This is a genomic window from Roseixanthobacter psychrophilus (genome assembly GCF_043195195.1).
Lineage (GTDB): Bacteria > Pseudomonadota > Alphaproteobacteria > Rhizobiales > Xanthobacteraceae > NCEH01.
Map to the genome: position 1 here is coordinate 115,083 of NZ_JBAFWT010000005.1, position 112,818 is coordinate 227,900.

Genomic DNA, 112,818 nt, shown 5'->3' on the forward strand with positions numbered 1-112,818 from the left:
GAGGCCGAGGTGCAGGGCATAATCGGCGCGACGGGAGAGTTCGGTATAAACCGCGATCAGATCCTGCACCGCCGAGACCTTGGCGGAGAGGATGATGCGGTTGCGCGGGAGGCCGATCTCCTCGGCTAGCGCGGCCGAGACCAGGGCCGAGCGCACCAGTGCCTCGCGGGTCACGGCGCGTGCTTCCGCCGGCTTGTCCAGCTTGGCGTTCTCGTCCATCAGGCTGGTCAGCAATTCGCTGTCCAGCGAGCCCCAATTGGCGCCAATGCGCACCGGCTTGTCATATTTGATGGCGGTTTCGACGATGGCCGCGAACTGCCGGTCCTTCTTGTCGCCGAAGCCCACGTTGCCGGGATTGATGCGATATTTGTCCAGCGCCTCGGCACAGGCGGGATGGTCGGCCAGCAGCTTATGGCCGATATAATGGAAATCGCCGACCAGGGGCGCATCGACGCCCATCTTCAGCAGCCGGTCCTTGATGCGCGGGACGGCGGCGGCGGCTTCGTCGCGATCCACCGTGATGCGCACGATCTCCGAGCCTGCGCGGGCGAGCGCCGCGACCTGGCGCACGGTGCCGTCGATGTCGGCGGTGTCGGTATTGGTCATGGATTGGACCACCACCGGCGCGTTGCCGCCCACAATGACCTTGCCCACGGCCACGCCAACAGTGGCCCGGCGCAGGGCCGGGCCGGCTTCCAGCAATTCGGTGGGCACGACGGGCTGCTGCGTCATGGGAGCGTCCTGTGATGGGCGGCGGCGCCCCCGTCCCGCAGGCGGCGGCGCACTTTCGCTAGCAGGTAGGCCGCGCGCGGCGCAGCGTCAATCGCCTGCGCGCCTGGCGCCTGATCTCTCGCGGCAACGTGCGCAGCAGCCGGCGATCTCCAGCACCCGCTGGCGTGGCTCGAATCCTTCCGCCCGCGCCGCCCAGGCGAGGTCGCGCCCGACCGCGTGGGAGCGCACCTCGCGGGTGTCGCCGCATTGCTCGCAGATCAGGAACACCACCACCTCATCCTTGTCATGGACATGGACGCACGCGAGAAATGCGTTGCGGCTCTCGATACGGTGGGCGAGCCCCTCGCTGACCAGGAAATCCAGCACCCGATAGACCGACATGGGCGGCGGCCGCTCTCCGGCGGTACCGAGCCGCTCCACGAGTTCATAAGCACCCAGCGGCACATGGCTTTCGGCCAGGGTCTCCATGACCCGCCGGCGCAACGGAGTGAGGCGCAGGCCCTTCTGCGCGCATAATTGCTCGATCCGCGCCAGCGCCCCGGAGACGCAGGCGGCATGGTCGTGATGGGCGGCGTGGTCATGCGGCGCGGCGGCAATGGGCATCGACATCTCGAGCGGACCGTGGGGCGCCCGCCGGCCGGTCATGGCAAGCGGCGCGGCGGAACGACCCGGCGGGCCGTTCCTTTAGGAAACAATGTAGCTATCCGTGCCGGATTTTTCCATGACTGGGCCTACCGAATACCTGACGTCGGCCAACGCCGCCACCGCGGCTTCTGGTTTGCGTTGCACCGCGGCGACGGAGGGAGCAAGGTCGCCCCGCGAGGGTGGCGAACACAGGCGTGACGCCAGCGTCACACCACCCCGCTAAACCATCGCCATCGGCCCCGTCCGACGTGTGGGCCGCATTGAGCTTGAGGGATAGAACCATGCTGAAGGGTAAGGTCGCTGTCGTCACCGGTTCCACCAGCGGTATCGGGCTCGCTTATGCGCGCGCGTTCGCGGAACAGGGCGCCAATGTGGTCATCAACGGCCTCGGCGATGCCGCGGCGATCGAGGCCGAGCGGACCAAGATCGAGAGCGATTTTGGCGTGAAGGCGCTCTATTCCGACGCCAACATGCTCAAGGCCGAAGAGATCACCGGCATGGTAAAGCTCGCCGAGACTGAATTCGGCGCCTGCGACGTCCTGGTCAACAACGCCGGCATCCAGCACGTGGCGCCGATCGAGGAATTCCCGATCGAGACCTGGAACATGATCATCGCCATCAACCTGACGGCCGCCTTTATCGCCACCCGCGCCGCCATCCCCGGCATGAAGGCCAAGAAGTGGGGCCGCATCATCAATACCGCGTCGGCCCACGCTTTGGTCGGCTCGCCCTTCAAGTCGGCCTATGTGGCGGCGAAGCACGGCATCGCCGGCCTGACCAAGGTCACGGCGCTTGAAACCGCCACCTTCGGCATCACCTGCAACGCCATCTGCCCCGGCTATGTGTGGACGCCCCTGGTGGAAAAGCAGATCCCGGACACCGCCAAGGCGCGCGGCATGACGGAAGAGCAGGTCAAGCGTGACGTGCTGCTCGCCGCCCAGCCCACCAAGGAGTTCGTGACGGTGGAGGAAGTCGCCGCGCTGGCCGTGTTCCTCGCTTCCGACAACGCCCGCTCCATCACCGGCTCGCTGCAGCAGATCGACGGCGGCTGGGTCGCAGAGTAAAGCTGCGGGAGGTCGCCCGATGGCCCAGCGCGACGGTCCCAAGGACAACGAAGTCGAGGCGCCCGACGCCAAAGCCGCCGGGGAGAAATCCCCGGGCGGCAAGGGTGGCGGCACCAAGGCTGGAAAATCCAAGGGTTCGGCCGGGAAGGCGGGCGCGAAAGTCGCCGCCAAGGGCGCAGGAAGCAAATCCTCCGCGGTAAAATCCATTTCTCTCGCGCTCCAGGGGGGTGGCGCCCACGGCGCCTTCACCTGGGGCGTCGTGGACCGCATCCTCCAGGAAGACGGCCTCGTGATCTCCGGCATCTCGGGCACCAGCGCCGGGGCGATGAATGCCGTGGTGCTGGCCTCGGGCCTTGCCAAGGGCAACCGGGAAGAAGCGCGGGGCGCGCTCACCCAATTCTGGCGCGACGTCTCCCGGGACGGGCGCATGTCGCCCATACAGCGCTCCGCGTTCGATCGGCTGATGGGCAATTGGTCGCTCGCCAAGAACCCTGCCTATCTTGCAATGGAAGTCGCGGCCCGCTTCTTTTCCCCTTATGATTTCAACCCGCTGAACATCAATCCGCTGCGCGAGATCATCGATGCGCATGTGGATTTCGAGGCGATCCGCGCCTCGGACCTGAAGGTGTTCATCTCCGCCACCAATGTGCACACCGGCCGGGCACGCATCTTCGGGCACGCCGAGATGAGCGCCGATGCCGTGATGGCCTCCGCCTGCCTGCCGTTCCTGTTCCAGGCGGTGGAAATCGACGGCGTGCCCTATTGGGACGGCGGCTACATGGGCAATCCGCCGCTGTTCCCGCTCTATGAGAAGGCAGAGGCCGAAGACATCATCCTGGTACAGATCAATCCTGTGGTGCGCGAGCAGACGCCCCGCACGGCGGCCGAGATCCAGAACCGCATCAATGAGATCACCTTCAACGCCTCGCTGCTCTCCCAGTTGCGCGCGATCGACCATGCTACCCAATTGATCGAGCAAGGCCTCTTGACGCGCTGGACGCTCGGCGGCTCCGGCTACCGCCGGGTGCGGCTCCATCGCATCGGCAACGGCCAGCTTGTGGATTTTGATCTGTCCTCCAAGCTCAACGCCGAATGGGCCTTCCTCCAGCATCTGCGGGACGTAGGCCGCCAAGCGGCGGAGGAATTCCTGACCGCGCATTTCGACGACCTCGGCAAGCGCTCGACTCTCGACCTCCGGCTCGAGCTTGCCAACTAGCGCGCGGTCTTGAGAGCAATGGGCGCGCCGTCCGGGGCCATGGGGCGGCGAAACGCGCCTGAAACCCCCTAAATCCGGGAAAATGTTTCACGTGAAACAATGACTCGGCGTAGAAGAACACCGTGGTAGAGCGTGAATGTCGCGCAAGTTCCGCGGCTGTTCTCCGGTATTCCGACGAAGTTCAGATGGTCGCACACCGCGCGGCCGGGATGCGGACCGCGTCCGTCCCCGGTCCCCGCCCAGGACGCCCGAAGACCCCTCAAGACCCTCCGCCATGTCCCGTATCAGATCGCCATGGCCGCCAACACTGCCGCGCCCGCAGCCATCGCGACCACGATCACGCCCCACATGGCCCATGTGGGATGCAGGCGCGCCGCGGCGCGCGGGTCCTCCTCACCGAACACCCGCCTTTGGTGATCGCCGGTATCGGCAGCGGACACGGGAGGATATGGGCGTGTGGTCGTCGGCCTGAACCCGGCGGCCTCGTCGTCCGTGCCGAGGGGTGCTGCAGCCGGCCCAAAGGACGGGTCGGTGGTGAAGGACCGCAGGGCATTTTCCTCCCCTGGGGTTAGCGCACCCACCCCAGGGTCCCTTACGGGATCGCCCGGCGGTGCGTGCAATTCCGAGGGCGTGGGCTTTAACGCAGCGGCACCCATCCCCCCGTCGGACGGCTCGCGGCTTTTGAATCGAGGGTCATCGTGAAACCTGCGCGGGTGCATGGGTATCTCCCTTCGTCAGGAGCAACCCAGGCCGAGCCCCGCCTGTTCCCTCAATGGTGCGCCGTCAATCGAACCACGGCGGCTGGCGATCGAGGGCAATCAGTGCCTCGGCCGCAACACGGGGACGCACCACGGCGTGGGCGGCGCCACGCACCAGAACCTCGGGAACGAGGGCACGGGTGTTGTACGTACCGGCCTGGACCGCCCCATAGGCACCCGCAGTCATCACCGCCAGCAGGTCACCCGCCTTCAGCTCCGGCAGGGTGCGGTTGAGGGCGAGATAATCGCCGGTCTCGCACACCGGGCCGACCACGTCCGCGACCAAGGTCGGCGCACCGGGAAGCGGCTGCGCCACGGTCACGATGTCATGATGGGCGTCGTACAGGGTTGGGCGGATGAGATCGTTCATGCCCGCGTCGACGATCACGAACGTCTTGCCCTCGCCGCGCTTCACATAGAGCACGCGGGTCACCAGGATGCCGGCATTGGCCACGATCATGCGGCCCATCTCGAAAATCAGCGGCAGCTTCAGATCGCCCAGCGCGCGATTGACCGCGGCGGCATAAGCATCCGGTGTCGGCGGCACGGGATCGCTCGCCGCATAGGGCACGCCAAGGCCGCCGCCGAGATCGAGATGGTGCAGCGTATGGCCCGCGGCCATCAGGTCGCGCGCCAGCTCCGCCAGCAGCAGGATGGCATTCTCGAACGGCGCCATGTCGGTGATCTGGCTGCCGATGTGCATGTCCACGCCGGCAATGCGGATTCCGGGCAGGCGCGCCGCCTCCTCATAGACCGAGCGGGCGATGGAGATGGGAATGCCGAACTTGTTCTCGGACTTGCCGGTGGAGATCTTGGCGTGGGTTTTTGCATCCACATCGGGATTGACCCGCAGCGACACCGGGGCGATGACGCCCCGCGCGCTCGCCACCTCCGAGAGCTGCTCCAGCTCCGGCTCACTCTCCACGTTGAAGCATTTGATGCCAGCATCGAGCGCGTCGGCCATTTCCTGGCGCGTCTTGCCGACGCCGGAAAACACGATGCGCTGCGCCGGCACCTCGGCGGCGAGCGCGCGCTTCAATTCCCCACCGGAGACGATGTCCGCCCCGGCGCCGAGCCGGGCGAGCGTGGAAATCACCGCCTGGTTGGAATTCGCCTTCAGCGCATAGCACAGCAGCATGTCGCGGCCGGCAAAGGCCTGCGTGAACACGCGATAGTGCCGCTCCAGCGTCGCGGTGGAATAGCAATAGAAAGGCGTGCCTACGCTATGAGCAAGCGCGGTGAGGTCGACGTCCTCCGCATGGAGGCGCCCGTCGCGATAATCGAAATGATGCATGGCGGCTCCGGGCGCGTCAGAGCAGCCCGTCCAGGATGAAGGGACGTTTGGCGATGTTGGGTGTCTGCGTCACCGGACGGGAGACCGAATCACCGGGCGTGTTGGGGGAGACATAGGCATTGCCCGACGCCGCGCGCGCATCGGCGCTGCCCGGCTGGGCGGTGTTGGTGGACATGATATCGTCGGTCGTCACCAGGCCGCTGGTAGTGTCGGCGGACCCTTGGGGCGCGGTCGACGCGGCCGAGCCGTTGGCGGCGGTGGCCGGGCCCGCAGCGGAACCGGTGGTCGCGGCAGCGGCCTTCTGGCCGGGCGGGGTGGGCGGCTTGGTGCCGGGCGGCTCCAGCGGACCCTTCACGCCGCAGCCGGCGAGCGCCAAGGCAAACAGGAAAGCCAGGGAGACAGGCAAGCGATGCGACACGGCGAGGCCATCCAAGAAAATTCGACGCCACTATAGCGAGGGATACGCCAAAGGCGAGCCCCGCGCTCGGCAGCGCTTCTCTCTACCGCACCGCAGCGCCGCTGTCGCGCAAGTGTGCGGCATTCTCAGCGCCGCAGAACGAACCCCTCCGGCGGGTGGCGGTGCTCCCAATGGCGGGTTTCCAGCTCCGGAACGGCGCTCTCGGCGCGCGGATAGCCGAGGCAGAAATAGCCGATGAAGCGCCAATCGGCGGGCACGTCCATGATCGGGCCCATGCGCTCCGGCGGCAGGATCGAGACCCAGCCGAGGCCGATGCCCTCCGCCCGCGCCGCGAGCCATAACGTCTGCACCGCCATAACCGCCGAATAATCCAGCGTCTCCGGCATGGTGAGCCGGCCGAGCCCGTGGCCCTGGGCGGTCTCGCGATCCGCGAACAGGGCGAAATGCACCGGCGCGTCGTCGAGCCCCGCGAGCTTGAGGCGGGCATAAGCGGCGCCCCGGTCGGCGGACTGGTTCGCCAGCGCCTGGGCATTGCAGGTCTCGAAACAGGCGCGCACCGCCGCGCGGCGGGCCGGATCGTCCACCAGCACGAACCGCCAGGGCTCGCTCAAGCCAACGGAGGGCGAGAGGCAGGCCATTTGCAGCAGCCGCGCCATCGTGCCGTCGGGCAGCGGATCGGTGCGGAAGTGCCGCACGTCCCGCCGCCAGGCGAGCAGATCGTGCAGCCGCGCGCGAAACGCGGCATCGAAACGCGGCGCGGGGTCCGCGCCGCCGTTGATCCCTTCATGCGCGACCATGGGTGCCTCCCTCCCCGCCGCCCTTCGCCCGCCGTTTGCGGCGGTGCGATCCTCTTCGGCCTCAGGCCTTCGCGGCTTCCGCCTGAAGGCGCTTGAGCCAGCGCTTGGCCTGCGCGCGCACCCGGCTCGGCGCGGTGCCGCCGTAGGATACGCGGCTCTGCACGGAGCGGGTCACGGACAATACGCTGAATACATCCTGCGTGATGCGGTCATCCACGCTCTGCATGTCCTCCAGCGAAAGCCGGTGCAGGCCGATGCCGCGATCGGATGCCAGCGCGACGATGCGCCCGGTCACATGATGCGCCTCGCGGAACGGCATTCCGGCCGCCCGCACCAGCCAGTCGGCAAGATCGGTGGCGGTGGAATAGCCCTGCCCGGCGGCGGTCTTCATGCGCGCGGTGTCGGGCTCGATGTCGCGGACCATGCCGGCGGTGGCGGCGATCACCAGGGACAGCGCCGAGAAGGCGTCGAAGGCGCCTTCCTTGTCTTCCTGCATGTCTTTGGCATAAGCCAGCGGCAGGCCCTTCATCACCACCAGCAGCCCGGTCAGGGCGCCGATGATGCGGCCCGCCTTGGCGCGCACCAGTTCGGCGGCATCCGGATTGCGCTTCTGCGGCATGATGGAGGAGCCGGTGGTGAACTTGTCGGAGAGCTTGATCAGCGAGAAGGCGGGCGAGGTCCAGATCACCACTTCTTCGGCGAAGCGCGAGAGATGCACGGCGCAGATGGCGGCAGCCGAGAGCGTCTCCAGCACAAAATCGCGATCCGACACCGCATCGAGGGAATTCGCCGTCGGCCGGTCAAAGCCGAGCGCCTTTGCGGTGGCGTCGCGATCGATAGGGAAGGAGGTGCCGGCGAGCGCCGCCGAACCGAGCGGGGATTCGTTGAGCCGCACCCGCGCATCGCGCATCCGCCCGCGATCCCGGCCGAGCATCTCCACATAGGCCATCAGATGGTGGCCGTAGGTGACCGGCTGGGCGGTCTGCAGATGGGTAAATCCGGGCATGACGGTGGCCGCATGGGCCAGCGCCTTTTCCGAAAGCGCCAATTGCAGGTCCGCCATCTGCGCGTCGAGCGCGTCCACCGTGTCGCGCACATAGAGGCGGAAGTCGGTGGCGACCTGATCGTTGCGCGAGCGGGCGGTGTGCAGGCGGCCGGCGCTCGGCCCGATCATGTCGGCGAGGCGCTGCTCCACATTCATATGGATGTCTTCCAGATCGCGCCGGAAGGTGAATTTGCCCGCTTCGATCTCTGACAGGATCGTGTCTAGACCGGCCTGGATCTTCTCGACATCCTCCCCCGCGACGATGCCCTGCGTCGCCAGCATAGCTGCATGGGCCTTGGATCCGGCGATATCCTGGGCGTAAAGACGCTGGTCGAAGCCGATGGAGGCGTTGATTTCCTCCATGATCGCATCGGGGCCCGTGGAGAATCGCCCGCCCCACATCTTGTTGCTCATGACGGATCTCCTGTGATGACCGAGCCGACCTTGCCGCCCTCGCCCGCCGAACATCGCGCCGCGCCCGCCGGTGGCGGCAAAGGGCGCGTGCTGGCTGTGGTGGCAGGGGCGGCGCTTGCTGGCGCCGTGGTCGGCGCGCTCGCCCTATACGGGATGAATGCCCTTCCCGGCAATGCGCCCGCGCCATCGACTGCGGCGTCAACGCCGAATGCGCCGGCCGCACCCGTGGCCGAGAGCACCAGTTCCGCCCGCGACCCCGCCTGCGCCCCGGCGGTGGAGGCGGCGAAGCGCCTTGCGCCGCTCGCCAAGGGCGAAATCGCCGCCTTCACGCTCGCCACCGAACCGCGCCGTCTGCCGCCGCTCTCCTTTGCCGACGGCACCGGCGCGCCGAAAACGCTGGCGGACTTCAAGGGCAAGCTGCTGCTGGTCAATCTGTGGGCCACGTGGTGCGTGCCCTGCCGTAAGGAAATGCCGGCCCTCGACCGGCTGGAGCAGACCCTCGGCGGCGACACATTCCAGGTGGTGGCGATCAACCTGGACACCCGCGACGCGGAAAAGCCGAAGGCGTTCCTGAAGGAGATCGGCATCTCCAACCTCGCCTTCTACGCCGATTCCGGCACCAAGACCTTCCAGGCCCTGCGCGCGGTGGGGCGTGGCTTCGGCTTGCCCACCACCTTGCTGGTGGATGCCCAGGGCTGCGAGCTCGGCTATCTCGCCGGGCCGGCCGAATGGGCGAGCGAAGATGCCCAGCGCCTCATCAAAGCCGCGGTGAGCGGCGGACAGGGCTGAAATTCAGGCAGACGGGGGGAAACCGGAAGGTCCAAAGCAGCCCGCCCCTCGTACGTGAACATTCAAACCCCCAGCAGCAGCTTCATCGCCCGCATGCCGACAGACGTGGCGGCTGGCCCGTTGCAGAGCGCGAACACTCCGTGAGGCGACGGCCTGCCCGTGCCCTGCCAGGCCGAAAATCCCATCCACGAGGTGAAGCCAGCCACTCCGCCGTTCTTGTTGAGAATGGTGACGCGGCCCTGCGGAGTCTGCACCGAAGCGCGGAACCAACCGTAGCCGGTGTGCGGCGCATTGCCGGTGCCGCAGGCGGGCGCAGAGAAATCGGCACCCTGCTGGTACGCCAAGGCGGGATCGGTAAGGCCACCCGGGGCAAGGCCCATGTTCAGCCTGAGATAGGCCAGCATGTCGGCGCCGGTGCTGACCACGCCGCCAGCCCCCACCGCCGCCGGATGCGTCGGCCGATACGGCGCCTCGCGCGGCAACGCCTGCCATTGGCGGGTGTAGCCGACCGGAAGACGCGCCTTCATACCCGGCCGGAACCATCCGGTATCGACGGCACCGAAGCTGGCGCAATAATCCCCGAGGCGGCGGTCGTAGCGTTCCGCATAGCCGGCCGCGTCGGTCCCGGCGATCCCTATCCCCGCCATGGCGAGCAGGGCCCAGCCGAGGTTGGAATAGGCATAGCAATCCCCCTGCTCCATGGGCGGCGTATAGCGCGAGAGGAAATCGAACAGGGTCTGGAAACCGGCCATGATGCGGGGCGGATAAGCGCCGCCCTGGTTGTCCTGCGGCAGACCGGGCCGGTAGGTGGCGAGATTGACCAGCCTCAGCCCCTCGACCGCCCGCGACAGCCGCGCGCTGCCGCCGAGCCAGGTTCCGAGCGTGCCTTCGAACGGCCCGTGGCGCTTGTAATGCAGGCTAGAGGTGAAGACCTTGGAGATGGAGCCGATCTCGAACGGAGTCTTGCCGTCGAGCACGAGGTCACGGCCGAGGGGATTGGTCAGCCCCTCGCCGCCGGCGAACAGCAGCCGGCCCTCGCCCCGCGGCCCCACCACCCCGAGCACCAGGGCGAGGTGAGCGCCGCGTTGCACCCGCGCGCGGGTGCATTCGGCGTCGATCAGGGCCTGAAGAGGGTCCGTGCCACCATCCGTGGAACCGGCCCCCAGAACCTCAGGGCGGATGGGCTGCGCCCAGACGCCAGATGTCGCCAGGCTCGAAACCAGCCCGCCCATCACAACCGCGCGCCGTGTCAGCATCCATGGCCCCCGCAGATCTCACCCAGGCATAGCCCGGTTTGCGGCGAGATCAGGGAAAATGGCGTGCGAACACGAAAACGGGAACGCCCGCTCGCGGTCAGGGGCAGGACTTCAAGCCGATCATGCCCGGGTCGGGAGAACCGGTCGCCGGTCCCGCCTCAGCGGGTGGGAACCGGCTTCTCTCCGCGATAATCGTAGAAGCCGCGCTGGGTCTTGCGGCCGAGCCAGCCGGCTTCGACATATTTCACCAGCAGCGGGCAAGGGCGATATTTGCTGTCGGCAAGGCCCTCGTGCAGCACCTGCATGATGGCAAGGCAGGTGTCGAGGCCGATGAAATCCGCCAACTGCAACGGGCCCATGGGATGGTTGGCGCCGAGCTTCATGGCCCGGTCAATGGCGTCCACCGAGCCGACGCCCTCATAGAGGGTATAGATCGCCTCGTTGATCATGGGCAGCAGGATGCGGTTGACGATGAAGGCAGGGAAATCCTCCGCCACCGCATAGGTCTTGTGCAGCCGCGAGACGAACTGCTTGGCGCTCTCGAACGTGTCGTCGTCCGTGGCAATGCCGCGCACCAGTTCCACCAATTCCATCAGCGGCACCGGATTCATGAAGTGAATGCCGATGAAGCGTTCCGGCCGGTCGGTGGCGGCGGCGAGGCGGGTGATGGAGATCGACGAGGTATTGGAGGCGAGCATCGCCTCGGGGCGCAGCACCCGGCACAGATCGACGAAGATCTTGCGCTTGACCTCTTCCCGCTCGGTGGCGGATTCGATCACGAGGTCGCAGTCCGCGAGCCCCTCCGCCGTGGGGGCGCCGACGATCCGCTGGAGCGCGGCCTGACGCGCCTCCTCGGTCACGGTACCCTTGGACACCTGCTTGGCCATGTTGCCGTTGATCGTGGCGAGGCCGGAGCGGATACGGTCCGGGTCGGCGTCGCTCAGCGCCACGTCAAAGCCCGCGAGCCCGCAGACATGGGCGATGCCATTGCCCATCTGGCCGGCGCCGATGATCCCGACCTTCTTGATCTCGAGCGGCATGATGCTCTGGTCTTTCCGCTATGAGGAGCCGGAATGGCCCCTGTGGGCGCCGAACCGGATGGCCCGACGCCGCTTGAGGATATCGCCCGGCTTTACGTTGGGCGCCGGGCTGCCGATCAGCCTTTGGTCTTGGCGATTGCCGCCCGGAGTTCAGGCACGATGGAGAACAGATCGCCCACAAGGCCGTAGTCCGCAACCTGGAAAATAGGCGCTTCCTCGTCCTTGTTGATGGCGACGATGATCTTGGAATCCTTCATCCCCGCCAAGTGCTGAATCGCACCCGAGATGCCCACCGCCACATAAAGTTCGGGCGCGACCACCTTGCCGGTCTGGCCGACCTGCCAATCGTTCGGGGCGTAGCCGGCATCCACCGCGGCGCGCGAAGCGCCGACCGCAGCACCGAGCACGTCGGCCAAGGGCTCAATGACCTCGGCGAATTTCTCCTTGGAGCCGACCGCGCGACCGCCGGAGACGATGATCTTCGCCGCGGTCAGTTCAGGCCGGTCCGAGGCGGCGATGCTCTCGTCCACGAACGAGGACACGCCGGGATTTTCCGCCGCGCCGACGGTCTCGACCGGAGCCGAACCGCCTTCAGCCGTGGCGCCGAACGAGGCGGTACGCACGGTGATGACCTTCTTGGCATCCGTGCTCTGGACGGTCTGGATGGCGTTGCCGGCATAGATCGGCCGCTGGAACGTGTCGGGCGAGACCACCTTCACGATGTCGGACACCTGCATCACATCCAGCAGAGCGGCGACGCGCGGCAGCACGTTCTTCGACACCGAAGTGGAGGGGCCGACGATGGCGTCATAGCCCGGCGCGAGCGAGACGATCAGAGCCGCCAGCGGTTCGGCGAGGCGATGGGCATAGGATTCGCCCTCGGCGAGCAGCACCTTCTCGACACCCGAGAGCTTGGCCGCGGCCTGCGCCACCGCGGCGGCATTCTGGCCGGCCACCAGGATGTGCACCGGGCCGCCCAAGGCGGCGGCGGCGGTCAGGGCCTTGGCGGTGGCGCCGTTGAGAACCGAATTGTCGTGTTCGGCGAGCAGCAAAGTCGTCATCAGATCACCCCCGCCTCATCCTTGAGCTTCGCCACCAGCTCGGCCACCGAGCCCACCTTCACCCCGGCCTTGCGGCCGGCCGGCTCGGCGGTGTTCAGCACCTTGAGGCGCGGCGCCACGTCCACGCCGTAGGCGTCGGGCGTCTTCTCGTCGATGGGCTTCTTCTTGGCCTTCATGATGTTGGGCAGCGAGGCATAGCGCGGCTCGTTCAGCCGAAGGTCGGTTGTGACAATGGCCGGCAGCGCCAGCTTCACCGTCTGCAGCCCGCCGTCGATCTCGCGGGTCACCAGGGCCGCGCCCTCTTCCAGCACCACCTTGGAGGCGAAGGTGCCCTGGCCCCAGCCAAGAAGAGCCGCCAGCATCTGGCCGGTCTGGTTGGCGTCGTCGTCGATCGCCTGCTTGCCGAGGATCACGAGCTGCGGGGCTTCCTCACCCACCACACCCTTGAGGATCTTCGCGACGGCCAGCGGCTCGACCACGCCGTCCACCTTCACCAGGATGCCGCGGTCGGCGCCCATGGCAAGCGCTGTGCGCAGGGTCTCGGTCGCCTGCGCCGGGCCGATGGAAACCACCACCACCTCGGTGGCCTTGCCCGCTTCCTTGAGACGCAGGGCTTCTTCCACCGCGATCTCGTCAAACGGATTCATGGACATCTTGACGTTGGCCAGTTCCACACCGGACCCGTCCGCCTTCACGCGGACCTTCACGTTGTAGTCCACCACCCGCTTGACCGGCACCAGGATCTTCATTGTTGAGCGCGCCTCCCGACCCACTTTAAGTGCGGCTGCGGAAATTCTCCCGCGCCGGAGCCATGCACCGCAAACTGCGCAGCGCAGCAAACCTTGGGGCGGGCAACCTAGGAGTGGCCCGAAACCGTGTCAACGCGGAAGCTGGCACGGGTTTGAACCCTGCCACGCAACGTTCTCATTTCTCGCGGAAGGATCGGCTGAGCGCATCGGTGAGCGGCCGCGTCAAATAGCTCATGACGCTGCGTTCACCGGTGTTGAAAACCACTTCCGCCGGCATGCCTGGGCGCAGGCGCGCCTTCATGTCGTCGGGAATGTCCGTGCTCGCAACCGCCACCACCGCCTGGAAATAGGGCTGGTGCGTGGTCTCGTCCATCAGCCGGTCGGGCGAGACCGTGCGCAGCTGGCCGAGAATCAGCGGCGTGGTGCGCGAATGGAAGGCGGGGAAGCGCACCTCCACCCCGGTGACGCCGCCGTGCAGGCGGTCGATGTCGGTGGTGGGCACCTGGGCGTCGACGATCAGGTCGTCGTTCTGTGGCACGATTTCCAACATGGTGTCGCCCGGCCGCACCACCGCACCGACGGTGTAGATCTTCTGGTTGATGTTCTGCACGATGCCGGAGCGCGGGGCGCGAATGTCGATGCGGGAGAGAACGTTCCTGGAGACGTTGAGCTTCTCGCGCAGGTCGGCGATCTTCTGCCGCGTCTCGACGATCTGCCCCGCCACCTCCTCCTGCTGCTTCTGATCCAACTGCTGGATCTGCATTTTCATTTCGCTGATGGTGTTGGCGGCCTTCGCGGCATCGGCCATGTTGCGGCCGACCGTGCCTTGCAGACGGGCCTTCTCGCGCTGCAATTGCGCCACCCGGGGCTTGGAGACCAGCCCCTTGTCATTGAGCTGCTGCACGCCCGCGAGTTCGTCGTCGATATAGAACAATTGCTGGTCGGCGGAGGTGCGTTCACGCGCCAAGCCGTCGATCTCGGTCTGGCCCTGGGCGATGCGGCTGTTGAGGATCGCGGTCTGACCTTCCAGCGAGGCCTTGCGGTCGCGGAACTGCGTCATCTGGTCCGACAGGATCGATTTCAGCGCCGGCTCCTCGGCCCGGGCCAGAAGCTCGGCCGGAAAGGTGATGGCGGCGGCATGCTCGCGCTCGGCCACCAGACGGGCCTCGTTGGCCAGCAAGGTGTCGAGCTGGCTGCGCAGGGAATCGTAGCTGGATTGGGGACTGGTGGGATCGAGGCGAAACAGCAGTTCACCGCGCTCCACGCTCTGACCGTCCTTCACATCGATCTCGGCGACGATGCCGCCCTCCAGATGCTGCACCACCTGGCGCTTGCTCTCCACCGACACCACGCCGGACGCAATCACCGCGCTGTCGATATTGGCGAGCGCCGCCCATCCGCCGAACACGCCGAAGGCGAGGAAGATCACGCCATAGCCCATGGTCGCCACGCGGCGGAAATCGCTGGAGGCCACGGGCGCCTTCATGCCGTTGTCGGCATCGGCGATTTCCGGCGGCGGAGGGGGTAGGACAACCTCGCGCACGAACCGCAGGCCTCCCGCCTTCAGCGCCGCGACACGGTCCAGCACAGCCTTGCCGAGCGGATTCTCGCCAATGCGGCGTGCCAGGGCGCCGGAATATGTGCGCGCCGACTGCGCGGCGATCTTGAGCGTCTGGCGTGGGCTCTCGGGAAGGATGGACATGGGCTTTTCCTCAGGCGCCGGTGGCCTGGCCGCCGAGATGGGCCGCCGAGGGTGCGCCCACCGGTTGCACCAAACGCGGACCTAGCACTTTCGCGAGCACTTCGTCGCGCGGGCCGAAGCCGTGCACCGCGCCTTCGTTCAGCAGCAGGATATAATCGCACAGACCGAGGCTGTTGGTCTTGTGGGTAACCAGAATGACCGTGCGCCCGGCTTGCTTCAGCGCCTGCACCGCCGCCATCAGCGCCTGTTCGCCGGCGGCGTCGAGGCTGGCGTTGGGCTCGTCCAGCACCACCATCGCCGGGCCGCCATATATGGCGCGGGCGAGGGCGATGCGCTGGCGCTGGCCGCCGGAGAGCGAGGCGCCGCTCTCGCCGATCTCGGTGTTATAGCCGCGCGGCAGGCGCTGGATCATCTCGTGCACGCCGGCCATCTGCGCCGCTTGCACCACCTTCGCCTCGTCGCGCTGCGCGAAGCGGGCGATGTTGTCGGCGATCGAGCCGGCGAACAATTCCACGTCCTGCGGCAGGTAGCCGAGACAGCGGCCGAGCTGCTCAGGATCCCAATGGCTGAGGTCGGAACCATCGAGGCGGACGGCACCGGCGCTGGTTGGCCACACCCCCACCAGCACGCGGGCAAGGCTCGATTTTCCCGCCGCGCTCGGGCCGATAATGCCGAGCACCGCGCCGGCCGGTACCGCGAATGAAACGCCGCGCAGCACCGGCGTCTCGCGTCCCGGCGCGTGAACGACCAGGTTTTCCACCTGCAGCGCACCGGTGGGGTCCGGCAGGCGCATGCGGGCGGTGGGCGGCGGCGTCATGCGCAGCAATTCCTGCACCCGGCGGAAGGCCGAGCGCGTGGCGACGATGCTCTTCCAATTTCCAATCGCCATCTCGATCGGCTGGATGCAGCGCCCGACGATGATCGAGGCGGCGATCATCATGCCCGGCGAGATTTCCCGGTTGATGGCGAGATAGGCGCCGAGGCCGAGGATCAGGCTCTGCATGAACATGCGGTTGAACTTGGTGGCGGCCATCAGGAACGCCGCACGGTCGGACGCCAGCGCCTGCCAGCCGAGCGCCGCGCCGCGATGGGTGATCCAGCGCTCGCGCAATTGCCGCACCATGCCCATGGCCTGGAGCACCTCGGCATTGCGGAACGTGGTGGTGGCCTCGTTGTTGGCGCTGATATTGGCCTTGGTGGCCCGGTCGAGGATCGGCCGCGTGACCTTGTCGTTGGCAAACGCCAGACCGCCGGAGATCACGCAGCTCAGCACCGCCAGGATGCCGTACCAGGGATGCAGAAGGGTGGCGAAGATGATGTAGATCGGTACCCACGGCACATCGCAGCAGGAGATCAGCCCCGGGCCGGCAAAGAACTCGCGCACCGTGTCGACGTCGCGCAAGGCCTGCACATGGCCCGGCGAGGGTCGGCGCAGCGAAGCGCGCTGCACCGCATCAAACGCCTCTTCCTTGATGCTCTCGTCGAACTTCGCCCCGGCGCGCACCAGCAATTGGGTGCGCAGCGCCTCAAGCGCGGCGGCGACCATATATAGGATGGCGACGATGACCGTCAGCAAAACCAGGGTCTGCAGGTTGCGGCTTGCCAGAACCCGATCGTAGACCTGCATCATGTAAAGCGAGCCGGTCAGCCCGAGAACATTGATGAAGAAGCTGAAAACCACGACCGTCCAAAGGGCTGGCTTGGCCGCGCGCAAAGCATGATCGAGCGCTGTAGGCGCCGTCGGAAGCGCCGAGCGCGAGGCTGCGAGCGACATTGACCATTGACCCCCGGACCACACCGCCCCTCCCCGAGGAGCGAAAGCTTTCCCGACCCGCAGGCCGGTTTTCTGTTGTCGCTAGCCGCGCGCCCATTGGCAAGAGGCGAAAGCGTTGCGCCAGCTTCGTTCTCATGCCTCACCCGGGTGACGCGCCGGTGACGGGATGCAGCATTTATTTCGCTCTTGCACAAAAGCTCGTTAGACTAAAGAAGAATGACACGGCGCGAGGGGCGGGCAGATGTCGAGTGCGGTGTGGGCGGGGCCAAACGAACCGGCGGATGAAACCAGCGAGAAGGATCGCCCCCTGCGGGAGGATATCCGCCTGCTGGGCCGGATCCTCGGCGATACCGTGCGCGAGCAGGAAGGCGAGGACATCTTCGCGCTCGTCGAGCGCATCCGGCAGACCTCCTTGCGGTTCCATCGCGATGCCGAGGAAGGCGCCCGGCAGGAGTTGGAGACGATCCTCCAGAGCCTGGATCCCGACACCGCCGTGCGGATCATCCGCGCTTTCAGTTATTTCTCCCACCTCGCGAATATCGCCGAGGACGCGCACCACATCCGTCGCAATCGTGCCCATGCCATCGCCGGCTCGGCGCCGCGCGTGGGCACGCTGGCCAATGCGTTCGCCCGCGCCGAGGATGGCGGCAAGACCCCCTCCGAGCTGAAGGCCTTCTTCGATACCGCCCTGGTGAGCCCGGTGCTCACCGCCCATCCCACCGAGGTGCGGCGCAAGAGCACGCTCAACCGGGAGATGGAGATCGCCGCCTTGCTCGACCGGCGCCAGCGGATCGAAGCGACGCCGGAGGAGGCCGCGCAGGATCTCGACACGTTGCGCCGCGCCATCCTCACCTTGTGGCAAACCGCCATCCTGCGGCGCATCAAGCTGACGGTGCTGGACGAGGTGGTGAACGGCCTCTCCTATTACGACTACACCTTTCTACAGGAAGTCCCGCGCCTGTTCTGCGCCATCGAGGACCATCTGGAGCAACTGGACCCGCGTGCGGGCCCGGTGGACGTGTCCTCGTTCCTGCGGGTCGGGAGCTGGATCGGCGGCGACCGGGACGGCAATCCCTTCGTCACCGCCGAAGTGCTGTGCACCACTGTCGAGCTGCATCGCGACCGTGCCATGCGCTTCTACCGGGAAGAAGTGGAGGCCCTGGCGGCCGAGCTGTCCCTGGCCAGCCGCCTGGTGCCGGTCGCCCCGGAACTCGCCGAACTGACGACCCCCTCCCCCGACACCTCCGCCCGGCATCGCGACGAACCCTATCGCCGCGCACTCGCGACGGTCGCATCACGCCTCGCCGCCACGGAAGCGACACTGAGGGGCGATCCCGCGCCCGCGTCGTTCGACCCCTATGCGAGCGCGGCCGCATTCACCGCAGACCTCGACATCGTGCATCGCTCCTTGTGCGAGAACGGCGCGCGCGTCCTGGCCCGGGGCCGGCTGCGCAGCCTGCGGCGGGCGGCGGACTGTTTCGGCTTTCACCTCGCCAGCCTCGACCTGCGGCAGAATTCGGACGTGCATGCCCGCACCGTCGGCGAATTGCTGGAAAAGGTTGCGCCCGGCACCAATTATGCCGAGCTGGACGAAGAGGCGCGCATCGCCCTGCTCACCGGCGAACTCACCAATGCCCGCCCGCTCGCCTCGCCCTTCCTGACCTATTCGGAAGAGACCCAGTCGGAACTGGCCATCCTGCACGAGGCGGCGCGCGCCCATCGCATGCTCGGCCCGGCGGTGATCCCCAACTGCATCATCTCCAAGGCGGAGGGCATCTCCGACCTGCTGGAAGTGGCCCTGCTGCTGAAGGAAGTGGGGCTGGTGCAGGCGAGCGGCACCAGCGCGCTCAACATCATCCCGCTGTTCGAGACCATCGGCGACCTGCAGGCCTGCGCCAAGGTCATGGACCGGGCCCTGGCGATCCCGCAATACCGCAGCCTGGTGGACAGCCGGGGTGGTGAGCAGGAGGTCATGCTCGGCTATTCCGACAGCAACAAGGATGGCGGCTTCGTCACCTCGGGCTGGGAATTGTACAAGGCCGAGACCTCGCTCATCGCGGTGTTCCAGCGCCACAAGGTGCGGCTGCGCCTGTTCCACGGGCGCGGCGGCTCGGTGGGGCGTGGCGGCGGACCGAGCTACGATGCCATTCTCGCCCAGCCCGCCGGCGCGGTGGACGGGCAGATCCGCGTGACCGAACAGGGCGAGATCATCGCCTCCAAATATTCCAATCCGGAAGTTGGCCGGCGCAATCTGGAGATCATGGTCTCCGCCACCCTCGACGCCACCCTCCTGCAGCCGGAACAGGCCGATCCCCGGCCGGAATTCTCTGCCTTCATGGAGGACTTGTCCGACCGCGCCTTCACCGCCTATCGCGGCCTCGTCTACGAGACCCCAGGGTTCGAGGATTATTTCTGGTCGTCCACGGTGATCAACGAGATCGCCACCCTGAACATCGGCTCGCGCCCCGCCTCGCGCAACAAAAGCCGATCCATCGAGGCGCTGCGCGCCATCCCCTGGGTGTTCTCCTGGGCGCAATGCCGCCTGATGCTGCCGGCCTGGTACGGCTTCGGCACGGCTGTAAAGGGCTTCCTTGCCGCCCATCCCGAGGACGGGCTCGCCCAATTGCGCGCCATGTATAAGGAATGGCCGTTCTTCCGCACGCTTTTGTCCAACATGGACATGGTGCTCTCGAAAAGCTCGCTGGCGGTGGCCTCGCGCTATGCCGAACTGGTGCCGGACGAACTGCTGCGCGCCCGCATCTTCGAACGCATCCGGGCGGAATACGAGACCTCGATCGAGCTGCTGCTCACCATCATGGGCCAGACCCGCCTGCTGGAGGGCAACCCGCTGCTCGACCGCTCGATCCGAAACCGCTTCCCCTATCTCGACCCCCTGAACCACGTCCAAGTGCACATGCTGAAGCTGCACCGCCGCGCCGAAGCAGGCGAGGATGTGGGGGACAAGGTGCTGCACGGCATCCAGCTCACCATCAACGGCATCTCGGCGGGATTGCGCAATTCCGGTTGAGATCGGCGCTTTCCCTTACGTCGGGCGCGGGGCGGCGATGAACCGCACAGCCGGAGACCGCCTTGCCTCGCAAGCCCCGATCCCGTAAGACGCATCCATCAGGCCCCGGACAAACCGGGGCTTTGCTTTGTTCGCGCGCGCCGCTTCCGGCCGCGCTCCGGCGGAGGACCGCTCACCTTGGCCAACGTGGTCGTTGTCGGCTCGCAATGGGGCGACGAAGGAAAAGGCAAGATCGTCGACTGGCTCTCCGAGCAGGCCGATGTGGTGGTTCGCTTTCAGGGAGGCCATAACGCCGGCCATACCCTGGTGGTCAACGGCGTCACCTATAAGCTCTCGCTGCTGCCTTCCGGCGTTGTGCGGCCGGGGAAGCTTTCGGTGATCGGCAACGGCGTCGTGCTCGATCCCCAAGCGCTGGTGGATGAACTCGCCCGCCTCGCGGCGCAGGGCGTCGTCGTCGGACCCGAGCGTCTGCGCATCGCCGAGACCACCCCGCTCATCCTGCCGCTGCACCGCGAGCTGGACGCCCTGCGCGAAGGCGCCAATCCCGGCACCCGCATCGGCACCACCAAGCGCGGCATCGGCCCCGCCTATGAGGACAAGGTCGGCCGCCGCGCCATTCGCCTTGTGGACCTCTCCGATCTCGCCAGCCTGCCGGCCAAGGTGGAGCGCCTGCTCAGCCACCACAATCCGCTGCGGCGCGGCCTCGGCCTTGCCGAAGTGGATTCTGCAACCCTGATCGCCGAGCTGGAAGCCATCGCCCCCAGGGTCCTGCCGTTCATGGACCGGGTTTGGGAGTTGCTCGACCATGCCCGCCGCGATGGCAAAAAGATCCTGTTCGAGGGGGCGCAGGGGGCGCTGCTGGACATCGACCACGGGACCTACCCCTATGTGACCTCGTCCAACACCGTCGCCTCCTCGGCGGCCAGCGGCTCGGGCGTGGGACCGGGGGCGCTGGACTATGTTCTCGGCATCACCAAGGCCTACACCACTCGCGTCGGCGAAGGTCCCTTCCCGTCCGAACTCACGGACGAGGTGGGCAAGGCGCTCGGCACCAAGGGTCGCGAATTCGGCGTCGTCACCGGCCGCCCGCGCCGCTGCGGCTGGTTCGACGCGGTGCTGGTGCGCCAGACCGTGCGCACCTGCGGCATCCACGGCATCGCGCTGACCAAGCTCGACGTGCTGGACGGATTCGAAGAACTGAAGGTGTGCGTCGGCTATCGGCTCGACGGCAAGGAGATCGACTATCTCCCGGCCGAAAGCGGCCAGCAGGCGCGCGCCGAGCCGATCTACGAGACCATTCCCGGCTGGAAGGAATCCACCGCCGGCGCACGCTCCTGGGCCGATCTTCCGGCCGAGGCGGTGAAATATGTGCGCTGGGTGGAGGAACTGATCGGCTGTCCGGTGGCTGTGCTTTCCACAAGCCCGGAACGGGATGACACAATTTTGGTGCAAAATCCGTTTCAAGCTTAACCAAAGCTTTGCCGTTCTCCTCCAAACTTAAGCGCTGATGGCTGATTATTACCCGCTCCTGGTTCGCGCGATCGCCGGTCTCCCCTCCAACACGGGTGAGACACGAAAGATCGTGTTTGACCGCGCGCGGGCGGCGCTGCTGAAGCAATTGCGCGGCGTCGAGCCGCCGTTGCCGGAAGGCGAAATCACCCGCGAGCGCCAGTCGCTGGAAGAAGCCATCCGCCGTATCGAGGCGGAACAGAAGGCCGCCGAACCGCCCGCCGACGCACCGGCGCCCGAGCCGGCGCCTGCGGAACCCCCACCGGCCGCTCCGGCACGCCCTGCCGCCGTGCGCCGCGCCGAGCCCCCGGCGGCGAGCATTCCTCCTGCGGCCGCGCCACCTTCCAGTACCACGTCCGCGATCGAGGACGGCACCGAGCCGCACCGGCGTCGCCTTGGTGAGGCCGGGCGTCCGGTCATTCCCGTGCCAGTGCCGGAGGAAGCGCCGGCTCCGGCCGACAGCGCCGCCACCGACCAGCGCCCGACACTTGGCAAGGCCAAGGTCGCCGGCCGCACGGTGCGCCCGCGCATGCCGGACGCCGAAGACGGCAAGGCCAGCGGCCGCGGGCGGCGCACGATCGTTTATTTCGGCCTTGCGATCCTCGCTGTCGGCGCTATCGCGCTGGCCGCAGTCAATCGCGACGTTCTGGAACAGCTCATATTCTCACGCGCGGCGGCACCCGCCGCACCGGCCGGGGGCGCGTCGCCAGAAGGCCCCAGGTCCGCGGGCGAACCCGCAAAGAGCACCGATCGTGTGGCCCAAGCCTCCGGCGAGGCCGCACGGCGCCCGCCGCCCATGCCACAGCGCCCTTCCACCGGAACCCAGCGCGCGGTCCTTTTCGAGGAGAGCGCCTCGGGCCCGCAGGGGCTACAGAGCTATGAGGGCACGGTCACCTGGAAGACCGAGACCTTCAACGCCGGGCCGGGCCTGCCACCCGATACCGGGATCCGGGCCGAGCTGCAGATTCCCGAACGGCGCATGGCCCTCTCCTTCGTGCTCCGCCGCAACACCGACCAGACTTTGCCCGCCTCTCACACCATCGAAATCGGCTTCACCTTGCCGCCGGATTTTCCCTATGGCGGCATCACCAATGTGCCCGGTATCCGCATGAAGCAGACCGAGGCCGCTCAGGGTGCGCCGCTGGTGGGTCTCTCGGTGCGGGTCAATCCCACCTACTTCCTGGTGGGTCTCTCCGCCGTGCCTGCCGACCGTCAGCGCAACATCCAATTGCTGCAGACCAGGCCCTGGATCGACATTCCCGTGGTCTATACCAACAACAAGCGGGCGATCATCGCGTTTGAAAAGGGTGCGCCCGGGGAACAGGCGTTCCAGGATGCCTTCACCGCGTGGGGCGAGTGGCAGCCGCAGCCGACCACCCCGCCACCCCTGGACGCAGGCACCGCACCCATGGCCCCCGCACCTGGCGGCGGCTGATCACCAGCGCTTGTCGGCCCGCGCGCCCGAAGTCCGATCAGGCGTGCGGCCGACGTAGCCCCTTCAATCGATAGAGTTCTTCCAGCGCCTCGCGCGGCGTGAGGCTGTCGGGATCCAACCCGTCGAGCGCCGTCAGCGCCGGATCACGGGCAGCCGGTCCTGGCTCCGCCGGACGGCGCACCGCCGCCGCGAACAAAGGCAGTTCATCCAGCAGCCTTTGGGCGGGCGAGACCCGTTCCGCCGCTTCCAGTTCCGCCAGAACGGATTTCGCACGCGCGATCACCGCAGGCGGAAGTCCGGCGAGCTTCGCCACCTGGATGCCGTAGGAGCGATCCGCCGCCCCGGCAATCACCTCGTGCAGGAACACCACGTCGCCCTGCCATTCCGCCACCTTCACCGTGGCGTTCATCAGCCGGTCGCAGCGTTGGGTCAGCGCGGTCAGCTCGTGGAAATGCGTGGCGAACAGGGCACGGCTGCGATTGACCTCGTGCAGATGCTCCAGGCTGGCCCAGGCGATCGACATGCCGTCGAACGTCGAGGTGCCCCGGCCGATCTCATCGAGGATCACCAGCGAGCGGGCCGTGGCCTGATTGAGGATCGCAGCGGTCTCTACCATCTCCACCATGAAGGTCGAACGCCCGCGCGCCAGATCGTCGGCTGCCCCGACGCGCGAAAACAGGCGATCCACAACGCCAAGCCGGGCCGCCCGCGCGGGCACGAAGGAACCGGCCTGCGCCAGCACGGCGATGAGCGCGTTCTGGCGGAGAAACGTGGATTTACCGGCCATGTTGGGGCCGGTCACCAGCCAGACGCGGCCGGCTTGCTTGCCGGGCGGGGCGGAAAGATCACAATCATTGGCGACGAATGGTCCGCCCCCCCTGGCGAGCGCCTGCTCCACCACCGGGTGGCGGCCGCCCTGCACGTCGAAATCCACGTCCGCTGTCATCTCGGGGCGGACATAGCGCTCGTCCACGGCAAGGCGGGCGAGGCCGCAAAGCACGTCCAGTTCCGCCAGTGCTTCGGCGGCCGCCCGGATCTCACCCGCCTGGGTCACCACAGCTGCGGAAAGCCGGTCGAAGATGTGCTGTTCCAGCGCCAACGCGCGCTCGCCGGCGCTGGCGATGCGGCTTTCCAAGTCTCCCAGCTCCACGCTGGTGAAGCGCACGGCGCCGGCCAGACTCTGGCGATGCACGAAGGTCGTGGAAAACGGCTGTTCGCGCAGCTTCTCGCCGTGCTGGGCCGTGACCTCGACGAAATAACCCAGCACCGCATTGTGCCGGATCTTCAGCGAGCGGATGCCGGTCTCGTCCACGTAGCGCCGCTCCAGCGCAGCCACAACGCGTCGGCTCTCGTCCCGCAGCGCGCGCGTGGCATCGAGATCGGAATCATAGCCGGCGCGGATGAAGCCCCCGTCGCGGCGGGTGAGCGGCGCCTCCGGTTCCAGCGCCTCGGCCAACTCGCGGGCGAGGGTACGGTCCATGCCGGCCAGCGCGAGAATGCAACGGGAAAGATCGCGCGGCGGCTCCTCGGCAAAGGCGGCGGCCAGCGCGAAACCCTCCTCCAGCCCCCGGCCGATGGCAGAAAGATCGCGCGGGCTGCCGCGCCCGAGTGAGAGGCGCGACAGCGCCCGCGCCAGATCCGGCGCGCCGGCAAGGCCACGCCGCAGAACCGCAAGGATATCGGCATGGCCGGTGAGGAATTCCACCGCATCATGACGATCGCGAATGGCGGCAAGATCGGTGAGCGGCTCGGAGACGCGCCGCGCCAGGAGCCGCGCGCCCGCCGCCGTCACGGTGCGATCCACCGCCGCCAGCAAGGAGCCGCGCCGCTCGCCGGAAAGGGTGCGCACCAGCTCCAGATTGGCGCGGGTTCCCGCATCGATCAGCATCAAGGCGCCATCGGCCTCGCGCACCGGCGGGGCAAGGGCGGGCCGGGCGCCAAGCTGGGTGCGCTCCACATAGGCGACAATGGCGGCGGCGGCGATCAGCTCGGCCCGGGAGAACGCGCCGAAAGCCTCCAGCGTCGCCACCCCGAAGAAACCGGAGAGCCGCGCTTCCGCGCCCGCCCCTTCGAAGCCCTGACGCGGCAAGGGCGTGACCGCCGGCAGGCTGTCCCAGATCTCGCGCAGCTCGCCATCTTCGTAGAGCGCATCAGAAATGAGCACTTCCGCCGGTTCGATGCGGGCGAGGTCGGCGGCAAGAGCCGTGCGGCTGGTGGAGACCACGCGGAAGCCTCCCGTGGATACGTCCGCATAGGCCAGGGCATAAGCATGCGCCTCCCCCTCCCCCCCTGCACGGGTGCGGGCGACGGCCAACAGCACATTGTCGCGCTTGGCATCGAGCAGCGCGTCCTCGGTGAGGGTGCCGGGGGTGACGAGGCGGGTGACGTCGCGGCGCACCACGCTCTTGCCGCCCCGCTTGCGCGCCTCGGCGGGATCCTCCAATTGCTCGCAGACCGCGACCCGGAACCCCAGCGCGATCAGCTTGTGGAGATATTCCTCGGCGCGCGAGACCGGCACGCCGCACATGGGGATGTCCTCGCCCAGATGCTTGCCGCGCTTGGTGAGCACGATACCCAGCGCCTGGGACGCCTGTTCGGCGTCCTCGAAGAACAATTCGTAGAAATCGCCCATGCGATAGAACAGCAGGCAGTCGGGATTGGCTGCCTTGATCTCCACGAACTGGGCCATGACCGGAGTGACATGACCCTCCACCGCGCGGGACGCCTCGGCCTTGCCGGCGCGCGGCGCATCCGCCGGCAACGCGGGCTCGGCCCCGTGTTCACCGCAATCCGTGGGAGAAAGGCCTTCGCTGATCATGGCCGCACGCTAGAGCACGCCGGCGGGCAAGGGAATCGCGCGGTCGGGCTTTCCCCCGCCATTGCGGCCGAACCCGGCGCCAGCCGCACCGGCGTCAAAGCAAGGGGCAGCTCAGTTCCCGCCTTCCAGCAGGCGCCGGGCGATGACCTGGGCCTGGATCTCGGCCGCACCCTCGAAAATGTTGAGAATGCGCGCGTCGCACAGCAGGCGGGAGACCGGATATTCCAGAGCGAAGCCGTTTCCGCCGTGGATCTGCAAGGCATTGTCCGCCGCCGCCCAGGCGACGCGGGCGCCCAGCAGCTTGGACATTCCGGCCTCCAGATCGGTGCGGCGTCCCTCGTCCTTGGCGCGGGCGGCGAAATAGGTGATCTGGCGGGCAATGGCGATCTCCACCGCCATCATCACGATCTTGTCGGCGACGCGCGGGAAGGCGATCAGCGGCTTGCCGAACTGAACCCGTTCCTCGGCATAGCGCAGGCCCACCTCCATCGCCGCCTGGGCGACGCCGACGGCACGGGCCGCGGTCTGGATGCGGGCCGCCTCGAAGGTATTCATGAGCTGCTTGAAGCCCTGCCCTTCCTCGCCGCCGAGGAGCTGGCCGGCCGGCACCTCGAAGCCGTCGAAGCCGATCTCATATTCCTTCATGCCGCGATAGCCGAGCACCTCGATCTCGCCGCCGGTCATGCCCTTGGCGGGGAACGGCTCTTCGTCCGTGCCGCGCGGCTTTTCCGCCAGCAGCATGGACAGGCCGCGATAGCCGGGCTCGGCCGGATTGGTGCGCACCAGCAAGGTCATCAGGTCGGCACGAACCGGGTGGGTGATCCAGGTCTTGTTGCCGTTGACCTTATAGACGTCTCCCTCCTTCACCGCGCGGGTCCGCAGCGAGGCGAGGTCCGAGCCGGTGTTGGGCTCGGTGAAGACGGCTGTGGGCAGGATCTCCCCCGAAGCCAGTTTGGGCAGATAATGGTCCTTCTGCGCCTCGGTCCCGCCGCCGAGGATCAGCTCGGCCGCGATCTCCGAGCGGGTGCCGAGCGAACCGACGCCGATATAGCCGCGCGAGAGTTCCTCGGTGACGACGCACATGGCCTCCTTGGAGAGGCCGAGGCCGCCGTATTCCTCCGGGATGGTGAGGCCGAACACGCCGAGATCGGCTAGACCCTGAATGATCTCCATGGGGATATAGGCGTTCTTGAGGTGCCATTCGTGGGCATGCGGGGCGACCTCCGCCTCGACGAAGCGGCGGATTTCCGTGCGCATGGCCGCCATGGTCTCGTCGAGGCCGGCATCGCCAATCGTGGCGCTGTGGCTCTCGCGGATGATGGTGGCGAGCGCGGCCCGACTCTCGGCCGTGTTGCCGCCGCGCGCCAACGCGACGATGGCCGGCTCTGCCCGCAGGGCGGTGATGGTCTCGGGGCCGAGGAACAGATCCTCCAGGCGCACGATCTCGCCCTGGCTCATGGGGATGCCGCCGAGGATCTGCGCCACATATTCGCCAAGCCCGATCTGCACCAGCAGCCGCTCGGTCTCGCCGAACGTGCCGGCGGCGGTCAGGCTATCGGCATAATGCACCAGCTCGCGCACACCGAAGACGTAAGTGGCGAGCCAGGCCAGCCCGTGGGAGGCACGCTGCTCGGCTTCGAGCAACTTTGCCGAGAGCTTTCCGCCTTCGCTGACCCGCGCGCGCACCTGGGAGGTTGCTTCCGCCAGCACGTTCTGCAGCACGCCGGTCGCGGTCCGGCCGAGGGCAACGGCATCGATGGGCGCGGCATCGAGCGTTTGGAGCGCGGCGCTGGTGGACATGGCGTGAAGATCCTCGGGTTGTGCGATGCGGAATTTTCTTGCCAGATTATCTCGCGACCGCCGCGACGCAACGGGAGATTTACCATCGACGGCCCGCGCGCCTTTACGCCGGCCCGGCCAAGCCCGCGCGCCCCTCAAGGCTGCCCGCTGCGTCCTTCCGCGACGCGCGCCGCAAGCTCGGTCAGATTGTCGTGGACATACGCGCAACTGGCCGCCGCAGCGTAAAGTCGCATCAGGCTCGCGCCTTCGCCCGCCAATGCACCCGAGCTGCTCAGGCGCTCCATCTCCGATTCCAGAGTGGCCACCGCAGCATCGACTGGCGCCAGATCCGGCATCGGCCCACCGCGCAGCGCAGCAGCAACGCCACGCACCCCCAATGCGAGGGATTGGGCCGCCGCCCAGAGCGCGGGGCGTACCTGCTCGGCCACCGCCGACGGCAGGGCTTTGTCGGCACCGCGCAGCAGGATAATGACCGAATGCCACAGCCGCCGCCCGCCCCGTACGATCGGACCGGGATCAACGCCGGTGCTGAACGGCCCCACCCGCTCCCGGCGCGCTTCGCCGGCCCGCACATCCGCCGCCCGAAGGGTGACCCGCACCTTCTGGTTCAGCACATCCATGCGCGCGGGATCGAGCCCGCCATCGAGCAACGCATGGGTCCCGGCCTCCAGCAATTCGGCACAAGCTTCCAGAGCATCGGCCACGTGAGGAAACAGAAAACCCACCGCCTTATCGGGAAGGATGAGAAGCGCACAGGCAAGACCGACGACCCCACCGAGCGCGATTTCAAACACGCGCTCCAGGCCCGAAATCCAGGGATCAGCATGGGTCGGATCGGCAAGCATCACGATCACCACCGTAACCGGCGCCAGTTTGAAACTCATGCTGCGCGCCGAGAGCAGGGCGGTCAGGAAGGTGCCAACCAACAGCAGCGCGAAGGTCAGCTTCCAGGATGGTCCGGCAAGGATCGCGAGCACCACCCCGATCCCGCCGCCGGCGAGCGTTCCAAGACAGCGGTCCAGCGCCACCGCAAGGCTCGCCCCGAGGGAAGATTGCACCACCAGTATGGCGGTGAGCACGGCCCAATAGCCTTTGGAGAGATCAAAGCCCCAGGCGAGCAGATAGGCCAGGGCGGCTGCCACCGTGGCCCGTGCGGCAAGGCGAAGGTGGGTGGGATCGATGCGCGGCAAAACGAGTTTACCTCTGGATGGATGGCCCTGCGTCGGGGTTCTCCTTTATCATGTGCACGCCGCAGGGGAACGCGCCGTGCGCACCCGCCCCTTGCCGTGATAGGCACGCTGCCAAAGGAGTTCGGCCTCGGTGATGGTGAAGCGCGCCTATCGGATTATCATGGATGCGGTGTGGGCCTTCGTCGCCGACGACGGGTGGGCGATCGCGAGCCATATCGCTTTGTCGATCCTGATGTCCCTGTTTCCGTTCCTGATCTTCGTCACCGCATTGGCGGGCTTCCTCGACCTGCGACCGCTGGCCAACGAGACCATCCAGCTCATCCTCGACACTTGGCCCCAGCAGGTCGCGGCCCCCATCGCCCAGGAGATCCGCAGCGTGGTCAGCCACGTGCGCACCGACGTCATTACCTTCGGCGTGGTGCTGGCGCTGTATTTCTCCTCCAATGGCATCGAAAGCCTGCGAATCGGCCTCAACCGCGCCTATCAGGTGAAGGAGGCGCGCGCCTGGTACCGCCTGCGGTTCGAATCCATCCTGTTCGTGATCATCGGCGCGGCGGGCATGCTGGCGCTGTCGTTCCTGGTGGTGCTCGGGCCGCTGATCTGGCGCACGGTGCTCCACAACGTTCCTGCGCTCCAGCCGCTGAGCGGCATCGTCACCGCCGCCCGGTTCGGCGCCACCACCATCATCCTGATCATCGGCCTTGTCGTGGCGCACCTGTGGCTACCGGCCGGCCGGCGCTCCCTGCGGGAGGTGGCGCCGGGCATTCTCATGACGCTGACGCTCTGGCTCGTCGCGGCGACCGCCTTCGGCATGTATCTCGCCGAATTTCCGGCCAATTACGTCACCACTTATGCCGGCCTCGCTTCGGTGATGATCGCGCTCGTCTTCCTCTATCTCACCGCGACGATCTTCGTGTTCGGCGGCGAATTCAACGCCGCCATCGCCCGGGCCCGCGAGGCGCGCCAGCGCGCCCATCTCGATGCCGGGGAGCGCGACCGTTTGGTGATGGAGCCCGATCTGTGAGTGCGGGGAGCCTGGGGCCTGCAGGCCCGGTACCGCGGGCCGACGGCCGTCAATCGCCGACCGCGCTGGCGTTGCAACGCGGCGTGCTGCGCCATTTCGCGGCGCTCGGCCTGATCGGCATTCCCGAGTTCTGCCTCGCCTCTGGCCGGCGCGCCGATATCGCCGCGCTGGATCCCCGGGGGGAAGTGAGCATCGTCGAGATCAAATCGAGCGTCGCCGACTTCCGTGCCGATGCCAAATGGCCGGACTATCGCCTCCATTGCGACCGGCTCTATTTCGCCGTGACGGTGGATTTTCCGCTGGAGATCCTGCCCGAGCAGGTGGGAATCCTGGTGGGCGATGCGTTCGGTGCAGCAATGATCCGCCAGGCGCCGGCCCATCCGCTTCCCGCAGCCACCCGCAAGGCGCTGCTGATCCGGCTCGCCCGCGCTGGCGCGGGCCGGCTCGCCGGGCTCTATGATCCCGAGCTGCGCGGCATGAGCGACCTTTAAACCCGCAGGACCAGACCGAGCCTAACCGGGGCTTATTTGCCGGCGCCGTCGATCAGCTCAAACAGGGTCTGTGCCGGAACCGGCGCATCCCAGCGCCGGATCACCTTTCCGTCGATACCCACCAGGATCACCTGAAAACCACCTTGCGGCACCTCCAGCCGCTGGAGTTGGGCCTCGCTCGGCGCTTCCACCTCCACCACGATGAGATCGCGCGCGAGCACGCCCGCGACCGCCTCGTTGAGGGTCTTCATCTGGGCGGCAAAGGCGGGACCCTGCGTACTGGGGGTGACCAGGAAAACCGCGGGCGCACGGCCGCGATAGGTCTCCAGGGTCTGGGCCGAAACGGCGCCGGCCCCCTGCAGCGTCACCACCAGGGCGAGCACAAGGGCCAGGCGAACGAGTGATGTTCCTGCCATGCCGCCAGAGGTCCGCCGAGCCGATAAAGGGAGCCTACCGATCCGCGAACGGGACCGGGCGGGATCGCTGAGCAACGCCCAGGGCGGTAACGTCGCGCCAGCCCGAAGGTTCCACGTCGTGTTACGAACTTGTCCGCGCTGGCGCAATCTCAGGCGGTATCAGTCAGCGCGGCGCGCGTTTCGCCAGGATGCGCTGTAGGGTGCGGCGGTGCATGGAGAGCCGGCGCGCTGTCTCTGAAACATTGCGGCCGCACAATTCGTAGACACGCTGGATATGCTCCCACCGCACCCGGTCCGCCGACATGGGATTTTCCGGCGGCGAGGGTTTGTGGTCGGCATTGGCCATCAGGGCGGCGACGATGTCGTCGGCGTCTGCCGGCTTGGCGAGATAGTCCACCGCACCGAGCTTCACCGCCGTGACCGCCGTGGCGATATTGCCGTAGCCGGTGAGAACGATGGCACGGGCGCCCGGGCTTTTCTTCTTCAACGCGGAAATCACGTCGAGCCCGGTACCGTCGCCGAGCCGCATGTCGACCACGGCATAGGCCGGCGCGCCGCTTTCCACCAGGGACAGGCCTTCCGCAACGGTCTCGGCGGTCGCGACCTCGAAGCCGCGCGCCTCCAGCGCTCGCGCCAGGCGCTGGAGAAAGGAGCGATCGTCATCGACGATCAGGACGGAGCGCGGGCCTTCGATTTCAGGCAAGGTGGTTTCAAGCGTCATTCTCGTCTACCTCTTGGGCGCGCCTTCTGCCGGGGGCGCCTGTTCCGGACCGGAGCGGCCTTGCGGCCGCGCTCAGCCCAGCTTGGTTTCAGCATAGGGGGCGGGACGGGCTTTTGTCCCACCGTCTTCCGGATCCATCTCGATGGTGTTGCGCAGCCAGGAGATCCTCACCTCGGCGCCGCGCCCCGGCATGGCCCGGTTCTCCACCACCAGCGAAGCGCCCGTGCGCTCCAGCAACGTCTTGGCGATGAAGAAGCCGAGGCCGAGGCCGCTTTCCTCCTCGCTGTCCTGGCGGTTGCGCGCACGGCTGGTCACATAAGGCTGGCCGATGCGGTCGCTCACCTCGGGCGAGAAGCCGGGTCCGTCGTCCCGGACCACGATATCCATCCGCGTCGTGGTCCAGCGCGCCTCGATCTCCACCCGCGCGGTCGCAAAATCCACCGCATTCTCCACCAAATTTCCCAACCCATAGATGAGGCCGGGATTGCGCGCCAGTACCGGCTCCTCGCTTCGGTCCTCCGGCAGCGACACGGAAATGAAAATGCCGAAGTCGCGGTGCGGGCCCACCACCTCCTCCAGCAGCAGCGACAATGGCATGCGGTCGAACGGCGCGTCGCCCGAGCCGAGCGAGGTCAGTGTCTGGAGAATGTCCCGGCACCGCTGCACCTGATCGCGCAGCAAGGCGATGTCCTCGGCCATGGGATGGTCGCTCGGCGTGCCACGCGCCATCTCCTTCACCACCAGGGCGATGGTCGCGAGCGGCGTGCCGAGTTCGTGCGCGGCGGCGGCGGCAAGTCCATCCAATTGAGAGAGATGCTGCTCGCGCGCCAGCACCAGCTCGGTGGCCGCGAGCGCGTCGGCCAGCTCGCGCGCCTCCTCGGTGACGCGCCAGGAATGCAGGCCGATGAAACCGATGGAGACCGCGATGGAGACCCAGGTCCCGGCAAGATACAGGTCCGGCAGCGCCAGAACCTCCGGTCCCGACCAAGGCAGCGGTTGGTGCCACAGGCCGACCGCCCCGGCGCAGCCCATGGCCAACACGCCCAGGGCCACCGTGGTGCTCCAAGACAGGGCGGTGGCGGAAATGGTCACCGGCGCGAGATAGAGCAGGGCAAAAGGATTGTTCAGCCCGCCGGTCAGATACAGCAAGGCGGTGAGCTGCAGCACGTCATAGGCCAGCAGCGGCCCGGCTGCACGATCCTCCAGCCGCCGGGCGATCGGGAACCGAACGCGCAGCAGAAGGTTCACCAATGCGGAAAGCGCCACCACCAAGAGGCAGGGAATGAGCGGGACCGGGAATCCAAGCAGGCCATGCACCACAAGCAAGGCCAGCAATTGTCCAGCCACCGCCAGCCACCGCAGGCGAATCAACGTGTCGAGCCGCAGTCCAAAGGATCTTCCATAAGGAAAGGTCGCTGATCCGTATTGCATATGCTCTCTCTGGCGGCGTCAGGACATCGTTAGGCTGACGCAAGCATAATGGTGGATGACATGGCGCAACTGCTTATTAGACCTTTTGTCGAGATTGACCGTTCGGGAAGGCGGTCACACTCTCGTCGCATAAAAAGAATGTGAGGGACGACCATGGCCATCGGTGAATTCGGCGGCGCCGCGCGCCAGCCGTCGGCACACGGAAGCACGCTGTCCGCGCCTCTGTACTGGATGTACGAGATGACGCATGCCGCGCTCAATCCATCCAGGGCGCTCGCCGACGCCAGTCGCATGTTCTTTGCCAATCCCATGAATCCGGCTTCCCACACCACGGCCGGCAAGTCCATGGCGGCCGGCTTCGAGCTGTTCGAGCGCACCACCCGCCGCTACGGCAAGCCGGAATGGGGCATCACCCATACCATGGTCAGCGGCATGAAGGTGCCGGTTCACATCAATCCCGTATGGAGCCGCCCCTTCTGCCGGCTGCTGCACTTCTCGCGCGCCTTCGAATACCCCCCGCGCCGGCCCCAGCCCAAGCTGGTGATCGTGGCGCCCATGTCGGGGCATTATGCAACGCTGTTGCGGGGCACCGTCGAAACCTTCCTGCCGACCCACGACGTCTACATCACCGACTGGGCCGACGCCAAAATGGTGCCGCTCTCCGAAGGCCGCTTCGGCCTCGACGATTATGTGGATTATCTGATCTCCATCTTCCGCAGCTTCGGCGGCGATTGCCATGTGCTGGCGGTGTGCCAGCCGGCGGTGCCGGTGCTGATGGCGGTCGCCCGCATGGAGGCGGAACAGGACCTTCATGCGCCGCGCTCGATGATCCTTATGGGCGGCCCGATCGATACCCGCGAGGCGCCGACCGCCGTGAACCGGCTGGCCATGGACAAGGGGATCGAGTTCTTCCGCCGTCATGTGATCACGACCGTGCCCTGGGCCCATCCCGGCGCCATGCGGCAGGTCTATCCCGGCTTCCTGCAGCTCACCGGCTTCATGAGCATGAACCTCGACCGGCACGTGCAGGCTCATTACGACCTGTTCCAGAACCTGGTGAAGGGCGACGGCGAGCCCGCCGACAAGCACCGCGAATTCTATGACGAATATCTCGCGGTGATGGACCTCTCGGCCGACTTCTATCTTGAAACGGTTGAAAAGGGCTTCATCACCCATGCCCTGCCCAAGGGCGAGATGACCCACCACGGCCATCTGGTGCGGCCCGAGGCGGTGCGCAACGTCGCCCTGATGACGGTGGAAGGCGAGAAGGACGATATCTCAGGCGTCGGCCAGACCTTCGCCGCCCATCGCTTGTGCGCCAATATCCCCGAGGACAAGCGCGCCCATTATCTCCAGCCCGGCGTCGGCCATTACGGCGTGTTCAACGGCTCGCGCTTCCGCTCGGAGATCGCGCCGCGCATTTCCGACTTCATCATGAACCAGGAGCGCCCGCGCGCTGATGCCGGGCATCCCGCTGGGACCCGCGCGAGTGCGGACAATGTGACGCAGCTCTTTCCGATCTGACGCAGGGAGAGGCGAAACAGTTTGACCGCATCCGCTTTTTCCCCTGCTGAAGCAGGGGTTGGGGTAGCATTTCGACAAAGAATCTTTTCACATTCGGCGATAAGTTTGCTTCAGGCCGCTTCCGGCCGATCATTCGTCGGATTTCCATGCTTTTTCGCAGGCAGGATATATCCCCGGCGGCGCGGCGCGGCGCCGAGTGGATCGAGTTGCAGCTCGACGGCGAAACCGTGCGCGTGTGCGTGCGTCGGCATCCGACGGCGCGCAGACTGACGTTGCGGGTCCGCACAGCCTCGCGGGACGTCACTCTCACCGCGCCCCCGCATGTGCCTCTCGCAACGGCCAATGCGTTTGTGCAGCGGCATCTGGATTGGGTCCGCGCGCGCTTGGTCCGGCTGCCCCAGCGGGTGCCATTCGTGCCGGGCGAGATCATTCCCGTGCGCGGGATTCCCCATCGCATCGTCCATCGCGACACCTTGCGCGGCACCTGCTCGGTGGAGATCGACCCGGACGACGGCAGCCATCTGCTGTGCGTGGCCGGCGACCTGCCACACCTTGCGCGCCGGGTCTCCGACTATCTGAAACGTCTCGCGCGCCTTGAACTCACCGCCGCCGTGCGCCGGCACGCGGCTGCGCTGCAGGTGGACGTGGGCGCCATCACGCTGCGCGATACCGCCAGCCGGTGGGGCTCCTGCGCCGCCTCGGGCGACCTGTCGTTTTCCTGGCGTCTGATCTTTGCGCCGCCCCATGTGCTGGATTATCTCGCCGCCCACGAAGTCGCGCATCGGCTGGAGATGAACCACGGCCCGCGCTATTGGCGCGCCGTGGAGCGGATCTTTCCCGAACGCAGGCTTGCCGAGGCGTGGCTGCGCGCCCACGGCTCGGGCCTGCATTGCTACGGTGCCGAATAGGACCTCAGCGCTTGCGGCCAGCGAGCGAGAACGTGCCGGCGCCGGACACGAAATAGAACATGGTACCGCCCACGAGGGCGGCATTCTTCAGGAAATGGATCTGCTGCCCCATGGCGGCGCCGGCGTCGGCCACATCCCAGAACCGATGGGCGAGCAGAGCCGTCACCATGACGAAGCCGCCGGTCAGGACCGCCGTCAAGCGCGGCACCACGCCCAGCACCAGCAGGATGGGAAGGCCGATCTCCGTCGCCGCGACGGCGATCGCCATCACCTCGGGGTTCGGCACGCCGAGCGACGCCAGATATTGCCCGGTGCCGCCAAGGCTCATCGCCTTGCGGATGCCGGACGGTAGGAACAGGGCCGCCAGCAGAAACCGCCCCACCAGCAGCGCGAGATCATCGATCCGATTCATAGGTACCCCCCTTTCGCCATAGGCCACTTGCCCACAGTCAGGCTTCACATGACTTTGTGAGCCCTGACTGAGGGTCATGGCAAGTGGCGGGACATCCGCCGCGCGCGCCCGCCCTTGCTCAGTTCCGCTGACCCTGCCGGCGGATGGTGAACAGCAGATGCGCCGCCAGGGGCAGGAAAACCGAAAGTCCCGCGAAGCGAAACAGATGGTGCGCACTCATGAAGGCGGGGTCGTACCCCATGGCGAAGCCGAGCACGGTCATGGTCTCAAGCGCGCCGGGCGAGAAGGCGGTGATCAGCTTGCCCGGGTCGTCATGGGTCAGATGGGCTGCCAGCAAAGCGAAGGCGACGGAGATGGCCAGCGCCACCGCGAACGCGCCCATTGATGCGAGCAGGCAGCTTCGCAAGGTCGCCCTGTCGGTTCCGTGGAAGCGGATGCCGACGCTGGCGCCGAGCACAACATAGCTCGGCACCAGCAGCACCGACGGCACGAACGCATGGGAGAAACCGAAACCGTGCAGCAGCGCGCTTCCCGCCATGGCGCCTACCAGCATGCCGCCGGGCACCCGCAGACGATTGAACAGCATGCCCGAGGCGAGGCTGACCCCCAGCAGCACCGCCACGTCGACCGGCGCCGAAGTCGGTACCTCGGGAGGCGTTCCCGTGGGGTGGCCGACGCTGCCCATCAGATGGGGCAGGGCCGCCACCAGCAGGAACAGCCGCATGGCCTGGGAGAACGCCACCTTGCGCATGTCGGCGGGCGTCGTTGCCGCCATCGCGATCACGGTGCTGAGCGCACCCGGTGCGGAGGCATAAAATGCGGACTGGGCATCCCAGCGCGCCACCCGCACTAGGAACGCCATGCTGCCAGCCATCACAGCGACCACGCTGACCGCGAGCAGCGCCATGGACAGCGGCCATGTGGCGGCATGGGCAAGCATGTCCGGCGAAAGGGCTGTGCCCATGGAAGCGCCGAGCACGAGAAAGCAGACGAACCGCACAGGATCCGGCACCGCGGTCGGGACACCCGCGAGGGCGATCACGGTGGTGGCAATCAGCGCGCCGGACATCCAGGCGGCGGGAAGGCCGAGCAGGAAGCAAACCAACCCGCCGAGGGCGCCGACGCCGAGAGTTACGCCGGTCGCGAACAGGAGCGCCCGGCGGGCGGAGGGAGGTTCGGCCATAGGGTTACGTTTAAATCCTTCAGCGGTCGGTGGGCCGGGCCTCCAGCCAGCGCACCAGACGCTCTGCGGCGGTACGCAACTGCGCTTCGCCGCGGGCATAGCACAGGCGCATGAAGCCTTCACCGCCCGCACCGAAAGCAGTGCCCGGGGCGAGACCCACATTCGCCTCGTCCACCAGCCGCAGGCCGAGCCGGCGCACGTCGTGCTCCCCCGCGATGCCGAAGAACAGGTAGAAGGCCCCGTCCGGCTTCACCAGATCCACCTTGCCGGTGGCCAGCAACGCATCGGCCACCAGGTCGCGGCCGTGGCGGGCACGGGCGATCTGCTCCGCGACGAAAGCCTCACCCTGCTGGAGCGCGGCCACGGCGCCGCGCTGCATGAAGGCGGCGACGCCGGACGTGGAATATTGGATCAGGTTTTCGATCACCTGCCCGAGCGCGGCTGGCGCCTCGATCCAGCCGATGCGCCAGCCGGTCATGGCCCAGTTCTTGGAGAAGGTCTGCACGAACAGGATGTGGTCGTCGGCGTCCATCACGTCGTGGAAGGAGGGAGAGCGCGCGCCTTCGCCATAATGGAAGCGGCCATAGATCTCGTCGGCGACGATCCACAGCCCATGCCGGCGTGCGAGCGCCAGCACCGCCTTCAGATCTTCCAGCGAGGCGACGAAGCCGGTGGGATTGGCGGGAGAATTGATGAAGATGGCCCGGGTCCGGGGCGTTACAGCCGCCGCGAGGGCCTCGTGGTCCAATGCGAATCCCTGCGGTCCGTAGGCGAACGGGACATAGACCGGGTGGGCGCCGGCCTTTTGGGCGGCGGCTGCCGCATTGGGCCAGGTGGGCGAGGGGATGAGCACCTCGTCGCCCGCCCCAAGCGTCATCGCGAAGGCAATCTGGATCGCCTGCATGCCCGAGCCGGTGACGAAGAAACGCTCGGGATCCGCCGGCACGCCGTAGAGGCCGGCGATATAATTCGCCAGGGCGGCTCGCAGTTCGGGCAGGCCACGCTGCCAGGTGTAGAAGGTCTCCCCGGCATGCAGCGCCTGCGCCGCCGCCTCGCAAATGAAGGCTGGGGTCTGGATATCCCCTTCCCCGGCCCAAAGCGGAATGATGCCCTCGCGATTTCGCCCGTAATTCATCACCTCCACGATGCCGCTCTCCGGCAGGGCGCGCACATGGGCGCGGACAGCCGCGAGCAAAGGGTCGGTCGCGGGATTTGTGGCCATAGGGGCAGGTGCGGTCATGACGGAGAGCCTGAAAAGCCTTTGGGCGCAGGGGCGCGGAATGTCCGAGGTCGGACAGCCGCGGACCATACCGACGTTCGCGCGCGAATGCCCATCAAATGCCGTGACGTCTGGATCATCGCTGCTGATGCATGGATTGCATTCGTGCAAAGGACGCTTGCAGGGTGACCCCCTATCTTTGCGGGTGGGGGCGACCTAAGTCGATCCGCATGACGGGGTCTGTGACCCTGCACCATCCAAGGGTAAAGCCATGAGCTACAAGATCGACCAGGCTGCGTTGGACACGCTGTTCCTGAAAGCCCGCTCGCAGAACGGCTGGACTGAGCAGGGCGTGAGCGAAGCGGACCTGCGCGCGCTCTACGACCTCGCCATATATGGCCCGACCTCGGCCAACACCCAGCCGGCACGCATCCTTTTCCTCGCGTCCGAAGAGGCCAAGGCGCGCCTGAAGCCGGCCTTGTCCGAGGGCAATCTGAAAGCGCTTGCCGCTCCGGTGATCGCGATCATCGCCTACGACCTGGAATTCTATGAGAAGATCCCGCAGCTCTTTCCCCATGCGCCAGGCTTCAAGGATCTGTTCGTGAACAATCCCGGCATGGTCGAGCCCCATGCGTTCCGAAATTCTTCTCTGCAGGGCGCCTATTTCATCCTCGCCGCCCGCGCCGCCGGGCTGGATGTCGGCCCCATGTCGGGCTTCGATGCCGCCAAGCTGGACGCGGAGTTCTTCCCGGACGGCAAGGTGAAGACCAATTTCATCGCGGCACTGGGCCACGGCGACCCCTCCAAGGTCATGCCGCGCCTCCCCCGCCTGCCGTTCGAAGAGGGCGCGAAGATCCTCTGACGCGGGGCTTCGACCGTCACGCTCCTGATAAGGCTGCACACGGGATCGTCCAGGCTCCCGCCCACATGGAGATGGCCCGGCAATTCGGCGCGCCGGGCCTCTCAAGCGCTGGTTCTGAAGGGGTGAGCCAGGGGGCTCCCCCCTGACGCAAAGTCCCGCGCCAGCCGCGTCCCGGTTCAATCCTGGCCGGGATCCGGCCGCAGGCCCGCCGCCTCGATGCCGGCGACGGCGCAGGCCTCGTCATTGTCCGAGGTATCGCCGGAAATGCCCACGGCGCCACAGATGGCCCCCGCCTCATCCCGGATCAGCACGCCGCCCGGCACCGGAATCAGATCGCCGACCACCTCGCCGGCCGCCGCGATGAAAAACGGCTGCTCCTTGGCCCGGCGGAACAGCGAGCGCGAGCCCATACCCAGCGCCAGTCCGCCGCGTGCCTTGCCGATGGCGATCTCGCCCCGCTTGAGGCTGGTGCCGTCCTGGGCCGCGAAGGCCTTGATGGCCCCGCGCCCGTCCAGAACCACGATCGCCAGCGGGCTGAGGCTCTGCGCGACCGCCTGGCGCAGCGCGGTGGAAAGGATGGTCTGGGCCTGGTCGAGGGTCAAAACCGACATGCGCGTCTCCCGTGCCGCCCCGTGCGACGGCAGGAGGAGTATTACACGCCCGCAGTGAGGGAAAGCCGCAGGCGCGAGCGCGGCGATGTGGTTTTTTGTCGAAGCGGAGGCCGCCACGTGGCAGCATCGCGCCGGGGCGCAGAGATGGCGGGCACATGAATTCCAGAACCGACAGCAATCCCAAGCGGCAGATCAACGAGCCCGGCCACCGCCGAAAATTCCTCGTGGTGATCGACGAGACGCCGGAATGCGACCGTGCACTCTATTACGCCAGCCGCCGCGCGGCGCGCACAGGGGGTGGGGTGGTGATGCTCGGCATTCTCGAACTGGAAGGCGCACGCCAGCAATGGCTCGGGATCGCCGACCTGATGCGCGCGGAGGCCACGGAAGCCATGCAGGCGCATCTCGATGACTATGCCGCCCGCGCGCGGCAGCTCGCAGGCATCGAAGCGGAAACGGTGATTCGCGAAGGGGGCAAAAGCGCCGCCTTGCTGGACCTCATCGGCGAGGACCGCGACATTGCCATTCTGGTGCTTGCCGCCGGTGCCGGATCGGACGGCCCGGGACCGCTGGTCGCCGCCGCCGCTGGCCCGCACGCAGCGCGCTTTCCCATTCCCGTGACGATCGTCCCCGGCGCGCTTTCAGACGAGGAGCTGGATGCGCTGGCCTGAGCGGATTGATGGAAAGCTACTGATAAATAACGATCATTAACCGGAAAATAAAAATAAAAGCGCCGACTAACTATTTATCACGCCCCTCGCCTTCGGCATAAAGGGCAGCCAGCCCCTGGCGATAGGTGGGATAGGTCAGAGTCACGCCAAGCTCGTGTTTCAGCCGCTCGTTATCGACCTTCTTGTTGGCTCCCCAGAAGGAAAGCGCCATGGGAGACATCTCCCGGGCCGCCTCCTCGAAGGGAATCGGCACGGGCGGTGCAACACCCAGCAAGGTTGCAGCGGCGATGATCGGATCGCCGGGCGAGGTCGGCAAATCATCGGTGACATTCACCATACCGTTGAACCGGCGCTTCACCGCATTGCGGATGCTGGCGCAAATGTCGTCCACATGGATGCGGTTGAACACTTGATCCGGCTTGTCGATGCGCCGTGCTTCGCCCTTCGCCACCTGCACCAAGGCATTGCGGCCCGGCCCATAGATGCCGGCAAGCCGCAAGATCGCCACCGAAACGTCCCGCGCGCCACCAAAGCGCATCCAGGCCGCCTCCGCTTCAAGCCGCCGCTCAAGGCGCACGGAACCGGGGCGCGGCGTGGTGCGCTCGTCGACCCAGGCGCCCTTGTGGTCGCCGTAAACGCCGAGGGTGGTAAGATAGACGATGCTGCGCAGATGGACGTTGGCCATCAGCGCCGCCTTACCCACCGCCAGCAGCGGATCGCCCGCCTCACCCGGCGGCGCGGACAGCAGCAGCACGTTGGCGGTGCGCAAGGCCTGCTCCAGATTGGCCGACAGATGGCTTCCATCGAACGGCAGGCCGGTGACCTGCAGCCCGGGCTGGGACAATTGAGCAAGCGCCTGCGCACCTTCCCGGGTGCGGCTGGTGCCGATCACGCGCGAAAACAGCTTAGGCTCGCGCACCAGAAGGCGGCGCCCGCAATATCCAAGTCCGACCGCAAGAAGCGTGCTCATCTTATGGGTGATGACGCAGGACCCGCCTCCCGGCAAGGGCGAAAGCTCCCGTCCGCGCCGATCATCTGACGAGGGAACCAAGGTTCAGGCGGCGCCGGCGCGCCATTCGGCCTCCACGTCGGGATCGGGATCGCCGGCGCGCGCGGCAGCCAACCGGGCGAAATCCGCGCGCGGCATCAGGCGCGACAGCGCCCAGACCGCCGCGCCCCGCACCACCGGCGCCTCGTCGGCAAGCAGTGGCTCGACCAGCGGCAGAACTCCGGCGTTGCCGGAATTACCCATGGCGATCAGCACGTTGCGCACCATGCGCACGCGTCCCGTACGCTTGATGGGGCTTTTGGCGAACCGGGCGCGAAACGCCGCATCATCGAGCGTCACCAGATCGACGAGCGCCGGGGCGCGATTCTCGGCCCGCGCGGCGAGCTTCATTTCCTGGCCAGCCTGCGCGAACTTGTTCCAGGGACAGGCGGCGAGGCAATCGTCGCAGCCATAAATGCGGTTGCCCATGAGCGGGCGCAGGTCGCGCGGGATCGGCCCGGCATGTTCGATGGTGAGATAGGAGATGCAGCGCCGCGCATCGATTTTGTAGGGCGCGGGAAACGCCGCCGTCGGGCAGGCATCCAGGCAGGCGCGGCAGTGCCCGCAATGGTCGGCGGCGGGCGCATCCACGGGCAGATCGAGCGTGGTGGCGATGGCGCCGAGGAACAGCCAGGAGCCGCGCGCCCGCGACACCAGATTGGTGTGCTTGCCCTGCCAGCCGAGCCCGGCGGCCTGCGCCAGGGGTTTCTCCATCAGCGGCGCGGTATCCACGAACACCTTCACATCGCCGGTTCCCGCCTTGGTCAGCAAGGCGCGGGCGAGCCGCTTGAGCTTGGCCTTGATCAGCTCGTGATAATCCTCGCCGCGGGCATAGACCGAGATCACGCCGGCATTTCTCTCGGCAAGCGCGGCACGGGGATCCTCGTCCGGCCCATAATTCAGGCCCAGCATGACCACGGTGCGCACCTCGCTCCACAAGGTGCGCGCATCGGCGCGGCGGTCGAGGGTTTCCGCCATCCAGGCCATCTCACCATGGTGGCCTTGGGCCACCCAGTCGCGCAGGCGCGGCCCGGCGGCAGAGGCGACCTCAGGATCGGCAATGCCGAAGGCATCGAACCCCTCGGCCAAGGCAAGGCCGCGCAGATGATCCTTGATCCCGGCCACATCGGGCGACACCGACGCCCTCTCCGGGGTGCGGAGGAGGGTCGGGAGGGAGAAGGTGCCGGTCATGGGGGGCTGCATGGGACTAAGGGAAGGGGCGTTCCCCCTCCCCGGCCCTCCCCCGCACACGGGAGAGGGGAATTTCCGCACACTGCCGGCCCGTTCAGAAATCCAGGTCCGCGTAGGTGCTGGAGGCCGGCATACCCGGGATGGAATCGTTCAGCAGGCCACGAAAGGTCGGGCGCGACTTCAGCCGCGCGTACCAGGCCTTTGCATCCTCGTCCTCGTCCCACGGCACATCGCCCAGATAATCAGCCACCGAGAGATGCGCGGCGGCGGCAAGATCGGCATGGCTCATGCGGTCGCCGGCCAGCCAATTGCGGCCCTTCGCCAGCCATCCGATATATTTGAGATGGTACCGCAGATTGCTGCGCGCCGCACGCAGGGCCTGCGCGTCGGGCGAGCCACCGCCCTGATCCGACTTCATGTAGCGCTTGTAGATGCGCTCGCGCAGCAGATGCTCTGTGCTCTCGAGGAACAATTTCTCGTTGAACCAGGCCACCAGACGCCGCACCTCGACGCGCCCGGCCGGGTCCTCCGGCAGCAGGCGCCGGTCGGCAAGCGCAAGGCCGCGGGTCTCGTCGAGATATTCCGCGATGATGCTGGCGCCAGGCACCGAGGGGGCCTGCTGCTCCACCATAACGGGTGTTTCCCCGGCAGGGTTGAGCGCCAGGAACTCGGGCTTGCGCTCCCACACGCGCACTTCCACCAGCTCCGGCTCGATGCCGTACTCGGCAAGCAGGAGGCGCACGAAACGCGAATGGGGACAGAAAGGATGATGGTGCAGATGCATGTCTTGGGGGGTTTCGCCGCTGCGGCTGACCTTCGTCTAGATCGGTTCTCGCAGTGCCGCAAGACCGAATGGGCGCGTGCGCTGTGGCAATGCGGCCACATGGTGAACCAAACCAGACCCCTCCCCCAAGGTCGCCCGGCTTGAGCTTCGGCGCTTTTGGATTGCACCGATTAAGCGAAAATTTCAGGATGCCGCCGCTTCATGGCCCCTGGCCATTTCCCAATCTCGCCCGGACAAGACGCCATGACCCTCGGCACAATGCTCGAAGCCCTATTCCTCGGCCTGCTGGAGGGCTTTACCGAATTCCTCCCGGTTTCCTCCACCGCGCATCTGCTGCTGGCGGGCCATTTCCTCGGCTTCGAGAGCACCGGAAAGACCTTCGAGGTGCTGATCCAGCTCGGCGCGGTGCTCGCCATCCTCACCGTCTATTTCCAGCGGTTCCTCAAGGTGGCCCTCGCGCTGCCCACCAGCCCTGGTGCCCGGCGCTTCGTGCTCGGCGTGCTGGTCGCCTTCCTGCCGGCGGCCGTGATTGGCGCCGCGGCGCACGGATTCATCAAGGCGGTACTGTTCGAAAGCCCGATGCTGATCTGCTTCACGCTGATTTTCGGCGGCATCGTGCTGCTGTTCGTGGACCGCATCGTCCCCACGCCGCGCTACAACAATGCCATGGGCTTACCTCTGCCGCTGGCGCTGAAAATCGGCTTCTTCCAGTGCCTCGCCATGATCCCCGGCATGTCGCGCTCGGGCTCCACCATCGTCGGCGCCATGCTGATGGGCGTGGACAAAAGGGCGGCGGCGGAATTCTCCTTCTTCCTCGCCTTGCCCACCATGTTCGGGGCGTTCGCCTATGATCTCTACAAGAGCCGCAACATCCTCTCGCTGGATGACGGGCTATTGATCGTCATCGGCTTCGTCGCCGCCTTCTGCGCGGCCGTCCTGGTGGTGCGCTCGCTGCTCGATTTCGTCTCGCGCCATGGTTACGCGGTGTTTGGCTGGTGGCGTATCATCGTCGGGGTGGCCGGCCTGATCGGCCTCGCCATCGTCCACTGAGTCTTTAGAAGTCGGAGGCGATGCCGCCGACTTCCCAATCGCCATAGCGTACCGGCTCGGCGCCGCCGCGCCCGTTGACTTCCCTCGGCAGGGATTTGGCGACCGCATCGATGGCCGCGCGCCGCTCCGCCGCCTCGGCAAGCGCGCGCTCCGCCTCCGGAGACAGGGGCTTTGCGGGAACCGTGGCCGGCGGGGTGGTTTCGCGTTCGGTCATGATGCTCTTCCTTTTCGCAGCGGAGCGGCGCGCCGCGTCCACGTTGCCGTCCTTGCCCCTCGTCCTGAGGCGTGGTAGCGACCCGCCACCTCGCAGGGGACGAGGACCAGCCTCAAGGGAGAGACGAGCATGGCGACTCAAAATGGCGGCCAGACGGACAATGTGGCGCCTTCGCTCAATGTCCTCGCACAATATATCAAGGATCTCTCGTTCGAGAATCCCAATGCGCCCCATTCGTTGGCCACCCCCACCGGCCAGCCGGACGTGAGCGTCCAGATCAATGTGAACGCCCGCCCCCTCGCCAACAACGAGTTCGAGGTGGAGCTGAAGGTGGACGGCAAGGCTTCGGTCCAGGGCAACACCATGTTCGCCTTCGACCTGGTCTATGGCGGCATCTTCCGCATCCAGGGCATTCCCGAGCAGAGCCTCCAGCCGGTGGTGCTCATCGAATGCCCGCGCCTGCTGTTCCCGTTCGCCCGCCAGATTGTCGCGGACGCGGTGCGCAACGGCGGCTTCCCGCCCCTGATGATCGACCCCGTGGACTTCGCCAACCTCTACCAGCAGCGCATGATGGCCGAAGCCCAGCGCCTGCAGCCGGTCGGCCAGGCCTGAGGGATTCCCTTTCTCCCGGCGCGGGGAAAGGTCCGGCATTTAGCGCCGAGTAAGCGGGTTAGAGCGGGCAGTGTGTCCACCCCTCACCCCAGCCCTCTCCCCTGCGGGGAGAGGGGGATTTTCGGCGGGCCGAAGCCTTACAAACTACAAACTACGAACTCCAGATCGAGAGCGATCCCCCTCTCCCCGAGGGGGAGAGGTCGGCCGTGCAACGGCCGGGTGAGGGGGTTCGCACTGTCGCAGACCGAGGTCTTCAGGCGCGCGCGGCTTCCTCGGCCCGCACTTCGTCCACGAGATATTGCGCCCACAGCGACTTGTCGCCCATCTGGGCGATGAAGGCGCGGTGAAACGCCCGCTCTTCGTCCGTGAGGCGCGGCAACAGGGGAACGGGCCGGGCGCGCGCGGCGAGGACGGTTTCGGCCATCAGGCGCGGCGCGGCACCGCCGGTCTCTTCCACCAGCCCGACCAGCATGGCCTGACGGCCGCCCAAGAGCTCGCTGTAGACTTCCGCCAGCAGTTCGGCGTCGAGCAAGGCGCCGTGCTTCACCCGGCGGGAGCTGTCTATGCCGTAGCGGTTCATCAGCACATCGAGGCTGTTCTGTGCCCCCGGGTGCTTGCGGCGCGCGAGGGCCAGCGTATCCACCACCCGGTCACGGGCGATGGTGGGGCGGCCGGAGCGGGTCAGCTCGGCATTCAGAAAGCCGATGTCGAACGCGGCATTGTGGATCACCAGCGTGTCGTCGGCGATGAAGTCCAGGAATGCGTCGGCGACCTCGGCGAATTTCGGCTTGTCGGAAAGAAACGCAGCTGACAGGCCGTGGACGTTGAACGCCTCCACCGGCATGTCCCGTTCCGGGTCGATATAAACGTGGAAGATCGTGCCGGTGAGGATGCGGTTGACCATCTCCACGCAGCCGATTTCCACCAGCCGGTCGTCCTTATTGGCATCAAGGCCCGTGGTTTCGGTGTCGAGGACGATTTCCCGCATGGTCTTTTCCGTTCAATCCCGCACCGCCGGCCGCCGGCCCGGCCCGCTCAGCGCCCGCACGATGCCGCGCACCTGGTGGCGCGCGCTGTCAAACCCGCGCCCCGTATCAATCAGGAAATGGGCGCGCGCCCGCTTTAGCGAATCAGGCATCTGCTTGCCCAGGATGGCGGCAAAACGCTCCGGCGTCATGCCGGAGCGTTCCAGCACCCGCCGCTTTTGTACCGCCGCCGGGGCGCTCACCACCGCCACCGCGTCCACCCGCTTTTCCCCACCCGTTTCGAACAGGAGGGGAATATCCAGCACCACCAGCCGTGCCCCGGCGGCGCGGGCTCGCTCCAGGAAGGCGTTTTCCTGCGCCCGCACCAGGGGATGAACGATCGCTTCCAGCCGTTTCATCGCGTCCGTATCGTCGAGCACGCGGGCGGAGAGGGACGGTCGATCGATCACACCATCCCGTGTCACACCCGGAAAAGCCGCTTCCACCGGCGCGACGGCTTCCCCGCGATAGAGCGCATGAACCGCCGCGTCGGCGTCATAGACCGGCACGCCCTCGGCACGGAACAGCGCCGCCGTGGCGGATTTGCCCATACCGATGGAGCCTGTGAGGCCGAGGATCCACATGAGGTCAGGCCTCCAATTGGCCCTTGGCGCGCAGGTCGGCGACGATGAGGTCGCGCAACGGCGCATCCACCTGCGGGCGCACGCCGAACCAGCGCTCGAACCCCGGTACGCCCTGGTGCAGCAACATGCCGAGTCCATCCACGATGCGATGCCCGCGCGCCCGCGCCGCCTTCAGCAAGGGCGTCTCCAGCGGCACATAGACCGCGTCGGTCACCACCGCCTCGGTTTTCAGGGGCGAAAAATCGAGCTCCAGCGGCGGATGACCCTTCATGCCGAGCGAAGTGGTGTTCACCAGCAGAGCCGCATCCGCCAGGGGCGCGGCGATCTCATTAAGGGAAATCGGCACCACGCGCGGCCCGAACTGATCCGCCAGCGCCTGCGCGCGGTTCAATGTGCGATTGGCGAGCCAGAGCTTTTCCACACCACGGGAGAGCAGGCCATAAACGATGGCCCGCGCGGCGCCACCCGCGCCGAGCACCAGCACCGGGCCGCCGCTCGTGTCCCAGCCCGGCGCGCCGGCATCGAGATTGGCCATGAATCCATAGACATCGGTATTGCCGCCGTGGAGGCGCCCGTCCTCGAACCAGAGCGTGTTGACCGCCCCGAGCGCGCGGGCGGTTTCGTCCGCCTCGGCGACGGTACGAAAAGCGATTTCCTTATTGGGGGCGGTCACATTGCCGCCGGCATAGCCGTGTGCGGCGAAATTCGCATAGAAAGCGCTCGCGTCTTCAGGCGGCACATCCTCCCGGCCATAACTGCCGGCCAGGCCCTGCTTCTCCATCCAATAGCCATGCAGCATGGGCGAGCGGGAATAGGCCACGGGATGGCCGCTGATGCACAATTTCACGCTCACAGCAAAACGCCCTCGTCGCGCAGGAATCCCAGCAGCGGCAGGAGCGGCAGGCCGAGAATGGTGAAATGGTCGCCCTCGATGGCCTCGAACAGATTCACGCCCAGCCCTTCGAGCTGATACCCGCCGACGCTCCCAAGCACCGCCGGCCCGGCCGCATCAAGATAGGCGTCGAGCGCGGTATCGGAGAGGGCACGCATGGTGAGGCGAGCGGTCTGAACGGTTTCAAACACCACCTCCTCGTCTTGCACCACAACGAGCGCGGAATGCAGCGCATGGGTGCGGCCGGCGAGGCAGGACAATTGGGCACGAGCGCTCGCGCGATCCCTTGGCTTGTGAAAGACCTCCCCACCGAGCGCCAAGGTCTGGTCGGCACCGATCACCAGACGATCGGCATCGACCCGCCGTGCGCCGGCGAACGCCTTGGCCCGGGCGAGCATGCGGGCGATGTCGTCGGCCCCGACCGTTCCCGCCGGAGCTGCGGCCTCGATGGCCCGTTCATCCACATCGCCGTCCACCGGCTCCACCGGCAGGCCGGCGGCCTCCAGCAGGGCGCGCCGCGTGGCACTGCGCGAGGCCAGCGCGAGGGAATGGGTTCCACGCCAGAGACTCATGAGGCGACGCTCAGGTTTCCACGATCGCACGACGGCGGCGCTCGGAAAGATGGCCGATGATGGCCGCCGCCGTCTCCTCGATGGAGCGACGGGACACGTCGATCAGCGGCCAGCCATGTCGCGCGCACAGACGGCGGGAAAGAGCCAGTTCCTCGGACACCGCCTCGCGATCCACATAAGCGGTGTTCGGGCTCGCGGCGTTCAGCCCCAGAAGGCGGTTCTGGCGGATTTCGACGATCCGCTCCGCGCTCGCAACCAGGCCAACGATCAGCGGCTTCTTCAACCGTTCCAGCCCCGGCGGCAGCGGCACATTGGGCACAAGCGGAATGTTCGCGGTCTTGATACCGCGATTGGCGAGATAGATGGAGGTCGGCGTCTTGGACGTGCGCGACACGCCGAGCAGCACCACGTCCGCCTGCTCCAGATCGTCGGTCATGTGGCCGTCGTCGTGCATGACGGTAAAATTGAGCGCGTCGATGCGCTTGAAATAGGTGGCGTCCAGCGCGTGCTGCCCGCCGACGCGCGGCTGCGGCTCGCCGCCGAGATAGGATTGGAACATCTGCACCACCGGCGCCAGAACCGAGAGAAACGGCACACCGAGTTCCCGGCAGCGCTCCTTCAGCCGCTCGCGGACTTCCTTGTCCACCAAGGTGTAGAGCACGATGCCGGGATTGTTCTCGATATCGATCAGCACCCGTTCGAGCTGCTTCATAGAGCGCACGAGGGGATAGACGTGTTCGATTGGCAGCACATTGGCATATTGAGCGCACGCGGCGCGGCCCACATTGATCAGCGTCTCCCCGGTCGCATCGGAGACGAGATGCAGGTGAAAATAGCTCTCGTTGGGAACGCGCGGTGCCGTCACGTCATATCCTGCCACTTATCCACCGGCCTGTGGACGGTCGGTGCAGAAACGCACGCCCGAAGGGGGCATGCAAGGCCGGCGAAAGAGTCATGGGTATAACCGTCCACAATTGAACCCGTGGGGACTGACTCAAAGGCACCCTCTGTGGGCTTGTGGGGAAATCTCCCGGACGAGGGCGATTTACCTTTTGTTAACGATTGTTGGCCGGCTCATGGCGAGGGGTGTGCGGACGTGTCAGCCTGTGGACCGGTTGTCGACGGCGCTGCGAATAGTTAATCAACCGTTAAGACGTAAAAGACTCTCTCTTAAATAAGATTCCTTTTTAGATAGTAGGAGCGGGATGACCGACAGCGCGGCGCACCTTTCCCCCTTTCTCGCCGTGCTCGATGGCGTGCCCCAGGCAATCCCTCCGCTCTGGATGATGCGGCAGGCGGGACGCTATCTGCCGGAATATCGTGCTGTTCGGGCCACGGCGGGTGATTTCCTAACCCTGTGCTACACGCCGAAGCTTGCCGCCGAGGTGACACTCCAGCCGATCCGCCGGTTCGCCTTCGATGCTGCGATCATTTTTTCCGACATTCTGGTCATCCCCCACGCACTCGGCGTGGATGTGCGGTTCGAGGCCGGCGAGGGGCCGCGCCTTGAGCCTGTGACCGGCGCGGAACGGATCGCAGGCTTGCGCGGTTCGCTCGATCCCGATCGCGTCCAACCGGTCTACGAGGCGCTCGGGCTGGTCAAGGCGGCCCTGGCCCCTGAAACCGCGCTGATCGGCTTCTGCGGCGCGCCCTGGACCGTGGCGACCTATATGGTGGCCGGGCAGGGCACCGACGATCAGGGTCCCGCGCGTTTGCTGGCTTTGCGCGAGCCTGAGCTGTTCCAGTCGCTCATCGACGTGCTGGTGGAAATGTCCATCGCCCATCTCAACGGACAGATTTCCGCCGGCGCGGACGCAGTGCAGGTGTTCGACACCTGGTCGGGCGTGCTCGATCCCGCTTCGTTCGACCGCTGGTGCGCACAGCCCTTGGCGCGGATCGTCGCTGGCGTGCGGGCGGTGCATCCCGGCGCGCGCATCATCTCGTTTCCCAAGGGGGCGAGCATGGAGGCGCTGGAGAAGCTCGCCGCGCTCGGCCTCAACGCCGTCGGCCTCGACTGGACCGCCGATCGCACGGTGGCTCGGGCCAAGCTTGGGGATAAAGTGGCCCTTCAAGGCAATTTGGACCCGCTGCGGCTGATTGCGGGGGGACCGCAGTTGGATGAGGAAATATTTAATATTCGCAAGGATTTCATGGGCACGTGCCATATCTTCAATCTGGGTCACGGGATCAAGCCTGAGACCCCCTTGGCGCATGTGGAAAACCTTGTGGAAAAGGTGCGGATAAGTCTGTGATCATCCGGTGCACAGGCATGGCGCAAGGCGGAGGCTGAGATGCTTTATCTCTGGATCAAGGCCCTGCACGTGATGGCGGTCATTTCCTGGATGGCCTCGCTGTTCTATCTGCCGCGCCTGTTCGTCTATCATTGCGACGCGCCCAAGGGTTCGGCCCAATCGGAAACGTTCAAGGTCATGGAACGTCGCCTGCTGAAGGCGATTTCCAATCCGGCGATGATCGTGACCTGGTTGGCGGGCGCTTTCCTGATCTATGAGGGCGGCTGGATTTCAGCGCCCTGGCTGCACGCAAAGCTGGTTCTGGTGCTCGCCTTGTCCGCTTTCCATGGGGAATGTGTGAAATGGACGAGGGCCTTCGCTGAGGACCGCAACACCCGAAGCGCCAGATTCTACCGTATCGCCAACGAGGTGCCGACGGTTCTGATGATCTTCATCGTCATTCTCGTGATCCTTAAGCCCTTTTGATGAGCCTTGCCGCCTCAACGGGGCTTGCGTAAGAGGCACCGAGTCCGGTATTGTTCCTGTGCTTTCCTAAACGCAGGCAACGCGCGCTCCGTTTTTACGGCCACGTCATGGGGTCGATACGGAACGTCAGGTGAGATCCCGGTATCCCGGTGTTTCCTGAAGATCTGCGATTCCCCGCCCCTTCCATCTGCCCGGCTTTGGTTCACGAAGCCGTCGGCCCAATTCAAGATTTCGAGGCTTTCCCATATGCGGGAAGTGAAACTCCAGGATCTCAAGTCCAAAACTCCCGTTGAACTGCTCGCCTTCGCTGAAGAAAACGAGGTCGAAAACGCGAGCACCCTGCGCAAGCAGGAGCTGATGTTCGCGATTTTGAAACAGCTCGCCGCCAGCGAAACCGAGATCATCGGTGAGGGTGTCGTCGAAGTGCTACAGGATGGCTTTGGCTTCCTGCGCTCTCCGGACGCCAATTATCTGCCCGGCCCGGACGACATCTATGTCTCCCCCTCGCAGATCCGCCGCTTCGGCCTGCGCACCGGTGACACGGTCAATGGCCAGATCCGCAGCCCCAAAGAGGGCGAGCGGTACTTTGCACTTCTTAAGGTCAACACGATCAATTTCGAAGACCCCGAGAAGACCCGGCACAAGATCAATTTCGACAATCTCACGCCGTTGTATCCCGACGAGCGCCTGAAGCTCGAATTCGAGGATTCGTCCAAGAAGGATTATTCGGCGCGCATCATCGACATCGTCTCGCCCATCGGCAAAGGCCAGCGCGGACTGATCGTCGCCCCGCCGCGCACCGGCAAGACGGTGCTGCTGCAGAACATCGCCAAATCCATCACCGCCAACCATCCCGAGTGCTTCCTGATCGTGCTGCTCATCGACGAGCGGCCGGAGGAAGTCACCGACATGCAGCGCTCCGTGAAGGGCGAGGTCATTTCCTCCACCTTCGACGAACCGGCCTCGCGGCACGTCCAGGTGGCGGAAATGGTGATCGAGAAGGCGAAGCGTCTGGTGGAACATGGCCGCGATGTGGTCATTCTGCTGGATTCCATCACGCGCCTCGGCCGCGCCTACAACACGGTGGTGCCCTCCTCCGGCAAGGTGCTGACCGGCGGCGTGGATGCCAACGCGCTCCAGCGGCCCAAGCGCTTCTTCGGTGCGGCACGTAACATCGAGGAAGGCGGCTCGCTCACGATCATCGCGACCGCGCTCATCGACACCGGCTCGCGCATGGACGAAGTGATCTTTGAAGAGTTCAAGGGCACGGGTAATTCGGAAGTCATTCTCGATCGTAAGGTGTCCGACAAGCGGGTGTTCCCGGCCATCGACATCACACGGTCCGGTACCCGTAAGGAAGAACTTCTGGTTCCTGCCGATGTTCTCAAGAAGATGTATGTTCTGCGGCGCATCCTCAATCCCATGGGAACAGTGGATGCCATCGAATTCCTCATGGACAAGTTGCGGCAGACCAAGACGAATCAGGATTTCTTCGATTCTATGAACACCTGACGCAGGGTGTAGCAACATGGTTCCAATCAGCCGCGCTATGCGCGGCTGATTTTTGTATCTGGACGCAAAGGGACCATTGATTTTGCGCATTCCATGGAAAAGATGGATCGCACGGGGGCAGTCAAGGTTCAGAAAAGCGAAAGTCCGATGCTTGGTCCGCAGAGCCAGCACGATGAAACACCGCGTCGGGGGCCGGTGCGTCGTGTGCTTCTTGATTCCTCCTTCGTGGTGGCCGATCCGGCCCCCCTCGGCATTCACCGGGTGGTGGCGCAATATGCCTTTCATGGCGCCGCCTTTGCCGCGTGGTCCGGCATCGATTTCGTGGTGGTGGAATGCACGGCGGATGGCGCCTTTGCCCGGCGCGAGGGACCGTTGGTCGGGCCTGCGCCTGCGCCCCCGGCTGCGCCCCCCGTCGGGAGCCTGTCTGCGCGCGTCGCCCTGAAAGTGCTCCGCTACGCCAGCAGAGTCATTTCCGCCGGCGGGCTTCTGGCGGCCAGCCTGCTACCGGTCAAGCCGCTCCGGCGTGGCAGTGCGGCACTGGCACGGATGATGGACGCGTTGGCTTCTGCCGCAAGGTCAGACATCGCCGTGCCCGAGCGGCAGGGTGACACCTTGGTTCCGGGAGCCGGCGATATCCTGTTTTGCCCCGGCTTCTGGCACGAGATGGACTTCACACTCTATGAACGGGCGCAGGCCAATGGTGCCGAGGTGGTGTTCCTGGTGCACGACATCCTGCCGATGCTCATGCCCACTTTCTATCAATATCCCTGGCGGCGAGACTTCCATCGCGCCGTGCTGCGGGCGCTGGACATGGGCGGGTATTTCTACGCCGTCTCGGGCCGGAGCCTGGAGGACCTGAGGGCGTTCGCCGCCCAATGCGACATGAAGGTGCGGGGCGCGGTCGCCTATAATGGATTCTCTCCCGCGGACGAGCGCCCGGTAGCGGATCCGGCGGCGCTGGATGAGGAGGCCCGCAAGGTGCTCGCCAGCCGGCCGTGGCTTATGGTGGGCACCGTGGAGCCGAAAAAGGGCCATCGCGATGCCATTGCGACCTTCGAGATGCTTTGGCAGCAGGGCTACACGCGGCCACTGGTGATCATCGGGCGGCTGGGGTGGCTGAGCGAGGACATGCCGGAGATCATCTGCGGCTCACCGTGGTTTGGCCGGCGCCTATTTTGGTACCAGAACCTCGGCGATGCGGGGCTTGCCGCTCATTACGAGCAGGCCCATGCGCTGCTGTTCGGCTCGCTTGCCGAAGGCTTCGGTCTGCCGCCGCTGGAGGCGGCCGCGCGCGGGCTTCCGGTCCTGGCGCGCGACATCCCCGTGGTGCGTGAGGTGCTCGGTCCGAACGTCAGATATTTTTCCGGTCCCAGGGATTTGCGCGCGGCGGTGCTCGCCCTTGAGGACGAGAGTGTCCATGCTGCGACGCGGTGTAATCTTGCTGCGGCGCGATGGTATTCCTGGCGTGATGTGGTGCAGTGCGTTATGGCCGATCTGCTGCAGCCGGCTCCGGCGCGGTCGCAGGGTGGAGCACTGATGGCACGGCTGTCTCGCCATCCGCTTTCTGGTCCGCCGACTGCCGAGGCGCCGGTTGCGGCGGAAATGAAGCTGGTCGAGCCGGTGGAGCCGATTCTGTCGCGAATGCAAGCATAGCGCGATTTTTTATTAGAAACTCGCCTGAAAGTTGATCCAATCAGAGGCGAATGGGCGGCAAAACGCCCCTCGCGATGATACAAACCATGTCGCCGAGAAAATGCTGCTCCTTGGCCTCCTGACGCGATTCTAGAGGCATAAGCATTTTTGCACCGGGGAATGCCCGCCCTTTCACCCGCGCGCAGCCGCCAGAGCGCCGGGGAGCGCGTCCGCGTCCGTAATGGGCAGCGTGCAGCGCCCCTCGACGCAAATGAAGGCCGCACCCTCGGGTGGGGCGCTTTCCATGCGGGCGCGCGCGAGGCTTCCAGCTGGTACATCGTCGGCTTCGGCGGCGCGGATGACCACCCGGGCGAGGAAGGGCAAGTGCAAGGCGGCTTGCGCCAGAGCTTCGCGACCGGTGCCGATGGCGACGATTTCCGCTAGGCGCAGGCGCGTGTCGATGGCGTTGAGGAGGGCGCCATGGGCGAGGGCATTTCCCGCGGCCGCCGCTGAAAGGCCCCGCAGAATGCGATCGGCGCGCCCGCGCAGATCGTCGTCGCCGACTAAAGCGGAGAGGCGAACGAGAGCATCGGCTGCCACCGCGTTATAATTGGGTTGCGCCTCGTCCATGGTGGTGAGGGGGCGCACCACCAGTGCGTCGGCATCATCGGCAGTGAGGAAATAGGCGCCGCTGGCGCTATCCAGATGGTGCCGTTCCAAGACCGTGAGGAAGGCCACGGCACGGCTCAACGGGTCGCCGGCGCCGGTGGCCTCATGCAAGGCGATGCCCGCGCGGGCCATGGCGGCAAGGTCGCTGGCAAGGCCGGGATGCAGCGTGCGGCCCGCGCGGTAGGAATGACCCAGCCGATCGCCATGAGTCATGAGGGCCACCACGCCATCGAAGGCACGCTGGGCGAGGGCGATCCATGCGGGCTCGTCCAGCAGCGCGCCGGCGCGGGCGAGAGCGGCGATCATCAGGCCGTTCCAGTCGGCCAAAACCTTGTCGTCGAGGCCTGGCCGCACGCGCTTTGCCCGGGCGGCCAGCAGCTTTTCCCGCAGCAGTGCGAGGCGCGCTTCGTCTTCCACCGCAACCTCGCCCGCCTTTGTGCGGTTGAGAATGGTGGCGCCTTCCCAGTTTCCGCCCGGCTTCAAATCGTAAAAACCAGCGAAATAAGTGGCGTCGTCAGGGCCTAAAACCTCTTCCACCTGGGCGAGGGTCCACACATAGAATTTGCCTTCATGGCCCTCGCTGTCGGCATCAAGGCTGGCGCAGAAGGCGCCGCCGTCGGTCAGCATCTCCCGTTCCAGCCATCCCACGGTCTCGCGCGCGCGGGCGAGGAATAGCGGGTCGCCGGTGTCTTGATAGGCGAGGGCGAGCAGCTCCAGCAGCAGGGCGTTGTCGTAGAGCATCTTCTCGAAATGCGGCACGAGCCATTGCTCGTCCACGCTATAGCGGGAGAAGCCACCGCCGAGATGATCATAGATGCCGCCCTCGCACATGCGGTTGAGGGTGAAGGCGCAGATGGCCTTCAGCGTGTCATCGCCCGTGCGCTCGCCGGCACGCCAGAGCAGCTCCATGAGCCCGGTCTGGGGAAATTTCGGCGCGCCGCGCAGGCCGCCATTGGCCTTGTCGAACAGGCCGGCGATCTGCTGCGCCGCGCGGTCCAGCTCGGGAAGGCCGATAATGGCCTCGCCCTGCGGGCGCGCGGCTGCGGTGAGCCGCTCCAGGATCGCGTCGCGATTGTGCGCGATCTTCTCCGGCGCCTCACGATAGACCTGCGAAACCTGTTGCAGCACGTCGGTGAAGCCGGGGCGGCCATAGCTCGCGGAGCGGGGAAAATAGGTGCCGCCCCAGAAGGGATTGCCGTCTCCATCCAGGAACATGGTTAGCGGCCAGCCGCCCTGTTCGCCCAATTGGTGGAGCGCACCCATGTAGATCTGGTCCACATCCGGGCGCTCCTCGCGATCGACCTTGATGTTGACGAACAGGTCGTTCATGACCCCAGCCACCAGGGGATCCTCGAAGCTTTCATGGGCCATGACGTGGCACCAATGGCAGGCGGCATAGCCCACGGAGAGCAGAACCGGCTTTCCCGTGCGCCGCGCCTCTGCGAAGGCGTCCTGGCCCCACGGCCACCAATGGACGGGATTGTCCTGATGCTGAAGCAGATAGGGACTGGTCTCGGATCCGAGGCGGTTTTCGGTCATCGTCCCAACTCCAGTTTCAAGGCCGGTGCGTAATGCGGTCATCCGACACCATCTTCGCTTTGTCCAGCGGGCGCTTGCCGTCGGGCGTTGCCGTCGTGCGCATCTCGGGTTCGGCAGCGCGGACGGCGGCGGTTTCGCTTACGGGCGCCGTGCCCCCACCGCGCCTCGCCCGCTATGCCGTGCTGCGTGCGCCGGGCGGCGAGCCGCTGGACCGGGGGCTCGTGCTGTTCTTCGAAGGGCCCCGCAGCGCGACCGGGGAGGATCTGGTGGAACTCCATCTCCATGGGGGCAGGGCGGTGGTGGCTCGTGTGCTCTCAACCCTCTCGGCGCTGTCCGGGTTCCGGCCCGCTTTGCCCGGCGAGTTCACCCGCCGTGCCCATGCCAACGGCAAGATGGACCTTGCCGAGGTGGAAGGCCTTGCCGATCTGATCGCGGCGGAAAGCGAGGCGCAGCGCCGCCAAGCGCTCGCCCAGGCCTCCGGCGCCTTGTCGCGCCGCGTGGCCGGCTGGCGTGAGCGATTGATCCGCGCCCTGGCGCTTGTGGAAGCCACCATCGATTTCGCCGACGAGGACGATGTGCCGGAGGATCTCACCGGCCCGGCGCTGCTCGAAACCGGTCTCCTGCGGGAGGAACTGGCGGCGGCCCTGGCCGATGGCGTGCGGGGCGAACGGGTGCGCGACGGGCTTTCCATCGCCATCGCGGGGCCGCCCAATGCGGGAAAATCGACTTTGCTGAACCGTCTGGCGGGGCGCGAGGCAGCCATCGTCTCCCATCGTCCCGGCACCACGCGGGATGTGCTGGAGGTGCATCTCGAACTCGCCGGCCAAGCGGTGACGCTGATCGATACGGCAGGCTTGCGCGAGACCGATGATGAGGTGGAAGCCGAAGGCATCCGCCGCGCCCGCGCCCGTGCGGGGTCGGCCGATCTCGTTTTGTGGCTGAGCGAGGAAGGGGCCCTGCCGCCGCCCGAACTTAACGGCGCGCTCGTGGTGCGCACCAAGGCGGACCGACCGGGCGGCGCTCCGGGCGCGGGCGCAGCGCTCGCGATTTCCGCCGCGACGGGGCAGGGGATCGAGGGGCTCATCGCCTTGATTGAGGCGCGGGCAGCGGAACTGGGCGGCGGCGAGCCGGCGCTCATCACGCGCGAACGCCATCGGCTCGCGCTCCGCGATGCGGTGGCCCATCTCGATTTTGCATTGAAGCGTGCGGGGCGGGGCGGGGAGGATCTGCTGGCGGAAGACCTCCGCCTTGCCGCCCGGGCGCTCGACGCGCTGGTGGGCCGCGTGGATATCGAAGATGTGCTCGACGCCCTGTTCCGCACCTTCTGCATCGGCAAATGAGGCGACCCAAAAATGTTTCACGTGAAACATTTTGGTGAGGAGCGATGTGCTTGACGTCTGTGCTCCCTCTCCCCGCCGGGGAGAGGGTTGGGGTGAGGGGTGGCCGGCATTGCGTTCGGCAAGGCGCAACCCCCTCACCCGTCCGCTCGCGGTCGACCTCTCCCCCTCGGGGAGAGGTGTGGGAGCCAGCAAAGCTACGGGCTATAACCCCAAAATGTTTCATGTGAAACATTTTGGGGTTTGGCTCTGGGAACCCAATAGCCGAGGGTCGGCGCGCTTGCGCCCTGCCTAATCCTCCCGGCAAACGGGTGAGGGAACGGTTCTCCTTGTTACCCCAACGGCCCCCGCACTCTTCAGGGAATGTTTCACGTGAAACATTTGGGTGAGGCGTGAGGCGCGAAGCGGGGTGCACATTGTGCTCCCTCTCCCCAGCGGGGAGAGGGTTGGAGTGAGGGGGAGGGCCGTGTTGTGATGAGCGAACCCCCTCACCCGCCCGCTGGCGCGGTCCACCTCTCCCCCTGGGGGAGAGGTGGGGACCCTGGGACCAAGCGACCGTCCCAACATCGCCCGCTTCGTTGATCGAGGCGGAGGCCGGGTTAGCGACACTCGCTCGTAAAAGACTCCAAAAATGTTTCACGTGAAACATTCTGGCGAGGTGCGATGTGAGTGACGTCTGTGCTCCCTCTCCCCGCCGGGGAGAGGGTTGGGGTGAGGGGGTTCAGCGTTGTGGCGCACCGTGAACCCCCTCACCCGCCCGCTGGCGCGGTCCACCTCTCCCCCTCGGCGAGAGGTGGGGTGGGTTAGCGACCCCCCCCGGGGGTCATGAGCCGAAAATGTTTCACGTGAAACATTTTGGCGAGGAGCGATGTGAGCCACCTCTGCGCTCCCTCTCCCCGCCGGGGAGAGGGTTGGGGTGAGGGGAGGCCGTTATTGTGTTCGGCAGGCGAAACCCCCTCACCCGCCCGCTATCGCGGTCGACCTCTTCTCACCGGGGAGAGGTCGGGGCTGGCGAAGCCCCCGGTCCATCAGCCCCAAAAAAATGTTTCACGTGAAACATCGCAACGACCCGGCCGCCTTGACCGCGCCGTCAAACTGCCGTTCCTGGACCCCCGAACCTGAAACCCTGCGCGCTGGCGCCGCTGAAAGGCTGCGGCGCGGCCGTGAGATGTGAATGACCCAATTGGAAACCCTGTTCGATGTGATGGTGGTCGGCGGCGGCCATGCGGGCTGCGAGGCGGCGGCGGCCGCTGCGCGCCTCGGCGCGCGCACCGCGCTCGTCACCCATAGCGCCGCCACCATCGGCGCCATGTCGTGCAATCCGGCCATTGGCGGGCTCGGCAAGGGCCATCTGGTGCGCGAGATCGATGCGCTGGACGGGCTCATGGGCCGGGTGGCGGATCAGGGCGGCATCCAGTTTCGCGTGCTCAATCGCCGCAAGGGTCCGGCCGTGCGCGGCCCGCGCGCCCAGGCAGATCGCAAGCTCTATGCCCGCGCCATGCAGGCGGCGCTTGCCGCGCAGGCGAACCTCACCATTGTTGAGGGCGAGGCAGATGATCTGATCCTCGCCGATGGCCGTGTCGCCGGCCTGCTGCTGGGGGATGGCCGCGCCTTTTCCTGCGGCGCCGTGGTGCTCACCACCGGGACGTTTCTCAATGGCCTGATCCATATGGGCGAGGTGCAGATTCCCGCAGGCCGCATGGGGGAGAAGCCGGCGCTCGGCCTGTCCGGCACGCTCAAGCGCCTCGGCCTTGCGCTCGGACGGCTGAAGACCGGCACGCCGCCGCGTCTCGATGGCCGCACCATCGATTGGGCACGCCTGGAGATGCAGGAGGGCGATGAGGTGCCGGAAGCTTTTTCCAGCCTCACCACCCACTTGCCCAATCCGCAGGTGAAATGCGGCATCACCCGCACCACCAATGAGACCCATGATGTGATCCGCGCGAACCTCTCGCGCTCGGCCATGTATTCCGGCCGCATTGAAAGCACCGGGCCGCGCTATTGCCCGTCCATCGAGGACAAGGTGGTCCGGTTCGGCGATCGTGACGGGCACCAGATCTTCCTCGAGCCCGAGGGCCTGGACGATCCGACTGTTTATCCCAATGGCATGTCCACCTCGCTTCCCGAGGAGGTGCAGCACGCTTTCCTGGTCACCATTCCCGGCCTGGAACAGGTGAAGGTGCTGCGGCCGGGCTATGCCATCGAATATGACCATGTGGATCCGCGCGAGCTGACGCCAACGCTGGAAGCAAAGCGTGCGCCCGGCCTGTTTCTCGCCGGGCAGATCAATGGCACCACGGGCTATGAGGAAGCCGCCGCCCAGGGCCTGCTCGCCGGGCTGAACGCCGCGCGCCGTGCCGGCGGCGGGGCAGGGGAGGCGGGGCAGGGCGTCGTCATCGACCGGGCCGAGGGGTATCTCGGCGTGATGGTGGACGATCTCGTGACGCGCGGCGTCACCGAGCCCTATCGCATGTTCACCTCGCGGGCCGAATATCGCCTCACCTTGCGCGCCGACAATGCCGACCAGCGGCTGACCGCGCGGGGCGTGGCGCTTGGCCTCGTGGGCGGGGAGCGGGCGGCGCATTTCTCCGCCAGGATGGTGGCGCTGGACGGGGCCCGCGATCGCGCACGGGAACTGAACGTGACCCCCAATGCGGCAGCTACCTTCGGTCTGAACGTCAATAAGGACGGTCAGCGCCGCAGCGCGTTCGACCTGCTCGCCTATCCCGATATCGGCATGGAGGAGGTGGCGCGGATCTGGCCGGAATTCGCGACGCTGGAACCCGCCATCGCCGCACAATTGGAGATCGACGCGAAATATGCGGTCTATCTCGACCGACAGGCCGCCGACATCGCCACCTTGCGGCGGGATGAAGACCTGATTCTCCCGCAGACGCTGGATTATGCGGATCTGCCGGGTCTGTCCAACGAGCTGAAGCAGAAACTCGCCCGTGTGCGCCCGCGCACCATCGGCCAGGCCGGGCGCATGGAAGGCATGACCCCGGCCGCGCTCGCGCTGCTGGTCACCTATGCGCGGCGACAGGGCGCGCGTGCGCGGGGTGATTCGCACCAGATGGTGGCGGGCTAAGGGAAGCGCCGGCCGGCCGTTCGGCCCGCCCCCAAACTGAAATGCTCCCTCCCGCGTGCGGGGGAGGGGTGGGAGAGGCGGGGAAAGGGCAGAGTGCCTGTCCGTCCCTGTGAATTCTGGGGACCGTAACCCGTAACTTCAGCCCAATGTCCGCCCGCTCGTTTCGCGGAAAAAACGTTCTGCGGAATTTGCAAAGTTCTATGCGATAACGGGCAATGACGGCGCCGAACAATGAGAACAATGTGAGCGTTCCCGGTAAACTGGAGGTCCAGCGGAATGTTTCACGTGAAACATTTTCGCGGCTGGAAACCATCGCATCTTTGCTAACCAAATGGCAGAAAACGATAAATCTGGTTTCCCCGGCAACGATCCCGGACCTGTGGACCCGCCATATCGCCGATTCGCTCCAACTCGTTAACCATGTCGGCGAAAATGTTCGCGCCTGGGTTGATCTTGGGTCCGGCGGCGGATTCCCCGGCCTCGTCGTTGCGGCCGTCCTGGCCGAGCGGGAAGGCGGGTACGTCGATCTGGTGGAGAGCGACAGCCGCAAGGCGGCCTTCCTGCGGGAGGCGGCGCGGGTCGCCGATCTGCCCGTTACCGTGCATCCCCAGCGCATCGAGCAGGTTGCGGTGGCCCTTGCGCCGGGAAAACAAATTGTATCCGCGCGCGCATTGGCCCCGCTGCCGAAGCTGCTGGAGCTGACCGCGCCGTTTTTCGCGGCAGGCGCCATCGGGATATTTCCCAAGGGCAAGGACTGGCAGCGCGAATTGACCGAAGCGCGCAAAGACTGGACACTCGACCTCGAACTGCGCGACAGCCTCAGCGACCCCCATGGGAAGATCCTGGTTGTCGCGCGCGCCCTTAAAGCGGTCCCGTCCCCGGCCGTCCCCGGCGGACACATACGCGGAAGCGCACATGACTGACCCATCCGTCACCGCCCCCATCGTCGGCGGCGTCACGCCGCGCATCCTGGCGCTGGCGAACCAGAAGGGCGGGGTGGGCAAGACCACCACGGCCATCAATCTCGGCACCGCCCTTGCCGCCATCGGCGAGTGCGTGCTGGTGGTCGATCTCGATCCGCAGGGCAATGCCTCCACCGGCCTCGGCATCGATCGCGGGCGGCGCAAGCTGTCCACCTATGATGTGCTGAGCGGGGAGGCGACGATGGCGCAGGCGATCGTCGATTCCGGCGTTCCCTCGCTTTATGTCGCGCCCTCCACCCTCGATCTGTCCGGGCTGGAACTGGAGATTGCCAGCGAGCGCGACCGCGCCTTCCGCCTGCGCAATGCCTTGAGGGACATGGTGAATGATCCGGCGGCGCCGAAATTCACTTATGTGCTGATCGATTGCCCGCCCTCGCTCTCGCTCATCACGGTGAACGCCATGGCGGCGGCCCATGCGATCCTGGTGCCGCTGCAATGCGAGTTCTTCGCCTTGGAGGGTCTCTCCCAATTGCTGAAGACCGTGGAACAGGCGCGCACCGCGCTGAACCCGGATCTCGTCATCCACGGCATCGTGCTGACCATGTATGACGCGCGCAACAATCTGTCCGACCAAGTGGTGGCCGATGTGCGCCAGTTCATGGGCGATAAGGTCTATGAGACCGTGATCCCGCGCAATGTGCGGGTCTCGGAAGCGCCGTCCTATGGCAAGCCGGTGCTGCTGTACGATCTGAAATGCGCCGGGTCCCAGGCCTATCTGCGGCTGGCCTCGGAAGTCATCCAGCGCGAGCGGGCCGCCCGCGCCGTCGCGGCCTGAGGCGGCATAGTCATTCCGGGTGATGCGGTCCGAGAGTATGGGGAAGAAGAACATGGCGGAAGAAGGCCGCTCGCGGCTCGGCCGGGGGCTCGCGGCTTTGATCGGCGACATGGGGCAGGACGACCAGCGTCCCGCCCCGAGCCAGAAGAACCTCGGCACGCGCAAGGTGCCGATCGAGTTCGTTCGGGCCAATCCGCGCAATCCGCGCCGCACCTTCCTGGAGGAGGGGCTGGACGATCTGGCGAATTCCATCCGCGAGAAGGGCATCATCCAGCCCATCGTGGTGCGGCCGGTGGCGGACCATCCCGGCAGCTTCGAGATCGTCGCCGGCGAGCGGCGCTGGCGCGCGGCCCAGCGCGCCGGCCTGCACGAGGTGCCGGTGGTGGTGGTGGAACTCACCGACCGCGAGGCTTTGGAAGTCGCCATCATCGAGAATGTGCAGCGCGCCGACCTGAACCCGATCGAAGAAGGGCAGGGCTATGAGGCGCTGATGGCGCAGTTCGATTATACCCAGCTCGATCTTTCCAAGGTCATCGGCAAGAGCCGCTCGCACATCACCAACACCCTGCGGCTGCTGAAGCTTCCCGAAAGCGTGAAGAGCTATCTCACCGACGGGCGCCTTTCCGCCGGCCACGCCCGCGCCCTGCTCGGCTATGACGATCCCGCAACCATCGCCCGCGAGGTGGTGGAGAAGGGCCTCAGCGTCCGCGACGTGGAGGCGATGAGCAAGGTGAAGGCTGCGCTCGCCGCCAAGCCGACCCCGCCGGAAAAGGATGCCGACACCCGTGCCCTGGAAAAGCGGCTCACCGACGCCCTGGGGCTGGCCGTGAGCCTACAGGTGAAGGGCGAAGCGGGCGAGTTGCGCATCCGCTACGGCGACCTCGACCAGCTCGACCTGATCTGCCGGCGCCTCGGCCTCGGCTGAACGGTCTTTTCCCTCTCCCGACCGAGCCCGCTTCCGTCCCGGCGCATGCTGCGCCGCGTCATTCCTGTGTCACGGCCCGATGCGAGGTAACCGGCGGTTCAGGTCGGTTGACGAGGGGGTTCGATGACGGCGCACACAGCGGCCAAGCCCGCGCACGCCCATGCGGCACATACCCACGCCCATAGCGAAAAGCCAGTAAGGCTCGACCGGAAGAACGGGGCGCCGGAAGTCTTCATCTTCTTCGCCCTGCTGGTCGGCGGCCTGTCCTATACGGTGTGGTCCATCTGGACCGACGTCCAGGCGGCGTCTCCCGGCGTGCTTACTTTCGCGCCCTTCATGCTGTTGCTGCTGGCGCTGCTGATCGCCCTCGGCTTTGAATTCGTGAACGGCTTCCACGACACCGCCAATGCGGTGGCGACCGTGATCTATACCAATTCTCTCCCGGCTCATTTCGCCGTGGTCTGGTCCGGCGGCTGGAATTTCGTCGGTGTGCTGGTGTCGAGCGGCGCGGTGGCATTCGGCATCGTCTCGCTGCTGCCGGTGGAGCTGATCCTGCACGTGGGCAGCGGTGCCGGCATGGCGATGGTGTTCGCGCTGCTGATCGCCGCCATCATCTGGAACCTTGGAACCTGGTATCTCGGCCTGCCGGCCTCCTCGTCCCACACGCTGATCGGCTCGATCATCGGCGTCGGCATCGCCAACCAGCTCATCCAGGGCAAGAGCGGCGTCGCCGGCGTGGATTGGAGCCAGGCGGCGAATGTCGGTTATGCCCTGCTGTTCTCGCCCATTGTCGGCTTCTTCGCCGCCGGCCTGCTGCTGCTCACCATGAAGGTGCTGGTCAAGAATCCGGCGCTCTATGCCGAGCCCAAGCCCCATCATCCCCCGCCGTGGTGGATCCGCGGCCTGCTGGTGCTCACCTGCACCGGCGTGTCCTTCGCCCACGGCTCGAACGACGGGCAGAAGGGCATGGGCCTGATCATGCTGATCCTGATCGGCATCGTTCCCACCGCCTACGCCTTGAACCGGGCCATCGATTCTACCGACGTGGCACAGTTCCGTGCCCTCGCCACGGTCACGGAAGCCTCGCTGCTGAAGGCCGCGAACAATGCGCCGGTGCCGGCTGATCCCCGCGAGGCGCTGACGGAATATGTGCGCGATCGCAAGCTGATGCCCGATACGGTTCCCGCCCTCGCGGCCGTCGCGGGCGAGATCTCCACACTCGTGGGCAACCATGAGACGCTCGCGCAGGTGCCGGCCGCTGCGGTGCCCAACATGCGCAACGACATGTATTTGGCGTCCGAGACCATCCGCCTGATGATGCGTGAAAAGGCGCCGACCTTCGACGCCGAGACGGCGGACAACCTCGCCGCCTTCAAGCGCGCCCTCGACAACGCCACGAAATTCATCCCGCTGTGGGTGAAGGTGGCGGTGGCTATCGCCCTTGGCCTCGGCACAATGGTGGGCTGGAAGCGCATCGTCGTGACCGTGGGCGAGAAGATCGGCAAGACCCATCTGACCTACGCCCAGGGTGGCTCGGCCGAATTGGTCGCCATGGGCACCATTCTCGCCGCCGACATGTACGGCCTGCCGGTGTCCACCACCCATGTCCTGTCCTCGGGCGTGGCGGGGACCATGGCGGCCAACAAGTCCGGCCTTCAGCTCTCCACCGTGCGCAACCTCGCCATGGCCTGGGTGCTGACGCTGCCGGTGGCGATCATCCTCTCCGGCGGGCTCTATATCCTGCTGCGCCAAGTGATGTGAACGGGCGCCGCGCCCTCTGAAAATGGCGCTGGCGTTGAAACAAGAAGGGCGGCCCGGAGATATCCGGGCCGCCCTTTTTTCATGTCTGGTGCCTGCGCTGCCCTGCTGAGCGGCCCGTTGTGTCACGCTGTGGGAAGGCGCGCCGGAACCTTGGGGGCCGCCGTTTCGCGGGCCCACAGATTGATGCCGATCAGCGCCCCCATGACGCTGATGGCCAGGATGTAATGCGCGTGTGCCATGGGGTCGATCTGCAGCGCCAACGTCACCAGAAGCGGAGTGAGGCCGCCGAAAATGGCGTAGGCCACATTGTAGGAGAAGGAGACGCCGGAGAATGCCACTTCCGGCGGGAAGATGCGCACCATGACGAACGGGGTCGCCGAGATCACGCCGACGAAGAACCCCGCCACCCCATAGAGCGGCAGCAGCATCTGCGGCTGGATGCCCACCAAGGCATAGAGCGCATACACAGAGGCGCCAAGCCCGGCGCAGCCGAACGTGAGGACGCGCCCGGCGCCGAGCCGGTCGCACAGCAGTCCAGTCAGCACGCAGCCTGCTGAAAGGGTCAGCGTCGCCAGGCTGTTGGCGGTCAGCGCCGTGGCGGCGCTGATGCCATAACGGGTCTGCAGCAGCGTCGGCGTCATCAGGATGACCACCACGATGGCGGCGGAGAGCATCCAGGTCAGCGCCATCGACAACAGCACCTGCGCGCCGTAGCGGCGCATGACCAGCTTCACCGGCAGCTCGGCGGCGAGCGCCTTGCGCGCCTTCATCTCCTTGAAGATGGGGGTCTCTTCCAGCCAGGAACGCAGATAGACCGCGCAAAAGCCGAAGATGCCGCCCAGCAGGAAGGGAATGCGCCAGGCCCAGTCGTGGATGTCGGCCGGGCTGAAGCTGCGGTTGATGGCGGTGGCCACCAGCGAACCCAGCAGGATGCCCGAGGTGAGGCCGCACGTGAGGATGCCGCAGGCGAGCCCGACCCGGCGGGCAGGCACATGCTCGGACACGAATACCCAGGCCCCCGGCACTTCCCCGCCGATGGCCGCGCCCTGCAGCACCCGCATGGTCAGCAGCAGGATCGGCGCGGCGATGCCGATGGAGGCGTAGCTGGGCAGGCAGGCGATGCCGAGGGTCGAGAGGGCCATCAGGAAGATGGAGAGGGTGAACATGCGCTTGCGGCCGAGCGTGTCGCCGAAATGGGCGAGCACGATGCCGCCCAAGGGGCGGGCGAGATAGCCGGCGGCGAAGATGCCGAATGCCTGGAGCTGCACCAGCCAGTCGGGAATGCCGGGCGGGAAGAACAGATGGCCGAGCACCGTCACGAAGAAGACGAAGATGATGAAATCATAGAATTCCAGCGCTCCGCCCAAGGCGGAGAGCACCAGCGTGCGATAGTCGGCGGCGGTCAGGCGGCGGTGGCTGGGCGCAGCCGGCAGGGCGGAAACACGGGGCATGGCGAACTCGTTTGGGGCGCCGGAGGCGCCGCGAAAGGTCTGAATTGACGCCCCTTTGCGCTGCGGCTCAGCAATATTCAAGCAGGAATGTGCCCCATTCCGGTCATTTGATGCATGGCGGCTCCGCATTTCCGGCAAGGTTTGAAAAGCTTAGCGCTCGTTTGGGGATCGAGGCTCAGGGCTCCGCGCGCCGGGAGCTTGACGGGGCGCATCGCCACAGCGAGTCTCCCGGGTGTTCGGCGATGGCCCGACGAAGGAGATGCCGATGCCCGCTTCCCCGGCCGGCGGGACGGCCCTTGGCCGGTCCGTGCTGCGCTTTCTCGCCTGCCTTGCCCTGGTGGCGGTGGTGAGCTTTATCGGCGCCACCAGCACTTATCCGCAGATCCCGACCTGGTACGCGACCCTCGCCAAGCCCGGCTGGACGCTGCCCAATGCCGCATTTCCCATCGCCTGGACCTTGCTCTACCTGATGATGGCGGTGTGCCTATGGCGGCTGTGGGACCGGGTTGCGCCGTCTCCCGCGCGGCACCGGGCGATCCTTCTGTTTCTGCTGCAGCTCGCGCTCAATGCGATCTGGTCGCCGGTGTTCTTCGGCCTCAATGCCATCTGGCCGGGATTCCTCATCATTCTGGTGCTTCTCGTGGCCCTGGCGGCGACCTTGCGCGCCTGCTTCAAGGTGGATGCGCTCGCGGGCTGGCTGCTGGTGCCCTATATGATGTGGGGGTGCTATGCGGCGAGCCTTAATGGCGCGATCGCGGTGCTGAACTAGCCGGCGGCAAGCCGGTGTCCCGGTGCGCGGGATGAGGTTTTAACGCGCCGGAAACTGCCATAGAGTGCTGCCATGCTGCATTGGTCGATCTATCTCCTTATTCCCCTGGCGCTGGCCAGCGTCGCCGGCGTGCTCGTGCTGGGGCTGGTGAACCTGGCCGCCGGGGGGTCGCCGCAACGCTCGCAGAAGCTGATGCAATTGCGGGTTCTGTTCCAGTTCCTGGCCATCGTGCTCATCATGATCACCATCTTTGCCATGGGGCGGTGAGGGCGAGCATGGTCAAGCTGAACAAGATCTATACCCGCACGGGCGACGACGGGACCACCGGCCTCGGCACCGGCGAACGGGTATCCAAATATGATGCCCGCGTGGAAGCCTACGGCACCGTGGATGAGGCCAATGCCGCGCTCGGCCTGGTGCGCCTGCACCTTGCCGATGCGCCCGATCTCGACGCCATGTTCGCCCGGATCCAGAACGACCTGTTCGACCTCGGCGCCGACCTGTGCACGCCGGAGCGGCCGGGCGCGCCGCCGCCGGCCTATGAGGCGCTGCGGATCGTGCCCGCCCAGGTGGAGAAGCTGGAGGCGGATATCGACCGGCTGAACGCCGATCTCGCGCCGCTGCGCTCCTTCGTGCTGCCCGGCGGCACGCCGGCGGCGGCATATCTCCATCTTGCCCGCACTATCGCCCGCCGCGGCGAGCGGCAGATGGTGGCGCTCGCCCAGACGGCGGGAGAGAAGGTGGGGCCGGCGGCGATCCAATATATGAACCGCCTCTCCGATCTGCTGTTCGTGGCGAGCCGCTATGTGAACGGGCGCGGCGCGGGCGACGTGCTTTGGGTGCCGGGCGCCAGTCGCTAGGGTCCGGCCCGTGAGCGATCAGCCGGCGGCGGGTCGCAGCGGGCTCGGCGCGCTTTCGGCCTTGGCGGGAACCTTCACCCAGGCTTCGCCATCCAGCACCACGTCCTCACCCACCTTGCAGGTGCAGGCGAGCCGCGCGCGCCGCCGCTCGGGGATCAGCTCCGCCACTTCCACTCGGACCACCACGAGGTCGCCGATCTTCACCGGCGCGCGGAAATTCAGGGTCTGGGAAATATAGACCGCGCCCGGGCCGGGCAGGCGGGTGCCCAATACGGCCGAGATCAGGCTTGCGGTATAGAGCCCGTGGGCGATGCGTGTGCCGAAGGGCGTCTTGGCGGCGAAATGCTCGGAGAGATGGATGGGGTTGCGGTCTCCCGTCACCTCCGCGAACACCACCACGTCGGTGGAGGCGATGGTCTTATGCAGCTCCTCCGACATGCCGACGGTGAGATCCTCGAAATACAGCACGCGCAACTCGGGCAGCATGAATGACTCCTTAGGCTGGGGCTGGCCCCTCTTGCGGGGGCTGCGAACCGCATAAACGGCCGAACGGGCGCGCGTTTCAAGCGCAACGATGGGCGAGGGACGGGTGAACCCATTCGACTGCTTGAGCCGGACCATCGCCTGGGCTAGCGTCCTCCCTTCGGACGGTCGGCGCCGATGTGCCAGGCCAGCAGGTAGCCGCGGGTTTCCGCGATCTCCTCGTTTCGCGCCAGCCTCAAGGAACACTCCATGCCTATGATCGAGAGGGCCAGCCTGCTTGCGGTTGCGACAGCCCTGAAAAGCATCGGCACGGCGTGCGAGGAGGTGAAGTGGGGCGCGCGCGGTGCCTTGCGCTGTACCGCATCAGGCATGGTCTTTCACATGGTCCCAGGCAGCTTGGCAGGCGATGGCTTTGTCGATTTCAGCTATGTCGCGACATTCCGCGCGCCGACGCTTCCGCTCGATGTGGTCTCGCGTCAATGGAACAGCAACAACCGCTTCGCCCAATCCTATGTGCGCGAGGGAACGTTGTATCTGCAGATGGATGTACTGGTCGCGCCTGGAGTGACGCCGGAATATCTCGCCCGGACCGCAGGAGTCTGGCAGCGTCAGCTCGCAAAGCTGCTCTCGGGCATCGCGCCGAAGATTGCTGCGCCTGCGGCGGGAGCGGGGCAAAGCGGCACGGGGGACGCTTAGCGCGGTTTCCAGCGGGACAACGCCCGTAAGCGCAAGACGCTGGGAGTGGTTCCGCTGCGCCGGAGCGCAGCGGAGGTGTCGTCCGTGTGCGGCAGATCAGGGCTTCATGCGGCCCACGGTGAAGATCTGCACCCGCCGGTTGATGGGCGAGGTGGGATTCTTCGGATCGAGCAGCACTTCTTCGCCGAGACCGACCGCGTCCAGGCGGGAGGCATTGACGTTGAACACGGTGGTCAGGGCATTGACCACCGCGTCAGCCCGCGCTTGGCTCAGCTTCAGGTTGACCTCGCGCGGCCCCGTCACGTCGGTGTTGCCGGTGACGATGAACTTGTAGCCGTGCAGGATCGGGTTGTGCATCGCGTCGGCGATGGAGCCAAGGGTGCGATAGGATGAGGGATCGATGATCGCCGAGTTCAGCCGAAACTGAATCTGCACATTGATTTGCGGCAGCTTGTCGAGATGCAGGGCGAGCGACGGGCGGGTCAGGGCTTCACCGGGATATTGCACGATGTGGGCCTGCACCTGGTCACGCAATTGCTGCGCGGTGATCACCGGGGCGGTTCCGGTGAGGCCCTGCAGGCCCTGGAGAATCTGGCTGTCGTTCAGCGCGGTCTGGGCGAATGCCGGGGCCGACGCGAACGTGAGTGCTGCCGCGAATGCGAAGCGGATCAGAGACGAAGTCATGGGAATCGTCCTTTGTGTTGAGCAAGAGCGGAAGTGCGGGACGATCACCGATAACCGGCGTCAGTGATGGCCTGGTTGCAGGCCGCAGAGACCACCTTGGTCGCCTCGAGGAGGCATGACAGAAGGTTGCCGTCTTGCGGGATCATGCCCGGGCACAAGCGCGCGGCATCCGCGTTGCAGACCTTGACGATCGAGTCCTGTGCCGCATCGCGCTTGGCGATCGAGGCTTCAGCGGCTGCATAGTCGGTCTTGCACTGGGGGCTCACCTTGGTGATCACCTTGTCCAAGCAATCGACCAGCGCGCCGTTGCCGAGATTGACGGTCGGACAGTATTTCTGAATGTCCTTGCCGCAGCTGTTTGCAAGCATGCCGGCAGCGTCCGCGTAACTCATCGTCTGCGCACCCGCGCCGCCCACGGAACCTGCCAACAGCACAGCCGCAAGCATCACTCGAAAGCGCGTCATGATTCATCCTCCCAGATACCCCAACGGGAGGGTTCGGCTTACCAGAAGCGACGTGCCGCTAACAGGGTGTAGGAAGGTTAATCGGGGCAGAGACGCCAGTTTTTCATAAGGTTGCAGGGAAAGCGCCGCGCTGCAGTGCAGCGGCTCTCAGCCTCGGCGCTCTGTGAGAGTGGGGGTGCGGGGCGGTTCCGCAATGCACGCCTTCAGCGCCGCAACGCATTGTGCGTCGACCACCGTTCCCGCACCCTGGTCCAGGATGTCCAGCGCCTGCGCCACGGGAAGCGCCTTGCGATAGGGGCGGTCGGCCGTGAGGGCATCGAAAATGTCGGCGACCGTCAGGATGCGGGTTTCGAAAGCGATCTGGCCGCCCTTCAACCCCAGAGGGTACCCCTTGCCATCCAGGCGCTCGTGATGAGCGGCAGCCACGGGTGCCAGGGCCGCAAAGGCGGAGATGCGGCCGAGAATCTCCGCCGTATAGACAGCGTGCCGTTCCATGATCGAGCGTTCCTCGGAATCGAGCAGGCCGGGCTTGTCGAGGATGATGTTGCTGACCCCGAGCTTGCCGATGTCGTGCAGCAGCGCCATGCGGCGCAGCCAGCGCCGGTGCTCGGCATTGCAGCCCAATTCTTCCGCGATCGCATCGGCGAGGCTGGCGACGCGGTCGCTGTGGCCCGCCGTGAAGGGGCTCTTGGCGTCGATGACCGCGGCGAAGCCGTGGGCGATGTCGTCCATCAAGTCTTCGTCCACCATCGTGGCGTGCTGTGCGGGTTCGAGGGCGAACAGCCGGTGGGGGAGGTCAGGCGCCTTCAGCAGGTCCCAGAAGCCCGGCTGAGCGGCGGCCTCCTCCAGCGCACGGGCAAGGGTCGGGTCGAACCAGCTCCCGGAGCGTCGCCGGATTTCCGCGCGCGCGGCCTTGGGGCCGGCACTGATGAGAAATACGTCCGCCACCTGTGCGAGAAGGGCGATGCGGGCATGGAGCGGAATGGCGGTTCCGCTCAGCCCAAGCGGCAGGCCGGTGCCGTCCCAATGCTCGTCCAGGGCCTGGATGGCGTCGGCAACCGCCTCGGAAAAGCGCATCCCGCGCGCAATCTCGGCCCCGCGATGGCAACGGGTCTCGATCAATTCGCGGGCGAATGTCGTGCCGTGCCGGAGCACGCGGAAAAGGTGCTCGGAGCGCTTGGCGAGCGGCAAGCTCACGCCGGCGTTGCGAAGGACGAAGGCGAGCGCCTGCGGCATGCCGTTCACCGTCTTGTAGCCGTGCTTGAAGGTGAGATCATCGGTGACATAGAGGCGGGACAACAGCGAGGCGTTGTTGCTGCACCCGAGATCCTTGAGCAACACCGTGTAGTACAGGTCCTGGGTGGCGGCGCGGGAAAGACCGATCCGCTTGGCGATGGCAAGGGCGATCCAGCATGCGCGGACGCAATGGCCTGGCGGCTGGCCTTCGGTCAGATCCAGCGCGAAGCTCAGAGATCCCAGCAGTTCCGACAAGGGGATGGTGGCACCCTGCGGCCAGGGCGCGGCCGCAAACGCGGACGGGCCGCTCTGATGTGGGCGCGTGTTCATGTGTCGGCGGTTGTCCTTCCCCAACGAGATTGTGGACAACCGGCGACGGCGCAAGGGGTTCCCCACGGTTGTGACCCCCGATTGAGGTTTTGACAGCGAGCTTTCCCGGGAAATATGACTGACTCGTCAGTCATATTGAGGCATGATGCGATTATGACCCTTCGTGCTAACGCCTCGCCGCCAATTAAACGTCCCCGCGCGCCGGCCGCGATCGGCCCCGGACGGCGCGAGGAGCGTCAGGCCGCCATCCTCGCAGCAGGGCTTAGCCTGTTCTCGGAACACGGCTTCGCCGCAACCCGCCTGGAGGATGTGGCGCGTGCCGCCGGGATCGCGAAGGGCACGCTGTATTTGTATTTCCCCGACAAGCAAGCGCTGTTCGAGGCGATCGTGAAGGCGACGGTCGCGCCTGTGCTAAGCGAGGCGGCTGCGGTGCTGCCGTCCTTTCCGGGAACCACCCGCGAGCTGATGGCGGTGATCTCGGAAATATTGATCTCGCGCATCGTCGAGGGTCCGGGTGCCGGTATCTTGCGCCTCATGATCGCGGAGGGCCCGCGCTTTCCCGAGCTTGCCGCGTTCCACCATCGCGAGGTGGTGTCGCGCGGCGTCGCCCTCATCCGGGCCATCGGCGAAAGGGGGCTCGCTCGCGGCGAGATCACCTCCGATGCTGCCGTCCGGTTTCCGCAGATGGTGATCGCCCCGGCCATGACGGCCTTGGTCTGGAACAGCCTGTTTGCACAGATCGATCCGCTCGATGTGCGCGCCTTCATCCACGCCTACAGGGACGTGCTGCTGCGCGGTCTTGGGAGCCCGGAGGCATGATGCCCGTCGGATCCTTGCCTCTGCGCCCGCTCATGATCGTGGCGAGCCTCCTGCTCTCCGCCTGTTCTGCGCCGCCCCAGAATGAATTCACCGGCTATGTCGAGGGCGATCTGCTGTTCATCGGCCCGCAGGAGGCGGGGCGCGTGGTCACCTTGCCCGTGGCCGAGGGGAGCAAGGTCGTGGCCGGTGCGGTGATCGCCACTGTGGAGGACGATGTCCAGAAGGCGGACCTCGCCGCCGCGACCGCAGCGCTGGGCGAGGCCACCGCTCGGCTCGACAAGGCGAAGGCCGCCCAGCAGCGGCCGGAGGAAGTGGCCATCCTTGAAGCCTCCCAACGTCGCGCAACCGCCGCGCTCGACCTTTCCCGCATCGATCTGGAGCGGCAGAAGGCCCTGGTGCCGAAGGGCGCATCCTCACAGGCCAATCTCGATACCGCCCAGCACCAATACGATCAGAATCTGGCCAGCCTGGACGAGATCGGGCGCCAGATCGACAACGCCCGGATCGCAGCACGCGACGAGGATATCGCCGCCGCCGCGCAGGCTGTGGCGCAGGCGCAAGCCAATCGTGATGCCGCGCAGGTCCGGTTGGACCGCCGCGTACTTCGAACCCCCTCCGACGCCACGGTGCAGACCCTCTATTACCGGGTCGGAGAACTCGTGCCGGAGGGGCGGCCCGTCGCCTCAATGCTCCCGCCGGGCCTTGTGAAGGTGCGCTTCTTCGTGCCGCAGGCGGCCTTGGCGAAGGTCGTCCTCGGCGCCCCGGTGGCCGTATCCTGCGATGGCTGCCCCCCGCTGACGGCCGATGTCACCTTCATCGCCGATGCCGCCGAATATACCCCTCCGGTGATCTACAGCCGCGAGGAGCGGGCCAAGCTGGTCTATCTTGTTGAGGCCCGCCCGCGCGATCCTTCCGCCGCGCGGCCGGGCCAACCGGTCACCGTGGCCCTTCTGGGACCCGGCCGGTGAGCCCCCCGGCCCCTTTGGAGGCCGAGGGCAACGGCCGGGAGGTCGTCATCGATGTGGAGGGCCTGCGAAAGTCGTTCGGCAACCGGGTGGTGGTCGACGACCTCTCCATGCGGGTGCGCAAGGGCCAGATCTACGGCTTCCTCGGGCCCAACGGATCGGGCAAGACCACGACCATCCGCATGCTGTGCGGGCTGCTCACCCCGGACGCGGGGCGCGGCACCTGCCTTGGCCTGGATATCCTCACGCAAGCCCGCGAGATCCGCAGTCATGTGGGGTACATGACGCAGAAGTTCTCGCTTTATGCCGATTTGTCCGTGCGTGAGAATCTGGAGTTCGTCGCCCGCCTCTACGGCGTGCCCAAGCCCGAGCAAGCTGCCCAGGAGGCTCTGGCCCGGCTCGGCCTGGAGGGGCGCGGCAAGCAATTGGCGGGGGAATTGTCGGGCGGCTGGAAGCAGCGCCTCGCGCTTGGCGCCTGCATCCTTCCCGCGCCCGAACTGCTGCTCTTGGACGAGCCGACAGCGGGTGTCGACCCCCAGGCCCGGCGAGAATTCTGGTCGGAAATCCATACGCTTGCGGCGGAGGGACTGACGGTCCTGGTGTCGACCCATTACATGGACGAGGCGGAACGTTGCCATGAGATAGCGTACATCGCTTATGGCCATCTGCTGGCGGAAGGGCGGGTGCCGGACGTGATCGCCGCCTCCGGCCTGTCCACCTATACCGTTGAGGCGGTGGGCGGAGCCGACCCCGGGCGCATTACGGCGGCGCTGGCTCGGGAGCTGGAAGCGGCGCCGGGCGTGGACATGGTGGCTCCCTTCGGAACCCGCCTGCACATTTCCGCCCGTGACCTGACGGCGCTCGACGCCGCACTCGCGCCCTATCGCGGGCGGCCGGACCTTGCGTTCCAGAAGGATTCTCCGACCCTGGAGGATGTGTTCATCGACCTTATGAGCCGGTCGAAGGATGCGCTGCGATGATCGCCGTTCCCGGCTTTCTCCGTCGCATCTCGGCGATGGTGCGCAAGGAATTCATCCAGTTGCGGCGCGACCGGGTGACCTTCGCCACCATGATCATGATCCCGCTGCTGCAATTGGTGTTGTTCGGCTATGCCATCAACACCACGCCGCGCCATTTGCCGACGGCCGTTTTTTCTCATGAAAACAATGAGGTGAGCCGGGCGATCATTGCCGCGCTGCGCAATACCGCGTTCTTCGAATTCACCCGCCTGGCGCAAAGCGAGGACGAAGCCGAGCACATGGTGCGGGGCGGCGATGTGCTGTTCCTGGTGGAGATCCCGGCCGGATTCGAGCGGGCGCTCAGGCGCGGTGAAAATCCCCAGCTGCTGGTGGCGGCGGATGCTACCGACCCCGTGGCCGCCGGCAATGCGCTCGGCGCGCTCTCGGGCATCATCGGAACGGCGCTGAAGCAGATCCGTTTCGTCGATGCCGCCGGCGCCATGCCGTTCGATATCGTCCAGCACCGGCGCTACAATCCCGCCGGTACCTCGCAGCTGAACATTGTTCCGGGCTTGCTGGGCACGATCCTCACCATGACCATGCTGATCTTCACCGCCTTGTCGGTGACCCGCGAGGTGGAGCGCGGCACGCTGGAGAGCCTGCTCTCCATGCCGATCCACCCGGTGGAGATCATGCTCGGCAAGATCATCCCCTATGTGCTGGTGGGGGTGCTGCAGGCGGTGCTGATCCTCGGTGCGGGGGTCCTGCTGTTCAATGTGCCGGTAGAGGGCTCGCTTGCACTGCTGTGCGTGGTGACGCTGCTGTTTATCACCGCCAACCTTGCTGTCGGCTACACCTTCTCGACCGTCGCGCAGAACCAGCTGCAGGCGGTGCAGATGTCGTTCATGTTCTTCCTGCCAAACATCCTGCTTTCGGGATTCATGTTCCCGTTCGCCGGGATGCCGCGCTGGGCGCAATGGGTCTCCGAATGCCTGCCGCTCACCCACTATCTGCGCATGGTCCGGGGCATCCTGCTGAAAGGCGCGGACTTCGCCGACCTGCGGCTCGACATCGCCATACTGTTCATCCTGATGCTGGTTGCGATGGGTATCGCGGTAGCCCGTTTTCGCCAGACGCTGGACTGATCGCGGCCTTTTTACGGCGAGGGTGCGGCAATGGGGCCTCCGGGTGAACCCTTAGCTTTGACCTGTATCAAGGAGAAAGAGCGTTCCCGGCCCATTTTGCCCCCAAGGCTTGCAGGGCGGGTTTGCACCGCCCCCGCGCAAGGGGTGCCCAATGTCCATTGTCCAGACACCGACCAAGAAGAGCATGACGACGGGGGAAATCAGTCTCCTGATCGTGTTCTCGTTATTTGCTTTCTTCGCCGTCGTGGTGGCCGCCAAGGCCCACACATCGGCCTATGCCTTCCATGCCTTCGTGTTCGCTGCGGCGAGCGTCGCTGCGGTTTTCGCCATCGGCAACCGGTACATGGATCGCGACGCGACGCTGCCGCCGCAGACCATCGACGGAAAGCCCAATTACAACATGGGTCCGGTGAAGGTCGGCACGCTGCTGGCAGTGTTCTGGGGCGTCGCGGGCTTTCTCATCGGCGTGATCATCGCCCTTCAGCTCGCATTCCCGGTGATCAATTTCGATCTGCCTTGGACCTCGTTCGGCCGGTTGCGGCCGCTGCACACGTCCGCGGTGATCTTCGCCTTTGGCGGCAATGTGCTGATCGCGACCTCCTTCTACGTGGTGCAGCGCACCTCGCAGGCGCGGCTCGCGGGCGACCTTGCCCCCTGGTTTGTGATCTGGGGCTATAACCTGTTCATCGTCATCGCCGGCACGGGCTATCTGCTGGGCATCAGCCAGGGCAAGGAATACGCCGAGCCGGAATGGTACAGCGACCTGTTCCTGACCATCGTCTGGGTCACCTACTTCCTCGTCTTCCTGGTGACGGTGCTGAAGCGCAAGGAGCCGCATATCTATGTGGCGAACTGGTTCTACTTTGCCTTCATCCTGACCATCGCGGTTCTGCATCTCGGCAATAACGCGACCATCCCGGTCTCGGTGTTCTCGCCCAAGTCCTACATTCTGTGGTCGGGCGTGCAGGATGCCATGGTGCAATGGTGGTACGGCCACAACGCGGTCGGCTTCTTCCTGACGGCCGGCTTCCTGGCCCTGATGTATTATTTCATCCCGAAGCGGGCGAACCGGCCGGTCTATTCCTACCGGCTGTCGATCGTGCACTTCTGGGCCCTGATCTTCCTCTACATCTGGGCCGGTCCGCATCACCTGCACTATACCGCGCTGCCGGACTGGGCGCAGACCCTGGGCATGACCTTCTCCATCATGCTGTGGATGCCCTCCTGGGGCGGCATGATTAATGGCCTGATGACCCTTTCAGGTGCGTGGGACAAGCTGCGGACCGACCCGGTGATCCGCATGATGGTGGTCTCGGTCGCCTTCTACGGCATGGCCACCTTCGAAGGCCCGTTGATGTCGGTGAAGGCGGTGAACTCGCTGAGCCACTACACCGAATGGGGCATCGGCCATGTCCATTCCGGCGCGCTCGGCTGGGTTGCCTATATTTCATTCGGCGCGATCTACTGCCTCATTCCCTGGCTTTGGAACAAGCGCGAGATGTATTCGGTGAAGGCCATCAACTGGCACTTCTGGATCTCGACGCTCGGCATCGTCCTCTATATCTCGGCGATGTGGGTGGCTGGCATCCTGCAGGGCCTCATGTGGCGCGCCTATACCGCGCTCGGCTTCCTCGAATATTCGTTCATCGAGACAGTGGAAGCGATGCACCCGCTCTATGTGATCCGGGCGGTGGGCGGAATCCTGTTCCTCATCGGGTCGCTGATTATGGCCTGGAACGTAATCATGACCATTCGCATGCCGGAAACCGTCGCCGAGGCGACCGGCGCCGCGCTCGCTCCCGCCGAATGACGGAGACATAGATGTCAACCAAGTCCTCTTCGATCTGGAGCAAGCACGCGATCTTCGAGAAGCACTCGCTGATCCTGCTCCTTGGGGTGCTGGTGGTGATTTCCATCGGCGGCCTCGTAGAGATCGTCCCGCTGTTTTATCTCAAGAGCACCATCGAGAAGGTGGATGGCATTCGCCCCTACACGCCGCTGGAGCTGGCGGGGCGCAACATTTACCTGCGCGAGGGTTGCTACAACTGCCACAGCCAAATGATCCGCCCGCTGCGCGACGAAGTGGAGCGCTACGGCCATTATTCGCTGGCGGCGGAAAGCATGTACGATCACCCGTTCCAATGGGGGTCGAAGCGGACCGGCCCGGATATCGCCCGCGTGGGCGGCAAGTATTCGGACCTGTGGCAGCTTGAGCACTTGAATAACCCGCGCGCCGTTGTGCCGGCCTCGATCATGCCGGGCTATCCTTGGCTCGCGCAAAACAAGCTCGACGCCAAGCATATCGCCGCGGACATGAAGGTGTTGCGCATCGAGGGTGTCCCCTACACGGACGACATGATTGCCAGCGCGCAGGCGGACCTCAGGACACAGTCCACCACCGATGCCGACGAAATGGATGCGCTGCAAAAGCGCTACCCGAAGGCGCAAGTGCGCGATTTCGACGGCAATCCCGCCGAGCTGACGGAAGCGGACGCCCTGATCGCTTATCTCCAGATGCTCGGCACGCTCGTGGACTTCAAGCTCTACGACGACAAGGCCAATGTGAGGTGAGCCATGCGTGACATTTACATGCAATTGGCGACGTTCGCGCAGACCTGGGGACTTTTATTGTTCTTCTTCGGGTTTGTCGGAGTTATCGCCTATGCCTTTTGGCCTTCGAAGAAGATGCAGAAGAACTTCGACGAGGCCGCCCAAATTCCGCTGAAGGAGGATTGATCCCGTGAGCACCGCACACGAGAGCCATGACGCGCACGTGGACGCCGCGAGCGGGACCGCCACCACCGGCCACGAATGGGACGGTATCCGCGAGCTCAACAATCCGCTGCCGCGCTGGTGGTTGTGGACCTTCTATGCCTGCATCTTCTGGGCCGTCTGCTATTGGATTGCCTTTCCGGCTTGGCCGCTGATCTCCGGCTATACGACGGGCGCGCTCGGCTGGAACTCTCGCACCGCGGTGCAGGAGCAGCTTGCCGATTTGCGGGCTTTGCGTGCCACCACGTCAGAGAAGCTGGCCACGGCTTCCCTCCAGGAGATCGAGAAGACCCCGGAGCTGCTTTCACTGGCCCGAGCCGAAGGCCGGGTCGCCTTCGCCGACAATTGCGCGCCCTGCCACGGGGCGGGGGGCGGCGGCGCCAAGGGCTTCCCGAACCTCAATGATGATGATTGGCTGTGGGGCGGCTCGCTGGAGCAGATCCAGGCCACCCTCATGCACGGCGTTCGCTCCGGCGACGACCTGGGCCACCAGGGCAATATGACGCCCTTCGGCGCGGTCCTCACCAAGACCGAGATTTCCGATGCGGCGGACTATGTGCGCTCGCTGTCGGGGCTGGTGTCGGCGGATACGCCGAACGTCCAGAAGGGTGCTGCCGTGTTCCAGGCCAATTGCGCCGTGTGTCATGGCGAGAATGCCAAGGGCAACCAGGAGCTTGGCTCGAAGAACCTGACCGACGGCATCTGGCTCTACGGCAGCGACAAGGCCACGATCGTCCAGACCATCACCAATGGCCGCGGCGGCGTGATGCCGGCTTGGGGACAACGCCTGTCGCCCACTACCTTGAAGGCCCTGACGGTGTACGTGCACACCCTGGGTGGTGGCCAATAGCGAACGTTCTCTCCGCCCGGTGTGACATTGCCCGGCGGGGGGCATCGCAACGAGGGCATGGCCCTCCTCTCCCACGCCTTTCCCCACGGGGGCGGGCAAAAGATCAGTGATCCAATGACCGCTCCCGCCGTGAAGACCAAAGCCACCAGTCCGGCAGCACCGGCGTCCGAGGCGGATGATGCGCCGCTGTATGCGGCGCGTCGCGCCATCTATCCGCAAAGCGTCCACGGCACATTCCGGCGGATCAAGTGGATCGTGCTCATCCTCACGCTCGGTGTCTATTATTTCCTGCCGTTCGTGCGTTGGGATCGCGGACCGGATGCGCCCAACCAGGCGGTTCTGATCGATTTTCCCGCCCGGCGCTTCTACTTCTTCTTCATCGAGATCTGGCCGCAGGAATTCTATTATGTGGCGGGGCTGCTGATCCTCGCGGCGTTGATCCTGTTTCTGATGAATGCGGTCGCCGGGCGCGTGTGGTGCGGCTATCTGTGCCCGCAGACCGTGTGGACCGACCTGTTCATGGCGGTTGAGCGGCTGATCGAAGGCGATCGGCGCGAGCGCATCGCCGCCGACAACGCCCCCTGGACCATCGACAAGATCGCTCACAAGACACTGAAGCATACGCTGTGGTTGCTGATCGCCTGGTGGACCGGCGGCGCGTGGGTGCTGTATTTCGACGATGCGCCGACATTGGTGCGCGAGCTTGCGACCTTCCAGGCGTCCGCGACCGCTTATATCTCCATCGCCGTTCTCACGGGCACGACTTATGTGCTGGCGGGCCATATGCGCGAGCAGGTGTGCATCTACATGTGCCCCTGGCCGCGCATTCAGGCCGCGCTGACCGACGAATATGCGCTCAACGTGACCTATCTGTTCGACCGCGGCGAGCCGCGCGGATCGTTGAAAAAGGTCGCGCAGCTTCGGGCCGAGGGCAAGCCGGCCGGCGATTGCATCGATTGCAACCAGTGCGTCAACGTCTGTCCCACCGGCGTGGATATCCGCAAGGGCCTGCAGTTGGATTGCATCCAGTGCGGCCTGTGCATCGACGCGTGCGACACTGTGATGGACAAGATCCATCGCCCTCGTGGCCTCATTGCCTATGAGTCCGAGGCGAATCTTGAGGCCCGCGCCCGTGGCGAGGCGCCTGTGCGGCGCATCTTCCGCATGCGCACTCTGCTGTATGCGGTGCTGATCTGCGGCATCGCCGGGCTGATGCTGACCACCCTCGTGAACCGCTCCAGCGAGGGGCTGGCCGCCATCCATGACCGCAATCCGGTGTTTGTGCGGATGTCGGACGGCTCCCTGCGCAATGCCTATACCCTTCGGCTGATCAACAAGAAGCTCTATGAACGCACCTTCACGGTCTCGGCGTCCGGGGTTCCGGGCGCGAGCCTGAACGTTGTCGGCACGGATTCCGGTTCCGAAAGCGACCGGCTTGCCGTCGGACCCGACCAGACTCGCGAAGTGCGGGTGCTGGTGACGACCAAGGACAAGCTGGCGCCGGGCGCCTCGCTGCCGATCACATTCGAGATTCGCGACGCGGCCACCGGCATTGCCGCCCACGCCAGCGATCATTTCATCGCGCCCTGAGGAGGATTTCATGGCAAAGCCAGATCTTGCTGAGAAGCCGCCGCGGGAACTGACCGGACGCGCAGTGCTGCTGATCATTCTCGCCTTCTTCGGCGTGGTCATCAGCGTGAATGTCGTGATGGCGCGGTTCGCGGTCTCAACCTTCGGCGGGGTGGAGACGGAAAGCTCATACAAGGCGGGCCTCGCCTTCCGCAGCGAGGAGGACGCTGCCGCCCAGCAGGCGACGCGCGGCTGGAAGGTGGAGGCGGACGTGGAAAGCCAGGGTGAGGAGCGCCACGTCATGCTGATCGTCCGCGATGCCACGGGCAAGCCGTTGAACGGGCTGGAGGTGACAGCCCGCCTGTTCCATCCCACCGATGCGCGCGGCGACGTGGCGCTGGTCCTCGCCGCGGTCGGCAACGGACGCTATAAGGGGGCGGCCACCGCCCACGCCGGCCAGTGGGACATGATGCTTGATCTTGCGCAAGGCGGTCAGCGCCTGTTCCGCTCCAAAAACAGAGTTCAGCTGCATTAGCGATCCCCGATGCGGGGCGTGGGGCGGCGACGCGTGATTTCCGGGTGCGACGCACATGGCCGAGGCCGTTGATTATTCGATCTTTCTCGCACGGGACGCCGAGGGTCGCGCGGAGGTCAATCTCGCGGTCGATGGCGTCGACTGCGCGGCCTGCATCGGCGATATCGAGAACGGCGTGAAGGCCCTGCCCGGCGTGGTCCATGCCCGGCTCAACTACACCACCCATCGCCTGACAGTGGCGTGGAGCGGCGAGGGCGCGCCTGCCGACGTGGTTCAGCGCCTGGAAGCGCTCGGTTATCGGGCCCATCCGTTCGCGGGGCGGGTGGAGGAGGAAGAGGCGCGCCGGGCCCGCTGGCTGCTGCGCTGCATGGGCGTTGCAGGCTTTGCCGCCATGAACGTGATGCTGCTGTCGGTGTCAGTCTGGTCCGGCAATGTCACCGACATCACGCCCGAGACGCGCGATTTTTTCCATTGGCTTTCCGCGCTGATCGCGTTGCCGGCGGCGGCCTATGCCGGCCAGCCCTTTTTCCAGAGCGCGCTGCGTGCCGTGCGCACCCGCAAGCTCAATATGGACGTGCCGATCTCGCTCGGCGTCATCCTCGCCCTCGGCATGTCGGTGCTCGAAACCGCTTTGCACCAGGAGCACGCCTATTTCGACAGCGCCGTCATGCTGTTGTTCTTCCTCCTCGCGGGTCGCTATCTCGATCATGAGGCGCGTCGGCGCACCCGCGCCGTGGCCGGCAATATCGCTGCCCTGCGCGGCGAGATGGCCCATCGGCTCGGCGCGGACGGCGTGCCGGTCCTGGTGCCGGTTCAGGCGCTGGCGCCGGGCGACGTGATCCTGGTGGCTGCCGGCGAACGGGTCGGCGCGGATGGCGAGGTGGTGTCGGGGACCTCTGCCGTCGACGAGGCCCTGATCACCGGCGAGACGCTGCCGCGCCTGGTGGGTCCCGGGGGCCGACTCTATGCTGGCAGCCTCAACGGGTCCGGCGTGCTGAAGGTCCGCGTGACCGCGGGCGGCGAGGGGACCTTGATCGACGACGTCCAGCGCCTGCTGGATGGGGCGCTGAGTGCACGGGGCACCTATGTGCGCCTGGCCGACCGGGTGGCGCGCCTCTATGCCCCGATGGTGCATCTGACAGCCCTGGCGTCGGCCCTCGGCTGGCTGGTCCTGGGCGCGAGCCTGCACGATGCGGTGATGATCGCCGTGGCGGTGCTGATCATCACTTGTCCCTGCGCCCTGGCGCTGGCGGTTCCGGTGGTGCAGGTGGTGGCGACCGGGCGTCTGTTCCGCGCCGGCCTGCTGGTGAATGCTGGGGACATGCTGGAGCGGCTCGCACCTGTGGATACGGTCGTGTTCGACAAGACCGGCACGCTCACCTTGCCCGAAGCCGCGTTGCGCCTCCCGCAGGGGGCCGATCCGGCGCTGCTTGCCAGCGCCGCGCGGCTGGCACTGTCGAGCCGCCATCCCTTGGCGGCGGTGCTTGCCCGCAGCGCCGGGGGACCCGCCTTCGCCGAGGTGGAGGAGGTGGCGGGAGCCGGAGTGAAGACCCTTCTGCCCGGAGGGGAGGCCCGGCTCGGCAGTCTCGACTTCTGCGACGCCCACGCGCCTGCGGATCTTCCCGCGGACTGCTCGCTGATCGCCTTCCGGCTCGGCTCGTCCAGCCTCGTCATCGGCATTGCCCAGCAATTGCGCGCTGATGCGCGCGCGGTGGTGGATGGCCTGAAGGCGCGGGGCATCGCCGTGCGCATCCTTTCCGGCGATCGAACGGAAGCCGTGGCGTCGGTGGCCGGGCGTCTCGGCATCGCGGATTATGAGGGCGACTTGCGTCCGGGCGGAAAGATCGCCGTCCTGGAGCGCCTCAAGGCGGCCGGCCATCGGGTCTGCATGGTGGGCGACGGGCTCAATGATGCGCCGGCGCTCGCGGCGGCGGATGTCTCCCTGTCCCCGGCGAGCGGGGCGGCGGTGACGCAGGCCCAGGCCGATGCCGTTTTCATCGGCCAGCGCCTCGCCCCGGTTCTCGCAGCGCTGGACGGCGCCCGGATCGCCGGCCGCCGCATGCGCGAAAATCTGGTTCTTGCGATCGGCTATAATTTCATCGCCGTGCCGCTTGCGGTCACGGGCCATGTCACCCCCCTCGTGGCCGCCCTCGCCATGTCCGGCTCGTCGATCCTGGTGACGCTCAATGCGTTGCGGGCGCCGAGGCCTGCGGTCGAGGCGTCCCCGGTGATCGGCGCGGAGGTGCGCGCATGACGGTTCTCCTCTATCTCGTGCCGATCGCGCTCGCGCTCGGGCTGATCGGCCTGTTCGCCTTCCTCTGGAGTCTCAAGAGCGGCCAGTATGAAGACCTGGACGGCGCCGCCTATCGCGTGCTGAGCGACGAGGATCTCCCCGCCGCGTCCAAGCGGGACCCACGTCCATGAAGCCCGCGACGCCCATGCCGGGTCCGCGCGCAGGAATGCTGGTGTGCATTTGCGATCCGCAGATCGACGCGCCCGCCAACGACAATGCCACGCACCGCGCGCCGCCGTTCGCGCTCGCGCTGGGTTTCGCCTTCGCGGTGCTGGCGCAGACGCTCGCAAGCGGCATCCTACCCTTGGCCGGCGCGGCCCTCGCGCGCGATCCTCATTATGCCACGCTCCCGTTCGCAGCCATGCTGGTGGGCGCGGCGCTCGCCTCCTTCCCCGCCTCCTTCCTGGGCGACGCCTTCGGACGTCGCACCGGCTTCGCGCTTGGCGCTTCGCTCGGCGTCGGAGGCGGTGCCTTGCTGGCGGTGGGGCTGCTGAAGATGCAGTTCACCTGGGTGTGCCTGGGCGCATTGTGGCTCGGCATGGCGCAGGGCTTTTCCTTCTTCTACCGCCATGAGGCGGCGGCGAGCGCTGGCCGGCCAGCGGCAGCGGCGGCGGGCGTCCTGTGCGGTGGGCTGCTCGCTGCGCTCGCGGGGCCAACCTTGGCCATGGGCGCGGAATGGCTGTTTTCGCCGTTCTTCCTGGTCGGTACGGCCGTGCTCGCCGCGGTCGCGCACACCCTGTCCCTCGCCGTCGCGGTATTGATGGCGCCCAATGCGGCGCCGCGGCTTCGCGAAAAAGTGACCTTGCCGCTGGCGGCAGTTCTCGTCCCGACGCTATGCGGCGCGCTTGCCTGGTTCGGCATGAGCTTGCTGATGGCGCAGGCGCCGCTGGCCTTGCTCGGCTGCGGCGTCGGTGAGGGCGCGGTCTTCGGCTTCATCGCATTGCACGTGGCCGCCATGTATGCACCCGCAGCCCCACTGGCGGCCTTCGGCGGAAATATCTCCCCCCGGTTGTTGGCCTTGGCTGGGCTGGGGTTGGTGGCCGCCGCGTTGATGCTGCCGGCAATCCAGGTGCTCGCGCCCGGCCTCGAACTCGCCGGCAGCCTCGCCTGGGGCATTGCCCTGGTGATGGTCGGGGCGGGTTGGTCGCTTGCGACGGTGGGATGCACCGGCTGGATCTACCAGCGAGGGATTCCCTCGCGCCTCGCTTTGGCCTTGCACGATGGTTCCTTGTTCCTTTCAGCCATTCTCGGAGCGGTGATGGCCGGCCGCCTGCTCTAAGCGCCCGCTTGTGATCGCCCGGAGGATCTGCCAAGCCTCCTGAGGCGTGGTGCGGAGGCTGGCATGTCTGAGCTATTTTCCCTTGCGGGGCGCACCGCGCTGGTGACGGGAAGCGCCGGCGGCCTTGGTTTCGAGATCGCCAAGGGGATGGCGCAAGCGGGCGCCCATGTGTTGCTCAACGGCCGCAACCGTCCAAGGCTCATGGAGGCGGCGCGGGCTCTTACCGACCATGGAACGGTCAGCGTGCTGCCGTTCGACATCACCGATGCCGCAGCGGTGGCGCAGGCGCTGGAACGTGCACCGCCGGTGGACATCCTGGTCAATAACGCCGGCGCGCGCGACCGCCGTCCCTTTTTCGATCTGGACGATGCCGCCTTCCAGCGGCTGCTGGACGTGGATCTCGTCGCCCCGGCGCGGCTCATGCGGGTGGTCGCTGGCGGTATGACGGCGCGGGGCGAGGGGCGGATCATCAATATCACCTCGATCGCCGGCCCGATCGCGCGTGCGGGGGATGCTGCCTACACCGCCGCCAAGGGCGGCCTGGAGGCGCTGACGCGTGCGCTGGCGGCGGAATTTGGATCGCGCGGCGTGACCGTCAACGCCATCGCGCCGGGCTATTTCGCGACCGACGCGAATGCCGCCATGGCGAATGACCACGCGGTGGGAGAATGGCTGTCGCGCCGCACATCTCTCGGGCGGTGGGGGAAGCCGCAAGAAATCGCCGGCGCGGCGGTATTTCTCGCATCGCCGGGGGCGAGTTACATCACGGGCCATGTCTTGGTTGTGGATGGCGGATATCTCGCGCACTTTTAGATTCGCACGGTACGTGCACTATGGTGCCGGTGATGAAATCACCCAAAGAGGAGGAGACGGGGCCGAGATGGATGACGGGCGACTCGATTCCATAACCGGGGAATTCGTTGAGCCAGTCCGCGAGCAGACCTTTCGGGATCAGCGTTTCCACGAACTTCTTCGGCACAGCCGCGTGCTGTTCGTCCTGTCGGCCATCCTCAACACGCTGTTCCTGTTCAGCGACTGGCGCTTCGAAGGGCAGGCTCACTTCTTCGAGGCGATTTACGCGCGGTTCGCGGTGATCGTGGTTTCCCTGGCCTGCGCCGCCATTGTCAATCGGGCCCGGCATTTTCGCGCGGTGCAGGCGATTATCATCGTCTGGCAATGGTGCACCGCCGTCGGCGTCGCGGTTCTGGTGAGTTCGCGCAGCGATATCGCTTTGTTCGTGGTGCTGTTGCTGCCGGCGATCTATTATCTGGTGGTGCCGATTTCGTTTCGCTGGTCGGTTGCGGGCGGCACCGTATGCAGCGTTCTCTTGCTGGCGGGGTATCTCGGCCTGCCGCCACAGTCGGATACTGCGGTGGGACTGGCGCTCGCGGTCCTCGTGATGAATGTCGCGCTGATCCTGGTTCTGGTCCGCAACAACCGGCAGAGCCGTCTCGAATGGGCGGCGACACGAGACCAGAAGGCTGCCCGCGAAGTCCTTTCTCAGAGCGAGCGGCTTTTGGAGCGGACCTTCATGGCGGTGCCCATTCCGCTGCTGATCACCGAACTCGAGAGCGGCCGCATCCTGCGCTACAACGCAGCCGGCGTGAGTTATTTCGGCGGTGAGCCGCACGAGTTCGGAATCCACTCCGCCTGGCAGATCTATGCCGATGCCTCGTCCCGCAGGATGTTCCTGGATCGCCTGATCCGCGACGGCTCGGTCACGAATTTCGAGACCAGGATTCGCCTCGGCCATGGCGAGGTGCGCAGCGTTCTCGTGGCCGCCACCTTCATCGAGATCGACGGCGAGGCCTGCCTCGTCTCCGGCATCATCGACATCACTGACCGCCTCGCGGCCGAACAGAAGATCCGCCATGCGGCGAGCCATGACGCGCTGACCGGCCTCACCAACCGGGCCGCCTTCCAGGCTCAGCTCGACACCACCATCCGTGAAGCCCGCACCAAGGCCGGGTCCATCTTCCTGCTGCTGGTGGATCTCGACGGACTCAAGGACGTCAACGACACGCTCGGCCATGCCGCGGGCGATGCACTGCTGGTGGAAACCGCGCGTCGCCTGGAGCACCTCGCCGGGGAGAAGGCCCTGGTGGCGCGGCTCGGCGGCGACGAATTCGTGATCCTTCTGCGGGGGGCGATTTCGCTGGAGGAGGCTCAAGCGCTGTCCCAGGCGATCATTGCCAATTTCCGCCACCCCCTGATCTATCAGGACCGCTCCCTTTCCACCAAGGCGAGCATTGGCCTTGCTGCCTGCCCGAGCGCGGATTACGCGCCGGGCGAGTTGATGAAGGACGCGGACCTCGCCCTCTATGCTGCCAAGCAGGAGGGACGCAATCGCGCCGTGCTCTATGCCCCGGCGATGCGGCGCTCGATGAACGAGCGCATTTCCCTCAACCGCTCCTTGGCGGCGGCGGTCGCTAACAATGAAATCACCCCTTACTACCAGCCCAAGGTGTCGCTCATCACCGGCCAGCTCATGGGGTTCGAGGCCTTGATGCGCTGGAAGCGCTCGAGCACGCAGGTGCTCCAGCCGCAGAGCTTCTACACCGCGTTCGAGGATCCCGAGCTCGCCCTGCTCATGGGCGAGGCGATGCTGCGGCAGGTGGCGCGTGACGTGCGCTCCTGGCTCGATCAGGGCCATCCCGTGGGTCGGGTCGCGGTGAATCTCTCACCGGCGCAATTCACCCACCGCGACCTTGCGAGGCAGATCCTCGATCTGTTGGAGCAGGAGCGGGTGGCACCGGGACATTTCGATATCGAGATTACCGAGACCGTATTCCTCGGCCGCAATTCCGATTTCGTCGCGCCGATCCTCGGCCAGCTGCACAGCGCCGGGATGAAGTTGGCGCTTGACGATTTCGGCACCGGCTATGCCGCGCTGACCCATCTCAAGCAATTGCCCATCGACACCATCAAGATCGACCGCAGCTTCGTCCAGGACACGGAGATCGATTCCTTCGATGCCGCCATCGTCTGCACCGTGATCGAGCTCGGCAAGAACCTCGGCATGTGCGTGGTGGCGGAGGGCGTGGAGACCGTGGGCCAGGCCCGCTTCCTGCGCGAGCGGGGCTGCGAGGTGGCGCAGGGTTTCCTCTATGCCCGCCCCATGCCGGCCGCTGCGACGGTCGATTTCCTGGCGCGGGAAAATCGGGACGCCGCCGCAATGCGCATTTGCGACCTGTGGGGGCGGTGAGGCCGCGCTTTCAGCCGAACACGGCGCGCGCGGCAGCCACCAAAGCGGCGGCGTCGGCAGCGATCGCATCCACTGCCTTGCCCGGCTTGTAGAGCGCGGAGCCGAGGCCGAACCCGTCCGCGCCCGCCGCGCGGTAGGCCGCCATGTTGGTGGCGTCGATGCCACCCACGGGCAGCAGCGTGACGCCGGGCATCACGGCACGCCAGGCCTTCAGCACCTGCGGAGGCAGACCCTCGGCGGGAAACAGCTTGAGCGCGTCCGCCCCGGCCTTCAGCGCCGCGAACGCTTCGGTGGGCGTCGCGACGCCGGGTGTGCAGGCAAGGCCCGCCGCCTTGGCCGCGCGGATCACCTCCGGGTCCGAATGCGGCATCACGATCAGCCGCCCGCCCGCCCGTGCCACGTCGGTCACGGCTGCGGGCGTCATCACCGTTCCGGCGCCGATCAGGGCGGAATCACCAAACCGCTCCGCCAGCAGGGCGATGGAGCGCAGGGGGTCGGGCGAATTGAGCGGCACCTCGATGATGGTGATCCCCGCCGCCACAAGCGCCGCGCCAACGTCTTCCGCCTCGTCCGGCTTGAGGCCGCGCAGGATCGCGACCAGGGGGCAGCGGGCCATGGCTTGGGTCAAGGAAAGGGCCATCTTGAACATTCCCGTTGCGATCAAATGAGGCCGGCCGCGCGGGCGATGGCCATCTGCCCGGCGGCCGCGCAGTCTGGCGGGGCGCGGTCGTGGGGCAGGGCGAGCAGGTCGGCTGCGGTCGAATAATGCTGCGTGAGCGCGGCATTGGCGATCAAGGTGAACGTCTCCCGGCCGTCGGTGACGCTGGCCAGCTCCGCACCGATGAGCAGGCCGGAGAGAAAGTCGGCGCTGTCGGCATCGGCAAGCCGGCCGGTGAGACCGAGGGCGCGGACGGTGAACAGGCGCGATAGCAGGTCTCCAGGACCATGCAGCTCGCGCGAGGCGGCCACCCCCGCCCGGAAGCCGGCGGGAGAGGGCGCGGCGTCGCCCATCATGCGGCCGAGAATGGTGTGACCCTTGAGGGCGGCAAAGATCTCGCCGGTCATGAAGGTGGCAAAGCCCGTGACACGTCCGTTTTCCACCAACACCCATTTGGAATGGGTCCCGGGCAAGACGAACAGGCCTTCGGCCCGCCCCGTGAGGGCGAGAGCGCCGAACACTTCGGTCTCTTCACCCCGGATCACGTCGGGAGTTATCGGGTCGTCGACCAGCAGGCCGGGCACGATATGCACCGGGCCGAGGGCGGGGTCCTCGATGGCAAGCGGCATCAGGGCGCGCGCGAGATCCTCGATGCCGGCGGGGCAGGGCACGTAGGGGGCCTCGGCCCAGCCCTGACGGCTGCCGATCATGCCCGACAGCAGAACGGGCAGGGGCCCGTGCGCGGCGGCCCACGGCCCGGCGATGCGCGAGAGGACGGGCGCGAACGCGCGGTCCTTCACCGCCATCAGACCTTCCGCCGTCTCGGCGCGCGCGAGGATCTCACCCGCCGCGCCCAGCAGATAGGCGCGGAGAGAGGAAGTGCCCCAGTCCAGGGTGATCAGGGACGCACGGCTCACGGGCGGGTCTCGCTTCTGGTTGGGGGGCGCAGGCGCGGGGTTCGGGGTTCAGTGGTGCAGGATCTGGCCCAGGAAGGCGCGCGTGCGCTCGCTCTTGGGATGGGCGAAGAATTCTTCGGGCGCGCCTTCTTCGACGATCTCGCCCTTGTCCATGAAGATCACCCGGTCGGCGACCTGGCGGGCGAAGCCCATCTCATGGGTCACGCAGATCATGGTCATGCCGTCCTGGGCGAGCGAGGTCATGGTGTCGAGCACCTCCTTGACCATTTCCGGATCCAGGGCGGAGGTGGGCTCGTCAAACAGCATGATCTTGGGGCTCATGCACAGCGCGCGGGCGATGGCGACGCGCTGCTGCTGGCCGCCGGAGAGCTGGCCGGGATATTTGTTCGCCTGCTCGGGAATGCGCACGCGCTCCAGATATTTCATGGCGATCGCCTCCGCGTCCCTGGGCGCGAGCCCGCGCACCTTGCGCGGGGCAAGCGTGCAATTCTGCAGCACGGTCAGATGGGGAAACAGGTTGAAGGACTGGAACACCATGCCCACCTCGGCGCGGACCTTGTCGAGGTTCTTCGATGAGGTGCCGACTTCCACCCCGTCCACCTCGATGCGCCCGCTCTGGTGATGCTCCAAGGCGTTGATGCAGCGGATGAGGGTGGATTTTCCGGAGCCGGACGGCCCGCAGATGACGATCCGCTCGCCGTGGGTGACGGTGAGATTGACGTTCTTCAGCGCGTGATAGGTGCCGTAGTGCTTCTCCACGGCTTCCATGCGGATCATGACCGGCGCGGCCTGAGGGGAGGGCGCGGGGCTGAGATCCGGGCTCTGGCCGTGGCTTTGGCCTTCAGTGGCGGCGTTCATGTCAGGTCTCCGAAAGGATGCCGGATCTTGGGACGCTGCGGGCGCCCGGCGTCCGCAGCTTTTTTGGCAAAGACGATCAGAAGGTGGGCATCGCCGGAAGCGGGGTCTTGAACCACTTCTGGTTGATCGCGTCGAGTTCGCCGTTGTTCTTCACGAAATACAGGAACGTATTGATCCACTGAAGAAAGTCGGTGGAGCCCCGGCGCACGGTGATGCCGTTGTACTGGCTGCGCAGGACGATCTTGCGCTCGATGCCCATGTCCGGGTTCGCCTCGGCGAGCTGAACGCCGATGAGATTGTTGGCGCCGAGCAGATCCACCTGACCGGAGATGAACGCCTGGGCGGCGGTGGCATCATCGTCGAAGCGCATGATGGTGGCGCCCTTGGGTACGGCCGCCGTCAGCGCGGTGTCCTGGGTGGAGGCGCGCGCCACCGCGATCTTCTTGCCGACCGTCTGGTCGAGGCTCCTGATGTCGAGCTTCTTCGGGCCGATGAGCTGGATCTCGATGGTGGAATAGGGAATTGAGAACTGCACCTGCTTGGCGCGCTCGGGGGTGATGCCGAAGGTCGCCACCAGCACGTCCACCTTATTGGTCAGCAGATAGGGGATGCGGTTCGGCCCGGTGACTGGAACGATCTCGACTTCGACGCCGAGATACTTGCCCATCAGCTTGGCCACGTCGGCGTCATAGCCTTCCGGCTTGCCTTCGGTGTTGAGCAGGCCGAACGGCGGCAGGTCCACCAGCATGCCGACCTGGAGCTTCTTCTTCGACAAAATGTCGTCGATGCTCTGGGCGGAGGCGCCGTGCGGGAGCGCGGTCGCGGCGAGCGCCGCGAGGCCGAGGGCGGCGAAGGCGCGCCGCGTAAGGGTCAGAACGGACGTCAGGGACATTTGCTTTCCTCCGATTGGCCCCTGTGCGGGGCAGGCGCGCCGATGAGGGGCGGCGCGAATTGGATCGATCTAGATGCGTCCGCTCCTCAGCGCGAGACGGTTCCGAACTTCTTTTCCAGATGGCGCGAATAGAGCGAGAGCGGCCAGCACAGGATGAAATAGATCACCGCCACCACGCCGAAGACCAGGAACGGGCGGAAGGTGGCGTTGTTGACGATCTGCCCGGCGCGGGTGAGTTCGACAAAGCCGATGATGGAGGCGAGCGAGGTGCTCTTCACCAGCAGCACCAGGAAGCCGACCGTGGGCGCCACCGCGATCTTCGCCGCCTGGGGCAGGATGATGTCCTTCATGCGGGTGAAATAATGCAGGCCCAGCGCGGTGGACGCCTCCCATTGGCCCTTGGGAATGGCCTGGATGCAGCCGCGCCAAATCTCGCCCAGGAATGCCGCGCCGTTCAGCGTGAGGCCGATGGCCGCCGCCGCCAGGGGATCGATGTTGAGGCCGAGGAACGTCGCGCCGAAGAACACCAGGAACAGCTGCATGAGCAGCGGGGTGCCCTAGAAAATCTGGATGTAACCGGCGGCGGTCGCCCGCAGCCAGGGCCAGGTCGAGGTGCGCGCGAACGCCACCAGGAGCCCGCCGGTCGCCCCGCCGACGAAGGCGATCAGCGAGAGCAGCAGCGTCCAGCGCACGGACGAGATGAGGAAGAGCAGTTCCGCGGAGGTGAATTGACGGATCATGGCATCCTCCTCAGCGGGCCACATCGGTGGGCGCGAAGACCACCTTGTAGATGATGGCGAAGACCCCTGAGAACATCAGCGACATGGCGAGATACATGGCAGTGACCACCAGGTAGATCTCGAATGAGCGGAAGGTCTGGGATTGCAGATTGTTGGCGATGGCGGTTAGTTCCTCCGCCGAAATCGCCGAGACCACGCTGGAGGTGAGCATCAGCAGGATGAACTGGCTGGTAAGCGCCGGGTAGATCGCCTTCAGCGCCGGGAAGATCACGATATAGGAGAACACCTGCATGGGCTTGAGGCCCAGCGCCTTGCCCGCCTCGATCTGGCCCTTGTGGATGGTCTCGATGCCGGCGCGCACGATCTCGGTGGCATAGGCGCCCACATTGACCACCATGGCGAGGAGCGCGGCCTCGTTGGCGTCGAGCCGCAGGCCGATGCGCGGCAGGCCGAAGAAGATGAGGAAGATCTGCACCAGGAACGGGGTGTTGCGGATGATCTCCACATAGGTGTCCACGAGCCAGCGCACCGGGCGCGGGCCGGCGGTCTTGCCGAGCGCGCCCGCGACCGCGACGATCAACCCGAGCACCATGGCCACGGCCGAGAGCTGGATCGTCAGCCACGCGCCATAAAGCAGGTCCTGCCAGGCGTTGAAGACTTCTCCGAACTGGAAGACGTAGTTCATGTCCCTGCGCTTCCCTTGAGGGCTTGAGGGGAGGGGCGGCGCGGCCGGCGGGCGGGGGCCGCCAGCGGCATCTCCGGCTTGGCCGCCGGCGTCCTTGGTGGTGCGTTGAAGCCGGTGCCGCACGACTGGCGGATGATCAGGCGCGGCGGCACGATGATCTGCTCCGGCGGCCGGCTGGGATTTTCGATCCGCCGCAACAAAAGCTTGGCGGCCTCCCGCCCCACCACGCGCGGATCGGTGGTGAAGGTGGTCAGCCCGGGGCGATGGAGGCCGGCCTCGGCGACATCGTCGCAGCCGACCACCGCCACATCGCGGCCGGGCTCGAGCCCGCGTTCGGTCAGCGCCAGCATCACGCCGAACGCGACGATGTCATTGTAGCAAACGAGGGCAGTGGGCGGGTTCTCCTCCGCGAACAGGTCGCGCGCGGCGGCATAGCCGGAGGACCGGTCGAGCACCGGGCAGGGCACGATGGGGCCGATTTTCAGCTTGTGCCGGCGCAAGGCGCGGCGGAAGCCGGCGAGGCGCTCGCTCAAGGGCGCGATGCGCCGCACGCCGCCGATGAAGCCGATATGGCGATGGCCGAGGCCGATCAGATGCTCGGTGACGAGTTCCATGCCGGCGGCATAGTCGGGGCCGACGTAATCCGCCGGAAAGCCCTCCACGCGGCGCTGCGCCAGCACGCAGGGCAGGCCGCCGCAATGGGCCTCCTCCAGCGCATCGGCCCGCGTCTCTTCGGCCGGTACCAGCACGATGCCGTCAACGCCGTGCTCCTGCATGCGCACCAGAACGCGCTTCTGGCGCGCCGCATCCTCCGCCGTATTGGTGATGAAGCCGACGTAGCTTTCCGCGTCCAGCACGTCGTCGATGCCGGCGGTGAATTGGGAGTAATTGGGGGTGATGATCTCGCACAAGACAAGGCCGATGGTGCGCGAGGCGCCCGAGCGCAGGTTCGCGGCGCGGCGGTTATAGACATAGCCGAGGTCGGCCATGGCCTGATCGACGCGCAGGCGCGTCTCTTCCTTTACCAGCGGGCTCTTGCGCAGCACCAGCGAGACCGTGGCGCGGGAGACGCCGGAATGGGCGGCGATGTCGTTGAGCGTGACGCGGTGGGCGAGCGGAAGGGCAGCGCCGCCGGGGGCGGTTTCGCCCGGTGCGCGAGCGGGCGCGGACGCGCCTTTACCTTTCCTCAGATCCACGCGGCGTCTCCCCGCCGACGCTATTTCTGCGCTCGGCCAGGGTTCTCTAGGGGAGGCAAAACCGACGGTCAACGAAAAATTAGATCGATCTAAATCCATCTTTCGTCGCGTTTGCGATGCAGCATAGCGCAAGGGATTGGAGGCGCAGGGCACATGCCGCCGCGCCTCCGCTGCGGCGGGTCAGCTTTGCCGCGATGCGATATAGGCGCGCCACCCGCCGAGCGCGGTAATCTCCTGCGCGCCGGCCACCGCATGGGCCTCGCACAGGAAGCCGGGCACTTGCGTGCCGTCGTCCAGGGTCATCTTGCCGATCCCGAGTGGCGCCGGAATACGGGCGACGAAAGCGCCGAACGCGGCGGCATCCAGCGCCCAGACCTCCACATCCAGGCCGGGGCCGGAGAAGCCCGGCTCGCGCACTACGCCGGGCTTTGCGGGTACCGTGTCCGGCAGGACGAACAGGCGATAATCAGGCGCGGTGCGGCAGCGTTTCAGCAGGGCACCACCGGCGCCGGTGAGTTCGCCGTTGAGCGGCATGCCCGAGAGATGGGCGCCCACCACGGCGATCGGCACGGACTCGCCGGCCGGCGCGCGGGACTCGAGGCCGCTGAGCGGGATCTCTGACGTCTTGCTGGTCACGTTATGGCCTCCAGAACTGCCACCACATCCCCGGTGCGCACCGTGCGGCCGGGCACCATGCGCACGGCGCGCACGCGCCCCGCGGCATGGGCGGTGATAGAGATTTCCATCTTCATGGATTCAATGATGGCGATGGTCTCCCCCGCCGCCACATGCGCATTCTCTTCCACCAGCACCTTCCAGACATTGCCCGGAACATTGGCGCTGATGCCGAAGCAACCTTCGGGAATGGCCTCCTCCGCGCCGCCCGCGATCCCCTCGTCGGCCACGAAACTGTCGAGGCCCTGTTCCTTCCAATGGGCGCGCTCCGCGTCGAACGCCGCCTGCTGGCGCGCCTTGAACGCGTTGATCTCGCCGCTGTTGCGCGCCAGCTCGGCGGCATAATCCGCATAGGAGAATTGCGTCTCCTCGATGCGCAGCGGATAGGCGCCGTGGGGAAAGGCGGCGCGCGCCTCCATCAGCTCGGCGTGACTGACCGGGAAGAAGCGGATCTGGTCGAAGAAGCGCAGCAGCCAGGGCGTGCCGGGCTTGAACACGGGCGTGGTGCGCCACGTATTCCACACCTGGATGGTGCGGCCGAAGAGCTGGTAGCCGCCCGGCCCTTCCATGCCGTAGATGCACATATAGGCGCCGCCGATGCCGACCGCATTTTCCGGGGTCCAGGTGCGGGCCGGATTGTATTTGGTGGTCACCAGGCGATGACGCGGGTCGATGGGGGTCGCCACCGGCGCGCCGAGATAGACGTCGCCGAGGCCGAGCACGAGATAGCGCGCATCGAACACCACGTCGCGCACCGCCTGCTCGTTCTTGAGCCCGTTGATGCGGCGGATGAACTCGATGTTGGAAGGACACCAGGGCGCGTTCGGGCGCACCAGCTCCTGATATTTGCGCATGGCGAGCTGCGCGTCCTCGTCGTTCCACGACAGCGGCAGATGGACGATGCGGCTTGGCACCACCACGTCCTCGGCGGCGGGCAAGTTGCGCTCGATTTCGTCCAGTAGCCCGAGCAGCTTTCCGCGCGAGACCTGCGTGCCGTCATAATGAAGCTGGAGCGAGCGGATGCCGGGGGTGAGGTCGATGAGGCCGGGGATCTTCGCCTCTTCCACCGCCGCCGCCAGCAGATGGGCGCGCAGCCGCAAGGCGATGTCGAGCTTCATGTCGCCGAACTCGACCAGCAGATTATCGTCGCCCTGCCGGCGATAGACCACCCGCACCGGCCCGTCGTCGCGCTGGGCAAGGATGGCGGAGGCCGCCTCCGGCACGGACTTCACGGCCGGTCCCGCGACCGGGTCCTGCGGGCGGGGCAGCGGGTGGAAGCGCACTTTGTCGCCGGGCTTGAGCTGGCCCATCTTCCATTGCTCGTCCCGCGCGATCACCGCCGGGCAGACGAAGCCGCCGAGCGAGGGACCGTCCGGGCCGAGGATGATGGGCATGTCGCCGGTGAAGTCGATGGCGCCCACCGCATAGGCATTGTCGTGCAGATTGGAGGGGTGAAGCCCGGCCTCCCCGCCGTCCGTGCGCGCCCAGCGCGGGGTCGGGCCCATCAGCCGCACGCCGGTGCGGGCGCTGTTGAAATGCACTTCGTAGGTTGCCGAAAACAGGTCCGCTATGTCTTCGTCCTGGAAGAAGTCGGGCGCGCCGTGGGGACCGTAGACCACGCCGATCTCCCACTCCCGCGTCAGCAGCGCGGGCTGCGTCGATACCGTTTCCGGCAGGGGCGGGCGGGTGGCGGGCGGGTTGAGGTGCAGCACGTCGCCGCCCTTCAGATTGCCGGTGGCATGGCCACCGAACAGGCCGAGGGCGAAGGTGGCGCGCGAGCCCAGCACTTCCGGTGCCGCGAATGCCCCGCGCACGGCGAGATAGGCGCGCTGTCCGGGACCGGAAATGGCGCCGACGGCGAGCATCTGCCCCGCCTTCACCGCGAACGCCGCATCGTGGGGCACCGGCACCCCATCGAGGGTCGCCGGCATATGGGCACCGGAAATGGCGACGTCGGCGTCGGTGTGGAAGCGCAGCGTCGGTCCGTTGACGGTCATTTCCAGGGCGACGGCGGTTTCCTTATTGCCCACCAGCGCATTGGCATAGGCAAACGAGCGCGCGTCCATGGGGCCGGAGGGCGGCACGCCCACGTGCCACAGATGCAGCCGTCCCGGCAGTTCCTGCAGGCTCGATTGCGCGCCGGGGCTGAGCACCTCGATGCTCTCCGGCCGGAAGGCGAAATCCTTCAGCGCCGTGGTCGCCACCTTGCCGGAGGCCAGCAGGTCCGACGCCGCAATCGCGCGCAGATAGGCGAGATTGGTCTCGATGCCGCTGATGGAGGTGTCTGCCAGCGCCGCGCGCAAGGCGGCGAGCGCGGCCGGGCGGTCGGCGCCGGAAACGATCACCTTGGCCAGCATGGGATCGTAATAGGGGGTCACCTCCGTGCCGGTTTCGACCCAGGTATCGACCCGCGCATTGGGGCCGAATTTCACCTGCGTCAGCAGGCCGGCGCTGGGCTGGAAATTGGCGTGCGGGATTTCCGCATAGACCCGCACCTCCATGGCCGCGCCCTTGGGCACCAGCGGAGTTGCGGGAATGATGTCTTCGCCGGCGGCCTGGCGGATCATCCATTCCACGAGGTCGATGCCGAATACCGCCTCGGTGACCGGGTGCTCCACCTGAAGACGGGTGTTCACCTCCAGGAAGTAGAAATCCTCCCGTGCCGGATCATAGATGAATTCAACCGTTCCTGCTGAAGCATAAGATACGCTTGTCCCAAGCTTCACCGCCGCGTCGTGCAGGCGCGCGCGGGTTTGCTCGGAAAGCAAAGGGGCCGGCGTCTCCTCCACGACCTTCTGATTGCGGCGCTGGAGCGAGCAGTCGCGCTCGCCGAGCGCGATCACCTGGCCCTTGCCGTCGCCGAAGATCTGCACTTCCACATGGCGCGCGTCGGAAACGAAGCGCTCCAGATAGACGCGGGCATCGCCGAAGGAGGCGCGCGCGGTGCGCTGGACCCGCTCGAAGGTCTCCCTCAGCTCTTGTGGCGTATGGCAAAGCTGCATGCCGATGCCGCCGCCGCCCGCCGTGCTCTTGAGCATCACGGGATAGGTGATGGCGTCCGCCGCCGTCAGCGCCGCGTCCACATCGTCCAGCAGGCCGGTGCCCGGCAGCAGCGGCACGCCGCTCTTTTGGGCGATGTCGCGGGCCGTGTGCTTGAGCCCGAACGCGGTCAGATGCTCCGGCCGGGGGCCGATGAACACGATCCCGGCTTCCGCAAGCCGTTGCGCGAACGCAACATTTTCCGACAGAAAGCCATAGCCCGGATGCACCGCCTGGGCGCCGGTCGCCGTGCAGGCGGCGATCACCGCCTCGACGTCGAGATAGCTCTCGCTGGCGGGGGCGGGACCGACGCGCACGGCTTCGTCGGCATCGAGCACGGGCCGCGTGAAGCGGTCCGCGTCGGAATGGATGGCGACGGAGGCAATTCCCATGCGTCGCAATGTCTTGATGATCCGGCCGGCGATTTCGCCCCGGTTCGCGATGAGAACCTTGGTGAACAAAGCTCAGCCCTCGGTCGCTGCGAAGATCAGGACGCGGATCGGCGTCGGATTGAAGCCGTTGCAGGGATTGTTGATCTGCGGGCAATTGGAGATGACGCAGAGAACATCCATCTCCGCCTTCAGCTCCACATAATCGCCGGGCTTGGAGACGCCATCCACGATTGCCAGCTCGCCCGAGGGCTCCACCGGCACGTTCATGAAGAAATTGATGTTCGGCACGATGTCGCGCTTCGACATGCCGTGTTTCGTGACTTCCACGACGAAGTTCTCGCGGCAGGCGTGCAGATACTTCGTGTGATGCCCGAACCGCACCGTATTCGCCTCGCACGAGCAGGCGCCCGCCGAAGTGTCATGCCGCCCGCAGGTGTCGGCGGTGACGGTGAGCATCAGGTGCCCCTCGTTGGAGATCAGCCGGGTCCCCGTGGAGACATAGGCCGAACCCTGCACGCGCAGCGTATCCTGGGAGGAATAGCGCTCGGCGAAATCGTCGGCGCGGTAGAACAGGGTGTCGACGGCCTGCTGGCCTTCTAGGTCGATGATGCGGATGGATTGCCCGCGCTTGACGAGGCCCGACCAGGGCGCCTGGGCGGCGATGTCGTGCACCTGGAGGGCCTTGGCAGGATCGTGCACGGGGGCGGCGAAGAATGGGGTGCTGTTCATGATCGCTCTCCCTCAGCGCACGAGGTTTTCGAAGCCGCGCACGGCTTCCTGGGTGGCGGTGCGGCACAGATCGTCGGCGGCGGGGGCGGCCGCCTGGAACCGCACCACTTCCACGGGCTTCGGGTCATAGGCCGGGTTCGGGTCGAGCGGGTGGGGGCAGTTGGAGAGCGCGACCAGCACATCCATTTCCGCCCGCAGGTCGACGAAATCGCCCTGCTGCCGCTGGCCCTCCAGCCATACGAAGCCGCCCGCCTCATTGGTGCGCACGGGGGCGAAGAAACTGATGCAGGGCGGGATGTCGCGCCGGTCGAGGCCGAGCTTGCCGGCGGCGAGAATGAAATTGTCCCGCGTGTTGCGCAGCACGGCGTCGCCGTAGCGGGCGCGGTTGGAGGCGGGGGTCGAGCCGCCCATCAAGGCGTCATGGGCGCCGGTGGTGTCCTCGACGATGGAGAACATGACCTTGCCCATGTCGGAGAAGATCACCCGCCCCTTGCCGAGGGCGGCGGTCCATTGGACCTTCACCGTATCGGCATAGTTCAGCCGCTCGGAGGTGTCGGCGGCGTTCCAGGCGATCAGGGAGATGGCGGACGGCCCCTCGGGCAGCGAGAGGCGCAGGGCTTCGCCCGCCAGCACCTTCACGGTCCAATACCAGCCGCCGGGAATGGTTTCCCGATGCAGCGGCCCGGGCGGGAGCATCACGCTCCAGCGCTCGGTGGGCGCGGGCAGGGCTCGGGGCGCATGGTCCTGGCCGGCGGCCTTCAATTCCTCATAGCGGCGCTTGTTCGCCTCGATGAGGGCGCGTGTCTCGTCATTCATCGTCATGCGTCTCTCCTCAGACCGACAGAAGCGCCGGGTCGTCCCGGCCAATGTCCTCGGGGGAGATCGGGTCGTCCCGATCGGAGGGGTTGATGCGCGGCTGGCCGGCGATGCGCCGGGGCCAGACCTCGATGTCGTGGGCGATGGTGGCGCCGAAGCGCTCGCGCTCCTCGCTGCGGTTGCGCTTGCGCTCGAAGGCGATGACGCGGGTGGCGAGCGTGAAGGCTTCCTTCAGATCGTGGGTCACCATCACCACGCTCATCTCGCAGCTGTGCCACAGCTTGAGCATGAGTGCGTGAATGTCGCCGCGAATGCCGGGATCGAGCGCGCCGAACGGCTCGTCCAGCAGCAGGATCTTGGGGCGGCGCATGATCGCCTGGGCGAGCGCGAGGCGCTGCTGCATGCCGCCGGACAAGGCGGCGGGATACTTACCTTCGGCGCCGGCGAGCCCGACCTCGGCGATGAGGGCGCGCGCCTCCTCCTGCGCCCGCCGCCGGGCGGTGCCGAACAGGTGGCCGGTGAAGGGCGCGCCGGGAATTTCGGCGGCGAGCAGCACATTGCCCAGCACGGTCAGATGCGGGAATACGCTGTAGCGCTGGAACACCACGCCCCGGTCGGCACCGGGCTCGCCGGCGAGCGGCTTGCCGTCGATCAGCACGCGCCCGCGCGTCGGCTGTTCCTCGCTCAGCAGGATGCGCAGGAACGTGGTCTTGCCGCAGCCGGAGGGACCGACCAAAGCGACGAAGGAGCGGGGCGCGAAATCGAGGGAGATGTTCTCCAGCACGATCTGGTCGCCATATTCCTTCCAGAGGTGCTCGACTTGGATCGCGGTCATTTCGCCCCTCCGAACCAGGGGAAGGCGGTGTCGCGCAGCTTGGCGAGGGCGAAATCCATGATCACCGAGAGCAGGGTGATCCAGGCCACATAGGGCAGGATCACATCCATGGCGAGATAGCGCCGCACCAGGAAGATGCGATAGCCGAGCCCGGAATCCGCCGCGATGGCCTCGGCGGCGATCAGGAACAGGAAGGCAGGGCCGAGCGAGAGACGCACGCCGTCGATGAGGCGGGGCAGGATCTGCGGCAGCACGATGCGCAGCGCGATCTGCCAGGTGGAGGCGCCGAGCGTCTCCGCCTTGATGATCTGCTCGCGCGGCAATTCCTGCACCCGCATGGCGAGGTCGCGGATGAGGAACGGGGTCACGCCGATGACGATCAGGGCGATCTTGGAGGTTTCGCCGAGGCCGAGCACGATGAACAGGATCGGCAGCAGGGCCAGCGGCGGCACCATGGAGACCATGCCGACGAAGGACGCAAGCAGCGCCCGCACGCCCGGCAGCAGGCCGATCAGCAGGCCCACGACCAGGGCGATGAGCGTCGAGAGCGCGAGCGCGGAAATGAGCCGCTCCAGGCTCGCCAGCGTATCGGCCCACAGGATGTAATCCCCGGTGCGGGCATCGGCGGTGAAGGCGACGCGGACGATGGCGTCGCCGAGGGTGGCAAGGCTCGGCAGGAGCTTGTCCGCCGGGTTTTCCGCCAGGCGCTCGGCCGAGCCGAGGACATAGGCGAGGAGCACGAGCGCGAACGGCAGGATCGCCAGCAGGAGCCCTGCCGTGCGGTCCGGTCTGCGATTGATGAGACGCATGGAGGGGATCTCCGATCTGCCGTTGCTTTGTTTCCCCCCGTCGCGCTTGTCCCCTCCCCCCTTGCGGGGGAGGCAGGGAGGGGGGTGTCTCTGCGTTTATCCCGACGAGGGCGATGCTTGCGCGCGCGTTGCTTGCGGCACCATACCCCCTCCCCAGCCCTCCCCCGCAAGGAGGGAGGGGGTCCCGCAAAGGCCTGCGGGTGCTAGAGCTTGCCGTCGGCGGCGGCGGCCATGAAGGTGTCGGTGAAGCGGAACTTCACGTTCTTCGCATCGCCCAGCACCTTGCCGTCGGCCAACTCGATGCCCACCGCGTCGGCGGACTTGGCGTCGTTGCCCAGCAGCTTCTTCTCGAACAGGAACTTGCGCACCCGGTCCATGGTGGTGCCCACCGCCGGCGACTTCACGAACGCGACGGCGTCGGAGGCCTTGTCGAACAGCTTGGTGGCGGCAAGCTGGCTTTCGAAGCCGGCGAGGTCGGTGCCGGAGGCCTTGCCCATGGCGGTGCGGGCGGCGATGCCGGCTTCGCTCTTGGCGGTGGTGAGCGCCATGGTCTCGTACCAGATGCCGACCAGCGCCTTGCCGAAGTCCGGGTTGTCCTTGAGCGTCTCGGTATTGGCCACCAGAAGATCCATGATCTCGCCGGGGATCTTGGAGCTGTCGAACACGTTGTGGGCGCTCTTGTCGGCGAGGATTTCCGAGACCAGCGGGTTCCAGGTGACGACGGAGGTGACCGCCTTGGTCTTGTAGGCGGCGACCATGTCGGCGTCGGAGGTGTTGGTGACCTTCACGTCGCGCTCGCTCATCTTGGCGGATTCAAGCGCGCGGGCGAGCAGATAGTGGGAGACCGAGAACTCGACCAGATTGACCTTCTGCCCCTTGATGTCGGCGAGCTTGGTCTTGTCCTTGAGGATCACGGCGTCATTGCCGTTGGAGAAATCGCCGACGATCACGGCGGTGGTGTCCACGCCGCCGGCGGCCGGCACGGAGAGGGCATCCATATTGGTGACGGTCAAGGCGTCGAAGGCACCGGCCGTGTATTGATTGATGGATTCGACGTAGTCGTTGAACTGGGTGACGTCGATCTTGATGCCGTATTTGTCGGCCCATTTCTTGACGATGCCGGTCTCGGCGGCATAGCCCCAGGGCATCCAGCCGACATAGATCGACCAGGCGACCTTGAATTCCTTCTTCGGCGCGGCGAGCGCCGGGGACGCGCCGGCGATGAGCGCGGCGGCACAGGCAAGGCCCAAGAATTTCGAGAAGCGAGAGCGCATATTCTATTCCCCTTCGTTAGGTCAAACGATGAGGAATTGGCGAGACTCCAGTGCCGCCAATTCCTTGGCCACCGAGGTCTCCCGGGCTTTTATCCCGCCGTGCACCCGGCCGGATGTCTCCCGGACCGGTGGCAGCTCTCGGACCAGCACATCGCTTGACGCGATGCCGGAACCCTAGCCGCCAACTCTGCCCCTCTCTCAGCAATTCACATGCCAGACGCGGGGCGCCGGGAATCAAGGGTTTTCATCGCACATTGACCGCATGTCTGCGCATTCTACGGGCATTATGATGTAAAATTAGGCGATGTCAGATGGCTTATGTCACCATGCATGCAAGATGGTTCATCCCAGGAGGGTCGTCGTCGCGGTCGAATCCACCCCGAGGAGGCTCGCCACCACGAAACTGGCCGCCACAAGACTTGCCGCCGCCGAGGTGGCGGCATGCGCCGTGTCGAGCGCGGCGGACCATTCGACAAGCGCCGAATGATATTGGCCGGCGACGTTGTTGAGGTTCAGTTCATCGAGCGTCACGTCAAGCAGGATATAGCTGTGCTTGTTGTCGGTGATGTCGATCACCGTCGAGCCGTCGACTTCGCTGATCGAGAAGGCGCCGGCCTGCATCGTGCCGAAATCCAGCGTGTCGGTGAGGGGCGAAAAGTCGGTGATGAGATCCTGCTTGCCCCAGTTCCAGGTGATCTCGACCGTCATCGGGTCGTGGGTCGCAGCGGTGCTCACCACGGCGTCGAGCACGCCGTTTCCGCCGATCACCACGTCGGGCTTCAGGGTCGAGGCGGCGGCGATCTGCGACAGAGACTGGCCCTCCACCCAACTCGCATGGGCGGCGGCGATCACGCTTTCGGCGCTGCCGGTGGCATCGCTGGCGAGGTCGTAGAACATCATGCCGCCGAGCCCGAGACCCTGCGCCCATTCCGACTTCAGTGCGATCGAGGACGGAGTCTCGACCGAGGAGAAGATGCCGAGGGCCTCGTTATAGACATAGGCCGCCTGGGCATCGTCGTCCCAATACAGCTTCCATCCGCTGTCGGCGGTCTGCAGGTCGGCGAGGATCTGGCTGTAGTCGTAATGGCCAAGGCCGCTGCCACCCGTGGGAAGGCCCGTGCTTTGCGCGTGCAGCCCCCCGTCGCCGCCGTCCGCGACACCCGACCAGGCGCTGGTATAGAGTGGGGCGCCCAGCACCATCTTGGCCGGGTCGATGCCGGCGATCAGATACTGCGCCACCGCGTTCTCGATGCCGATGCCGTCGGACGTATTCTCCAGCGGCGCAAGGTGGCCGGTGGTGGTCTCCCACGTGCCGTGGAAGTCGTAGGCCATCATGTTGAACCAGTCGACATAAGGCTCAAGGCCCGCAAGATTGAAGCCGGCGATCTGGTCGGTGCCCACGGGCGAGGCCACGGAGATGGTGTAGTCGCGGCCGGTCTCGCGCTCCAGCCCGTCCAGCGCATGGCGCACGCTGGCCAGCAGCAGGGCATAATTCTCGGCATCCTCCGGCCGTCCGTTGCCGGGATACTCCCAGTCGAAATCCACGCCGTCGAACATGGGGTAGGTCTTGAGGAAGTCCACCAGGGACTGGGCGAAGGTCTCGCGGCTGTCCGCGGTCGCTGCGGCGTCGCTGAAATTGGCCGAGAGCGCCGCGCCACCCACGGTGATGGAGACCTTCAGGTCGGGATGCGCGGCCTTCAATTCTGCGATCTGGTGGTAATTGCCCGCCAGCCCCTGCCCGGCGGTGTCGGCCACGCCATCCACGCTGTCGGCTGCGGAAAACAGCATCTGCGTATCGACATAGGGATCCCACATGGCGATGCGGCCGTCCGCGTCGATATAGGCGGCGGCATAGATGAGATTGGTGAGCTGGTCCGCCGGGACATCGGAGATCGTGTAATTGTGGTCGTAGACGGTCCAGTCGGCGAAATAGCCCGCGAGGATCGGCCCCGTGGACGTGCCGTTTGCAGGGGTCTGAGAGACCGGTGTCTCGACCACCGGCGTTTCGGCAACAGGGGTCTCCACGGCCGGCGTTTCCGCGACGGGTGTCTCGGCGACGGGTGTCTCGGTGGGCGCCACCACGACCACTGGCGTGTTCACCACCGGAGTCTCCGCAGCAGGAGCCTCCGCAACGGGGGTCTCCGCCACCGGCGCCTCGGTGACAGGCGTTGCGACGACCGGCGGGATTTGGGCGACCGGATCGAGGGCAGGTTCGGCCGGGATTTCGGCCGGCGCGCTGTGCGCCGCGGTGAGCGCTGTCGCCCATGTTTCCAGTCCCGAGGGGTCCCGTCCGGTGATGTTGGACAAGGACAGGTCCGCCAGCGCGACGCCCGCGAGCGTATAGGTCTGCAGGCTGGAAGGGATGGTGATGACGGTGGAGCCGTCCACTTCCGACAGGGTGAACTGGGCGGCGCTGAACCAGCCGAAATCCAGCATGTCATGGGCGGGATCGAAGGCGATGGTCTGGTCGCTCGCCCATCCCCAGGTGATGGCGACTTCCTGTCCCAGCCCCGCATTGCCGCCGAATGCGCCGTCGCCGGGGTCGAGGATGCGGCTCCAGGCGACGAGGGCGGATGCGTTCAGCGCGGTGATGTTGGCGAGCGACAGCTCGGCCAATGTGACGCCGCGCAAGGTGTAGGTCTCGGCGCAGGAGGGGATGGCGATAACCACCGACCCGTCGACCTCCGCGACCGTGAAGGTGTCGTCGGAGAACCAGCCGAAATCCAGCGTGTCGTGCGCCGGGTCGAAGTCGAGCACGGTCTGCGTGGCCCAGCTCCAGGTCAAAGCGGTGACGGTGCCGGGATCGCCTGCGGTCAACATTTCCGGTAGGTTTGCAGTGTTCCCGCTCGACATGCGTGCCTCCTGCCGCGCCACCGCTTGAAGCGTTAGAACGAGTCGCCAGCGGTCAGCGTTGAAATCAGAATGGGGGAACAGCGGGTCACTTGTCGAGCAGGTTTTTACAGAAGCTATGCTCAACCAATTGGTTCATTCCTGCAAATTTAACCAACCAGTATTTTCAGTTCGACAGTATTTGTCTCACCGCGATGGCCGCGATAACCCTAGGCAATGAAGGTATTGGGGTGGGACCTCCGGGCGCGGCGGTCGGTTCGGGACGTCAGGGCGAGGCGAACCAGGGCGCGAGGTCTTGTGGGCGGACGATGCCGTGGGCGAGCAGCAATTGCAGCAGCAGCCGCGCCCGCACGGGGTTGAGATCCTGTGCCGGGACGAAGCCGAAAGCTTCGTCATCCACTTCCCGGCGCGGCAATACCGGCCCGGCCGGCAAGCGGCTCGCGCGGACCACGGGACTCCCCGCCGCAACCGCCGCCGCAAGGGCCGCCAGCACGCCCTTTGGCGCATTGCCGCCGCCCATCCCCGCCAGCACCAGGCCCCTTGCACCGAGCGCACGGGCGGCCTCGACCATCCCGGCCCCCATGCCGGCATGGGCATAGAGGATCGCGACCTGCGGCAGCGCCTGTGCGGGCAAAGCCAGCAGCGGGTGGCGGCGGGCGGGCGGGGCATGAAACACCACCTCGCCCCCGGCGATGCGGCCCAGCGCGCCGCGGTGCGGCGAGGCAAAGGCGTCCAGCGCCAGCGTATGGAGCTTGGTCACGTCCGTGGCGCTATGAATCTCGCCGTGCAGCACCGCGACGATGCCGTGGGCGGCGGTGTCCGGCGCCAGCGCGACACGCGCCGCTTGGAGCAGGTTGTCCGGCCCATCGGGATGCGGGTCGCTGGCCGGACGCATGGCGCCGGTCAGCACCACCGGGATCCTCGGTGCCAGCACGCAGTTCAGGAAGAAGGCGGTTTCCTCCAGCGTATCGGTGCCGTGGGTGATGACGATGCCATCCACCCCGCCATCCCCACCGCCATCCGCGTCGAGCGCCGCGATGCGGGCGGCGAGGCGGCGCCACACGGTCTCGTCCATGTCCTGGCTGCCGATGGCGGCGACCGGCTCGGTGGTGATGCGGGCGAGCGCGGCGAGCTGCGGCACCGCCGCCACCAGCGTGTCGGGCGCGAGCGCGCCGGCGGCATAGCCGACCCCGCTCCCGGTTTCAGCGGTGCCCGCGATCGTGCCGCCGGTGGCGAGAATGACGAGATGCGGCACCTTCGGGCTCCTCCTTGCGAAGCGGGCGGCGACCATCGCCCGCCGGGTCGCCGCATTCAAGCGTCGGGGCGCTTGACGCTATGGCCGCGCCGCCGGACAGTGGGGTGGGCGGAAAAGACAGGAATTTCATGTTTGATTCCATGAAGATCGAGCGCCATCTCGACAAAGCGAGCTTCAAGGCGCTGGAACCTGGCCTGCGCGAAGGGCTGCTGGACCTCCAGTCGGAGCTGATCGCCCAGAAGCGGCGCACCGTGCTCATTCTCATCAATGGCGCGGACGGCGCGGGAAAGGGCGGGGTGCTCAACCAGCTTTACGGCTGGCTGGACGCGCGCAAGCTGACGACCCTGACCTATGATGCGCCCACGGACGAGGAGCGCGCCCGCCCGGAGATCTGGAAATATTGGCGCGACATGCCGGCCCATGGCGAAATCGGCATCATCCTCGGCTCCTGGTATCACACGCCTATCAAGGCCGATGCGCTCGGCGGACCTGACGGGGCGAACCTCACCCAGGCGCTGGACGCCATCAATCGCTTCGAGGCGATGCTGCATGCCGAGGGGGTGCTGCTGCTGAAGCTGTGGCTCTATCTCGACCCCAAGGACGCCCAGGCCCGGTTGAAAGCGCTGGACGAGGGGCCGACCGACCGGCCGGTGGTGCGCGAATGGACAGACATCACCAGCAAGAAGGCGCGTCGCCGCCTGGAGGCAAGCGCCGCCGAGGGGTTCCGCCAGACCTCCACCGGCATCGCCCCCTGGACCATCGTCCCGGCCGCGGATCCGCATTATTGCGCCATCGCGGTCGGTAATGCCTTGATGGAACTTCTGTTGCGCGCGACCGCGGCGCCGGCGGTTGCGGCCGGCGCACCTGTGCCCGCCCGTGCGATGCCGATCCCGGCAGCTCTTCCGGCGGTGAGCATTCTGTCCACCCTCGACTTCAGCAAGGCGCTGGACGAGGAGACCTATCGCGCGCAGATCGATGTGGAGCAGCAGCGCATCACCCGCCTCACCATTTCACGGGGCTTCGCCAAGCGCGGTCTCGTCTGTGCGTTCGAGGGCAGCGATGCGGCGGGCAAGAGCACCACCATCATGCGCCTGCGCGAAGCGCTCGACCCCCGGCGCTTTCGCGTCCATCCCATTTCCGCCCCCACCGACGAGGAGCGGGCGCGGCCCTATCTCTGGCGGTTCTGGCGCCGCATCCCGGGGCGCGGCAATACCGCCGTGTTCGATCGCTCCTGGTATGGCCGGGTGCTGGTGGAGCGGGTGGAGAACCTGACCCCGCAGGAGGATTGGGGGCGCGCCTATGGCGAGATCAATGATTTTGAAGGCCAGCTGACCGAGGCGGGCTATGTGCTGGCGAAATTCTGGCTCGCCATCAGTCCGGAAGAGCAGGCCCGCCGTTTCGCCGAGCGGGAGCGCGTCGCCTATAAGCGCTTCAAGCTCACCCCGGAAGATTGGCGCAACCGGGAAAAATGGCCGCTCTACGAGCAGGCGGTGACCGATATGGTGGACCGCACCAGCACCTTCTATGCCCCCTGGACGCTAGTGGAGGCAGAGAACAAGCGTTACGCGCGCGTGACAGTGCTGCGCACCATCGCCGACCGCCTGGAGGAGGCGCTCGGCTGAGGCCGCGCCCCGCGCAGCCAAGGGCAAGGCGGGGCTCGTTAGAGACTGTTTGAAAATCCACCTCTCCCGTTCCTCACCTCTCCCCCACGGGAGAGGTCGACCGCGCAGCGGGCGGGTGAGGGGGGCCCGTGTCGATCGGCGCTTTCCGGAGCGTCGTGGCCGGGCGCGTCCCGGCCATCCACGCGGCGAGGCCAGGGCCAAGACTCACAGGATGCGCCAAGCGGTTCGGCGTGGATCGCGGGCACAAGGCCGGGCAAGACGATAAGGGATCGCGCAGCCCCCCCTTTTTTCGCATTTCCAAACCGGCTCTGAGTGCCGAAGTTCTGCGGAAAATTGAAGTTCCTCCGCAGAATAATGCGAAAAATCACCCTTTCCGCACGGTTCTTCTTCCGGAAAATAGTGTTTCACGTGAAACATTTCACGCAAATCCAAGCATTTGCGGGCGTTTTGGAGGGGGAGGGGACGCCCTATTGCGAGGTTCCCTCATGAATCGCGTGATAGCGCCGATCGAAATAGATCAAGGCTTCGCCCGCACCGCCGACGGCGAGGCCCACCACCTCGCAGAACAAGACGCAATGGGTGCCCACATCCACCGTGCGGGCGATCCTGCAGTCGAATGCCGCGACCGCATCCGCCAACACCGGCGCGCCGGTGGCCGCGTGCGCCCATTGGGCCGCCGCGAAGCGGTCCTCCATGGGCGTCTTGCCGCCGAACAGGTTGGACAATCCCTTGTGCGCCGGGGCGAGGGTGTTCACGCACAGCACGCCGTTCGCCTGGAACGCCGGACTGACGGACGCGCCGCGATTGAGGCACACCAGCAAGGTGGGCGGGGTGTCGGTGACGCTGCACACCGCCGAGGCGGTAAATCCCGCCCGCCCACCGGGTCCGTCGGTGGTCACGACGTTCACCGCCGCGCCGAAGCGGGACATGGCGTCGCGATAGCTCTGCTGGGTCACGGCCGGGGCATTGGCCGCGCCGGCCGCCGCCGGCGGTTCTTGGCTTACGATCATGATGACCTTCCAAGTGGGCGGGGAGGGGCGCCCCGGCTCACGCCAGGACGCACGCCTCGGAGAAGTCGAAGCGCGGCAGCCGGTCGAATACGCCCGAGGGATCGCCATGGCCGAGATTGACCAGGAAGTTGGCCGTCCAGGTCGTTCCCGCGAAAAAGGCCTCGTTCACCAAGGCCTTGTCGAAGCCGCCCATGGGGCCGGCATCGAGCCCAAGCGCGCGGGCGGCGAGGATCAGATAGGCGCCTTGCAAGGTGCCGTTCAGAAAGGCGGTCTCGCGCGCCGCCTCCGGGCTCGACGTGAACCAGGATTTGGCGTCCGCATGGGGAAACAGCTTGGGCAGGTGATCGTAGAAGGCTTCGTCACGGGCCACGATCACCGTCACCGGGGCGGCCATGGTCTTCTCCAGATTGCCCTTGGACAGGGCCGGGCGCAGCTTTTCCTTGCCCTCCGCCGTGCGCACGAAGACGAAGCGGCCGGGTGAGCAATTGGCCGAGGTGGGACCCATCTTCAGCAGGTCATAGAGTTCGACCAGGGTTTGGTCGGAGATCTTGCCGTCGCGCCATTTGTTGTGGGAGCGGGCGGTGCGGAACAAGGTATCGAGCGCGTCTTGGGAAACGGCTCCGGTCTCGGTTTCGGGCATTGTGGTCTCTCCGTGTGGCGAAGGCGGCGGCGTGCCTCTGCGCCGCCGCACCGGCCTCAGAACGCGTGCAAACTCAGAAGGCTTGCAGATTGTCGCGCAAGGTCTGGTGGCTATAGGCGGTGCGGGTCAGGCCGCGCCGCTGCAAAGCCGGCACGAGGCCGTCGGCCACCTCCATGATGTAGCGGCGCGAGACCCGCAGCACCGGCGTGGTGATGAGGAAGCCGTCGCCGCCCACCTCGTCCATCACTTCGCCCATGCGCTCCGCCACCTGGTCCGGCGTGCCGATCAGCTCGACCGATGAGACGAGGCCGCCGCCGCCGTCCACCACCAGTTCGCGCACGGTCTTGCCCGAGCCCCATTGCTGGAACTTGTCGAGCGTGCCGGATTCCCCGTTGGTGACGAGCTTTTCCGGCAGCGGCTTATCCACGTCATAGATCGAGAAATCGATCTCGGTGATGGCCGAGAGGGAGGACAGGGTATCGTTGATGAAATGCGGCGAGGAGACCTGGCGCTGGTACTTTGCCTTCGCCTCCTCCTCGGTTTCCCCGAGCGTCGGGGTGATGCAGAACAGCACCTTGATTTCATTGGGATCGCGGCCGAGCTTCACGGCCCGGGCGCGGATATCGTCCCGGAACTTCTTCATCTCGGCGACGCCGCTCGCCACCGAGATGATGGAATCCGCGTGGAGCGCCGCAAAATCCCGCCCGCGCGGCGAGGCGCCGGCCTGCACATAGACCGGCCGACCCTGGGGCGAGGGAACCGTGTTCAGCGGCCCGCGCACCTGGAAATACTTGCCCTTGTGGTCGATGGTGCGGACCTTGGCGGGATCGGCATAGACGCCATTCGCGCGGTCGAGGACGATCGCGTCCTCGTCCCAGCTGTCGAACAGCTTGCCGACCACTTCCATGTATTCGTCGGCCATCTCGTAGCGGGTTTCGCGCAGCGGCAGCTTGTCCATGCCGAAATTCTGCGCCGAGAGGTCCTCCGCCGAGGTCACGATATTCCAGCCGAAGCGGCCGCGCGTCAGGCTGTCGATGGTGGAGCACAGGCGCGCCAGCAAGAACGGGGGATAGGCCATGGTGGACATGGTGGCCACCACGCCGAGGTGGCTGGTCGCCATGCCCATGGCGGTGGCCAGCGGGGCCGGATCGTGCTTCGGCACCATCATGGCGTTCTTCAGCGCGAAATCGCGCGAGCCGCCGAAGGTCTCGGGGACCATCAGCTTGTCCTCGATCATGATGTAGTCGAAGCAGGCGCGTTCCAGCGTCTGCGCCATCTCCACATAGAAGCGGCCATCCCAGGGATAGCCGCCATTGCCGAACGGCTCGCGCCATTCGTCGGGGGTGAAGTTCATGAACCAGGCCAAGTGAAAGGGTTGCGCGACCATGTGGCGTGCTCCGAGGCTTTGGATGTTGAAGGCGGGCTTGGCTTTTAGGCGGCGCCGACCTTGAGGGAGAAGGGGTGGATCACGGCGCTCACCGGGGGCGAGGCCCCGCTCTGGCCGTGGTCCTGCCGCGCCTTGGCGCGGGCGGCTTCGAAGCGTTCGGATTCGCGGACGACCCGGCATTTGGCTTCGAAATTCGAGGTGATCGTGGCCCCATAGCGTTCCGGCGCCTGGGGGTCCCTGCGGGGGCGGTCCACGGCGATCACGCGGGTGCCGAGGGCGAACGCCTCGGCAAGATCATGGGTGACCATGACGATGGTCATGGCATGCTCCTCCCACAATTCGCGCACCAGAACATGCATCGCCTTGCGGGTGCCGGGGTCGAGCGCGCCGAACGGCTCGTCCAGCAGCAGCACCTTGGGCTTCATGATGAGCGCCTGGGCAATGGCGAGGCGCTGCTGCATGCCGCCGGAAAGCTGCTGGGGATATTTATCCGCCGCCGCGCCAAGTCCGACGCGCTGGAGCAGGGCCATGGCCCGCGCCTTCAATTCGCGGTGCTGTTTGCCGAACAGGCGGCCGAGCAGCGGCGCCTGCGCCCATTGCGGGCCGAGCATCACATTGCCCAGCACGGTCTTGTGGGGAAACACTGAATAGCGCTGGAACACCACGCCCCGGTCGGCGGTGGGTTCGCTGGCGATCGGCTTGCCGTCGATCAGGATCTCCCCGCGCGTCGGGTTCTCCTGGCTCAGCAGCAGGCGCAGCAAGGTGGTCTTGCCGACGCCGCTCGGCCCGATGATGACGAGGAATTCGTGGTCCGGCAGGTCGAGGCTGACGTTCTCCAGCACGATTGTGTCGCCATATTCCTTCCAGACCTTGTCGATCTTGATCGCCGTCACCTCAGCTCTCCTTCAGCGCGGCCCAGGGGAAGGCATAGGTGTTGAGGCGGCGCAGGCCGTAATCCATCAGGAAGGCCAGCAGGGTGATCCAGGCGACGTAGGGCAGGATGACGTCCATGGCGAGATAGCGGCGCACCAGGAAGATGCGATAGCCAAGCCCGCCTTCCGCCGTGATGGCTTCCGCCGCGATGACGAACAGCCAGGTGGCGCCGAGTGAGAGCCGGACCGAATTGATCAGGTTCGGCATCACCTGTGGGAGAACCACATGGGTCATCATCTGCCAGGTGGAGCCGCCCAGAGTCTGGGCCTTGATGATCTGTTCGCGCGGCAGGCTCTCCACCCGCAGCACCACGTCGCGGATCAGG

The 112,818-nt window shown here is 66.3% G+C and carries 101 protein-coding genes, 2 pseudogenes and 1 riboswitch (2 of these 104 running past the window's edge); of the genes and pseudogenes, 44 read left to right on the forward strand and 59 right to left on the reverse strand.

Annotated features, from left to right (window positions below; translation table 11 throughout):
* Both ispG and V5F77_RS07350 read right to left on the reverse strand, forming a co-directional pair.
* On the reverse strand, nt 1-732 hold the 5' portion of the coding sequence (gene ispG, locus V5F77_RS07345) for a flavodoxin-dependent (E)-4-hydroxy-3-methylbut-2-enyl-diphosphate synthase (protein ID WP_429004689.1). It extends 561 nt beyond the left edge of the window; the window shows 732 of its 1,293 coding nt (coding positions 1-732); its start codon is at nt 730-732; its stop codon lies beyond the left edge, outside the window.
* A gap of 87 nt (nt 733-819) precedes the next feature.
* Complete coding sequence (locus V5F77_RS07350; RefSeq protein WP_429004690.1) at nt 820-1,335, reverse strand: Fur family transcriptional regulator; 516 nt, start codon at nt 1,333-1,335, stop codon at nt 820-822.
* Between the two features lie 323 nt (nt 1,336-1,658).
* Between V5F77_RS07350 and V5F77_RS07355 the strand changes: the two genes are divergently transcribed.
* Together V5F77_RS07355 and V5F77_RS07360 are read left to right on the forward strand one after the other, a co-directional pair.
* Nucleotides 1,659-2,441 (forward strand): 3-hydroxybutyrate dehydrogenase, encoded by a 783-nt coding sequence (locus V5F77_RS07355; protein WP_429004691.1) that lies wholly within the window; start codon nt 1,659-1,661, stop codon nt 2,439-2,441.
* A gap of 19 nt (nt 2,442-2,460) precedes the next feature.
* Complete coding sequence (locus V5F77_RS07360) at nt 2,461-3,657, forward strand: patatin-like phospholipase family protein (protein WP_429004692.1); 1,197 nt, start codon at nt 2,461-2,463, stop codon at nt 3,655-3,657.
* A 284-nt stretch (nt 3,658-3,941) separates the two neighbouring features.
* On the opposite strand, the gene V5F77_RS07365 is transcribed toward V5F77_RS07360, so the two are convergent.
* The 5 genes from V5F77_RS07365 to argH form a co-directional block, all read right to left on the reverse strand.
* Nucleotides 3,942-4,238 carry a hypothetical protein gene (locus tag V5F77_RS07365; RefSeq protein WP_429004693.1) on the reverse strand — a complete coding sequence of 99 codons (297 nt, stop codon included), beginning with the start codon at nt 4,236-4,238 and terminating at the stop codon, nt 3,942-3,944.
* A gap of 202 nt (nt 4,239-4,440) precedes the next feature.
* On the reverse strand, nt 4,441-5,709 hold the full coding sequence (lysA, locus tag V5F77_RS07370) for a diaminopimelate decarboxylase (protein WP_429004694.1): 1,269 nt from the start codon (nt 5,707-5,709) through the stop codon (nt 4,441-4,443).
* Nucleotides 5,710-5,725: 16 nt separating this feature from the next.
* Nucleotides 5,726-6,127 carry an LPS translocon maturation chaperone LptM gene (gene lptM / locus V5F77_RS07375; RefSeq protein ID WP_429004695.1) on the reverse strand — a complete coding sequence of 134 codons (402 nt, stop codon included), beginning with the start codon at nt 6,125-6,127 and terminating at the stop codon, nt 5,726-5,728.
* 125 nt (nt 6,128-6,252) lie between these two features.
* Complete coding sequence (bluB, locus tag V5F77_RS07380; protein WP_429004696.1) at nt 6,253-6,924, reverse strand: 5,6-dimethylbenzimidazole synthase; 672 nt, start codon at nt 6,922-6,924, stop codon at nt 6,253-6,255.
* Between the two features lie 61 nt (nt 6,925-6,985).
* A complete protein-coding gene (argH, locus tag V5F77_RS07385) occupies nt 6,986-8,383 on the reverse strand; it encodes an argininosuccinate lyase (RefSeq protein ID WP_429004697.1) in 1,398 nt (465 codons plus the stop codon).
* Nucleotides 8,384-8,398: 15 nt separating this feature from the next.
* On the opposite strand from argH, the gene tlpA reads away from it, so the two are divergent.
* The gene (tlpA, locus tag V5F77_RS07390; RefSeq protein WP_429004698.1) at nt 8,399-9,172 is read left to right on the forward strand and encodes a thiol:disulfide interchange protein TlpA; all 774 of its coding nucleotides are present in this window, start codon (nt 8,399-8,401) and stop codon (nt 9,170-9,172) included.
* A gap of 62 nt (nt 9,173-9,234) precedes the next feature.
* Here the strand turns inward: tlpA and V5F77_RS07395 are convergent, their stop codons facing one another.
* The 6 genes from V5F77_RS07395 to V5F77_RS07420 form a co-directional block, all read right to left on the reverse strand.
* Complete coding sequence (locus tag V5F77_RS07395; RefSeq protein WP_429004699.1) at nt 9,235-10,428, reverse strand: serine hydrolase domain-containing protein; 1,194 nt, start codon at nt 10,426-10,428, stop codon at nt 9,235-9,237.
* 158 nt (nt 10,429-10,586) lie between these two features.
* Entirely contained in the window at nt 10,587-11,468 is an 882-nt protein-coding gene (locus V5F77_RS07400) for a 3-hydroxybutyryl-CoA dehydrogenase (protein ID WP_429004700.1), read from the reverse strand.
* A 116-nt stretch (nt 11,469-11,584) separates the two neighbouring features.
* Nucleotides 11,585-12,529, reverse strand: coding sequence for an electron transfer flavoprotein subunit alpha/FixB family protein (locus V5F77_RS07405; protein WP_429004701.1), 945 nt, complete (start codon nt 12,527-12,529; stop codon nt 11,585-11,587).
* On the reverse strand, nt 12,529-13,278 hold the full coding sequence (locus V5F77_RS07410; RefSeq protein ID WP_429004702.1) for an electron transfer flavoprotein subunit beta/FixA family protein: 750 nt from the start codon (nt 13,276-13,278) through the stop codon (nt 12,529-12,531). Before V5F77_RS07410 ends, V5F77_RS07405 begins: the two co-directional genes overlap by 1 nt.
* A 175-nt stretch (nt 13,279-13,453) precedes the next feature.
* Nucleotides 13,454-14,980: an HlyD family type I secretion periplasmic adaptor subunit gene (locus V5F77_RS07415; protein ID WP_429004703.1), complete on the reverse strand. Its 1,527-nt coding sequence runs from the start codon at nt 14,978-14,980 to the stop codon at nt 13,454-13,456.
* Between the two features lie 10 nt (nt 14,981-14,990).
* Entirely contained in the window at nt 14,991-16,754 is a 1,764-nt protein-coding gene (locus V5F77_RS07420; protein ID WP_429004704.1) for a type I secretion system permease/ATPase, read from the reverse strand.
* Between the two features lie 241 nt (nt 16,755-16,995).
* On the opposite strand from V5F77_RS07420, the gene ppc reads away from it, so the two are divergent.
* From ppc to V5F77_RS07435, 3 genes are all read left to right on the forward strand, one after another.
* Nucleotides 16,996-19,782, forward strand: a complete 2,787-nt coding sequence (gene ppc, locus V5F77_RS07425) for a phosphoenolpyruvate carboxylase (RefSeq protein ID WP_429004705.1) — start codon at nt 16,996-16,998, stop codon at nt 19,780-19,782.
* 177 nt (nt 19,783-19,959) lie between these two features.
* Nucleotides 19,960-21,252: an adenylosuccinate synthase gene (locus tag V5F77_RS07430; protein ID WP_429004706.1), complete on the forward strand. Its 1,293-nt coding sequence runs from the start codon at nt 19,960-19,962 to the stop codon at nt 21,250-21,252.
* Between the two features lie 37 nt (nt 21,253-21,289).
* On the forward strand, nt 21,290-22,726 hold the full coding sequence (locus V5F77_RS07435) for a hypothetical protein (protein ID WP_429004707.1): 1,437 nt from the start codon (nt 21,290-21,292) through the stop codon (nt 22,724-22,726).
* A gap of 37 nt (nt 22,727-22,763) precedes the next feature.
* On the opposite strand, the gene mutS is transcribed toward V5F77_RS07435, so the two are convergent.
* From mutS to V5F77_RS07450, 3 genes are all read right to left on the reverse strand, one after another.
* The gene (mutS, locus tag V5F77_RS07440; protein WP_429004708.1) at nt 22,764-25,544 is read right to left on the reverse strand and encodes a DNA mismatch repair protein MutS; all 2,781 of its coding nucleotides are present in this window, start codon (nt 25,542-25,544) and stop codon (nt 22,764-22,766) included.
* A gap of 111 nt (nt 25,545-25,655) precedes the next feature.
* Nucleotides 25,656-27,344, reverse strand: coding sequence for an acyl-CoA dehydrogenase family protein (locus tag V5F77_RS07445; RefSeq protein WP_429004709.1), 1,689 nt, complete (start codon nt 27,342-27,344; stop codon nt 25,656-25,658).
* Nucleotides 27,345-27,478: 134 nt separating this feature from the next.
* Nucleotides 27,479-28,534 (reverse strand): FUSC family protein, encoded by a 1,056-nt coding sequence (locus tag V5F77_RS07450; RefSeq protein WP_429004710.1) that lies wholly within the window; start codon nt 28,532-28,534, stop codon nt 27,479-27,481.
* 133 nt (nt 28,535-28,667) lie between these two features.
* Here V5F77_RS07450 and V5F77_RS07455 point away from each other — a divergent pair, with 133 nt between their 5' ends.
* A complete protein-coding gene (locus V5F77_RS07455; RefSeq protein WP_429004828.1) occupies nt 28,668-29,558 on the forward strand; it encodes a YihY/virulence factor BrkB family protein in 891 nt (296 codons plus the stop codon).
* Nucleotides 29,555-30,049, forward strand: a complete 495-nt coding sequence (locus tag V5F77_RS07460; RefSeq protein ID WP_429004711.1) for an MmcB family DNA repair protein — start codon at nt 29,555-29,557, stop codon at nt 30,047-30,049. Before V5F77_RS07455 ends, V5F77_RS07460 begins: the two co-directional genes overlap by 4 nt.
* A 32-nt stretch (nt 30,050-30,081) precedes the next feature.
* Here the strand turns inward: V5F77_RS07460 and V5F77_RS07465 are convergent, their stop codons facing one another.
* The 3 genes from V5F77_RS07465 to V5F77_RS07475 form a co-directional block, all read right to left on the reverse strand.
* A complete protein-coding gene (locus tag V5F77_RS07465) occupies nt 30,082-30,465 on the reverse strand; it encodes a DUF4174 domain-containing protein (RefSeq protein WP_429004712.1) in 384 nt (127 codons plus the stop codon).
* Between the two features lie 163 nt (nt 30,466-30,628).
* The gene (locus V5F77_RS07470; protein ID WP_429004713.1) at nt 30,629-31,186 is read right to left on the reverse strand and encodes an ActR/PrrA/RegA family redox response regulator transcription factor; all 558 of its coding nucleotides are present in this window, start codon (nt 31,184-31,186) and stop codon (nt 30,629-30,631) included.
* 72 nt (nt 31,187-31,258) lie between these two features.
* A complete protein-coding gene (locus V5F77_RS07475) occupies nt 31,259-32,617 on the reverse strand; it encodes an ActS/PrrB/RegB family redox-sensitive histidine kinase (protein WP_429004714.1) in 1,359 nt (452 codons plus the stop codon).
* 153 nt (nt 32,618-32,770) lie between these two features.
* Here V5F77_RS07475 and V5F77_RS07480 point away from each other — a divergent pair, with 153 nt between their 5' ends.
* On the forward strand, nt 32,771-34,141 hold the full coding sequence (locus V5F77_RS07480; protein WP_429004715.1) for a polyhydroxyalkanoate depolymerase: 1,371 nt from the start codon (nt 32,771-32,773) through the stop codon (nt 34,139-34,141).
* Nucleotides 34,142-34,287: 146 nt separating this feature from the next.
* Nucleotides 34,288-35,049 (forward strand): M48 family metallopeptidase, encoded by a 762-nt coding sequence (locus tag V5F77_RS07485; RefSeq protein WP_429004716.1) that lies wholly within the window; start codon nt 34,288-34,290, stop codon nt 35,047-35,049.
* A 4-nt stretch (nt 35,050-35,053) separates the two neighbouring features.
* On the opposite strand, the gene V5F77_RS07490 is transcribed toward V5F77_RS07485, so the two are convergent.
* The 3 genes from V5F77_RS07490 to V5F77_RS07500 form a co-directional block, all read right to left on the reverse strand.
* A complete protein-coding gene (locus tag V5F77_RS07490; protein WP_429004717.1) occupies nt 35,054-35,461 on the reverse strand; it encodes a DoxX family protein in 408 nt (135 codons plus the stop codon).
* Between the two features lie 118 nt (nt 35,462-35,579).
* Nucleotides 35,580-36,644 carry an AbrB family transcriptional regulator gene (locus tag V5F77_RS07495; RefSeq protein ID WP_429004718.1) on the reverse strand — a complete coding sequence of 355 codons (1,065 nt, stop codon included), beginning with the start codon at nt 36,642-36,644 and terminating at the stop codon, nt 35,580-35,582.
* Between the two features lie 19 nt (nt 36,645-36,663).
* Nucleotides 36,664-37,884, reverse strand: a complete 1,221-nt coding sequence (locus V5F77_RS07500; protein WP_429004719.1) for a pyridoxal phosphate-dependent aminotransferase — start codon at nt 37,882-37,884, stop codon at nt 36,664-36,666.
* Between the two features lie 250 nt (nt 37,885-38,134).
* On the opposite strand from V5F77_RS07500, the gene V5F77_RS07505 reads away from it, so the two are divergent.
* Nucleotides 38,135-38,725, forward strand: a complete 591-nt coding sequence (locus tag V5F77_RS07505) for a malonic semialdehyde reductase (RefSeq protein WP_429004720.1) — start codon at nt 38,135-38,137, stop codon at nt 38,723-38,725.
* Between the two features lie 176 nt (nt 38,726-38,901).
* On the opposite strand, the gene V5F77_RS07510 is transcribed toward V5F77_RS07505, so the two are convergent.
* Entirely contained in the window at nt 38,902-39,336 is a 435-nt protein-coding gene (locus V5F77_RS07510; RefSeq protein WP_429004721.1) for a GlcG/HbpS family heme-binding protein, read from the reverse strand.
* Between the two features lie 155 nt (nt 39,337-39,491).
* Here V5F77_RS07510 and V5F77_RS07515 point away from each other — a divergent pair, with 155 nt between their 5' ends.
* Complete coding sequence (locus V5F77_RS07515; RefSeq protein ID WP_429004722.1) at nt 39,492-40,007, forward strand: universal stress protein; 516 nt, start codon at nt 39,492-39,494, stop codon at nt 40,005-40,007.
* A gap of 70 nt (nt 40,008-40,077) precedes the next feature.
* Here V5F77_RS07515 and V5F77_RS07520 read toward each other — a convergent pair whose 3' ends face one another.
* The 3 genes from V5F77_RS07520 to V5F77_RS07530 all read right to left on the reverse strand — a co-directional run bounded on the left by V5F77_RS07520 (nt 40,078) and on the right by V5F77_RS07530 (nt 43,030).
* On the reverse strand, nt 40,078-40,977 hold the full coding sequence (locus tag V5F77_RS07520) for an SDR family oxidoreductase (RefSeq protein WP_429004723.1): 900 nt from the start codon (nt 40,975-40,977) through the stop codon (nt 40,078-40,080).
* Nucleotides 40,978-41,061: 84 nt separating this feature from the next.
* Nucleotides 41,062-42,246, reverse strand: a complete 1,185-nt coding sequence (queG, locus tag V5F77_RS07525; protein WP_429004724.1) for a tRNA epoxyqueuosine(34) reductase QueG — start codon at nt 42,244-42,246, stop codon at nt 41,062-41,064.
* A 94-nt stretch (nt 42,247-42,340) separates the two neighbouring features.
* Nucleotides 42,341-43,030 (reverse strand): glutathione S-transferase family protein, encoded by a 690-nt coding sequence (locus V5F77_RS07530; RefSeq protein ID WP_429004725.1) that lies wholly within the window; start codon nt 43,028-43,030, stop codon nt 42,341-42,343.
* A 243-nt stretch (nt 43,031-43,273) separates the two neighbouring features.
* Between V5F77_RS07530 and V5F77_RS07535 the strand changes: the two genes are divergently transcribed.
* Entirely contained in the window at nt 43,274-44,080 is an 807-nt protein-coding gene (locus V5F77_RS07535) for an undecaprenyl-diphosphate phosphatase (RefSeq protein ID WP_429004726.1), read from the forward strand.
* Between the two features lie 4 nt (nt 44,081-44,084).
* On the opposite strand, the gene V5F77_RS07540 is transcribed toward V5F77_RS07535, so the two are convergent.
* Entirely contained in the window at nt 44,085-44,294 is a 210-nt protein-coding gene (locus V5F77_RS07540) for a DUF1674 domain-containing protein (RefSeq protein WP_429004727.1), read from the reverse strand.
* A 129-nt stretch (nt 44,295-44,423) separates the two neighbouring features.
* Between V5F77_RS07540 and secB the strand changes: the two genes are divergently transcribed.
* Nucleotides 44,424-44,906 carry a protein-export chaperone SecB gene (gene secB, locus V5F77_RS07545; RefSeq protein WP_429004728.1) on the forward strand — a complete coding sequence of 161 codons (483 nt, stop codon included), beginning with the start codon at nt 44,424-44,426 and terminating at the stop codon, nt 44,904-44,906.
* Between the two features lie 253 nt (nt 44,907-45,159).
* Here secB and dnaQ read toward each other — a convergent pair whose 3' ends face one another.
* From dnaQ to V5F77_RS07570, 5 genes are read right to left on the reverse strand one after another with little or no spacing between them, the layout of a single operon-like run.
* The gene (gene dnaQ, locus V5F77_RS07550; protein ID WP_429004729.1) at nt 45,160-45,894 is read right to left on the reverse strand and encodes a DNA polymerase III subunit epsilon; all 735 of its coding nucleotides are present in this window, start codon (nt 45,892-45,894) and stop codon (nt 45,160-45,162) included.
* A 12-nt stretch (nt 45,895-45,906) separates the two neighbouring features.
* Entirely contained in the window at nt 45,907-46,515 is a 609-nt protein-coding gene (gene coaE, locus V5F77_RS07555) for a dephospho-CoA kinase (protein ID WP_429004730.1), read from the reverse strand.
* Between the two features lie 4 nt (nt 46,516-46,519).
* Nucleotides 46,520-47,368 carry a shikimate dehydrogenase gene (locus V5F77_RS07560; RefSeq protein WP_429004731.1) on the reverse strand — a complete coding sequence of 283 codons (849 nt, stop codon included), beginning with the start codon at nt 47,366-47,368 and terminating at the stop codon, nt 46,520-46,522.
* Nucleotides 47,365-47,979 (reverse strand): Maf family protein, encoded by a 615-nt coding sequence (locus V5F77_RS07565; RefSeq protein WP_429004732.1) that lies wholly within the window; start codon nt 47,977-47,979, stop codon nt 47,365-47,367. The genes V5F77_RS07560 and V5F77_RS07565 overlap by 4 nt, the downstream gene beginning before the upstream one ends.
* Nucleotides 47,980-47,989: 10 nt before the next feature.
* Nucleotides 47,990-48,844, reverse strand: a complete 855-nt coding sequence (locus tag V5F77_RS07570) for a pyruvate, water dikinase regulatory protein (RefSeq protein WP_394015450.1) — start codon at nt 48,842-48,844, stop codon at nt 47,990-47,992.
* Between the two features lie 340 nt (nt 48,845-49,184).
* Between V5F77_RS07570 and hemE the strand changes: the two genes are divergently transcribed.
* The 4 genes from hemE to V5F77_RS07590 all read left to right on the forward strand — a co-directional run bounded on the left by hemE (nt 49,185) and on the right by V5F77_RS07590 (nt 53,861).
* Nucleotides 49,185-50,231 carry a uroporphyrinogen decarboxylase gene (hemE, locus tag V5F77_RS07575; RefSeq protein WP_429004733.1) on the forward strand — a complete coding sequence of 349 codons (1,047 nt, stop codon included), beginning with the start codon at nt 49,185-49,187 and terminating at the stop codon, nt 50,229-50,231.
* Between the two features lie 39 nt (nt 50,232-50,270).
* On the forward strand, nt 50,271-50,696 hold the full coding sequence (gene hemJ, locus V5F77_RS07580; protein WP_429004734.1) for a protoporphyrinogen oxidase HemJ: 426 nt from the start codon (nt 50,271-50,273) through the stop codon (nt 50,694-50,696).
* A gap of 246 nt (nt 50,697-50,942) precedes the next feature.
* A complete protein-coding gene (gene rho, locus V5F77_RS07585) occupies nt 50,943-52,208 on the forward strand; it encodes a transcription termination factor Rho (RefSeq protein WP_348845784.1) in 1,266 nt (421 codons plus the stop codon).
* A 204-nt stretch (nt 52,209-52,412) separates the two neighbouring features.
* Nucleotides 52,413-53,861 carry a glycosyltransferase family 4 protein gene (locus V5F77_RS07590; RefSeq protein ID WP_429004735.1) on the forward strand — a complete coding sequence of 483 codons (1,449 nt, stop codon included), beginning with the start codon at nt 52,413-52,415 and terminating at the stop codon, nt 53,859-53,861.
* Between the two features lie 171 nt (nt 53,862-54,032).
* Here V5F77_RS07590 and V5F77_RS07595 read toward each other — a convergent pair whose 3' ends face one another.
* The gene (locus V5F77_RS07595) at nt 54,033-56,048 is read right to left on the reverse strand and encodes a thioredoxin domain-containing protein (protein ID WP_429004736.1); all 2,016 of its coding nucleotides are present in this window, start codon (nt 56,046-56,048) and stop codon (nt 54,033-54,035) included.
* A gap of 32 nt (nt 56,049-56,080) precedes the next feature.
* Between V5F77_RS07595 and mnmE the strand changes: the two genes are divergently transcribed.
* From mnmE to V5F77_RS07625, 6 genes are all read left to right on the forward strand, one after another.
* Nucleotides 56,081-57,388, forward strand: a complete 1,308-nt coding sequence (mnmE, locus tag V5F77_RS07600; protein ID WP_429004737.1) for a tRNA uridine-5-carboxymethylaminomethyl(34) synthesis GTPase MnmE — start codon at nt 56,081-56,083, stop codon at nt 57,386-57,388.
* A 1,171-nt stretch (nt 57,389-58,559) separates the two neighbouring features.
* Nucleotides 58,560-60,473, forward strand: a complete 1,914-nt coding sequence (mnmG, locus tag V5F77_RS07605; RefSeq protein WP_429004738.1) for a tRNA uridine-5-carboxymethylaminomethyl(34) synthesis enzyme MnmG — start codon at nt 58,560-58,562, stop codon at nt 60,471-60,473.
* 215 nt (nt 60,474-60,688) lie between these two features.
* Nucleotides 60,689-61,396, forward strand: coding sequence for a 16S rRNA (guanine(527)-N(7))-methyltransferase RsmG (rsmG, locus tag V5F77_RS07610; RefSeq protein WP_429004739.1), 708 nt, complete (start codon nt 60,689-60,691; stop codon nt 61,394-61,396).
* Nucleotides 61,389-62,231, forward strand: coding sequence for a ParA family protein (locus tag V5F77_RS07615; protein WP_429004740.1), 843 nt, complete (start codon nt 61,389-61,391; stop codon nt 62,229-62,231). Before rsmG ends, V5F77_RS07615 begins: the two co-directional genes overlap by 8 nt.
* 52 nt (nt 62,232-62,283) lie before the next feature.
* Nucleotides 62,284-63,156: a ParB/RepB/Spo0J family partition protein gene (locus tag V5F77_RS07620; RefSeq protein WP_429004741.1), complete on the forward strand. Its 873-nt coding sequence runs from the start codon at nt 62,284-62,286 to the stop codon at nt 63,154-63,156.
* A 123-nt stretch (nt 63,157-63,279) separates the two neighbouring features.
* On the forward strand, nt 63,280-64,917 hold the full coding sequence (locus V5F77_RS07625; RefSeq protein WP_429004742.1) for an inorganic phosphate transporter: 1,638 nt from the start codon (nt 63,280-63,282) through the stop codon (nt 64,915-64,917).
* Between the two features lie 122 nt (nt 64,918-65,039).
* Here V5F77_RS07625 and V5F77_RS07630 read toward each other — a convergent pair whose 3' ends face one another.
* Complete coding sequence (locus V5F77_RS07630) at nt 65,040-66,368, reverse strand: MFS transporter (RefSeq protein WP_429004743.1); 1,329 nt, start codon at nt 66,366-66,368, stop codon at nt 65,040-65,042.
* Between the two features lie 265 nt (nt 66,369-66,633).
* On the opposite strand from V5F77_RS07630, the gene V5F77_RS07635 reads away from it, so the two are divergent.
* From V5F77_RS07635 to V5F77_RS07645, 3 genes are all read left to right on the forward strand, one after another.
* Nucleotides 66,634-67,137, forward strand: a complete 504-nt coding sequence (locus V5F77_RS07635; protein WP_429004744.1) for a TspO/MBR family protein — start codon at nt 66,634-66,636, stop codon at nt 67,135-67,137.
* Between the two features lie 72 nt (nt 67,138-67,209).
* On the forward strand, nt 67,210-67,404 hold the full coding sequence (locus tag V5F77_RS07640; RefSeq protein WP_429004745.1) for a twin transmembrane helix small protein: 195 nt from the start codon (nt 67,210-67,212) through the stop codon (nt 67,402-67,404).
* Nucleotides 67,405-67,412: 8 nt separating this feature from the next.
* Nucleotides 67,413-67,997: a cob(I)yrinic acid a,c-diamide adenosyltransferase gene (locus V5F77_RS07645; protein ID WP_429004746.1), complete on the forward strand. Its 585-nt coding sequence runs from the start codon at nt 67,413-67,415 to the stop codon at nt 67,995-67,997.
* Between the two features lie 18 nt (nt 67,998-68,015).
* On the opposite strand, the gene croR is transcribed toward V5F77_RS07645, so the two are convergent.
* Nucleotides 68,016-68,483 carry a 3-hydroxybutyryl-CoA dehydratase gene (croR, locus tag V5F77_RS07650; RefSeq protein WP_429004747.1) on the reverse strand — a complete coding sequence of 156 codons (468 nt, stop codon included), beginning with the start codon at nt 68,481-68,483 and terminating at the stop codon, nt 68,016-68,018.
* 246 nt (nt 68,484-68,729) lie between these two features.
* Between croR and V5F77_RS07655 the strand changes: the two genes are divergently transcribed.
* Nucleotides 68,730-69,176, forward strand: a complete 447-nt coding sequence (locus V5F77_RS07655) for a YbjN domain-containing protein (RefSeq protein ID WP_429004748.1) — start codon at nt 68,730-68,732, stop codon at nt 69,174-69,176.
* Nucleotides 69,177-69,272: 96 nt separating this feature from the next.
* Here the strand turns inward: V5F77_RS07655 and V5F77_RS07660 are convergent, their stop codons facing one another.
* The 3 genes from V5F77_RS07660 to V5F77_RS07670 all read right to left on the reverse strand — a co-directional run bounded on the left by V5F77_RS07660 (nt 69,273) and on the right by V5F77_RS07670 (nt 71,890).
* Nucleotides 69,273-69,860, reverse strand: coding sequence for an OmpA family protein (locus V5F77_RS07660; RefSeq protein WP_429004749.1), 588 nt, complete (start codon nt 69,858-69,860; stop codon nt 69,273-69,275).
* 44 nt (nt 69,861-69,904) lie between these two features.
* Nucleotides 69,905-70,324 (reverse strand): cysteine rich repeat-containing protein, encoded by a 420-nt coding sequence (locus V5F77_RS07665; RefSeq protein ID WP_429004750.1) that lies wholly within the window; start codon nt 70,322-70,324, stop codon nt 69,905-69,907.
* A 147-nt stretch (nt 70,325-70,471) separates the two neighbouring features.
* Nucleotides 70,472-71,890 (reverse strand): HD-GYP domain-containing protein, encoded by a 1,419-nt coding sequence (locus tag V5F77_RS07670; RefSeq protein WP_429004751.1) that lies wholly within the window; start codon nt 71,888-71,890, stop codon nt 70,472-70,474.
* Nucleotides 71,891-72,043: 153 nt separating this feature from the next.
* Here V5F77_RS07670 and V5F77_RS07675 point away from each other — a divergent pair, with 153 nt between their 5' ends.
* The 15 genes from V5F77_RS07675 to V5F77_RS07745 all read left to right on the forward strand — a co-directional run bounded on the left by V5F77_RS07675 (nt 72,044) and on the right by V5F77_RS07745 (nt 88,281).
* Nucleotides 72,044-72,709, forward strand: coding sequence for a TetR/AcrR family transcriptional regulator (locus tag V5F77_RS07675; protein ID WP_429004752.1), 666 nt, complete (start codon nt 72,044-72,046; stop codon nt 72,707-72,709).
* A complete protein-coding gene (locus V5F77_RS07680) occupies nt 72,706-73,677 on the forward strand; it encodes an HlyD family secretion protein (protein ID WP_429004753.1) in 972 nt (323 codons plus the stop codon). The genes V5F77_RS07675 and V5F77_RS07680 overlap by 4 nt, the downstream gene beginning before the upstream one ends.
* Nucleotides 73,674-74,654, forward strand: a complete 981-nt coding sequence (locus V5F77_RS07685) for an ABC transporter ATP-binding protein (RefSeq protein WP_429004754.1) — start codon at nt 73,674-73,676, stop codon at nt 74,652-74,654. Before V5F77_RS07680 ends, V5F77_RS07685 begins: the two co-directional genes overlap by 4 nt.
* Entirely contained in the window at nt 74,651-75,778 is a 1,128-nt protein-coding gene (locus V5F77_RS07690) for an ABC transporter permease (RefSeq protein WP_429004755.1), read from the forward strand. The genes V5F77_RS07685 and V5F77_RS07690 overlap by 4 nt, the downstream gene beginning before the upstream one ends.
* Nucleotides 75,779-75,929: 151 nt before the next feature.
* Nucleotides 75,930-77,588, forward strand: coding sequence for a cytochrome-c oxidase, cbb3-type subunit I (gene ccoN / locus V5F77_RS07695; RefSeq protein WP_429004756.1), 1,659 nt, complete (start codon nt 75,930-75,932; stop codon nt 77,586-77,588).
* Nucleotides 77,589-77,599: 11 nt separating this feature from the next.
* Nucleotides 77,600-78,349 carry a cytochrome-c oxidase, cbb3-type subunit II gene (ccoO, locus tag V5F77_RS07700; protein WP_429004757.1) on the forward strand — a complete coding sequence of 250 codons (750 nt, stop codon included), beginning with the start codon at nt 77,600-77,602 and terminating at the stop codon, nt 78,347-78,349.
* Nucleotides 78,350-78,352: 3 nt separating this feature from the next.
* Nucleotides 78,353-78,514 (forward strand): cbb3-type cytochrome c oxidase subunit 3, encoded by a 162-nt coding sequence (locus tag V5F77_RS07705; protein ID WP_429004758.1) that lies wholly within the window; start codon nt 78,353-78,355, stop codon nt 78,512-78,514.
* Between the two features lie 4 nt (nt 78,515-78,518).
* The gene (gene ccoP, locus V5F77_RS07710) at nt 78,519-79,400 is read left to right on the forward strand and encodes a cytochrome-c oxidase, cbb3-type subunit III (RefSeq protein WP_429004759.1); all 882 of its coding nucleotides are present in this window, start codon (nt 78,519-78,521) and stop codon (nt 79,398-79,400) included.
* A 114-nt stretch (nt 79,401-79,514) separates the two neighbouring features.
* Nucleotides 79,515-80,990 (forward strand): cytochrome c oxidase accessory protein CcoG, encoded by a 1,476-nt coding sequence (ccoG, locus tag V5F77_RS07715; RefSeq protein ID WP_429004760.1) that lies wholly within the window; start codon nt 79,515-79,517, stop codon nt 80,988-80,990.
* Nucleotides 80,991-81,000: 10 nt separating this feature from the next.
* Nucleotides 81,001-81,504 carry a FixH family protein gene (locus V5F77_RS07720; RefSeq protein WP_429004761.1) on the forward strand — a complete coding sequence of 168 codons (504 nt, stop codon included), beginning with the start codon at nt 81,001-81,003 and terminating at the stop codon, nt 81,502-81,504.
* A gap of 55 nt (nt 81,505-81,559) precedes the next feature.
* Nucleotides 81,560-83,758: a heavy metal translocating P-type ATPase gene (locus V5F77_RS07725; protein ID WP_429004762.1), complete on the forward strand. Its 2,199-nt coding sequence runs from the start codon at nt 81,560-81,562 to the stop codon at nt 83,756-83,758.
* On the forward strand, nt 83,755-83,928 hold the full coding sequence (ccoS, locus tag V5F77_RS07730; protein ID WP_429004763.1) for a cbb3-type cytochrome oxidase assembly protein CcoS: 174 nt from the start codon (nt 83,755-83,757) through the stop codon (nt 83,926-83,928). Before V5F77_RS07725 ends, ccoS begins: the two co-directional genes overlap by 4 nt.
* On the forward strand, nt 83,925-85,076 hold the full coding sequence (locus V5F77_RS07735) for a hypothetical protein (RefSeq protein WP_429004764.1): 1,152 nt from the start codon (nt 83,925-83,927) through the stop codon (nt 85,074-85,076). Before ccoS ends, V5F77_RS07735 begins: the two co-directional genes overlap by 4 nt.
* Before the next feature lie 63 nt (nt 85,077-85,139).
* Nucleotides 85,140-85,889, forward strand: coding sequence for an SDR family oxidoreductase (locus tag V5F77_RS07740; RefSeq protein ID WP_429004765.1), 750 nt, complete (start codon nt 85,140-85,142; stop codon nt 85,887-85,889).
* Between the two features lie 67 nt (nt 85,890-85,956).
* The gene (locus V5F77_RS07745; RefSeq protein WP_429004766.1) at nt 85,957-88,281 is read left to right on the forward strand and encodes a putative bifunctional diguanylate cyclase/phosphodiesterase; all 2,325 of its coding nucleotides are present in this window, start codon (nt 85,957-85,959) and stop codon (nt 88,279-88,281) included.
* Nucleotides 88,282-88,291: 10 nt separating this feature from the next.
* On the opposite strand, the gene V5F77_RS07750 is transcribed toward V5F77_RS07745, so the two are convergent.
* The 16 genes and pseudogenes from V5F77_RS07750 to V5F77_RS07825 all read right to left on the reverse strand — a co-directional run bounded on the left by V5F77_RS07750 (nt 88,292) and on the right by V5F77_RS07825 (nt 106,901).
* Nucleotides 88,292-88,921 (reverse strand): 2-dehydro-3-deoxy-6-phosphogalactonate aldolase, encoded by a 630-nt coding sequence (locus V5F77_RS07750; RefSeq protein ID WP_429004767.1) that lies wholly within the window; start codon nt 88,919-88,921, stop codon nt 88,292-88,294.
* A gap of 20 nt (nt 88,922-88,941) precedes the next feature.
* Complete coding sequence (locus tag V5F77_RS07755; protein ID WP_429004768.1) at nt 88,942-89,856, reverse strand: 2-dehydro-3-deoxygalactonokinase; 915 nt, start codon at nt 89,854-89,856, stop codon at nt 88,942-88,944.
* 48 nt (nt 89,857-89,904) lie between these two features.
* On the reverse strand, nt 89,905-90,633 hold the full coding sequence (locus tag V5F77_RS07760) for an amino acid ABC transporter ATP-binding protein (protein WP_429004829.1): 729 nt from the start codon (nt 90,631-90,633) through the stop codon (nt 89,905-89,907).
* Between the two features lie 157 nt (nt 90,634-90,790).
* Nucleotides 90,791-91,606 carry a transporter substrate-binding domain-containing protein gene (locus V5F77_RS07765; RefSeq protein ID WP_429004769.1) on the reverse strand — a complete coding sequence of 272 codons (816 nt, stop codon included), beginning with the start codon at nt 91,604-91,606 and terminating at the stop codon, nt 90,791-90,793.
* An 86-nt stretch (nt 91,607-91,692) separates the two neighbouring features.
* A pseudogene (locus V5F77_RS07770) lies at nt 91,693-92,346 on the reverse strand (amino acid ABC transporter permease).
* Between the two features lie 10 nt (nt 92,347-92,356).
* Nucleotides 92,357-93,031 carry an amino acid ABC transporter permease gene (locus V5F77_RS07775; protein ID WP_429004770.1) on the reverse strand — a complete coding sequence of 225 codons (675 nt, stop codon included), beginning with the start codon at nt 93,029-93,031 and terminating at the stop codon, nt 92,357-92,359.
* On the reverse strand, nt 93,028-94,227 hold the full coding sequence (locus tag V5F77_RS07780) for a LacI family DNA-binding transcriptional regulator (RefSeq protein ID WP_429004771.1): 1,200 nt from the start codon (nt 94,225-94,227) through the stop codon (nt 93,028-93,030). The genes V5F77_RS07775 and V5F77_RS07780 overlap by 4 nt, the downstream gene beginning before the upstream one ends.
* Before the next feature lie 180 nt (nt 94,228-94,407).
* Nucleotides 94,408-94,899, reverse strand: a pseudogene (locus V5F77_RS07785) (allophanate hydrolase-related protein); the annotation flags it as partial.
* Complete coding sequence (uca, locus tag V5F77_RS07790; protein WP_429004772.1) at nt 94,860-98,402, reverse strand: urea carboxylase; 3,543 nt, start codon at nt 98,400-98,402, stop codon at nt 94,860-94,862. The pseudogene V5F77_RS07785 and the gene uca, both read right to left, overlap by 40 nt.
* A 3-nt stretch (nt 98,403-98,405) precedes the next feature.
* Nucleotides 98,406-99,062: an urea amidolyase associated protein UAAP2 gene (locus V5F77_RS07795; protein ID WP_429004773.1), complete on the reverse strand. Its 657-nt coding sequence runs from the start codon at nt 99,060-99,062 to the stop codon at nt 98,406-98,408.
* A gap of 12 nt (nt 99,063-99,074) precedes the next feature.
* Nucleotides 99,075-99,878, reverse strand: a complete 804-nt coding sequence (locus V5F77_RS07800) for an urea amidolyase associated protein UAAP1 (RefSeq protein ID WP_429004830.1) — start codon at nt 99,876-99,878, stop codon at nt 99,075-99,077.
* Nucleotides 99,879-99,894: 16 nt separating this feature from the next.
* Nucleotides 99,895-100,713 carry an ABC transporter ATP-binding protein gene (locus V5F77_RS07805; RefSeq protein WP_429004774.1) on the reverse strand — a complete coding sequence of 273 codons (819 nt, stop codon included), beginning with the start codon at nt 100,711-100,713 and terminating at the stop codon, nt 99,895-99,897.
* Nucleotides 100,710-101,522 carry an ABC transporter permease gene (locus tag V5F77_RS07810; protein ID WP_429004775.1) on the reverse strand — a complete coding sequence of 271 codons (813 nt, stop codon included), beginning with the start codon at nt 101,520-101,522 and terminating at the stop codon, nt 100,710-100,712. Before V5F77_RS07810 ends, V5F77_RS07805 begins: the two co-directional genes overlap by 4 nt.
* Before the next feature lie 203 nt (nt 101,523-101,725).
* The gene (locus tag V5F77_RS07815) at nt 101,726-102,796 is read right to left on the reverse strand and encodes a putative urea ABC transporter substrate-binding protein (protein WP_429004776.1); all 1,071 of its coding nucleotides are present in this window, start codon (nt 102,794-102,796) and stop codon (nt 101,726-101,728) included.
* Between the two features lie 76 nt (nt 102,797-102,872).
* Nucleotides 102,873-102,985, reverse strand: a riboswitch (guanidine-I (ykkC/yxkD leader).
* A 153-nt stretch (nt 102,986-103,138) separates the two neighbouring features.
* On the reverse strand, nt 103,139-105,649 hold the full coding sequence (locus V5F77_RS07820) for a glycoside hydrolase family 18 protein (protein ID WP_429004777.1): 2,511 nt from the start codon (nt 105,647-105,649) through the stop codon (nt 103,139-103,141).
* A gap of 262 nt (nt 105,650-105,911) precedes the next feature.
* The gene (locus V5F77_RS07825; protein WP_429004778.1) at nt 105,912-106,901 is read right to left on the reverse strand and encodes an asparaginase; all 990 of its coding nucleotides are present in this window, start codon (nt 106,899-106,901) and stop codon (nt 105,912-105,914) included.
* A gap of 128 nt (nt 106,902-107,029) precedes the next feature.
* On the opposite strand from V5F77_RS07825, the gene pap reads away from it, so the two are divergent.
* Nucleotides 107,030-108,523, forward strand: coding sequence for a polyphosphate:AMP phosphotransferase (gene pap / locus V5F77_RS07830; protein ID WP_429004779.1), 1,494 nt, complete (start codon nt 107,030-107,032; stop codon nt 108,521-108,523).
* 467 nt (nt 108,524-108,990) lie between these two features.
* Here pap and V5F77_RS07835 read toward each other — a convergent pair whose 3' ends face one another.
* The 5 genes from V5F77_RS07835 to V5F77_RS07855 all read right to left on the reverse strand — a co-directional run.
* A complete protein-coding gene (locus tag V5F77_RS07835; protein ID WP_429004780.1) occupies nt 108,991-109,533 on the reverse strand; it encodes a flavin reductase in 543 nt (180 codons plus the stop codon).
* Between the two features lie 37 nt (nt 109,534-109,570).
* Nucleotides 109,571-110,173 carry a malonic semialdehyde reductase gene (locus tag V5F77_RS07840; RefSeq protein WP_429004781.1) on the reverse strand — a complete coding sequence of 201 codons (603 nt, stop codon included), beginning with the start codon at nt 110,171-110,173 and terminating at the stop codon, nt 109,571-109,573.
* Nucleotides 110,174-110,246: 73 nt separating this feature from the next.
* Nucleotides 110,247-111,560 (reverse strand): NtaA/DmoA family FMN-dependent monooxygenase, encoded by a 1,314-nt coding sequence (locus V5F77_RS07845; protein WP_429004782.1) that lies wholly within the window; start codon nt 111,558-111,560, stop codon nt 110,247-110,249.
* 44 nt (nt 111,561-111,604) lie between these two features.
* Nucleotides 111,605-112,453 (reverse strand): ABC transporter ATP-binding protein, encoded by an 849-nt coding sequence (locus V5F77_RS07850; protein WP_429004783.1) that lies wholly within the window; start codon nt 112,451-112,453, stop codon nt 111,605-111,607.
* 1 nt (nt 112,454) lies between these two features.
* Nucleotides 112,455-112,818, reverse strand: partial view of an ABC transporter permease gene (locus V5F77_RS07855; protein WP_429004784.1) — the end only. Its footprint extends 455 nt past the window's final position; only the last 364 of its 819 coding nucleotides appear in the window; the start codon falls outside the window, past its right edge; its stop codon occupies nt 112,455-112,457.

What these genes read in the sequence shown, in the direction of transcription:
- V5F77_RS07625 (WP_429004742.1), top strand. Translation starts at nt 63,280, where the DNA reads ATGACGGCGCACACAGCGGCCAAGCCCGCGCACGCCCATGCGGCACAT.
- V5F77_RS07805 (WP_429004774.1), bottom strand. Translation starts at nt 100,713, where the DNA reads ATGACCGCGATCCAAGTCGAGCACCTCTGGAAGGAATATGGCGACCAG.
- V5F77_RS07485 (WP_429004716.1), top strand. Translation starts at nt 34,288, where the DNA reads ATGCTTTTTCGCAGGCAGGATATATCCCCGGCGGCGCGGCGCGGCGCC.
- V5F77_RS07735 (WP_429004764.1), top strand. Translation starts at nt 83,925, where the DNA reads ATGAAGCCCGCGACGCCCATGCCGGGTCCGCGCGCAGGAATGCTGGTG.
- V5F77_RS07815 (WP_429004776.1), bottom strand. Translation starts at nt 102,796, where the DNA reads ATGCGCTCTCGCTTCTCGAAATTCTTGGGCCTTGCCTGTGCCGCCGCG.
- V5F77_RS07540 (WP_429004727.1), bottom strand. Translation starts at nt 44,294, where the DNA reads ATGACCGAACGCGAAACCACCCCGCCGGCCACGGTTCCCGCAAAGCCC.
- V5F77_RS07595 (WP_429004736.1), bottom strand. Translation starts at nt 56,048, where the DNA reads ATGACCGAAAACCGCCTCGGATCCGAGACCAGTCCCTATCTGCTTCAG.
- rho (WP_348845784.1), top strand. Translation starts at nt 50,943, where the DNA reads ATGCGGGAAGTGAAACTCCAGGATCTCAAGTCCAAAACTCCCGTTGAA.
- tlpA (WP_429004698.1), top strand. Translation starts at nt 8,399, where the DNA reads ATGACCGAGCCGACCTTGCCGCCCTCGCCCGCCGAACATCGCGCCGCG.
- V5F77_RS07775 (WP_429004770.1), bottom strand. Translation starts at nt 93,031, where the DNA reads ATGAACTACGTCTTCCAGTTCGGAGAAGTCTTCAACGCCTGGCAGGAC.
- V5F77_RS07810 (WP_429004775.1), bottom strand. Translation starts at nt 101,522, where the DNA reads ATGCGTCTCATCAATCGCAGACCGGACCGCACGGCAGGGCTCCTGCTG.
- V5F77_RS07435 (WP_429004707.1), top strand. Translation starts at nt 21,290, where the DNA reads ATGGCTGATTATTACCCGCTCCTGGTTCGCGCGATCGCCGGTCTCCCC.
- mutS (WP_429004708.1), bottom strand. Translation starts at nt 25,544, where the DNA reads ATGATCAGCGAAGGCCTTTCTCCCACGGATTGCGGTGAACACGGGGCC.
- V5F77_RS07675 (WP_429004752.1), top strand. Translation starts at nt 72,044, where the DNA reads ATGACCCTTCGTGCTAACGCCTCGCCGCCAATTAAACGTCCCCGCGCG.
- V5F77_RS07445 (WP_429004709.1), bottom strand. Translation starts at nt 27,344, where the DNA reads ATGTCCACCAGCGCCGCGCTCCAAACGCTCGATGCCGCGCCCATCGAT.
- V5F77_RS07410 (WP_429004702.1), bottom strand. Translation starts at nt 13,278, where the DNA reads ATGAAGATCCTGGTGCCGGTCAAGCGGGTGGTGGACTACAACGTGAAG.
- croR (WP_429004747.1), bottom strand. Translation starts at nt 68,483, where the DNA reads ATGCTGCCCGAGTTGCGCGTGCTGTATTTCGAGGATCTCACCGTCGGC.
- V5F77_RS07670 (WP_429004751.1), bottom strand. Translation starts at nt 71,890, where the DNA reads ATGAACACGCGCCCACATCAGAGCGGCCCGTCCGCGTTTGCGGCCGCG.
- V5F77_RS07500 (WP_429004719.1), bottom strand. Translation starts at nt 37,884, where the DNA reads ATGACCGCACCTGCCCCTATGGCCACAAATCCCGCGACCGACCCTTTG.
- V5F77_RS07490 (WP_429004717.1), bottom strand. Translation starts at nt 35,461, where the DNA reads ATGAATCGGATCGATGATCTCGCGCTGCTGGTGGGGCGGTTTCTGCTG.
- V5F77_RS07655 (WP_429004748.1), top strand. Translation starts at nt 68,730, where the DNA reads ATGCCTATGATCGAGAGGGCCAGCCTGCTTGCGGTTGCGACAGCCCTG.
- V5F77_RS07630 (WP_429004743.1), bottom strand. Translation starts at nt 66,368, where the DNA reads ATGCCCCGTGTTTCCGCCCTGCCGGCTGCGCCCAGCCACCGCCGCCTG.
- V5F77_RS07765 (WP_429004769.1), bottom strand. Translation starts at nt 91,606, where the DNA reads ATGTCCCTGACGTCCGTTCTGACCCTTACGCGGCGCGCCTTCGCCGCC.
- V5F77_RS07645 (WP_429004746.1), top strand. Translation starts at nt 67,413, where the DNA reads ATGGTCAAGCTGAACAAGATCTATACCCGCACGGGCGACGACGGGACC.
- ccoO (WP_429004757.1), top strand. Translation starts at nt 77,600, where the DNA reads ATGTCAACCAAGTCCTCTTCGATCTGGAGCAAGCACGCGATCTTCGAG.
- mnmE (WP_429004737.1), top strand. Translation starts at nt 56,081, where the DNA reads ATGCGGTCATCCGACACCATCTTCGCTTTGTCCAGCGGGCGCTTGCCG.
- V5F77_RS07665 (WP_429004750.1), bottom strand. Translation starts at nt 70,324, where the DNA reads ATGACGCGCTTTCGAGTGATGCTTGCGGCTGTGCTGTTGGCAGGTTCC.
- V5F77_RS07635 (WP_429004744.1), top strand. Translation starts at nt 66,634, where the DNA reads ATGCCCGCTTCCCCGGCCGGCGGGACGGCCCTTGGCCGGTCCGTGCTG.
- ccoG (WP_429004760.1), top strand. Translation starts at nt 79,515, where the DNA reads ATGACCGCTCCCGCCGTGAAGACCAAAGCCACCAGTCCGGCAGCACCG.
- V5F77_RS07415 (WP_429004703.1), bottom strand. Translation starts at nt 14,980, where the DNA reads ATGTCCATCCTTCCCGAGAGCCCACGCCAGACGCTCAAGATCGCCGCG.
- V5F77_RS07355 (WP_429004691.1), top strand. Translation starts at nt 1,659, where the DNA reads ATGCTGAAGGGTAAGGTCGCTGTCGTCACCGGTTCCACCAGCGGTATC.
- hemJ (WP_429004734.1), top strand. Translation starts at nt 50,271, where the DNA reads ATGCTTTATCTCTGGATCAAGGCCCTGCACGTGATGGCGGTCATTTCC.
- V5F77_RS07400 (WP_429004700.1), bottom strand. Translation starts at nt 11,468, where the DNA reads ATGCCGCTCGAGATCAAGAAGGTCGGGATCATCGGCGCCGGCCAGATG.
- V5F77_RS07520 (WP_429004723.1), bottom strand. Translation starts at nt 40,977, where the DNA reads ATGAGCACGCTTCTTGCGGTCGGACTTGGATATTGCGGGCGCCGCCTT.
- V5F77_RS07505 (WP_429004720.1), top strand. Translation starts at nt 38,135, where the DNA reads ATGAGCTACAAGATCGACCAGGCTGCGTTGGACACGCTGTTCCTGAAA.
- V5F77_RS07835 (WP_429004780.1), bottom strand. Translation starts at nt 109,533, where the DNA reads ATGATCGTAAGCCAAGAACCGCCGGCGGCGGCCGGCGCGGCCAATGCC.
- V5F77_RS07475 (WP_429004714.1), bottom strand. Translation starts at nt 32,617, where the DNA reads ATGCAATACGGATCAGCGACCTTTCCTTATGGAAGATCCTTTGGACTG.
- hemE (WP_429004733.1), top strand. Translation starts at nt 49,185, where the DNA reads ATGACCGACAGCGCGGCGCACCTTTCCCCCTTTCTCGCCGTGCTCGAT.
- V5F77_RS07750 (WP_429004767.1), bottom strand. Translation starts at nt 88,921, where the DNA reads ATGGCCCTTTCCTTGACCCAAGCCATGGCCCGCTGCCCCCTGGTCGCG.
- V5F77_RS07725 (WP_429004762.1), top strand. Translation starts at nt 81,560, where the DNA reads ATGGCCGAGGCCGTTGATTATTCGATCTTTCTCGCACGGGACGCCGAG.
- V5F77_RS07535 (WP_429004726.1), top strand. Translation starts at nt 43,274, where the DNA reads ATGACCCTCGGCACAATGCTCGAAGCCCTATTCCTCGGCCTGCTGGAG.
- pap (WP_429004779.1), top strand. Translation starts at nt 107,030, where the DNA reads ATGTTTGATTCCATGAAGATCGAGCGCCATCTCGACAAAGCGAGCTTC.
- V5F77_RS07640 (WP_429004745.1), top strand. Translation starts at nt 67,210, where the DNA reads ATGCTGCATTGGTCGATCTATCTCCTTATTCCCCTGGCGCTGGCCAGC.
- secB (WP_429004728.1), top strand. Translation starts at nt 44,424, where the DNA reads ATGGCGACTCAAAATGGCGGCCAGACGGACAATGTGGCGCCTTCGCTC.
- V5F77_RS07620 (WP_429004741.1), top strand. Translation starts at nt 62,284, where the DNA reads ATGGCGGAAGAAGGCCGCTCGCGGCTCGGCCGGGGGCTCGCGGCTTTG.
- V5F77_RS07845 (WP_429004782.1), bottom strand. Translation starts at nt 111,560, where the DNA reads ATGGTCGCGCAACCCTTTCACTTGGCCTGGTTCATGAACTTCACCCCC.
- V5F77_RS07405 (WP_429004701.1), bottom strand. Translation starts at nt 12,529, where the DNA reads ATGACGACTTTGCTGCTCGCCGAACACGACAATTCGGTTCTCAACGGC.
- V5F77_RS07740 (WP_429004765.1), top strand. Translation starts at nt 85,140, where the DNA reads ATGTCTGAGCTATTTTCCCTTGCGGGGCGCACCGCGCTGGTGACGGGA.
- ccoN (WP_429004756.1), top strand. Translation starts at nt 75,930, where the DNA reads ATGTCCATTGTCCAGACACCGACCAAGAAGAGCATGACGACGGGGGAA.
- ccoS (WP_429004763.1), top strand. Translation starts at nt 83,755, where the DNA reads ATGACGGTTCTCCTCTATCTCGTGCCGATCGCGCTCGCGCTCGGGCTG.
- V5F77_RS07680 (WP_429004753.1), top strand. Translation starts at nt 72,706, where the DNA reads ATGATGCCCGTCGGATCCTTGCCTCTGCGCCCGCTCATGATCGTGGCG.
- V5F77_RS07515 (WP_429004722.1), top strand. Translation starts at nt 39,492, where the DNA reads ATGAATTCCAGAACCGACAGCAATCCCAAGCGGCAGATCAACGAGCCC.
- V5F77_RS07690 (WP_429004755.1), top strand. Translation starts at nt 74,651, where the DNA reads ATGATCGCCGTTCCCGGCTTTCTCCGTCGCATCTCGGCGATGGTGCGC.
- coaE (WP_429004730.1), bottom strand. Translation starts at nt 46,515, where the DNA reads ATGTGGATCCTCGGCCTCACAGGCTCCATCGGTATGGGCAAATCCGCC.
- V5F77_RS07510 (WP_429004721.1), bottom strand. Translation starts at nt 39,336, where the DNA reads ATGTCGGTTTTGACCCTCGACCAGGCCCAGACCATCCTTTCCACCGCG.
- V5F77_RS07565 (WP_429004732.1), bottom strand. Translation starts at nt 47,979, where the DNA reads ATGAGTCTCTGGCGTGGAACCCATTCCCTCGCGCTGGCCTCGCGCAGT.
- V5F77_RS07465 (WP_429004712.1), bottom strand. Translation starts at nt 30,465, where the DNA reads ATGGCAGGAACATCACTCGTTCGCCTGGCCCTTGTGCTCGCCCTGGTG.
- V5F77_RS07455 (WP_429004828.1), top strand. Translation starts at nt 28,668, where the DNA reads ATGGTGAAGCGCGCCTATCGGATTATCATGGATGCGGTGTGGGCCTTC.
- V5F77_RS07420 (WP_429004704.1), bottom strand. Translation starts at nt 16,754, where the DNA reads ATGTCGCTCGCAGCCTCGCGCTCGGCGCTTCCGACGGCGCCTACAGCG.
- V5F77_RS07495 (WP_429004718.1), bottom strand. Translation starts at nt 36,644, where the DNA reads ATGGCCGAACCTCCCTCCGCCCGCCGGGCGCTCCTGTTCGCGACCGGC.
- V5F77_RS07480 (WP_429004715.1), top strand. Translation starts at nt 32,771, where the DNA reads ATGGCCATCGGTGAATTCGGCGGCGCCGCGCGCCAGCCGTCGGCACAC.
- V5F77_RS07530 (WP_429004725.1), bottom strand. Translation starts at nt 43,030, where the DNA reads ATGCATCTGCACCATCATCCTTTCTGTCCCCATTCGCGTTTCGTGCGC.
- ppc (WP_429004705.1), top strand. Translation starts at nt 16,996, where the DNA reads ATGTCGAGTGCGGTGTGGGCGGGGCCAAACGAACCGGCGGATGAAACC.
- lysA (WP_429004694.1), bottom strand. Translation starts at nt 5,709, where the DNA reads ATGCATCATTTCGATTATCGCGACGGGCGCCTCCATGCGGAGGACGTC.
- V5F77_RS07660 (WP_429004749.1), bottom strand. Translation starts at nt 69,860, where the DNA reads ATGACTTCGTCTCTGATCCGCTTCGCATTCGCGGCAGCACTCACGTTC.
- mnmG (WP_429004738.1), top strand. Translation starts at nt 58,560, where the DNA reads ATGACCCAATTGGAAACCCTGTTCGATGTGATGGTGGTCGGCGGCGGC.
- V5F77_RS07760 (WP_429004829.1), bottom strand. Translation starts at nt 90,633, where the DNA reads ATGATCCGCATGGAAGCCGTGGAGAAGCACTACGGCACCTATCACGCG.
- V5F77_RS07745 (WP_429004766.1), top strand. Translation starts at nt 85,957, where the DNA reads ATGGATGACGGGCGACTCGATTCCATAACCGGGGAATTCGTTGAGCCA.
- dnaQ (WP_429004729.1), bottom strand. Translation starts at nt 45,894, where the DNA reads ATGCGGGAAATCGTCCTCGACACCGAAACCACGGGCCTTGATGCCAAT.
- V5F77_RS07795 (WP_429004773.1), bottom strand. Translation starts at nt 99,062, where the DNA reads ATGAACAGCACCCCATTCTTCGCCGCCCCCGTGCACGATCCTGCCAAG.
- queG (WP_429004724.1), bottom strand. Translation starts at nt 42,246, where the DNA reads ATGACCGGCACCTTCTCCCTCCCGACCCTCCTCCGCACCCCGGAGAGG.
- rsmG (WP_429004739.1), top strand. Translation starts at nt 60,689, where the DNA reads ATGACGGCGCCGAACAATGAGAACAATGTGAGCGTTCCCGGTAAACTG.
- argH (WP_429004697.1), bottom strand. Translation starts at nt 8,383, where the DNA reads ATGAGCAACAAGATGTGGGGCGGGCGATTCTCCACGGGCCCCGATGCG.
- V5F77_RS07350 (WP_429004690.1), bottom strand. Translation starts at nt 1,335, where the DNA reads ATGCCCATTGCCGCCGCGCCGCATGACCACGCCGCCCATCACGACCAT.
- bluB (WP_429004696.1), bottom strand. Translation starts at nt 6,924, where the DNA reads ATGGTCGCGCATGAAGGGATCAACGGCGGCGCGGACCCCGCGCCGCGT.
- V5F77_RS07840 (WP_429004781.1), bottom strand. Translation starts at nt 110,173, where the DNA reads ATGCCCGAAACCGAGACCGGAGCCGTTTCCCAAGACGCGCTCGATACC.
- V5F77_RS07705 (WP_429004758.1), top strand. Translation starts at nt 78,353, where the DNA reads ATGCGTGACATTTACATGCAATTGGCGACGTTCGCGCAGACCTGGGGA.
- V5F77_RS07820 (WP_429004777.1), bottom strand. Translation starts at nt 105,649, where the DNA reads ATGTCGAGCGGGAACACTGCAAACCTACCGGAAATGTTGACCGCAGGC.
- V5F77_RS07395 (WP_429004699.1), bottom strand. Translation starts at nt 10,428, where the DNA reads ATGCTGACACGGCGCGCGGTTGTGATGGGCGGGCTGGTTTCGAGCCTG.
- V5F77_RS07800 (WP_429004830.1), bottom strand. Translation starts at nt 99,878, where the DNA reads ATGAATGACGAGACACGCGCCCTCATCGAGGCGAACAAGCGCCGCTAT.
- V5F77_RS07615 (WP_429004740.1), top strand. Translation starts at nt 61,389, where the DNA reads ATGACTGACCCATCCGTCACCGCCCCCATCGTCGGCGGCGTCACGCCG.
- V5F77_RS07360 (WP_429004692.1), top strand. Translation starts at nt 2,461, where the DNA reads ATGGCCCAGCGCGACGGTCCCAAGGACAACGAAGTCGAGGCGCCCGAC.
- V5F77_RS07720 (WP_429004761.1), top strand. Translation starts at nt 81,001, where the DNA reads ATGGCAAAGCCAGATCTTGCTGAGAAGCCGCCGCGGGAACTGACCGGA.
- V5F77_RS07470 (WP_429004713.1), bottom strand. Translation starts at nt 31,186, where the DNA reads ATGACGCTTGAAACCACCTTGCCTGAAATCGAAGGCCCGCGCTCCGTC.